At 44.7% G+C, this 113,617-nt stretch carries 102 protein-coding genes, 1 tRNA gene and 1 riboswitch (1 of these 104 running past the window's edge); of the genes, 50 read left to right on the top strand and 53 right to left on the bottom strand.

Annotation, left to right across the window (positions count from 1 at the left end; translation table 11 throughout):
- Nucleotides 1–141 precede the first annotated feature (141 nt).
- The 4 genes from DK187_RS03525 to DK187_RS03510 form a co-directional block, all read right to left on the bottom strand.
- Nucleotides 142–939 carry an ABC transporter permease gene (locus DK187_RS03525; RefSeq protein ID WP_111605963.1) on the bottom strand — a complete coding sequence of 266 codons (798 nt, stop codon included), beginning with the start codon at nucleotides 937–939 and terminating at the stop codon, nucleotides 142–144.
- Complete coding sequence (locus DK187_RS03520) at nucleotides 936–1,823, bottom strand: ABC transporter permease (RefSeq protein ID WP_111605962.1); 888 nt, start codon at nucleotides 1,821–1,823, stop codon at nucleotides 936–938. Before DK187_RS03520 ends, DK187_RS03525 begins: the two co-directional genes overlap by 4 nt.
- Complete coding sequence (locus DK187_RS03515) at nucleotides 1,816–2,898, bottom strand: ABC transporter ATP-binding protein (RefSeq protein ID WP_111605961.1); 1,083 nt, start codon at nucleotides 2,896–2,898, stop codon at nucleotides 1,816–1,818. Before DK187_RS03515 ends, DK187_RS03520 begins: the two co-directional genes overlap by 8 nt.
- An 85-nt stretch (nucleotides 2,899–2,983) precedes the next feature.
- Nucleotides 2,984–4,093, bottom strand: a complete 1,110-nt coding sequence (locus tag DK187_RS03510) for an extracellular solute-binding protein (protein WP_111605960.1) — start codon at nucleotides 4,091–4,093, stop codon at nucleotides 2,984–2,986.
- A gap of 337 nt (nucleotides 4,094–4,430) precedes the next feature.
- Between DK187_RS03510 and DK187_RS03505 the strand changes: the two genes are divergently transcribed.
- Nucleotides 4,431–6,404, top strand: a complete 1,974-nt coding sequence (locus DK187_RS03505; protein ID WP_269808137.1) for a methyl-accepting chemotaxis protein — start codon at nucleotides 4,431–4,433, stop codon at nucleotides 6,402–6,404.
- 89 nt (nucleotides 6,405–6,493) lie between these two features.
- Here DK187_RS03505 and serA read toward each other — a convergent pair whose 3' ends face one another.
- The 11 genes from serA to tkt all read right to left on the bottom strand — a co-directional run bounded on the left by serA (nucleotide 6,494) and on the right by tkt (nucleotide 20,587).
- A complete protein-coding gene (gene serA, locus DK187_RS03500; RefSeq protein ID WP_111605958.1) occupies nucleotides 6,494–7,723 on the bottom strand; it encodes a phosphoglycerate dehydrogenase in 1,230 nt (409 codons plus the stop codon).
- Between the two features lie 154 nt (nucleotides 7,724–7,877).
- A complete protein-coding gene (gene trmA, locus DK187_RS03495) occupies nucleotides 7,878–8,990 on the bottom strand; it encodes a tRNA (uridine(54)-C5)-methyltransferase TrmA (protein WP_111605957.1) in 1,113 nt (370 codons plus the stop codon).
- A gap of 108 nt (nucleotides 8,991–9,098) precedes the next feature.
- Complete coding sequence (locus DK187_RS03490; protein WP_223232262.1) at nucleotides 9,099–10,055, bottom strand: hypothetical protein; 957 nt, start codon at nucleotides 10,053–10,055, stop codon at nucleotides 9,099–9,101.
- Nucleotides 10,056–10,094: 39 nt separating this feature from the next.
- Nucleotides 10,095–10,790 (bottom strand): 5'-methylthioadenosine/S-adenosylhomocysteine nucleosidase, encoded by a 696-nt coding sequence (gene mtnN / locus DK187_RS03485; protein ID WP_111605955.1) that lies wholly within the window; start codon nucleotides 10,788–10,790, stop codon nucleotides 10,095–10,097.
- A complete protein-coding gene (locus DK187_RS03480) occupies nucleotides 10,787–13,381 on the bottom strand; it encodes a nitrogen regulation protein NR(II) (protein WP_111605954.1) in 2,595 nt (864 codons plus the stop codon). The genes mtnN and DK187_RS03480 overlap by 4 nt, the downstream gene beginning before the upstream one ends.
- Nucleotides 13,369–14,472, bottom strand: coding sequence for a substrate-binding domain-containing protein (locus tag DK187_RS03475; RefSeq protein ID WP_111605953.1), 1,104 nt, complete (start codon nucleotides 14,470–14,472; stop codon nucleotides 13,369–13,371). Before DK187_RS03475 ends, DK187_RS03480 begins: the two co-directional genes overlap by 13 nt.
- A 189-nt stretch (nucleotides 14,473–14,661) precedes the next feature.
- Nucleotides 14,662–14,746, bottom strand: a tRNA-Leu gene (locus DK187_RS03470).
- Nucleotides 14,747–14,884: 138 nt separating this feature from the next.
- Nucleotides 14,885–15,952, bottom strand: a complete 1,068-nt coding sequence (gene fba / locus DK187_RS03465; RefSeq protein WP_111605952.1) for a class II fructose-bisphosphate aldolase — start codon at nucleotides 15,950–15,952, stop codon at nucleotides 14,885–14,887.
- A 293-nt stretch (nucleotides 15,953–16,245) separates the two neighbouring features.
- A complete protein-coding gene (locus tag DK187_RS03460; protein ID WP_111605951.1) occupies nucleotides 16,246–17,409 on the bottom strand; it encodes a phosphoglycerate kinase in 1,164 nt (387 codons plus the stop codon).
- A 46-nt stretch (nucleotides 17,410–17,455) separates the two neighbouring features.
- Nucleotides 17,456–18,475 (bottom strand): type I glyceraldehyde-3-phosphate dehydrogenase, encoded by a 1,020-nt coding sequence (locus DK187_RS03455; protein ID WP_111605950.1) that lies wholly within the window; start codon nucleotides 18,473–18,475, stop codon nucleotides 17,456–17,458.
- Nucleotides 18,476–18,586: 111 nt separating this feature from the next.
- On the bottom strand, nucleotides 18,587–20,587 hold the full coding sequence (gene tkt / locus DK187_RS03450) for a transketolase (RefSeq protein ID WP_111605949.1): 2,001 nt from the start codon (nucleotides 20,585–20,587) through the stop codon (nucleotides 18,587–18,589).
- A 381-nt stretch (nucleotides 20,588–20,968) separates the two neighbouring features.
- Between tkt and metK the strand changes: the two genes are divergently transcribed.
- The 5 genes from metK to DK187_RS03425 all read left to right on the top strand — a co-directional run bounded on the left by metK (nucleotide 20,969) and on the right by DK187_RS03425 (nucleotide 26,669).
- The gene (gene metK, locus DK187_RS03445; RefSeq protein WP_111605948.1) at nucleotides 20,969–22,132 is read left to right on the top strand and encodes a methionine adenosyltransferase; all 1,164 of its coding nucleotides are present in this window, start codon (nucleotides 20,969–20,971) and stop codon (nucleotides 22,130–22,132) included.
- Nucleotides 22,133–22,238: 106 nt separating this feature from the next.
- On the top strand, nucleotides 22,239–22,985 hold the full coding sequence (locus tag DK187_RS03440; RefSeq protein ID WP_111605947.1) for a 16S rRNA (uracil(1498)-N(3))-methyltransferase: 747 nt from the start codon (nucleotides 22,239–22,241) through the stop codon (nucleotides 22,983–22,985).
- A gap of 100 nt (nucleotides 22,986–23,085) precedes the next feature.
- Complete coding sequence (locus DK187_RS03435; RefSeq protein WP_111605946.1) at nucleotides 23,086–24,582, top strand: TolC family outer membrane protein; 1,497 nt, start codon at nucleotides 23,086–23,088, stop codon at nucleotides 24,580–24,582.
- Nucleotides 24,583–24,853: 271 nt separating this feature from the next.
- Nucleotides 24,854–25,801, top strand: coding sequence for a glutathione synthase (gene gshB / locus DK187_RS03430; RefSeq protein WP_111605945.1), 948 nt, complete (start codon nucleotides 24,854–24,856; stop codon nucleotides 25,799–25,801).
- Nucleotides 25,802–25,808: 7 nt separating this feature from the next.
- A complete protein-coding gene (locus tag DK187_RS03425) occupies nucleotides 25,809–26,669 on the top strand; it encodes an energy transducer TonB (protein ID WP_111605944.1) in 861 nt (286 codons plus the stop codon).
- A gap of 85 nt (nucleotides 26,670–26,754) precedes the next feature.
- Here the strand turns inward: DK187_RS03425 and rpoH are convergent, their stop codons facing one another.
- The 4 genes from rpoH to ftsY form a co-directional block, all read right to left on the bottom strand.
- Nucleotides 26,755–27,621, bottom strand: coding sequence for an RNA polymerase sigma factor RpoH (gene rpoH, locus DK187_RS03420; protein ID WP_111605943.1), 867 nt, complete (start codon nucleotides 27,619–27,621; stop codon nucleotides 26,755–26,757).
- Between the two features lie 129 nt (nucleotides 27,622–27,750).
- Nucleotides 27,751–28,758 carry a permease-like cell division protein FtsX gene (gene ftsX, locus DK187_RS03415; protein WP_111605942.1) on the bottom strand — a complete coding sequence of 336 codons (1,008 nt, stop codon included), beginning with the start codon at nucleotides 28,756–28,758 and terminating at the stop codon, nucleotides 27,751–27,753.
- On the bottom strand, nucleotides 28,759–29,430 hold the full coding sequence (gene ftsE / locus DK187_RS03410; RefSeq protein WP_111605941.1) for a cell division ATP-binding protein FtsE: 672 nt from the start codon (nucleotides 29,428–29,430) through the stop codon (nucleotides 28,759–28,761).
- A gap of 53 nt (nucleotides 29,431–29,483) precedes the next feature.
- Nucleotides 29,484–30,710 carry a signal recognition particle-docking protein FtsY gene (gene ftsY / locus DK187_RS03405; RefSeq protein ID WP_111605940.1) on the bottom strand — a complete coding sequence of 409 codons (1,227 nt, stop codon included), beginning with the start codon at nucleotides 30,708–30,710 and terminating at the stop codon, nucleotides 29,484–29,486.
- 165 nt (nucleotides 30,711–30,875) lie between these two features.
- Between ftsY and DK187_RS03400 the strand changes: the two genes are divergently transcribed.
- The 11 genes from DK187_RS03400 to DK187_RS03350 all read left to right on the top strand — a co-directional run bounded on the left by DK187_RS03400 (nucleotide 30,876) and on the right by DK187_RS03350 (nucleotide 44,139).
- Nucleotides 30,876–32,186 (top strand): peptidase M16 family protein, encoded by a 1,311-nt coding sequence (locus DK187_RS03400; RefSeq protein ID WP_111605939.1) that lies wholly within the window; start codon nucleotides 30,876–30,878, stop codon nucleotides 32,184–32,186.
- Nucleotides 32,183–32,785, top strand: a complete 603-nt coding sequence (gene rsmD, locus DK187_RS03395; RefSeq protein WP_111605938.1) for a 16S rRNA (guanine(966)-N(2))-methyltransferase RsmD — start codon at nucleotides 32,183–32,185, stop codon at nucleotides 32,783–32,785. Before DK187_RS03400 ends, rsmD begins: the two co-directional genes overlap by 4 nt.
- A gap of 224 nt (nucleotides 32,786–33,009) precedes the next feature.
- The gene (locus DK187_RS03390) at nucleotides 33,010–34,896 is read left to right on the top strand and encodes a methyl-accepting chemotaxis protein (RefSeq protein ID WP_111605937.1); all 1,887 of its coding nucleotides are present in this window, start codon (nucleotides 33,010–33,012) and stop codon (nucleotides 34,894–34,896) included.
- A gap of 204 nt (nucleotides 34,897–35,100) precedes the next feature.
- Nucleotides 35,101–36,258, top strand: coding sequence for a homoserine O-succinyltransferase MetX (gene metX, locus DK187_RS03385; protein WP_111605936.1), 1,158 nt, complete (start codon nucleotides 35,101–35,103; stop codon nucleotides 36,256–36,258).
- Complete coding sequence (metW, locus tag DK187_RS03380; protein WP_111605935.1) at nucleotides 36,259–36,849, top strand: methionine biosynthesis protein MetW; 591 nt, start codon at nucleotides 36,259–36,261, stop codon at nucleotides 36,847–36,849.
- 68 nt (nucleotides 36,850–36,917) lie between these two features.
- Complete coding sequence (gene rdgB, locus DK187_RS03375; RefSeq protein ID WP_111605934.1) at nucleotides 36,918–37,541, top strand: RdgB/HAM1 family non-canonical purine NTP pyrophosphatase; 624 nt, start codon at nucleotides 36,918–36,920, stop codon at nucleotides 37,539–37,541.
- Nucleotides 37,538–38,707 carry a radical SAM family heme chaperone HemW gene (gene hemW, locus DK187_RS03370; protein WP_111605933.1) on the top strand — a complete coding sequence of 390 codons (1,170 nt, stop codon included), beginning with the start codon at nucleotides 37,538–37,540 and terminating at the stop codon, nucleotides 38,705–38,707. Before rdgB ends, hemW begins: the two co-directional genes overlap by 4 nt.
- Before the next feature lie 402 nt (nucleotides 38,708–39,109).
- A complete protein-coding gene (locus tag DK187_RS03365; RefSeq protein ID WP_111605932.1) occupies nucleotides 39,110–40,693 on the top strand; it encodes a BCCT family transporter in 1,584 nt (527 codons plus the stop codon).
- 68 nt (nucleotides 40,694–40,761) lie between these two features.
- Nucleotides 40,762–40,964, top strand: a riboswitch (yybP-ykoY riboswitch).
- Between the two features lie 8 nt (nucleotides 40,965–40,972).
- Nucleotides 40,973–41,539 (top strand): TMEM165/GDT1 family protein, encoded by a 567-nt coding sequence (locus DK187_RS03360; RefSeq protein WP_111605931.1) that lies wholly within the window; start codon nucleotides 40,973–40,975, stop codon nucleotides 41,537–41,539.
- Between the two features lie 28 nt (nucleotides 41,540–41,567).
- Entirely contained in the window at nucleotides 41,568–43,424 is a 1,857-nt protein-coding gene (locus DK187_RS03355) for a DUF294 nucleotidyltransferase-like domain-containing protein (RefSeq protein WP_111605930.1), read from the top strand.
- 1 nt (nucleotide 43,425) lies between these two features.
- Nucleotides 43,426–44,139 carry a 3'-5' exonuclease gene (locus DK187_RS03350; protein ID WP_111605929.1) on the top strand — a complete coding sequence of 238 codons (714 nt, stop codon included), beginning with the start codon at nucleotides 43,426–43,428 and terminating at the stop codon, nucleotides 44,137–44,139.
- 23 nt (nucleotides 44,140–44,162) lie between these two features.
- Here DK187_RS03350 and DK187_RS03345 read toward each other — a convergent pair whose 3' ends face one another.
- The 7 genes from DK187_RS03345 to DK187_RS03315 form a co-directional block, all read right to left on the bottom strand.
- The gene (locus DK187_RS03345) at nucleotides 44,163–45,269 is read right to left on the bottom strand and encodes a LacI family DNA-binding transcriptional regulator (protein WP_111605928.1); all 1,107 of its coding nucleotides are present in this window, start codon (nucleotides 45,267–45,269) and stop codon (nucleotides 44,163–44,165) included.
- 114 nt (nucleotides 45,270–45,383) lie between these two features.
- Nucleotides 45,384–47,000, bottom strand: a complete 1,617-nt coding sequence (locus DK187_RS03340) for an alpha-glucosidase (RefSeq protein WP_111605927.1) — start codon at nucleotides 46,998–47,000, stop codon at nucleotides 45,384–45,386.
- Nucleotides 47,001–47,068: 68 nt separating this feature from the next.
- Nucleotides 47,069–48,163 carry an ABC transporter ATP-binding protein gene (locus DK187_RS03335; RefSeq protein WP_111605926.1) on the bottom strand — a complete coding sequence of 365 codons (1,095 nt, stop codon included), beginning with the start codon at nucleotides 48,161–48,163 and terminating at the stop codon, nucleotides 47,069–47,071.
- 76 nt (nucleotides 48,164–48,239) lie between these two features.
- Nucleotides 48,240–49,379 (bottom strand): carbohydrate ABC transporter permease, encoded by a 1,140-nt coding sequence (locus DK187_RS03330; protein WP_111605925.1) that lies wholly within the window; start codon nucleotides 49,377–49,379, stop codon nucleotides 48,240–48,242.
- 1 nt (nucleotide 49,380) lies between these two features.
- Entirely contained in the window at nucleotides 49,381–50,391 is a 1,011-nt protein-coding gene (locus tag DK187_RS03325) for a carbohydrate ABC transporter permease (RefSeq protein WP_111605924.1), read from the bottom strand.
- Between the two features lie 116 nt (nucleotides 50,392–50,507).
- The gene (locus DK187_RS03320) at nucleotides 50,508–51,860 is read right to left on the bottom strand and encodes an ABC transporter substrate-binding protein (protein WP_111605923.1); all 1,353 of its coding nucleotides are present in this window, start codon (nucleotides 51,858–51,860) and stop codon (nucleotides 50,508–50,510) included.
- A gap of 469 nt (nucleotides 51,861–52,329) precedes the next feature.
- On the bottom strand, nucleotides 52,330–53,298 hold the full coding sequence (locus tag DK187_RS03315; protein WP_111605922.1) for a carbohydrate kinase family protein: 969 nt from the start codon (nucleotides 53,296–53,298) through the stop codon (nucleotides 52,330–52,332).
- A 213-nt stretch (nucleotides 53,299–53,511) separates the two neighbouring features.
- Between DK187_RS03315 and DK187_RS03310 the strand changes: the two genes are divergently transcribed.
- The 7 genes from DK187_RS03310 to ushA all read left to right on the top strand — a co-directional run bounded on the left by DK187_RS03310 (nucleotide 53,512) and on the right by ushA (nucleotide 62,192).
- A complete protein-coding gene (locus DK187_RS03310; RefSeq protein ID WP_111605921.1) occupies nucleotides 53,512–54,249 on the top strand; it encodes a response regulator in 738 nt (245 codons plus the stop codon).
- On the top strand, nucleotides 54,236–55,705 hold the full coding sequence (locus DK187_RS03305; RefSeq protein ID WP_111605920.1) for an ATP-binding protein: 1,470 nt from the start codon (nucleotides 54,236–54,238) through the stop codon (nucleotides 55,703–55,705). Before DK187_RS03310 ends, DK187_RS03305 begins: the two co-directional genes overlap by 14 nt.
- A gap of 278 nt (nucleotides 55,706–55,983) precedes the next feature.
- On the top strand, nucleotides 55,984–57,231 hold the full coding sequence (locus DK187_RS03300; RefSeq protein WP_111605919.1) for an ABC transporter substrate-binding protein: 1,248 nt from the start codon (nucleotides 55,984–55,986) through the stop codon (nucleotides 57,229–57,231).
- Nucleotides 57,232–57,327: 96 nt separating this feature from the next.
- Complete coding sequence (locus tag DK187_RS03295) at nucleotides 57,328–58,257, top strand: carbohydrate ABC transporter permease (RefSeq protein ID WP_111605918.1); 930 nt, start codon at nucleotides 57,328–57,330, stop codon at nucleotides 58,255–58,257.
- A complete protein-coding gene (locus tag DK187_RS03290; protein WP_111605917.1) occupies nucleotides 58,250–59,134 on the top strand; it encodes a carbohydrate ABC transporter permease in 885 nt (294 codons plus the stop codon). Before DK187_RS03295 ends, DK187_RS03290 begins: the two co-directional genes overlap by 8 nt.
- 90 nt (nucleotides 59,135–59,224) lie before the next feature.
- Nucleotides 59,225–60,334 carry an ABC transporter ATP-binding protein gene (locus DK187_RS03285; protein ID WP_111605916.1) on the top strand — a complete coding sequence of 370 codons (1,110 nt, stop codon included), beginning with the start codon at nucleotides 59,225–59,227 and terminating at the stop codon, nucleotides 60,332–60,334.
- Between the two features lie 250 nt (nucleotides 60,335–60,584).
- Nucleotides 60,585–62,192, top strand: a complete 1,608-nt coding sequence (gene ushA, locus DK187_RS03280) for a bifunctional UDP-sugar hydrolase/5'-nucleotidase UshA (RefSeq protein WP_111605915.1) — start codon at nucleotides 60,585–60,587, stop codon at nucleotides 62,190–62,192.
- Between the two features lie 88 nt (nucleotides 62,193–62,280).
- On the opposite strand, the gene DK187_RS03275 is transcribed toward ushA, so the two are convergent.
- The 4 genes from DK187_RS03275 to rph form a co-directional block, all read right to left on the bottom strand.
- The gene (locus tag DK187_RS03275; protein WP_111605914.1) at nucleotides 62,281–62,790 is read right to left on the bottom strand and encodes a hypothetical protein; all 510 of its coding nucleotides are present in this window, start codon (nucleotides 62,788–62,790) and stop codon (nucleotides 62,281–62,283) included.
- Nucleotides 62,791–62,898: 108 nt separating this feature from the next.
- Nucleotides 62,899–65,313, bottom strand: coding sequence for a sensor domain-containing protein (locus DK187_RS03270; protein ID WP_111605913.1), 2,415 nt, complete (start codon nucleotides 65,311–65,313; stop codon nucleotides 62,899–62,901).
- 26 nt (nucleotides 65,314–65,339) lie between these two features.
- The gene (locus DK187_RS03265; protein ID WP_162623475.1) at nucleotides 65,340–66,044 is read right to left on the bottom strand and encodes a substrate-binding periplasmic protein; all 705 of its coding nucleotides are present in this window, start codon (nucleotides 66,042–66,044) and stop codon (nucleotides 65,340–65,342) included.
- Between the two features lie 320 nt (nucleotides 66,045–66,364).
- On the bottom strand, nucleotides 66,365–67,084 hold the full coding sequence (gene rph, locus DK187_RS03260; RefSeq protein ID WP_111605911.1) for a ribonuclease PH: 720 nt from the start codon (nucleotides 67,082–67,084) through the stop codon (nucleotides 66,365–66,367).
- A 158-nt stretch (nucleotides 67,085–67,242) separates the two neighbouring features.
- On the opposite strand from rph, the gene DK187_RS03255 reads away from it, so the two are divergent.
- The 3 genes from DK187_RS03255 to hepT are packed head-to-tail and all read left to right on the top strand — an operon-like array spanning nucleotide 67,243 to nucleotide 68,928.
- Nucleotides 67,243–68,109, top strand: a complete 867-nt coding sequence (locus DK187_RS03255) for a YicC/YloC family endoribonuclease (protein WP_111605910.1) — start codon at nucleotides 67,243–67,245, stop codon at nucleotides 68,107–68,109.
- Nucleotides 68,110–68,131: 22 nt separating this feature from the next.
- Nucleotides 68,132–68,509, top strand: coding sequence for a type VII toxin-antitoxin system MntA family adenylyltransferase antitoxin (gene mntA / locus DK187_RS03250; protein WP_111605909.1), 378 nt, complete (start codon nucleotides 68,132–68,134; stop codon nucleotides 68,507–68,509).
- Entirely contained in the window at nucleotides 68,506–68,928 is a 423-nt protein-coding gene (gene hepT / locus DK187_RS03245; protein WP_111605908.1) for a type VII toxin-antitoxin system HepT family RNase toxin, read from the top strand. Before mntA ends, hepT begins: the two co-directional genes overlap by 4 nt.
- A 120-nt stretch (nucleotides 68,929–69,048) precedes the next feature.
- Here hepT and DK187_RS03240 read toward each other — a convergent pair whose 3' ends face one another.
- The 3 genes from DK187_RS03240 to DK187_RS03230 all read right to left on the bottom strand — a co-directional run bounded on the left by DK187_RS03240 (nucleotide 69,049) and on the right by DK187_RS03230 (nucleotide 71,748).
- Nucleotides 69,049–70,263: a type II toxin-antitoxin system HipA family toxin gene (locus DK187_RS03240; RefSeq protein ID WP_111605907.1), complete on the bottom strand. Its 1,215-nt coding sequence runs from the start codon at nucleotides 70,261–70,263 to the stop codon at nucleotides 69,049–69,051.
- A complete protein-coding gene (locus DK187_RS03235; protein WP_111605906.1) occupies nucleotides 70,256–70,567 on the bottom strand; it encodes a helix-turn-helix domain-containing protein in 312 nt (103 codons plus the stop codon). Before DK187_RS03235 ends, DK187_RS03240 begins: the two co-directional genes overlap by 8 nt.
- A gap of 347 nt (nucleotides 70,568–70,914) precedes the next feature.
- Nucleotides 70,915–71,748, bottom strand: a complete 834-nt coding sequence (locus DK187_RS03230) for an ion transporter (protein WP_111605905.1) — start codon at nucleotides 71,746–71,748, stop codon at nucleotides 70,915–70,917.
- Nucleotides 71,749–72,001: 253 nt separating this feature from the next.
- Here DK187_RS03230 and DK187_RS21475 point away from each other — a divergent pair, with 253 nt between their 5' ends.
- Nucleotides 72,002–72,136, top strand: a complete 135-nt coding sequence (locus DK187_RS21475; protein ID WP_111605904.1) for an entericidin EcnAB — start codon at nucleotides 72,002–72,004, stop codon at nucleotides 72,134–72,136.
- Nucleotides 72,137–72,235: 99 nt separating this feature from the next.
- Here DK187_RS21475 and DK187_RS03220 read toward each other — a convergent pair whose 3' ends face one another.
- From DK187_RS03220 to DK187_RS03150, 15 genes are all read right to left on the bottom strand, one after another.
- On the bottom strand, nucleotides 72,236–73,768 hold the full coding sequence (locus tag DK187_RS03220) for a Fic family protein (RefSeq protein ID WP_111605903.1): 1,533 nt from the start codon (nucleotides 73,766–73,768) through the stop codon (nucleotides 72,236–72,238).
- A gap of 53 nt (nucleotides 73,769–73,821) precedes the next feature.
- A complete protein-coding gene (locus DK187_RS03215) occupies nucleotides 73,822–74,163 on the bottom strand; it encodes a type II toxin-antitoxin system RelE/ParE family toxin (RefSeq protein ID WP_111605902.1) in 342 nt (113 codons plus the stop codon).
- Nucleotides 74,156–74,380 carry a type II toxin-antitoxin system Phd/YefM family antitoxin gene (locus DK187_RS03210; RefSeq protein ID WP_111605901.1) on the bottom strand — a complete coding sequence of 75 codons (225 nt, stop codon included), beginning with the start codon at nucleotides 74,378–74,380 and terminating at the stop codon, nucleotides 74,156–74,158. The genes DK187_RS03215 and DK187_RS03210 overlap by 8 nt, the downstream gene beginning before the upstream one ends.
- Nucleotides 74,381–74,670: 290 nt before the next feature.
- Nucleotides 74,671–75,702, bottom strand: a complete 1,032-nt coding sequence (locus DK187_RS03205) for a virulence RhuM family protein (protein WP_111605900.1) — start codon at nucleotides 75,700–75,702, stop codon at nucleotides 74,671–74,673.
- A 157-nt stretch (nucleotides 75,703–75,859) separates the two neighbouring features.
- Nucleotides 75,860–76,318 (bottom strand): phosphatase domain-containing protein, encoded by a 459-nt coding sequence (locus DK187_RS03200; protein ID WP_111605899.1) that lies wholly within the window; start codon nucleotides 76,316–76,318, stop codon nucleotides 75,860–75,862.
- Nucleotide 76,319: 1 nt separating this feature from the next.
- A complete protein-coding gene (locus DK187_RS03195) occupies nucleotides 76,320–77,165 on the bottom strand; it encodes a response regulator (RefSeq protein WP_111605898.1) in 846 nt (281 codons plus the stop codon).
- A gap of 4 nt (nucleotides 77,166–77,169) precedes the next feature.
- Nucleotides 77,170–79,551 (bottom strand): ATP-binding protein, encoded by a 2,382-nt coding sequence (locus DK187_RS03190; protein ID WP_111605897.1) that lies wholly within the window; start codon nucleotides 79,549–79,551, stop codon nucleotides 77,170–77,172.
- Nucleotides 79,552–79,555: 4 nt separating this feature from the next.
- Nucleotides 79,556–80,806: a DNA cytosine methyltransferase gene (locus DK187_RS03185; RefSeq protein WP_188322936.1), complete on the bottom strand. Its 1,251-nt coding sequence runs from the start codon at nucleotides 80,804–80,806 to the stop codon at nucleotides 79,556–79,558.
- 209 nt (nucleotides 80,807–81,015) lie between these two features.
- Nucleotides 81,016–81,324: a hypothetical protein gene (locus DK187_RS03180; protein WP_111605895.1), complete on the bottom strand. Its 309-nt coding sequence runs from the start codon at nucleotides 81,322–81,324 to the stop codon at nucleotides 81,016–81,018.
- Nucleotides 81,325–81,387: 63 nt separating this feature from the next.
- On the bottom strand, nucleotides 81,388–82,500 hold the full coding sequence (gene fic, locus DK187_RS03175) for a protein adenylyltransferase Fic (RefSeq protein WP_111605894.1): 1,113 nt from the start codon (nucleotides 82,498–82,500) through the stop codon (nucleotides 81,388–81,390).
- A 306-nt stretch (nucleotides 82,501–82,806) separates the two neighbouring features.
- On the bottom strand, nucleotides 82,807–84,045 hold the full coding sequence (locus DK187_RS03170) for a type II toxin-antitoxin system HipA family toxin (RefSeq protein WP_111605893.1): 1,239 nt from the start codon (nucleotides 84,043–84,045) through the stop codon (nucleotides 82,807–82,809).
- On the bottom strand, nucleotides 84,042–84,368 hold the full coding sequence (locus tag DK187_RS03165) for a helix-turn-helix domain-containing protein (RefSeq protein ID WP_111605892.1): 327 nt from the start codon (nucleotides 84,366–84,368) through the stop codon (nucleotides 84,042–84,044). The genes DK187_RS03170 and DK187_RS03165 overlap by 4 nt, the downstream gene beginning before the upstream one ends.
- Before the next feature lie 110 nt (nucleotides 84,369–84,478).
- A complete protein-coding gene (locus DK187_RS03160; protein ID WP_188322937.1) occupies nucleotides 84,479–84,685 on the bottom strand; it encodes a hypothetical protein in 207 nt (68 codons plus the stop codon).
- A complete protein-coding gene (locus DK187_RS03155) occupies nucleotides 84,675–84,971 on the bottom strand; it encodes a helix-turn-helix domain-containing protein (RefSeq protein WP_111605891.1) in 297 nt (98 codons plus the stop codon). Before DK187_RS03155 ends, DK187_RS03160 begins: the two co-directional genes overlap by 11 nt.
- A 109-nt stretch (nucleotides 84,972–85,080) precedes the next feature.
- Nucleotides 85,081–85,968, bottom strand: coding sequence for a LysR family transcriptional regulator (locus tag DK187_RS03150; protein WP_111605890.1), 888 nt, complete (start codon nucleotides 85,966–85,968; stop codon nucleotides 85,081–85,083).
- A 96-nt stretch (nucleotides 85,969–86,064) separates the two neighbouring features.
- On the opposite strand from DK187_RS03150, the gene DK187_RS03145 reads away from it, so the two are divergent.
- The 3 genes from DK187_RS03145 to DK187_RS03135 all read left to right on the top strand — a co-directional run bounded on the left by DK187_RS03145 (nucleotide 86,065) and on the right by DK187_RS03135 (nucleotide 88,081).
- Nucleotides 86,065–86,382: a DMT family transporter gene (locus DK187_RS03145; protein WP_111605889.1), complete on the top strand. Its 318-nt coding sequence runs from the start codon at nucleotides 86,065–86,067 to the stop codon at nucleotides 86,380–86,382.
- An 80-nt stretch (nucleotides 86,383–86,462) separates the two neighbouring features.
- Complete coding sequence (locus DK187_RS03140) at nucleotides 86,463–87,392, top strand: LysR family transcriptional regulator (RefSeq protein WP_111605888.1); 930 nt, start codon at nucleotides 86,463–86,465, stop codon at nucleotides 87,390–87,392.
- A 74-nt stretch (nucleotides 87,393–87,466) separates the two neighbouring features.
- Entirely contained in the window at nucleotides 87,467–88,081 is a 615-nt protein-coding gene (locus DK187_RS03135; RefSeq protein WP_111605887.1) for a LysE family translocator, read from the top strand.
- A gap of 23 nt (nucleotides 88,082–88,104) precedes the next feature.
- Here DK187_RS03135 and DK187_RS03130 read toward each other — a convergent pair whose 3' ends face one another.
- A complete protein-coding gene (locus tag DK187_RS03130; RefSeq protein WP_229676470.1) occupies nucleotides 88,105–88,914 on the bottom strand; it encodes an AraC family transcriptional regulator in 810 nt (269 codons plus the stop codon).
- Nucleotides 88,915–89,012: 98 nt separating this feature from the next.
- Here DK187_RS03130 and DK187_RS03125 point away from each other — a divergent pair, with 98 nt between their 5' ends.
- From DK187_RS03125 to DK187_RS03100, 6 genes are all read left to right on the top strand, one after another.
- Nucleotides 89,013–90,215 (top strand): MFS transporter, encoded by a 1,203-nt coding sequence (locus DK187_RS03125; protein WP_223232266.1) that lies wholly within the window; start codon nucleotides 89,013–89,015, stop codon nucleotides 90,213–90,215.
- Between the two features lie 225 nt (nucleotides 90,216–90,440).
- Nucleotides 90,441–92,339, top strand: coding sequence for an LTA synthase family protein (locus DK187_RS03120; RefSeq protein ID WP_204355571.1), 1,899 nt, complete (start codon nucleotides 90,441–90,443; stop codon nucleotides 92,337–92,339).
- A gap of 165 nt (nucleotides 92,340–92,504) precedes the next feature.
- Nucleotides 92,505–93,128, top strand: a complete 624-nt coding sequence (gmk, locus tag DK187_RS03115) for a guanylate kinase (protein ID WP_111605883.1) — start codon at nucleotides 92,505–92,507, stop codon at nucleotides 93,126–93,128.
- A 57-nt stretch (nucleotides 93,129–93,185) separates the two neighbouring features.
- Nucleotides 93,186–93,410: a DNA-directed RNA polymerase subunit omega gene (rpoZ, locus tag DK187_RS03110; protein ID WP_012072045.1), complete on the top strand. Its 225-nt coding sequence runs from the start codon at nucleotides 93,186–93,188 to the stop codon at nucleotides 93,408–93,410.
- A gap of 61 nt (nucleotides 93,411–93,471) precedes the next feature.
- The gene (locus DK187_RS03105) at nucleotides 93,472–95,589 is read left to right on the top strand and encodes a RelA/SpoT family protein (protein ID WP_111605882.1); all 2,118 of its coding nucleotides are present in this window, start codon (nucleotides 93,472–93,474) and stop codon (nucleotides 95,587–95,589) included.
- Between the two features lie 49 nt (nucleotides 95,590–95,638).
- Nucleotides 95,639–96,025, top strand: a complete 387-nt coding sequence (locus DK187_RS03100) for a RidA family protein (protein WP_111605881.1) — start codon at nucleotides 95,639–95,641, stop codon at nucleotides 96,023–96,025.
- A gap of 95 nt (nucleotides 96,026–96,120) precedes the next feature.
- On the opposite strand, the gene DK187_RS03095 is transcribed toward DK187_RS03100, so the two are convergent.
- Nucleotides 96,121–96,963, bottom strand: a complete 843-nt coding sequence (locus DK187_RS03095) for an NAD-dependent epimerase/dehydratase family protein (protein WP_111605880.1) — start codon at nucleotides 96,961–96,963, stop codon at nucleotides 96,121–96,123.
- 182 nt (nucleotides 96,964–97,145) lie between these two features.
- On the opposite strand from DK187_RS03095, the gene DK187_RS03090 reads away from it, so the two are divergent.
- The 3 genes from DK187_RS03090 to DK187_RS03080 all read left to right on the top strand — a co-directional run bounded on the left by DK187_RS03090 (nucleotide 97,146) and on the right by DK187_RS03080 (nucleotide 101,020).
- A complete protein-coding gene (locus DK187_RS03090; protein ID WP_111605879.1) occupies nucleotides 97,146–98,051 on the top strand; it encodes a hydrogen peroxide-inducible genes activator in 906 nt (301 codons plus the stop codon).
- Between the two features lie 26 nt (nucleotides 98,052–98,077).
- Complete coding sequence (gene recG / locus DK187_RS03085) at nucleotides 98,078–100,159, top strand: ATP-dependent DNA helicase RecG (protein ID WP_111605878.1); 2,082 nt, start codon at nucleotides 98,078–98,080, stop codon at nucleotides 100,157–100,159.
- Between the two features lie 183 nt (nucleotides 100,160–100,342).
- On the top strand, nucleotides 100,343–101,020 hold the full coding sequence (locus DK187_RS03080; protein WP_111605877.1) for a ComEA family DNA-binding protein: 678 nt from the start codon (nucleotides 100,343–100,345) through the stop codon (nucleotides 101,018–101,020).
- Here DK187_RS03080 and lrp read toward each other — a convergent pair.
- Nucleotides 101,017–101,493, bottom strand: a complete 477-nt coding sequence (lrp, locus tag DK187_RS03075; protein ID WP_111605876.1) for a leucine-responsive transcriptional regulator Lrp — start codon at nucleotides 101,491–101,493, stop codon at nucleotides 101,017–101,019. The genes DK187_RS03080 and lrp overlap by 4 nt on opposite strands.
- 568 nt (nucleotides 101,494–102,061) lie before the next feature.
- Here lrp and DK187_RS03070 point away from each other — a divergent pair.
- The 9 genes from DK187_RS03070 to phoR all read left to right on the top strand — a co-directional run bounded on the left by DK187_RS03070 (nucleotide 102,062) and on the right by phoR (nucleotide 111,332).
- Nucleotides 102,062–103,084, top strand: a complete 1,023-nt coding sequence (locus DK187_RS03070) for an amino acid ABC transporter substrate-binding protein (RefSeq protein WP_111605875.1) — start codon at nucleotides 102,062–102,064, stop codon at nucleotides 103,082–103,084.
- A 107-nt stretch (nucleotides 103,085–103,191) separates the two neighbouring features.
- Entirely contained in the window at nucleotides 103,192–104,364 is a 1,173-nt protein-coding gene (locus DK187_RS03065; protein ID WP_111605874.1) for an amino acid ABC transporter permease, read from the top strand.
- A gap of 10 nt (nucleotides 104,365–104,374) precedes the next feature.
- Nucleotides 104,375–105,475 carry an amino acid ABC transporter permease gene (locus tag DK187_RS03060; RefSeq protein WP_111605873.1) on the top strand — a complete coding sequence of 367 codons (1,101 nt, stop codon included), beginning with the start codon at nucleotides 104,375–104,377 and terminating at the stop codon, nucleotides 105,473–105,475.
- 22 nt (nucleotides 105,476–105,497) lie between these two features.
- Nucleotides 105,498–106,277 (top strand): amino acid ABC transporter ATP-binding protein, encoded by a 780-nt coding sequence (locus DK187_RS03055; RefSeq protein WP_111605872.1) that lies wholly within the window; start codon nucleotides 105,498–105,500, stop codon nucleotides 106,275–106,277.
- Nucleotides 106,278–106,507: 230 nt separating this feature from the next.
- A complete protein-coding gene (locus tag DK187_RS03050; protein ID WP_111605871.1) occupies nucleotides 106,508–107,776 on the top strand; it encodes an HDOD domain-containing protein in 1,269 nt (422 codons plus the stop codon).
- A 6-nt stretch (nucleotides 107,777–107,782) separates the two neighbouring features.
- Nucleotides 107,783–108,343 (top strand): chorismate--pyruvate lyase family protein, encoded by a 561-nt coding sequence (locus DK187_RS03045; protein ID WP_111605870.1) that lies wholly within the window; start codon nucleotides 107,783–107,785, stop codon nucleotides 108,341–108,343.
- A complete protein-coding gene (ubiA, locus tag DK187_RS03040; protein WP_111605869.1) occupies nucleotides 108,340–109,194 on the top strand; it encodes a 4-hydroxybenzoate octaprenyltransferase in 855 nt (284 codons plus the stop codon). The genes DK187_RS03045 and ubiA overlap by 4 nt, the downstream gene beginning before the upstream one ends.
- Before the next feature lie 84 nt (nucleotides 109,195–109,278).
- The gene (gene phoB, locus DK187_RS03035; RefSeq protein WP_111605868.1) at nucleotides 109,279–109,974 is read left to right on the top strand and encodes a phosphate regulon transcriptional regulator PhoB; all 696 of its coding nucleotides are present in this window, start codon (nucleotides 109,279–109,281) and stop codon (nucleotides 109,972–109,974) included.
- Entirely contained in the window at nucleotides 109,971–111,332 is a 1,362-nt protein-coding gene (gene phoR / locus DK187_RS03030) for a phosphate regulon sensor histidine kinase PhoR (RefSeq protein ID WP_111605867.1), read from the top strand. The genes phoB and phoR overlap by 4 nt, the downstream gene beginning before the upstream one ends.
- A 78-nt stretch (nucleotides 111,333–111,410) precedes the next feature.
- Here phoR and DK187_RS03025 read toward each other — a convergent pair whose 3' ends face one another.
- Both DK187_RS03025 and cysZ read right to left on the bottom strand, forming a co-directional pair.
- Nucleotides 111,411–112,253: a response regulator gene (locus DK187_RS03025; RefSeq protein WP_111605866.1), complete on the bottom strand. Its 843-nt coding sequence runs from the start codon at nucleotides 112,251–112,253 to the stop codon at nucleotides 111,411–111,413.
- Nucleotides 112,253–113,032, bottom strand: coding sequence for a sulfate transporter CysZ (gene cysZ, locus DK187_RS03020; protein ID WP_111605865.1), 780 nt, complete (start codon nucleotides 113,030–113,032; stop codon nucleotides 112,253–112,255). The genes DK187_RS03025 and cysZ overlap by 1 nt, the downstream gene beginning before the upstream one ends.
- A gap of 328 nt (nucleotides 113,033–113,360) precedes the next feature.
- Here cysZ and DK187_RS03015 point away from each other — a divergent pair, with 328 nt between their 5' ends.
- Nucleotides 113,361–113,617 carry the beginning of an ABC transporter substrate-binding protein gene (locus DK187_RS03015; protein ID WP_188322939.1) on the top strand. The gene runs 1,354 nt beyond the window's last position, so 257 of the gene's 1,611 nt are visible here — the first part of the coding sequence; the start codon lies at nucleotides 113,361–113,363; its stop codon lies off the right edge, out of view.

Genomic DNA, 113,617 nt, shown 5'->3' with positions numbered 1-113,617 from the left:
TTTTTTTGGTTTTTTTATTATTTTGTCACATTAATTTGCTTTAACAACCAGAACTGATCACTGAGTAACCAAAAGACATAAAAAAGGCCACTATTCGTATAAATAATGGCCTTTTAACATTAAAACTATCAGGCTATTTCACTATGAATTCGCGGTAAGCTCTCGACGACGCTTCACCTCATACACAATCGCTAACAAGATAGTGATAGAAATCATCACCAAACCCAGCGCATTGACCGCTGGTGTTAACCCTGTTCTCACTTTAGAAGCAATATACACAGTCAGCGTAGTATCGTAACCTTTTACAAATAGGGTCGTGTTGTAATTTTCAAACGATTGCAAAAAGGCGATTGCTGCCGCTGAAATAATGGCGGGCTTCAAATAAGGTAACAAAATACGACGAAATGCTTGCCATTGGGTCGCTCCCAAACTTAGCGCGGCATTTTCAAGTGTGCGATCAAAGCGCTGTAAACGCGCTAACACCATCAGCATAACATAAGCACTAATAAAGGTAGTTTGCGCGACAACCGTTAGAAACACCCCACCACTTACTGATAGGCCTTTCCAAAAAATAAGCGTCGATATACCAACAATGACACCAGGTGTTAATAATGGTGACATCATTAATGTATAAAGAAAGGTCTTCCCTTTGCCCTGTACAGTCGATAAAAAAAGCGCACAACAAATGCCAACAGGTACAGCAACAATCAACACACCTGCCGCAACCACAATACTTGTCCATAATGCCGTCCACATTGCACCATCTTGAGCAAGTGCCTCAAACCATTTTAGTGTCGCGCCCCGCCAAGGTGACACCGTCGGAAAACGGCTATCATTGAAGGTCGCCAATCCCATAATAATAAGCGGGGTAAACAAATAGATAAAAAACACACCAATGTAGAAACGTATTGCATATCGCATGATTGTTTCAGACTTCATTTTGCAATGTCTCCCAATCCAACTTTAAAGACACGCATCACTAACGCAATGAAACCAATACAAATCACCAACAAGAGAAACGCATAAGCCGCGCCTTGGTTCCAATCGCCCCCCTCAAAAAACCAATTATAGATAATTTGTGTAAACCATCGACTCCCCGGTGAGCCCAACAAAGCAGGCACGGCATAACTGCCTGCTGCTAGCATAAAGGTCATTATGCACCCCGTTGCAATCCCGGGCTTAGCGTGCGGTATAACCACTCGCCAGTGAGTACGAATCCAGCCTGCCCCCAAATTACGTGCCGCCTTGATTTGGTTAGTATCCAAGCTTTCAATCGCGTTATAAATCGGAAAGATCATAAATAGAATATAGGCGTACACCATGCCAATTAGCACGCCGCCATCACCAGATAGAAAACGAATGGGGCGATCAATGATGCCGACGCCCAGTAACAAAGCATTCAGCGGCCCCTTATAGGCAAGAATGATATACCAAGAAAAAGTCCGCAGAATCTCATTAATCCAGAAAGGAATAATCAATAGTAAGAGGCAAAGTGCCGCCTTTTGTGGCGTAGCAACTTTGGCCAAATAAAACGCAATCGGATAACTCACCACGAGCGTCAAGGAAGTGACTAGTACGCTCGACCATATGGTCTTGAAGAAAATAGCCAAATGTATTTTATTGCTAAACAGGGTTTCGTAATTTGTCAGTGAATAAACGTCTTCAGGTCCACCGATATCAGCCGGAAGCAAGTTCGGCCGAAGGGAGTAATCAACCATGAGAAGCTGTGGCAAAATTACCAAGCCAATCAGCCAGATAGCAATCATACCAATGATACCAACCGCCAAACCGCTACCGAATCGCGACTTTAGCTGACTAAACATGGCCGCCTCCAGCAATTACAATGGCATCTTTCTCATTATACGAAAGACTCACAGGGGCATTTTTTTGCAAGGCGTCAGAAAACTGATGAGTACCAAGCTGTATAGACAATGCTTGATTAGCTGGCGTATTGGCATTGAGTGTCAAGTACGCCCCCTCAAAATTCACTTCATCAATAGTGGCTTGCAGGGTATGCATACCATTTTCTGCTTGTAGTCTAAAATGCTCGGGGCGAACAAAAAGAGTCGCATCGGTACCAACAGCCACATTTCCTTGGCAGCGTCCTGCTAATTTACCCAGTGGCCCACAATCTAAGACAACAAACTCTGAATTCACTTCAATCACCTTGCCAGCGACAGCGTTATTTTCACCAACAAATGACGCCACAAAAGCGGTATGTGGATCACGATATAAGGTGATAGGATCAGCGACTTGCTGAATACGACCTGCTGACATCACCGCCACACGGTCTGACATGGTCAAGGCTTCCCCTTGATCGTGCGTGATGTAAATAAACGTAATGCCCGTTTTACGCTGAATTGCTTTTAACTCCGTGCGCATGTGCTGACGCAGTTTTAAGTCCAACGCTGACAAGGGCTCATCGAGCAACAAGACTTGCGGTTCGACCGCCAAGGCTCGAGCAATAGCAATGCGCTGTTTTTGTCCGCCGGATAGTTCGGACACTTTTTTGGTTCCACTGCCTTCCAAAGCCACCAACTCAAGCAAACGATCTGATGCTTTTTTACGCTCACTTTTCGAAACACCGCGAACCTCTAAGCCAAATTCAATATTTTCAGCGACTGTCATTAAAGGGAAAAGCGCGAGGTTTTGAAAAATCATCGAAGTTGGTCGTTTGTTGGCTGGTACGCCACGCATACTCTGACCACCAATTTTAATATCACCCTGAGTGGGATCTATGAATCCGCTAATCATGTTTAAAATCGTGGTTTTGCCACAGCCTGATGGCCCTAAAAAACTGAAAAATTCACCTGATTCAATTTTGAGATCGGTTTTCTGTATGGCGGTAAAGTCGCCAAATTGCATGACGGTATTATCTAGATGAACACTGCTATCCATATTTCTCTCGCTGATTGATTTTCTTGACACAATCGTCTCGATACAAAAAAGCCCCTCGTGAAAATCACAAGAGGCCTTCGAGGTTTTATGCAGACAAGTAACGGTCTTGGTACTCATTACGCAACGCTACGTACCATGGCTCTTGAATTGGCCACCACCAAAGGTTGGCAAGATCCTGCTGGCTGTAAGAGTCTTGGAAAAACTGCTTCGTTTCAGCAGGTAAAAGTGCATCAGCGCCTTTCGACGTAGAGTTGTAGCCCGTTGCTTTCACAAACATCGCACCCGCTTCAGGCGTGTAATACCAGTTGATGAACTCGTAAACAGAATCCACATTGTTAGCATTCTTAGGAATAACAAAACCTTCCATCCATGCCAATGCCCCTTCTTTTGGTGCACCGTAAGCAATTGGCTCACCTTCGGATTGCAATTTAAATGCCGTGCTGTCCCACGTTTGACCAATCGTCGCACCATTAGTCCGGAATGCACCTTGTGCCTCGTTTTCAGTTGACCAGAACTGAGCAATGGCCCCTTTATGTTCAACCGCTACTTTGAGAATGACATCAAAGTTAGCACGCATGGCTTGTTCATTTTTATAAGACTCAAGCAATGGATAAGGTAACTTGCCCGCTTTTTCTAACCACAAGCCAATCCCAACCAAAGCAGAATGGCCACGTACCGTGACACCGCCCGCATTCTCGGGCAACCAAAGATCACCGTAACTCAGCTCTTTACTTAGCTTGGCATCGTTTTTATTGTAAGCAATTGCCTCGGTGCCCCAATCAGACGGCGCAAAGTAACGCTTACCTTTTACAACACCACCAACATCAGAGCCCGATAACGCGCTTTCTAAGCAGCCGTCCCAATTAATTCTTTTCACATCAAGCGGTTGAACCAAATCATAATCCACATACCCAGGCACTCGGTCGACCGTTGGCATAATAATATCGAAGCCCGTACCATCCGTAGCACGTAAAGAGTTCATCAACTCATCGTTTGTACCATAGGGCGTAAATGTCGCATTAATACCGGTCTTCGCTTTAAAATCCGCTAGCATTTCATCGGTGATGTAGCCAGCCCAAGCATAGATACGCAATTCTTTGTTCGCAGCAATGGCTCTATTGATAGAAAATGGGGCGGCGGCAACGGCACCTGCAATAGAGGCACCTTTAACAAACTGACGACGAGAAAGGGTCATTCTTGAACTCCTTTGAGTTTATGATTTTTTTGGTCATTCATAGAAAGCGTTTTAACATGTAGAACACTCTTTTATTAAACACTCGTTTAATATCCATTTTAATTTAATACAAAATAATGACGAAAAAGTGACCATGGAAGTTTTTTTTGCTCATTAGGCCCACTTCACTTCCTACACGACGCTAATAGTCAAAAATAAAGCGTCTTTGGGCAATTAGATAGCAAGGCTCAATATCACCCCACTCATCTTTTCAGTGCCCAGCCTGTCACATTTTTGTCATCTATTCCTATTAAGGTAGTCCCATTTTCAAAATAATGTAAACAAAGTAGGTTCTGGATTGAAAATTTCCCATGTGACTCGCACAACAACCATTAGCTATTTCATTATTGCGGGGATGCTCATCGCCCTACTACTTTGGAGTTTGATGAAATTCCGTGATGCGTTTGAGCAAAGCGATGCTTATACCCAAGTTTGGTCCTATTCATCCATTGATCTAAAACAGCTAATCGAAGGGTATCTATCTTCTGGTGAAGCCTCCACATTGCAAACCACCGAGGAATTCATCCAAACTAAAATTCGTCCTGCATTAAGCACGCTACCAGATGACATAAAAGCCCCTATTGAAAAACAGCTGACGGAAATAGAAAAAAGCCTTCAGTCGGATATTAGAGCGGCGGGGAAATTATCGGGGGATCCTTTTGCTCTTATCGAAAATAATGAGCGTCAAACCCTCTTGTCCATAGATGAAGCGGCCGGAAAAATACAATCTTACCAAGCTCAAACTGATATACAGACCGCGGCACCTTATTTAGCTAGCCAAGCTGCATTATATGCAGACCTTATTCATGTCAGCAGTGCGAAGGACGAATTTTTAGCCAACAATACACCGGAAAACTATGAACGTTTAAAGCAAGCCGTACAGCTGTTTCAATCTCACATTAAAGACTTTAGCAATTTGCCCATACTGACATTGGCTGGGGAAGAAAATGGTAGTGCTAATGATGACCTCTCTGCACTAATGGGCTGGTCAACGAGTGCAGAAGAGACAGAACAAGAAACTGACCCCTTGGAAGAAGCCAAAGCCGAGCTGCATTCTTGGTCAGACAGATACCTAAAAGACGTAGACGTGAGTCTTCAGGTGATTAAACAAGCCGTTGCCGCACAGGGTAAAATACGCACTCAGATTAAACAACTTGAAGCGACCCTCAAGTCAGGTACACAAAATATTCAAGAAAGTGCTCAGGCCACGCAGCAACAAACGTTGCTGGCGTTCTCAGTGTTTGTTGTTTTAATGGTACTCACCACTATTTCAGTGCATATTTTCCAAAATAAAGTCGTTGTAAAAAGCGCGAGAGATTTATACACCGCCGTGAAAGAATTAGTGGAACACCAAAACATCAGCACACTAAAAGTTGGCAAAAACAAAAACGAACTGTCAGACGTTGCTCATTATCTAAATCGTTATTTGGAACAAATTGCTGTTCAACGACAACAAAAAGACACCGAACTTAGCAATATATCCTTGTCGCTTAATGACATGCTAAATGCCTTTGGACAAGTACATGAACTCAGCATGGCCTCGCGCCAAGAACTTGACGACACACTAAATATGTCTAATCAAGTCGAAACACTTGCCAATAAAGCCGAAGTCCGAGCTCAGGAAGTCGCCAGCTACGCAGCGGACACCAATACCGCCATGACGCACAGCGTTAATCAAGCCGCCTCATTGGCGATGGCAAATCAGACAACCATGGAACGCTTAGCCAACAGTAACAACGCCTTGACTCACTTAGCCTCCTCAGTATCAAACGCTTCTTCTATCGTTGGTGGAATCAGGGATATTTCGGAACAAACCAACCTGTTGGCGTTAAATGCAGCAATCGAAGCGGCTCGCGCAGGAGAGCATGGCCGAGGCTTTGCCGTTGTGGCGTCAGAGGTGCGCACATTATCAAGTCGGACACAGCAATCATTAGAAGAAATGACAGAAATTTTTTCATCGCTCACCTCGGCCACGAATCAACTAAAAACCAACCTAGAGCTGATTCAAAGTGCGTCAACCGAACAGGTCAGTTTAACGCACGCTCTTGGCCAATCTGCTCAAGAGATCTTAGAAAAATCCAAGCAATCGACCCACTTAGCGAAAAAAGCAACAGGGTATGCTGCAGAGCAAAAACTTGGGATGAATAAGCTAAACGCCGCCGTTGTCAAAGTCCGAGAGCAAGCCAATGAGTCCGAAGCGTTCATGGCAAATGTGACAGACAGTATCAAACAAAAGATTCAAGATATTACAACCACACTCGGTATCCGTTAATAGCCCGAGAAAGTTCGCTCCCAGCCTAGAAACAAAAAATCCAGCTTAATCGCTGGATTTTGGTATCTTACGCAGTGACGACAACGCTATTAAAACAAGACTCGTGCTTTTATCGTGCCATCGACTTCTTTCACTTTTTCAAGTGCAAGTTCACCCGCAGCAGCATCCACATCCATGACCATGTAACCAAGCTTCTCCGTTGTACGAAGATACTGACCCGTAATGTTGATGTTGTTTTCAGAGAAGATCGAGTTGATCTTAGAAAGTACACCTGGACGGTTTTCATGAATGTGGAGAATACGGTGGTTATCCGCTTGAGCAGGCAAGGCCACTTCTGGGAAGTTAACTGCCGCCGTTGTAGTACCCACATCAGAGTATTTAATCAGCTTCTCAGCCACTTCAATACCGATGTTTTCTTGAGCTTCCATCGTGCTACCGCCGATATGAGGCGTTAGGATCACATTGTCTAAACCGCGTAGTGGTGATACAAATTCTTCCTCATTACCTTTCGGCTCAATAGGGAATACGTCGACCGCTGCGCCACCTAAATCCCCAGACTTAATGGCTTCCGCCACGGCGTCTAGATCTGCAACCGTACCGCGCGAAGCATTGATGAAGATAGAACCCTTCTTCATTTGAGACACTTCTTTCGCGCCGATCATCATCTTAGTCGAATTCGTTTCAGGCACATGCAAGCTGATAATATCACTAGTAGACAGCAATTCTTTCAAGCTCTTAATTTGACGTGCATTACCTAATGGCAATTTGGTGACGATATCGTAAAAGCAGACTTCCATGCCTAAAGATTCAGCCAAAACACTCAATTGCGTCCCGATACTGCCGTAACCAATAATACCTAAACGCTTACCACGAGTTTCAAAAGACCCAGCAGCAGATTTGATCCAACCGCCACGATGGCAAGCCGCGTTTTTCGCAGGAATACCGCGAAGTAATAGAATCAATTGCCCAAGAACCAACTCAGCCACGCTACGTGTATTGGAGTAAGGCGCATTGAAAACAACAATCCCCTTCTCGCTGGCGGCATCGAGGTCTACCTGGTTCGTACCAATGCAGAAACAACCAATGGCAACCAGTTTATTCGCATGCTCTAACACACTCGCCGTTAACTGGGTACGAGATCGAATACCAATGAAATGCGCTTCCGAGATTTTCTCGATCAACTCATCTCCTGCTAACGCTGTTTTGTGATATTCAATGTTGGTATAGCCTGCGTCATGCAATGCATCCAATGCTGACTGATGAACGCCTTCTAATAACAAGATTTTAATTTTGTCTTTGTCTAGTGAGTTATTACTCATGGCTCGTTCGACTTCTCTTTGGTGGTGGGGGAAAAAGTTCGCCTATCTTAACACAGAATAATCAGCAGCCTAACGTCGCTGTGAGAATGTCTTTCATTTTAAGAAGAGCAAAACTCATAGCGATGTCAGACCAGTGACTTTTGTTACGAGTTACTTAATTTTCTTCAAGTAACGATTTTCTCTGTAAATACACACCCGTTTCCACATGATGCGTATAAGGAAATTGGTCAAACATGGCATATCGAACCACTTCATGGGTACTCGACAAAGCCTCTAAATTCGCTTTAAGCGTCTCTGGATTACAGGAGATATAAAGAATGGCGTCAATCTTACGAATCAGTTCAACCGTGGCATCATCCAAACCGGCTCGCGGTGGATCAACCAACACCACAGAGGGCGTCAGTTCACTCACGCCCGCCTGAACTAAGCTCTTAGGTAATTCGACGTCACCATTCAAAGCCGCGGACACATCTTCACTGGCCATTTTGACCACTTGGACGTTATTCATGCCATTCATGGCAATATTCAACTGCGCAGAATTCACTGACACTTTCGATATTTCAGTGGCAACCACTCGATCAAAGCGGCGGGCAAGGGGAATAGAAAAGTTGCCGTTACCACAATACATCTCTAACAAATCACCTGATGCCTCTTTTGTAACGTCTAATGCCCATTCAAGCATCTTTTCATTAATGCCAGCATTAGGCTGAGTAAAGCTATTTTCGACTTGTTGATAATGGAATTTTTGACCATTAACGGTCAATGTTTCCATCACAAAATCACGAGTCAAAATTTGTTTTTTCTTACGACTACGACCAATAAAATGACACGCCGGAAAAGCCTCATTTAACTGACGCGCCGCCGCATTCCATTCTGCATCGATGGGCTTGTGGTAAAGCAGGCTAATCAAGGCTTCGCCCGTCGTGGTCGTTAAAAAGTCCACTTGAAAAAGCTTATGACGTAAAACTGGAATATCACGAACCGCATCAAGCAGTTTGGGCATCAATTCATTAATAAGGCTCGATGCCGCTAAAAACTGATCCGTTCGAATCGGTGTTCTAGGATCAGCAGAATCAAACATGGCGTAATATAAGTCGTCGCCTTCATGCCAAATACGGAACTCCGCTCGCATACGATAATGAGAAGACTGACTCGCAAACACTTCCATCTCAGGCAATGACAAAGTCGCCATTAATTTGGCTAATTCAGCTTGCTTTTCCTGCAGCTGCTTTTGATACATTTCTGGTTGGATTTGATCCGGTCTCATAGCTGACTCTCTTGGAAGCGATCGATACTGATTAAGCGCGGCATTATACGAGTTCCCTGCATACAAATCTAATCGCACACCAACATACAATGAAATTAGCCAATCTCATTAGTAAAGGTATTTGGGCCCTAACAAAATTGCCAACGATAACGTCAGTGAAAGCTTACCCTCATAATCCTCATCCGCCTCATGGGTAAACTGAGGCTTTACCTGCCCAATCAGCCAATCTTTATACAGTAAACGCTCGTATTGAAGATTATATAAAAAACTGTCTGGCTCGATGGAGTGTTCGCCTGATTGCAAAAAGCTTAGTTGATAACTAATACGATTTTTTTCATCCAAACGATGCTGTACAAAAAAATTCTCACGAGCATAAAACTCTCCTTCTTTATCGAGCCAAGTGATACCAAAATCAGTGCCTAAGCTCAAGTTTGAACGCAGGGCATAACTCACCCCAACGCCGTAACGCGCCCCAACACCTTTTGAATAATAGGCAAAAGCTTCTTGGCTTTGCCGCCAATTCCACTGATCTTTTCCACCATGTTGATTAAAGCGAAATCGTATAAAAGGATCTAAAGGAATATCGACTCTAATCCCTGTATCAATATCTAAACCGATATCATCTTTTATATAACGAATGGCAGCCGATATATTGGACTTCAAAGCCGAATTAACCACGCTATTTTGCTGTGTAGACTCGCCTCGCAAACGTTCTGGAGCCAAAGAGTCAGGCTCTGATTCAACAATCAATCGCAATCTATCTTGAGTGTTAGGAAGTTTTAATCGAGTACGAAATTCAAAAAAACCAGAACGCTCGCTGTCATATTCACTCAATACCGAGCCAAATCGAATCTGTAAATTACTATCAGAATTTTGTTCTCTGGAGCTTTGCTTTCCTGATAAAAAGGTATCAATACTTTCAGACCAATCGCCAATTGTCTCTGAAATACTCTCATGAAAAGATAACCACCATGAAGTTTCAGCCATTTCATTATTAAAAAACTCTGCCTCGGTTTCCGCAACCCTCTCCTCAGAAAAAGCAAACAAGGGCCAACAAGCCAACAAACAAACTCCTATTATTTGACCCTCATACGACCTCATATTCTAGAAACCTTTAAGCATCTTCTGGATCATAAGAGACGAATTTTCAGCGGCGACTTGAAGGTATTCCTCAAAGCTTTGTGGTGATTCCTTACCCGCAATGTCTGATAAAGAGCGCACAACCACAAACGGCGTAGCAAATTTAAAACAAACCTGCGCCACAGCCGCCGCTTCCATTTCGACAGCAACCAATTCTGGAAACATTGCACGCACCTTATTCACTCTCTCAGGGTCGTTCATAAAGCTGTCACCTGTGCCTATCAGACCCACTTTCGCCTTCACTTGAGTCACTGACGTCAAGGCTTGTTTGGCTTGATTAACCAGCGCCATGTCAGCGGGGTAAGTCGCAGGCATATTTGGCACTTGCCCTATAACATAACCAAAAGCGGTGACATCCACATCGTGATGAACAACGTGGTCAGAAATAACCACATCGCCCACCTGCAATTCAGGGTCAAAACCACCAGCAGAGCCAATATTGATCACATACTCAGGCTTAAACTGGGAGAGCAATAAGGTAGTAGACACCGCCGCATTCACTTTACCGATACCCGATTTCAATAACACAACGTCTTTGCCTTCAAAACGTCCAACAAAAAAATCACAGCCAGCAATAGACTGTTCACGAACCTCTGTCATCCACGCTTTGATCACAGCGACTTCTTCGTCCATGGCGCCAATTAACCCAATTACACTCATTTATTGCTCCCAATATTTGTCTTTTGTTGCATAACTTTTTCAGTAAATAATCTTATCTGATCTACAGAGTAAGGCCACGGCATATCAAAAAATGACACATTATCCGGCATTTCAGACCATTGCTGTAAAGAAAAAAATCGAACTTTTGGAAAAGCGGACTGAATCGCCAATAAAAGCCTTGAAGGCTGAGGCTCCAGTAACACAATGGTCGCTTCAGCATGATACGACAAGACAACCTGATAATGAGAAAGATCTGCCAACCACTGGGTAGTCACATGGTGTTTTTCTAACTCGGTATACCAAATGGCTTTTGTTACTCGACTACCGCCAATCATCACCCAAGAACGCCCTTTTTCATTTGAACGAATAGGCAGAATGCCTTCTAGAGCGCATGCTTTAACCAACACTTGGTGCAAACTATAATCAAAGGAACACCCTTGCAAAGTAAACACATACGGATTCACTTCCACCGGTAAAATACTATTAAGCCAAACAATGGGAAGATGATCACGATTGTATTTTAGCTGCAACGCACGAGTCATATCCGCTTGCGCATTAACATCTTTATCACAGCCAATTAATACTGCATCAAACTTTCTCACCGTACTGGACTGAGTGAAAAAGCTGTCTGTTGATACATATTCTTCAACCTGCATCCCCAGTCTGATCAATGCCTCCCTAATGGCTTTTGTGTTCGGATAATCATTCACTACCCAAGCCACGATCTTATCCGCCACAAAAGAATGAAACTCCGTTCTGCTCTCGTTCTCTCCTACCAACAAATTCAACTGTACGGCATTGTTTTGTAGAATCTTTTGCTGCCCCCCAAGCGTTGTTAGCAACACCTTAATCATCCAATAAAAAAGTGGTCTAAACGCCATATCATTCATTGCGATCATTTCAAGTTCAGAATCATAAAAACGAATAGTAAGACGCCTTTCCGCCATGTCGTTTGACATGACCATCATAAGCAGTACACGAATCAAACTTCTAAAGCTGGCATCTACTGCCACCACCTTCGCTCCAGATTCAATAGAGCAATCCACTAAGGCCCTGTTTGCTTCGACGCCCATCGCGGCCATCACGCGCGCACTTTCTTGGCTAAAAACCTCACCCAGTGGCAAATAAATCACATCACTTTCCGTACAATCAATGTCATCCAATACTGAAATCAACAAAGACAACCAACCCTGAAGATGCCTCGCTTCCAACGGACCAGGCAAAGCAGACAAATACGTTAGCTCATTTAAAATCGCATCTGTATCCACTTTCCTTTGAACAACAGATGATAATGGTTGCAGCTGGGCCAGTTGCCACGTCAAACTCGTCTCTTGAGTGACATTCCGCCCCACCAGCAGCACACCACGATAGTCACTCTCATTCTGAAAGGAATAAGCACGCCATTGATATATTTGACTTAAATTATTGATAGTTAAGTCAAACACCACACCAATCCCCCCCTTTAGCGCTTCCTGAATGGATTGATGACAAGAAATAGGCATAAAATCAAATAATGTCCTAGCCTTCTCAGCATCAGGAAAAAGACGCTTGGCTTCTGCATTGATCAGCTCAATCTCGGCCACCTCATTACAAAAAATAATGGCGCTGTGTACCGATTCAGCCAGTAACATAAACTTATGCTCTTTCGCCCGAATAAAGGCTTTATACTCATTACTTTGTAACTGTATAGGTTGCAGCTCTGCATAGGGCAAAAGGTTGTCCTCACGACGATAAACAATCCTTTCTAAGGGAGAGAAAATTAACTGTCTGATCAAGCGCAACAGAAGCAAGTAACAGCAGAGCAACACCAAGCCGACACATAGAATCAAAGGCATTGCACTGCTTAGAGTCGCAGAAGAAAGCGTATACTTCTGCATAATATCTAACTGCAAATCGGCTTGAACGGGAGACACGAGAGGCAAGCGCGAATGCAGTACTGTGCCAGATAAATCCACCCCCAATTTATGCTCTTCGAGCAAAATACGGTCACGTTCATTGTCATACACACTGACGGCGCTTACCTGAGCACTTTCTAATAACTCATTCGCCAATGTTAAGTTATCGTTTAGCGAAATGAAGCCATATAAAAAACCAATGCTTTCCTGTTCGGCAGAAACCAATCTCTTTTTGTACAACAGCAGAATTGAGTTGTCCTTGGTGACAACAGACGTCCATTTATTCATCAGGCCTGCGTCTAACACAGAACGAAAATCCACCTTGGTAAATAAACGTGCCCTCGGATCCATCGAGCTTTTACCGTTTGCCCACTCAATGTAGAAAAAATCTAAGCCACCAAAAAACAGCACTTCATGATGGCTGAACAATAAGTCCAACTCCCGTCCTGCAGCATAATTGCTCAGAGAAAGGTCTTGACCTATGAATTTCATCTCATCTTCAGCGCGCGCCAAATACCCATTAAATGTCTGTTCGACCATACGGTGCTTTAACGCCAAGTTTGTTTCTAAAGCAGACTGATGCAAAGTATCAATGAAATACAAAATCGCCAAAGCGATGGTTAAAAACACCGCACCGATCAGAATTAGGGCTCTTTGCCGAAAGCGACGACGTAAACTAAAAGTCACTGCTGCCATAATTCCACCGAATAATGATGAGCCTGCAACATCATCAAACGCAAACTCTCAGCGTCTAATTCAGCAGGCATCAAAATGGCGTTGGCCACATAAAGATTTGGCATATTTCTTCCTTCAAGATCTAATTTAATCGCTTCTGCAACCGCAATCGCTAAATCGTCCTTCATGAACAAGACGCTCACTTTCACACGACGACTTTCTAAGTCGGCCAGTCCATTCTGTGCAACTCCCCAGGTATTTGTCTGCGCTTGTGAACGCTCTCCTTGTGCCTGCAATGCCGCCACGACACCATCAGAAATACCTTGAGCACAACTAAAAATAAAATCTATGTCGCCGTCGTTTAAAAGCGTGTTTGCTGCCATAAACGCTTCTTGCTTATCGTCGGGGACAACCAAAATACGCTCAACAGGACGTTTATACTTCATCATTTCATCTAAAAACAAATCACATCGCATATGACCAAGATAACTGGGCGGTAAAATCAACGCCGAAATCCTTGCCTCTGCTGGCAATTGACGATCAAGGTAGCTCGCGAGCATAGACGTCGCTTTCTTTTGGTCAAACCCTACATACATAAGCGGCGGACGATTTATCCAATGAGTTAATGGCGAAGCAAAATCGTATAAAATCACCTTAGGTTTACCAGATCGCAAAAAGCGTTCTAAAAATCGTCGCTGCACAGCCCCTAATTTGGTTACCACCACGTAATCTGGTGATGAGTCAGCTATCTTAAGGTAAGACGTCAAATCACCGTCCCATTCTGATGCGTCCGTGTATGTATCTAAGCGATAGTCTATGTTTAGTTCGCGCATGCGTTTTCTAAACGCCACTAACAATGATCTATTTTCTATCGAGTCCACATCACCAAACAGCAACAAAGCAATACGTACAGCGCTTTTTTGAGAGACACGAATAGGACTAGGAGGAGAGCTGATAATCGTAGAAAATTGCTCAGCTAAAGGACCCTGTCTGGGAATCAATTGATAAAAATCACGGCTGTCCATTAAATCAAGCGCCATACTCGCCGCTTGCGTTGGCATCACCGAACAGCCAAAAGCCACCCAAACAATAAAAGCACACAGTCTTCGCATTACTAAATCCGATCAAGCATCATGGAGAAACATTCTAACCAAATTAGCGAACTTTGATGATGACGGAAACAATAAACTGACAACAAGTACAAAAAATGTGTCTGCAAAGGCAGTAAGCACAAAACAGAAGACGATTTGATAAATTTTAGACATAAAAAAAGCCGACATAAAGTCAGCTTTTTTTAAATTTGGTGCGGAAGGAGAGACTCGAACTCTCACGCCGTGAAGCACTGGAACCTAAATCCAGCGTGTCTACCAATTCCACCACTCCCGCAAGGAATGGCGAGCATTATAGGTAATTGAATTTTCCGGTCAATAGTTTTTTTACTTTTTTATTAAAAAAAATCAAAAATAATTTCCCTGACCTATTTGCTCACCATTTTATTACGCATCAAGCATTTGCAAGCCTGACTTAAAAAACACGACCGCCGGAGTATTCTCCACGCTCATAACGAACCGCCATCTCTTCCAAATTAATGGTATGGATACGAGAAGCCTGACCCGCTGAACCAAACGCTTCATAACGGTCAATACACACCGCTTTCATCGCTTTGATACTTTCCGTCAAATACTTACGCGGGTCAAAGTTGCCTTTGTGCTCCGCCAAACTACGACGAATCGCACCAGTTGCCGCCAGGCGCAAGTCAGTATCGATGTTAACCTTACGAACACCGTAACGAATCGCTTTAACGATCTCATCAATCGGAACACCATACGTCTCAGGAATATCACCACCAAACTCATTGATGATAGACAACCAGTCTTGAGGAACAGAAGACGAGCCATGCAAAACAATATGAGTATTTGGCAATAATGCCACAATTTTGGCAATACGTTCGATGTCCAGAATGTCACCGGTTGGTGGACGAGTAAACTTGTAGGCACCATGGCTCGTACCGATCGCCACAGCCAAGGCGTCGATGCCCGTCGCGTTAACAAAATCCACCGCTTCTTGTGGATCCGTCAACATTTGCGCATGAGATAAAGTACCTTCAGCGCCCACACCGTCTTCTTCCCCAGCTTGACCAGTTTCAAGTGAACCCAATACGCCCAACTCACCTTCTACAGACACACCGCACGCATGAGCGAATTCTACCGTACGACGAGTGACATCCACATTGTATTCATAGCTGGCTGGTGTTTTGCCATCCGCCATCAAGGAGCCATCCATCATCACCGATGAGAAACCTAACTGAATAGAGCGCTGGCAAATAGCCGGAGACGTACCATGATCCTGATGCATCACCACAGGGATATGCGGATAATCTTCAATCGCAGCCGCGATCAAATGACGCAGGAAGTGTGAACCCGCGTATTTACGCGCACCCGCAGAGGCTTGCATTATTACAGGGGAATTCACTTCATTAGCGGCTTCCATAATGGCTTTGACTTGCTCCATGTTATTCACATTGAAGGCTGGCAAACCATAACTGTGCTCTGCTGCATGGTCGAGCAATTGGCGCATACTGATTAAAGGCATAAAAGGTTTCCTCTGACAATTTGTCTTGTTTTGTATTTATAACGTTTGGAGTTACGGTGTTAGTTAACTCTCTGTATTTGTAATCATGGCTTGTTCACACAGACCATGTGGCTTACGCCTTATCGTTATTGTCATACCCGACTGACATCGAGTAGGTCACTCTCTAGTTTTGTTTTCACCAACACTGCTTTCAGTGCAACTCACATCAAACTTCAAACAGTGTTAGTAAAGTAGGCTTTTCGCCTTTTATCATTTATGTCGTGCTTTAGAACGATCTTTGCCGTTCTTTAATACTAATTTTGCGCTCGTGACTCTAACATCGCAACCGCTGGCAACACTTTTCCTTCAACAAATTCTAAAAACGCGCCACCACCGGTTGAAATATAAGAGATTTTGTCAGCAAGACCGTATTTATCGATCGCTGCCAACGTGTCACCACCACCAGCAACAGAGAAAGCATCACTGTCGGCAATGGCTTGAGCGATGACCTCTGTTCCCTTAGAAAAGTTATCAAATTCAAACACGCCACATGGGCCATTCCATAGAATAGTTTTGGCATTTTTCAGAATATCAGCAAGCACTTGGGCTGAGTCCGGCCCCAAATCCATAATTTCCTCATGGTCAGCCACTTGATCGACTGGCTTAACTGTCGCGACCGCCGTTTCCGAAAACTCCGTTCCAACACGAACATCTGTCAACTCAGGAATATCCAAATCAGCCATTAGCTTTTGCGCTTGTGGAATAAGGTCTTTTTCATACAATGACTTACCGACATTGTAACCACGGGCCGCCACAAAAGTATTGGAGATACCACCGCCAACGATTAGCTGATCGCATACCTTAGACAAGGATTCTAATACGGTTAATTTGGTCGATACTTTTGAACCACCTACCACTGCCACCAAAGGACGAGCTGGATTATCAAGGGCTTTGCCCAATGCATCTAACTCTGCGGCTAACAGAGGACCCGCACACGCCACAGGCGCATATTTCGCAACACCATGAGTTGAGGCATGAGCACGATGCGCCGTGCCAAATGCATCCATCACGAATACATCACACAGAGCCGCCATTTTTTTAGAGAGCGTTTCATCGTCTTTTTTCTCGCCAAGGTTAAAACGTACGTTTTCAACCAACACAAGTTGACCTGACTCAACGTCCACACCATCTAACCAATCTTTCACTAATGGCACGTCTTGCCCTAATAAATCCGAAAGATGTGTTGCAACAGGTTGAAGAGAAAACGCTTCTTCATATTGGCCTTCCGTTGGGCGACCAAGGTGCGACATCACCATGACTTTCGCGCCAGCCGCTAGCGCCAGCTTGATCGTTGGTAAAGCCGCGCGGATACGCGCATCACTGGTCACTTTGCCGTCTTTTACTGGTACGTTTAAGTCTTCACGAATCAGCACGCGCTTATTCGTCAGATCCAAATCTTTCATATTTATTACGGTCATGTACGATGTCCTCATCATTTAACGTTCTGACAGATCAAACTCTCTGTTATCGCTTGATCACACCAGACCAATATTTAGCCACATCCAACATACGGTTAGCGTAGCCCCATTCATTATCAAACCAACACAGTAATTTCACCATACGCCGATCAATGACTTGAGTCTGTGTACTGTCTATGATCACCGAGCGTGGGTCATGGTTAAAATCCACCGATGCGTGTGCCTCTGTGGTGAATCCCATAAGTCCGGCATATTTCGAATTGGCGGCCTGCTCTAGCTGCGAATGTATTTGCTCAACCGTCACGTCTTGCTCTGTGCGCAACACTAAATCAATCACGGACACATTCAACGTCGGCACACGCACTGCGTTACACCCCATCTTGCCTTCCAGCTCTGGCATCATGCGCGTAATACCTCGCGCCAACCCCGTATCCACAGGAATAATCGAGCTCAAAGCCGCACGAGTCAGACGCAGATCTTTGGTATGATAGCCATCAATAACAGGTTGATCGTTCATCGCCGAGTGAATCGTCTGAGTCATGCCATGTACAACACCGCAGAATTGCTTAACAATATCCAATACGGGAATCAAACAATTGGTTGTACAAGATGCGGCCGAGACAATACGGTGATCTACCTGAATCTCATGGTGATTAAAACCATACACAATGGTGGCATCAACGTCCGCGGCCGCTGGTTGGGACAATAATAGTCGTGGCACACCAGCGTTTAGATAAGCTTGAGCCCCTTCTCGACCAGAAAAACTGCCTGAACATTCCAGCACCATATCCAACTCAAGAGACGACCAATCTAACTCATCAGGGGTCGCGCAGGAAAAGCATGCAATAGCATCATCACCAACAAGCAGTTGATTCGCTTGCGTCGAAACAGGTAAAGGAAAACGGCCATGAGTCGTGTCATAGCGCGTAAGGTAACTGATTGTCTCGATGTCAGACAATTCATTAATAGCAACCACTTGAATGTGGTCACGGTAGCCGTTCTCATAGAGCGCTCGCAATACCGAGCGTCCGATACGACCATAACCATTGATAGCGACTCGCAACATAGTCCTACTACTTCATCGCAAAGAAAGTAACCCAAAAGCCATCACTTTCCGCCTAATAAAAGGAAAAAGAGGCGCACAAACGCACGCCTCTTTTCTTAGCAAGCAATAACATTACGCGGCTAGAATTTTCTCAGCCGTCGCAACCACATTGTCTACCGTAAAGCCGAAGTGCTTCAGCAAATCACCACCAGGTGCAGACTCACCGAAAGTCGTCATTCCCACCATAGCGCCTTCGAAACCAACGTACTTGTACCAATAATCCGCATGTGCCGCTTCGATGGCAACACGCTTAGTAACGCTGCTTGGTAACACAGACGCTTTGTAAGTCGCATCTTGTGAATCAAATACGTTTGTTGACGGCATAGACACCACGCGTACTTTTCTACCTTTCGCGGTCAAGGCCTTGGCAGAATCCATTGCAAGACCGACTTCAGAGCCGGTTGCAATCAAAATCAGCTCTGGTGTGCCAGCACAGTCATGTAATACATAACCACCTTTGGCTACGTTCGCCAACTGCTCGGCGTTACGCGCTTGCGCAGGCAATCCTTGACGAGAGAAAACCAAAGACGTTGGACCATCACGACGTTCAATACCCGCTTTCCAAGCCACCGCTGTTTCTGCCGCATCGCATGGACGCCATACTGACATGTTGGGTGTCATGCGCAGGTTAGCAAGCTGTTCTACTGGTTGGTGAGTCGGACCGTCTTCACCCTGACCAATCGAATCGTGTGTGTAAACAAACAGGTTCTGAATACCCATCAACGCTGACATACGAACCGCATTACGCGCGTACTCCATAAACATCATGAAGGTCGCGCCGTAGTTAATAAAACCACCGTGCAAAGACGCACCATTCATGATGCCACTCATACCAAATTCACGCACCCCGTAGTAAACATAATTACCGGCTGGGTCGTCTTGAATACCTTTCGAACCAGACCATAACGTCAAGTTAGAGCCAGCAAGATCGGCAGAGCCCCCTAATAACTCGGGCAACATGGCACCAAAGAAACCAATCGCATTTTGCGACGCTTTACGGCTGGCGATGCTTTCGCCTTTGTCTTGGCATTCTTGGATGAAGGCTTTTGTTTTCGCGTCGAAATCCACAGGCAATTCGCCTTTAATAACGCGACGTTCAAACTCTGCAGCCAACTCTGGGTAAGCGGCTTTATAGGCTTCGAATTGAGCATTCCACTGAGTTTCGCGTGCGGCACCTGCTTCTTTTGCATCCCAACCAGAGTAAACATCGGCAGGGATTTCAAAAGGTGCATAAGGCCAACCTAGGAACTCACGCGCTGCTGCGATTTCTGCATCACCTAGTGGTGCACCATGGCAATCATGGCTACCCGATTTATTCGGAGAACCAAAACCGATAATGGTTTTGCAGCAAATCAAACTGGGTTTCGTTGTTTCCGCTTTTGCCGCTTCAATCGCTGCTTTAATCGCTTCTGGGTCATGGCCATCTACGTCAGCAATAACGTGCCAACCGTAAGCTTCAAAACGTTGTGGTGTATTGTCTGTAAACCAACCTTCAACATGACCGTCGATGGAGATGCCATTGTCATCCCAAAAAGCAACCAGCTTGCCTAGACCCAACGTCCCAGCCAATGAAGCGGCTTCATGAGAAATACCTTCCATCAAACAACCATCGCCAAGGAAACAATAGGTATTGTGATCTACAATCTGGTGGCCTTCGCGGTTAAATTGCGCGGCTAGGGTTTTCTCAGCAATCGCCATACCTACCGCGTTACTGATACCGGCCCCCAACGGACCTGTTGTGGTTTCTACGCCATCGGTATAGCCGTATTCCGGATGACCTGGTGTTTTAGAGTGAAGTTGACGAAATTGTTTTAACTCTTCGATTGGCAGCTTGTAACCAGACAAATGCAGTAAAGAGTAAATCAGCATAGAGCCATGGCCGTTTGACAACACAAAGCGATCACGATCTACCCATTTTGAATTATTGGGGTTGTGCTTTAAAAAGTCATTCCATAGCACTTCAGCGATGTCTGCCATCCCCATTGGCGCACCTGGGTGGCCTGAGTTAGCTTTTTGAACAGCATCCATACTCAAAGCACGTATGGCGTTAGCAAGTTGTTTGCGAGACGGCATGGTTATTCTACTCCTGATAGCTTAACGAACAATAGAAGAAACATTCTCTACGGGATAGAGCCACCATGCAATGCTGACCCCATCATTACGCCCAAACATTGGGCAGAGAAAATGAAAATACACATAAATCGGCACCATCGTAACAAAAAAAACGACCTTTGCCTCATTAAAATCTGCAGATCGGGTTGATATTTAAACAACTCTAGTCCATCATTTGACCCACTAAAAGCGTCGATTTGTTTCGGCTTGCGGACGCTATATAAATTCAGCTAAACAGAAGCAATATCACCTGTTTAGCTTTTTTGAAATATAAACATTGCTAAGCGGGTTTTTTTATACCTATTTAGCGCTTATCCATCATTTTTGATAGAGGCACTAAACATGTCAGAATATTCTTTATTTACTTCAGAATCTGTTTCTGAAGGCCACCCAGACAAAATCGCCGACCAAGTATCCGATGCTATTCTTGATGCCATTCTGGCTGAAGACCCAGAAGCGCGTGTCGCTTGTGAAACCCTAGTCAAAACAGGCATGGTATTGGTAGCCGGTGAAGTTCGTACTAACGCATGGGTCGACATTGAAGAAATCGCCCGTGGCGTTATCCGTAAAATCGGCTACAACAGCTCAGACATGGGATTCGACTGGGAATCTTGCGCTGTCATGAATGCCATCGGCAAACAATCTGCCGATATTGCCGTCGGCGTTGACGAAGCCGAAGAACACGAACAAGGTGCGGGCGACCAAGGCTTGATGTTTGGTTTTGCGACAAACGAAACTGACGTGTTAATGCCAGCCCCGATCACTTATGCTCATCGTTTGGTGCAACGCCAAGCAGAAGTGCGTAAAAACGGTACCCTAGACTTCCTTCGTCCTGATGCAAAAAGCCAAGTTACCTTCCGCTACGACGAAAACGGCAAACCCTGTGCAATCGATGCGGTGGTTCTTTCGACACAACACAGCGCGTCGGTAAAACAAGCTGACCTTCGTGAAGCCGTTATGGAAGAGATCATCAAGCCAGTTCTTCCTGCTGAATGGTTATCAAAAGACACCAAATACTTCATCAACCCAACAGGCCAGTTCATCATTGGTGGTCCAGTTGGCGATTGCGGTCTAACGGGTCGTAAAATCATCGTGGATACTTACGGCGGCATGGCGCGTCATGGTGGTGGCGCTTTCTCTGGTAAAGATCCATCCAAGGTTGATCGTTCTGCGGCCTACGCTGGTCGTTATGTCGCGAAAAACATCGTGGCTGCAGGTCTTGCTGACAAATGTGAAATTCAAATCTCTTACGCCATCGGCGTGGCTGAACCAACGTCGATCAGTATCAATACTTTTGGCACGGGCAAAGTCAGCGATGCAGTGATTACACAGTTGGTTCGTGAACACTTTGAATTACGCCCAGCCGGCTTAATTAAAATGCTCGATTTGAAACGCCCAATTTATCTCCCAACCGCGGCGTACGGCCACTTCGGCCGTGAAGGTGAAAACTTCACTTGGGAAAAAACCGATAAAGCCGACGCATTACGCAAAGCCGCTGGTTTATAATTCCCTGATTTTCCGCTATAAAGCCTTCTTCTGCTTTATGATTAAATGGCAGAAGAAGGCTTTTTCATTTCTATATTATTAAACACTCGAAAACATAGGATAAGGTATGCGTATTCCACGAATTTTTATCGACACAGAACTCAACGAGAATACCACTCTTGCCTTACCTGATGCGGCATTTCAGCATTTATGCAAAGTCCTGCGTTTGAAAACGGACCATCCTATTCGTGTGTTCAATGGCCGAGCGTTTAACGATCAAGTCGGTCAATTTAACGCTACCCTGTGCGATGTCGAAAAACGCTCTGCTAATATCCAGATTACCGACTTTGAAGCGTTAGATAATGAATCCCCGATTCAAGTTACCATAGGACAGACATTATCTCGTGGCGAGCGTATGGATTACGCCATTCAAAAGTCCGTCGAAGCCGGGGTATTTGCTATTCAGCCACTTTTTAGTGAACGCTGTGAAGTCAAGCTTCAAGAAAGTCGAGCGGAAAAGCGCCAACAACATTGGCAGCAAGTTGCTATCAGCGCGGCAGAACAATGTGGCCGAGGCGTGGTTCCCATCGTTTACCCTCCCATAGAATTGACCGAATGGGTGGAGAAATGTAACGAAATGTTAAAACTCACTTTACATCATCATAGTGCCAAACCGATTCGCCAATATGAAAAACCAACAAACAATCGCATTGCTTTGTTAATCGGGCCGGAAGGCGGGTTGACAGAAAAAGAGGTTCAACTGTCTGAAAAAACAGGGTTTCACGCCATTACACTTGGGCCAAGAGTACTGCGGACTGAGACCGCTCCGGTGGTCGCGCTTAGTGTCATTAATGTTTTGTGGGGCGATATTTAATCTATTCTCATATCCAGCAAGCACTAACAGAATCACTACATATTCAGAGTGTAAATGGCTTTACCATTTTAGTATGACTCAATAAAGGACAGATGATCACATGTTTTACCGAATCGTTTTGACTTGCACGGTTTATATAGGGACGGTACTTCTACCTGCAACGGCTCAAGCTCTCACTCTAGAGGAAGCCACCTATATTGCGATAGAGAATAACCCAACGGTTAGACAAGCCATTGCTGAATATCGAGAATCCAAAGAAAATGCCGAAATAGCCCGACGCTCTGGCTACTATCCAAGCGCAGACCTTTCGGCAGGTATCGGCCGTGAGACAACCTATGCAGACAATGCAAACTCTAACGACGTTGACTTGACGCGTCGTGAACTCACACTTTCCTTAAATCAGCCTCTATTCAATGGTTTTTCTACCAAGAATGAGATCGATCGATTAAACAGCGAAGCCGAAGCCAATCGCTGGAATGCGTTAATTTCTGTTGAAAATACCGCGTTGGAAGTTGCTCAAGTGTTTGCCAATGTCTTGCGTTATCGAGAGCTGGTCACACTCGCCGAACTTAACCTAAAAACCCATGAACGCATTTACGGGCAAATTAAATTAAAAAGCGACTCCGGTGTGAGTCGTCAATCGGATTTAAGCCAAATAACGGCTCGTCTTGCTAAAGCCAATGCAAATCATTTGGCCGCCGTTAATAACCTTAGAGACGCAGAAAGCAACTATCTCAATATTGTTGGCGAGTTGCCACCAGACGACCTCATTTATCCTGTCCCAGATAAGGATCTCATACCTCAAAATTTAGACTTGGCTATCAGTGAAGCATTAAAAAAGAACCCAGCCATTGAAGGTGCTCGCTGGGACGTTGCCGCCACAGAAAGTCTTGAGAAAATTGCTGATGCAAGCAACTACCCAAACATAAGCTTTGTCTTAGAACGAACCTGGAATAACAATATTGATGGGGATGAAGGTCCAAGTGAAGATTTGTTGGCCATGGTTAGGCTGAATTACAATTTATACAGTGGTGGCACTCAAAAGCGTCAAAAACAAGTCGCGGTTCAACAAAACATTCAAGCGTCTGAAATTCGCCGTAAAACCATCAGAGACACTGAGCTTACTGTACGACTCGCTTGGGCTGCGTTTGAAGCAACAACGGGACAAAAAGAGCATATCCGACAATACGTTATTGCCACAAAAGAATCGCAAATCGCTTACGAAAAACAATTTCGCTTAGGCCGCAGAACCTTGCTAGACGTACTGGATAGCGAAAACGAATTGTTCCAAGCCCGTCAAGACTACGTTAATGCCGACTATGACGAACTATTCTCAGAATTCCGTTTATTTAACGCCAAAGGTGAGCTAATGCGTGCCTTCCGCATTTATCGCCCACAATTGCTTGGTTTCAATGATGAATTTGATAAAAAGAAAATTATCCCTAAGGCCGGCCCAACCGCGATTGATGAGCTAAAAGAAGACGAAAAAACACTGCGAAACACGCCATCCACCCCCCAGTCTCCAGCAGAAAGAAGCAACAAAGCGCCAGAAGACGAGCTGTTCTTGGAAGCGGATGAAAATACAGGGAGTTGGTAGTCACAATAGAGGGGCAGTGAAAACAGAAATAGCCAAAACAGAGCCATTGGACTTATACATCTAACGCTATAACCAATGGCTTTGTGCTAAATAATATGACCCGCCTTATACCTCAATCTTCATCGCACAGGGTATTTTTGTTTATAAACGTAACTATCTACAAATCGTGGCTGTTTTTTCTTCTCAGCGCCCCCATATTTCTATAGCATCAACCTCTATTAACAGATTAGAAAAAGCACTAAAACGTTGCTTTCGCTTTAGGAAACGCCTTATGACTATCAAACTCGGCATTGTTATGGATCCAATTTCATCCATAAACTACAAAAAAGACACCTCACTCGCTATGTTATGGGCTGCCGCTGAAAAGGGCTGGCAACTTATTTACATGGAGCAAAAAGATTTATTTTTAGACAATGGTAAAGCCTATGCCATGACTCGCCCATTACAGGTTTATAAAGACCCTGCGCACTTTTACGATCTTGGTGAAGAAACCAAAATGGCAATGGGTGATATGGACGTGATTTTAATGCGTAAAGACCCACCATTTGATAGCGAATTTGTCTACAGCACCATGATTCTAGAGCAGGCCGAACGAGATGGTGCTCTTGTTGTTAACGATCCGAAAAGCTTACGCGATTGTAACGAGAAACTGTTCGCCACCCAGTTCCCACATTGCTGTCCACCGGTTTTAGTGACCAGACGTGCTGACTTACTCAAAGGGTTCCATAAAGAGCATGGCGATGTCATTTTCAAACCACTGGATGGCATGGGCGGCAGCTCAATATTTCGTATCAAGCCAGATGACTCTAACGTCAGTGTGATTATCGAAACACTGACAAATATGGGCGTTGAACAAATCATGGCACAGAAGTTCATCCCTGAAATCAAAGATGGCGACAAACGCATTTTAGTCGTTAATGGTGAGCCGGTACCGTTTGCGCTGGCACGTATCCCAGCTTCTGGTGAAACTCGAGGCAACTTGGCTGCTGGCGGGCGCGGTGAAGGCCGTCCTTTGACTGAACGCGATCGTTGGATTTGCGACCAAGTCATCCCATCACTAAAAGAAAAGAACCTAATGTTTGTCGGCCTAGATGTCATCGGTGATTATCTCACCGAAATTAATGTTACCAGCCCAACATGTGTTCGTGAATTAGATGCGCAATTTGATCTGAATATCGCCATGATGTTAATAGAAGCCATAGAAAAACGCCTTCAGTAAGATCAACATGCGAGTAATCGATAAATTTTCCGTCGCGCTTTTCATCGCCATTAGCTTTCATGTGCTAATGGTGATGGTGGTTGGCTTCGATTTTCAGTTGCCCTCTCCCAAGCCAAAAACACTGGAAGTCACACTGGTTCAACACACAACAAGCGCCCCGACGGAAGCCGACTTCATTGCACAAGCAAACCAACAAGCCAGCGGCACAGAGCTACGCAAACAAAAACTCACTACCACGGAAGAAGCACGCTTCTTAGCGGACACGATTCAGGAAATATCCCCTCCGATCCAACCGCAACTCGCTTCAGCAGAGCCGATTGACGAGCCCAACTTGCTGGCGACAACCAATCAAGAGGCGGTTTTTGAAATAGTGAATGAAACCGAACAAGAGCCAAAAACCTTAGAAGAGCAGTTTCGAGGAGAAACGCAACTTCCCAGTCACCTTTCTAATGATATTGCAACGTTAGAGGCTTTACTGGACCAACAGCGACAATCCTATGCCAAACGCCCAAGAATCCGCCGCCTCACCTCGGTCTCTGCTAAAGCCGCCATTGACGCTCAATACCTTGACGATTGGCGTCGTCGCATCGAACGCATTGGCAATATTCACTATCCAGAAGAAGCAAAACGTAACCATTTATATGGTGAACTACGCCTCGCCGTCATCTTACTGCCAAATGGCTACGTAGACGACATTGAGGTACTGCACTCCTCTGGCATCAGAGTATTAGATGATGCCGCCATGCGCATTGTCCGTCTTGCAGAGCCCTTTCAGACCTTCCCTAGTGAACTAAAGAAAGAAGTCGATAAGCTGGAAATCATTCGTACATGGCGATTTGTACCGGGCAACCAACTCCAAAGCCAATAATAAATCGCTATTCCGCTCTGACCCTATTGCATAAAAAAACCCTCACTTAGGAGGGTTTTATTGTCTTAACAACGCAACGCTAAAATCAGTCGAACTGACCATCGCCCATTGCCAGACGTATTTTTTTCATCGCGTTTTTCTCGAGTTGACGAATACGCTCAGCAGAAACGCCATACTCATCCGCTAAATCATGCAAGGTCGATTTCGCATCAGACAACCAACGTTGTACTAAGATGTTTCGGCTACGCTCGTCAAGATCAGCCATCGCCACTTCAAGGCGCTGATTGGAATCTTCTTCCCAATTGCCGTTTTCAAGTAGCATTGCTGGGTCTGAACGATGATCCTCTAGATATTGAGAGGGTGCTTGAAACGCACTGTCATCATCGTCATCCGCTGAAGCATCAAATGCCATATCCGAAGAGCTTAAACGCCCCTCCATTTGACGAACCACTTCCGGGGTCACGCCCAAGTCACTGGCAACCGACTCCACTTCGGAATTACTGAACCAAGATAGCGATTTTTTCGCGCTGCGAAGATTAAAAAACATTTTTCGCTGGGCTTTCGTCGTCGCCACTTTCACAATGCGCCAGTTCTTCAGAATAAATTCATGAATTTCGGCCTTGATCCAATGTACCGCAAATGAAACAAGACGCACGCCAACTTCTGGATTAAAGCGTTTAACCGCTTTCATCAAGCCAACGTTGCCTTCTTGAATAAGGTCACCTTGTGCTAAACCGTATCCAGAGTAACTTTTCGCGATATGCACAACAAATCTTAAATGCGACATAACCAGCGTACGTGCCGCCTCAAGATCTTCTTGATAATAAAGACGATCTGCCAACGCTTTTTCTTCGTCGGCCGTTAAAATCGGAATTCTGCTAATGGCTTGTATATAGGACTCTAGGTTCTGACCTGGAATCATCATATCTGTAGGCTGAAGAGCTTTACCCATCTCTATTTCCACCTTTCTCGTTGTTCATGCCTGTATGACAAAATACTACCAAGTAAATTCGGCTTGTGTGTGACATAAATGTGAATAAACCATGGCTATTACCTTTGTAGTGATTTTAGCCTTTCATCGTCACTGTAGCTCAATGTTTGAAATATGTCGGCTAACCGCAATCCACGCGCCAACAACACCAACCAATGCGCTTATAGTTAAACATAAAATAATTTCATCTGCATTAAAAGTCTGTAGTTGAAAGCCGCTCTGATAGAGCTCAATCAGCCGCTCAGCAGGCGCACTTACCCACCAGCTAAGCAAGAGAATACATAGGCTGGCAAACAAACCACCCAAAAGCCCAAACCACAGTCCCATGTACAAAAAAGGTCGACGTATGTAAGCATCTGTCGCCCCCACTAACTTCATTACCAAGACTTCATCACGACGACTTTCTACCGCCATACGAATAGTGTTGCCTACAATTAAAAACACGGCAACAATCAATAACACAGACAACGCATAGACAAATCGTTGCCCAAAACTCAGTATATTGGCAAGACGCTGTAACCATTGTGCATCCAATTCGGCATACTCCACTTCCTTTTGTGCCGCCAGCTGATCGCGAAGGGCCTGCAAACTAGCCAGAGTGTTCACATCCACAGTGAGAGTAGGGATCACGCGCAATACAATCGGCAAAGGATTTTCAGGTAGCGATGACATAATTTGCTCATAACCACTTGATTGCTCAAAATAGCGCAAGCCTTCTTCTTTCGAAATATATTCAACGGATGCCACATTATCCAATGCCGAAAGACGATGCGATAACGCAAGCGCTTGTGTGTCTTCTAAATTGGAAAAAAGATACAGGGTAATAACCGACTGCTGCTCCCATTGGTCTGTCACCGATTGCACATTTTTCAACAACACATACAAACCGCCCGGCAAAGACAAGGCAATGGCAATCACCATCACCGTCATAATACTGGCCAATGGATAACTGACCAGTCGCATAAAGCTTTCTGTTAGTGTTTCTTGGTGTTGACGAAAGTACTTCGTAGGGCTGAAAGAGCGCCGTGTCGGCCAATGATGCTTAGTCGCCTTAATGGACTCTCTGGTCGCGCCTCGTTGATTGGGTTTTTGCACCATTTAGGCAAACCCTCCGTCATTCACCATTCGACCTTGGCTCAACGTCAAAACACGATGACGCATACGAGCAACCAGTGCCAAATCATGACTGGCGACAAGAACCGTGACGCCCACACGATTAAATTCCTGAAACAAATTCATAATTTCAGCTGACAATTTAGGGTCCAAATTCCCTGTCGGCTCATCCGCTAACAACAGCTGTGGCTTATTCACCACCGCGCGAGCAATGCCAACTCGCTGCTGCTCACCGCCAGATAAGGCCATTGGGTTGTACTTTTCTTTATCTAATAAGCCGACTTTGTCCAGCGCGGCACGCACTCGCTTAGCAATTTGCTGAGAGTCTGCTCCGCTTACTTGCAATGGCAAGGCCACATTATGGAAAACACTTCTGTCCAATAACAACTGATGATTTTGAAAGACCACGCCCACTCGGCGTCGATGATGGGGAATGGCCCTACGACTCAACGTTCGCAGATCCACACCATCAACCAAAATCTGGCCCGAAGTTTGACGTTCAATCATCATCATGAGTTTCATTAAGGTACTTTTACCGGCACCCGAATGACCAGTAAGAAAAGCCATTTCGCCCTGCTGCAAATGAAAACTCACCTGCGACAGTGCTTCTTGTCCACTCTCGTACTTTTTTCCCACTCGTTGAAATTCGATTTCCACGCTAATCCAGCATCCTTAAATTAGAAACAACAGTAAACAAAGCCAATAACAACTTACTCACTATCAAACAAGGCATCGACAAACTCTTGCGCCACAAAAGGACGCAAATCCTCAGCCTGCTCGCCCACACCAATATAGCGTATAGGTAAAGCAAACTGTTTCGCAATCGCGAAAATAATACCACCTTTCGCGGTGCCATCCAGTTTCGTCAGCGTAATACCGCTCACACCAACGGCTTCGGAGAACAGCTTCGCCTGACTGATGGCATTTTGGCCCGTGCCTGCATCCAACACCAACATCACTTCATGTGGCGCTTTGGCGTCCAGCTTTTTCATCACACGAACCACTTTTGACAACTCGTTCATCAAATTGGCTTTATTTTGTAAACGACCAGCCGTATCCGCGATCACAATATCAATGCCTTTCGCCTTGGCAGACTCAATAGCATCGTATATAACCGATGCAGAGTCGGCACCGGTATGCTGCGCCACAACAGGAACATTATTGCGCTCACCCCAGACCTGCAATTGCTCAACCGCCGCCGCACGAAAAGTGTCACCTGCCGCCAACATAACACTTTTGCCTTCCGCCTGATATTTTTTCGCCAGCTTGCCAATCGTTGTCGTTTTACCGACACCATTTACACCCACCATTAAAATAACAAAAGGCCCATCTTGACTAACCGGATCCAAGACCTGTTGGGACTGACTCAGAATACTTTCCATATCGGCTTTTAAATGGGTCAGCAAGGTGGCTGAGTCTTTCAGCTCTTTACGGTTTAACTTATCGGTTAATCCACTAATCAAAGCCTGAGTGGCATCAATGCCAACATCCGCCATCAACAATTGCGTTTCCAATGCTTCTAATAGGTCGTCATCGACTTTTTTATGCCCCCCAATAACCGAAGACAAACCGCTCCCTAAACCACTGCGTGTACGCGACAAACCTGACTTAATACGCTGTGACCAAGACAAGGATGGTTGCGGCGAAGTAGAGACCTGCGTCACAAGCTCTTGGCGCTTGAGTGTATTTGTCTCCTTATCATCCTGCACGTCAGCAGAGGCCGCTTGGTCCAATTCAGACTCTTGCGACATGGCGGCAGAAGCCTGGGCGTCTTGTTGTTTGGCGGCCGCGATACGGGCATTCATTTTATTGACAAAACGGCGACGAATCACAAAGGCGATAATGGCTAAAAGCGTACCAATAACAATTGGAACATAACGCGCATACTCACCAAGATACGGTGTAAAAAAAGCAACAATTTGATTAACAACTTCCATTAAATCGATCTCTTTATTTTGACTGATGCAGGAAACAAGGGTGAAATGCTATGATTAGACACAGCACCACATATACAAACACTTAGAAACCATTATTTTAACATTATTCTGGCTCGCAAACAGGCTTAGTTTTCATCAACCGCCCTTCTCTTTCTAAGGTAAATTATGTCCGATAGTAACAAACCTCTTTTTAGTCGCCCCGTTTTAGCGGCCATTATGTTGTTCTGCACATTAGCGATTTGGCTACTTAACCTAACGGCATCGGGCACTAAACTACCAGCCCCCAGCATTGAAACTTGGACCACAACATCGGGCATTCCTGTTATCTGGCTAAAACAAGAACAATGGCAAGAAAGTGATAAACTGGAAATTCGCTTTGCTTTTCGCGCCACCACTACCAACACGCCACTGATTCAGGCGACACTCGCCCTTTTGATGAGCGACTCCCTGCCACTTAGTACGGCGTCGATAAATCAACGACTAACGCCTTTAGCGGCGAGCGCAAGCAGCTATTATGATCACGAAAGACAAAGTATTGGTGTGACATTAAGCAGCGACCCTCAATACCTAGTACCCACGCTATCTTTGCTTAACAACTGGCTAACAGCGCCGGAGTTCAAGCATCGCACTTTTGAAAATTGGCAGCGTCAACAACAGAGCAACCCACAGATACAGCACGAACTAGAAGAGATTTTATTCTTTGACAGCGTCCAACCACAAAGTGAATCGGACGATGTCACGATGTCTCTACAAGACGTTTCAAACTACTATCAGCACTTAACAAGGTCTGCGACAGCCATCTTTATTGTCGGCGATATGTCATCAGAAGCCAAAATGGCTATTCAAAATGCGGTCAACGCCATTAGCCAAGATTATCGCCTATCCGATGAGACAGCAGACAGCATCCAACACGCCCCTCTAAGTGTGACCATTCAGCAACAAGAAGGCGAACTTTGGCAAACGCGCAGCGCCTTAGCGTTGACGCCCATCACCTCTGTTGAAGAGTGGATCAGTTTGCAAATTTGGGGAGCCGATTTGATTGCCACGCTGAATCAGCAACCACACATTGATTTTGCTCAACTTACCTTAATACTGTCACCACAGAATCCTTGGGCATGGTGGAGTATTCAATATGGCAACAACATCACCAATGACTTGCCTACCGATGACGTGATGCGTCTTATCAATGCCAAGAGCCTTATTTTTGTTGAAGAGGCACCGTCCATCAACAACCCCAAAACTTTCGAAACACTGTTAGACAACTTCAAGCAACAACTTGAGCAACAAAGCTTATCGCCCACTTGGTGGAGCAACATCGCCACCCAAGTTACGAACCAGAATGGCCCATTAACCTTGGAGAAATTCGCTACAGACTACCAAGAGGCAATTAACGACTTTTCGATAGAAGAGTACAAAGCCACCCTTAAAACCCTCTTAAAACCATCGTCCTATCAAGAGATTCAGGTCTACCAATGAAAAAAAATCCCCCCAGTAATGCAGTCAACAACAGCAAAGCGAAAGCCTCAAAACTGCGTATCATCGCGGGGGAATGGCGATCGCGCCAAGTACCCATTCCCAATGTTGAGGGCTTAAGACCCACACCGGACAGAGTCAGAGAAACCTTGTTTAACTGGATCAATCACCAGATTCCAGGGGCCGTCTGCGGTGATCTATTTTGCGGCTCTGGTGCGCTGGGACTAGAGGCCTTGTCACGTGGTGCAAAGCACCTAACCTTTGTGGATAATTCACGCATAGTGTCACAACAAATGACCGCCAATTTAGCCACACTGGGGGCAACAGACAGAGCCAAAGTAATCGCTCAAAACGCTGCCGTTTTTCTAGATACCGTGACGCCACATGCGATGGATATCGTATTTTTAGATCCGCCTTTCCGCAAAGGCTGGCTCGCTCAAATCATTCCATTACTCGAAAAAGGCTGGCTCGCATCACGCGCTTTAGTCTACATCGAAATGGAGAAAGAAGCCGAATTACCAGCCCTACCTGCTCACTGGTCATTAATAAAAGAAAAACAGGCTGGACAATTGGTTTATCGGCTGTTCGACATCAACAAATAAACACCAGCAAGAAGCCCTAACCAAATTAGGGCTTTTTTTTGCACCCAAACCATACTCTGCACCATAAAAGGACAAATAAAAATCACTCTGCACATCGTCCCCCCAAACATAACGGGTCAGTTTGTGTATTTTTAGCACGATGCTTGCATAGATCTAAACCACTAGGTGTTACTTATGTTGCGCACTCTCTCTAATAACGCTTCTCTATAATCAGGAAAGTCATCATGCTAGCCAACCTATCCTTTAAGACAAAATTACTGTTGCTGCTTGTTACAGCCGTTCTGGGTTTCATCATAGTGACCTTTGTTGCCATGAAAGGCCTTTCCTCCCAGCAAGGCGCCAATAACGAACTAAGAACGTTATCCAACATTCAAGCTTCAAATGATCAGCTAAGCATTCATATGCTCGAAATTGCCGATAAGCTAAGGTCCATTTCAGTCGACAACTACGCGGACTATGTTGCGAGCGCCAATCAGCAAATAGAACAAAACAACCAAACTATTAACGAGAATATCCAACAAGCAAATAGTCTAGAATTACAACGCACACTGGAAGACAACCTCACTGAAATGAACCATTACAGCCAAGCTTTAATGGCATTGATTGGTAAGCTTTACATTATTGGTTTCGATTCCGCCTCAGGCTTACGTGGCAGTATCGACAAGATGGGTCTAGAAATCAGTGACGATATACAAAGTCTCAGTTTACTAAAGCGAGAGTTTACCAACGTACGTAAAGCCGAGGCGAGCTACCTATCCGATCCAAAAGACAGCACGTTAGCCGAATTTAACGAAAGTTTTTCTCGCTTTGATAACCGTATAGAGAATTTTGGTTTTCAAGACACACATGGAATCAAAGCCAACGCCTACCGTGATGCCCTTATTCAATATGGTAAAGAATACCAATCTCTTGATACCGTAGAAGCCCAGTTTACTGAACAAAAAGCGCGCTTTAATGACAGCCAGCTCAAGGCCAGTCAACTGATCGAAGCGACCATTGCCCAAGCCGAAACCGACGCTGAAAAAAGTTCTAACCAAGCCAACATCACTCTTCTTAGTGTCAGCACCGCCGTCATCATTTTCGCCACGTTGCTTATGGTCGCCATTGGCCGTAGCGTTAACATGACCTTGCACAGCATCATGACTGACCTAAACAAAGTCAAAAAAGGGGACATGTCTTCTAAAGCAATAATTAACAGAAAACGTAACGATGAGTTTGACCAACTCAGTCAATCGCTAAATGAAATGACTGGCGGCCTCGGTGAGGTATTAAAAGATGTGGTTTCTACCACGGATAATGTCAGTACCATGTCGACCGATTTGAACAACACCATCAACAACATTGCCAGTAGTAACCACCTAGTCAATCAGCGTACCCACTCATTAGCGTCCGCCACCGACGATATATCAAGCCGCTTAAACGAATTATCCAGTACCACAAATACACTTAGAGCCCATTCTAATGATACCTATCAATCAGCTAAATCAGGAGCTGACACCATTAAAATGGTATTAAATAGCATCACTGATACGGTGAACATTGTGAATATGACCAGCCATCAACTTGATGAACTGGGGCGCTTATCTAAAAACATCGACAGCGTCATTGCCATGATCAATGATCTTGCTAGCCAAACCAACTTACTCGCGCTAAATGCCGCCATCGAAGCAGCACGGGCTGGAGAAGCGGGTCGCGGGTTCTCCGTGGTGGCTGATGAAGTCAGAGCCTTAGCAGAAAAAACCGTCGACGCCACTTCGAAAATCACAGACATCGTCAATACCATTCAGCAGTCCACTCAGACAGCCATTAGTACCATGGAAGGTGGGCAAAACAACTTAAGAATCATCAGCGAAAATGGCAGCAAGGCCGAAGAAGCCATGCGTGACATCGAAAACAATGCCATGACAGGATCACAATCCACCGACTCGATGGCAAACGCCATTCAAGACGTTGCCAGTACTGCGATCCAAATGAGTACCGAGATGGAAGAAATTGCACAACAACTCAGCCAAGATACCCGCTCTATCGATATTTTGGCTGACAAAACCAAGCAGATTCAGCTCATTTCTGCGCAACTTGCGGTGAAAACACAAGTGTTCACACTCGCTTAAAAAATCACTGGCCAACGCGCTGGTATGGTCCACAAATGACAACACCAGCGTTTCTCAAAGACGACCATTCTATCGCAACCTCTTGATGACACTAGGCGCAAACGATAGACTGTGTCGCATCACTCATCGATGAACCTTCCCACGTTTCTTCACGGGAATTCGAGCACTTTCTTTAGGACTTTACTTTAGGATAAGAACAAACCTATGCCGGACGTCATCCCAGCCGACTCTGTTGGTATTGTTACGCCACAGATTGCGCAATTCGACACACCGTTGGCACTGTCCTGCGGACAAACCTTGTCCTCGTATCAGCTAGTTTACGAGACTTATGGCACCCTAAATAAAAACGCATCCAATGCGATTTTAATTTGTCACGCCTTAAGCGGCGACCATCATGCGGCAGGCTATCACACCATGTCGGATACCAAGCCTGGCTGGTGGGATACCGCAATAGGACCTGGCAAAGCCATCGATACCAATAAGTTTTTTGTTATTGCACTCAATAATTTAGGTGGTTGCTGTGGTTCAACAGGCCCCACCAGCATTAATCCAGAAACAGGGCAGCGTTGGGAAGCCAGCTTTCCGATTGTCACAGTAGAAGATTGGGTCGAAAGCCAAGCACGCTTAGCCGATTTATTGGGCATCCAAACCTTTGCCGCTATCGTCGGTGGCAGCCTTGGCGGCATGCAAGTACTGGAATGGAGCATTCGCTTCCCCACTCGCTTGAAATCTGCTGTGATTGTCGCGTCAGCGCCGAAATTATCAACACAGAACATTGCCTTCAACGAAGTCGCACGTCAGTCTATTCGTCGTGATCCTGACTTTTTTGACGGCAATTACCTAGAAAATAATTCCGTTCCAACCAACGGCCTGGGTTTGGCCCGCATGTTAGGTCACATTACCTATCTGTCAGACGATGCCATGGGCGCAAAGTTTGGCCGCCAAATGCGCCACGACAGCTACCAATACAATTACGGCATTGAATTTGAAGTCGAAAGTTACTTACGCTATCAAGGCGAAGCCTTCACCAAACGGTTTGACGCCAATACCTACATGCTGATGACCAAGGCGCTCGATTACTTCGACCCTGCCTCGCAAACCAATGGCGACTTATCGGCGGTGCTGAGTCGAGCTCAATGTGAATTTTTACTGGTGTCCTTTACTACCGATTGGCGCTTCGCTCCAGAACGTAGCGAAGAGATTGTTAACGCCTTGGTCAAAGCCGGCAAACTGGTTTCTTACGCCAAGATCGAAGCGACAGAAGGTCACGATGCCTTTTTGTTCCCAATTCCTCGCTATATGGCCGTGTTAAGCACCTTTTTAACGCGCATCGCAAGCAACGTAACGACGGAGACCCTATAAATGCGCTCTGACTTAGAAATGATTGATGAATGGATTCAACCCAATATACGAGTGCTGGATTTAGCTTGCGGTCCAGGTGAACTGCTTCACCACCTGATCCAAAACAAAAAAGTCAGTGGCTATGGTTTAGAAATTGGCCCAGACGATTTAAATACCTGTATCAAGAAAGGCATTCCGGTTCTTGAGCAAAACATTGATGAAGGGCTGCAAAACTTCGATGATCAAAGTTTTGATCTCGTACTGATGACGCACGCACTGCAACAGTTCCGTCGTCCCGATTTACTGATCGATGAAATGCTGCGCATCGGCAAAGAATGCATTATTACCTTCCCGAACTTTGGCCATTGGCGCAGTCGTCTACATTTGGCGTTAAAGGGCAGAATGCCCGTGTCGGATTTCTTGCCATACAACTGGTATGACACACCCAACATTCACTTTTTTACCTTTCAAGATTTTGAGCGTTTATGCCATGAAAAAAACATCAAAATCCTACGTTGGGCCGCGGTCGATGGTCACCTAAAAGACCATTGGTGGATTCGCTCTATGCCCAATTTATTCAGTGAAACGGCCATCTTTCATATCAGTCGTTAAGCGATACATCACACAACAAGGCGGCCAATCAGCCGCCTTTGTTTTAAAGAATGACAAAGGAAAAACCGATGAAAAACACCATCGTACTCGCCAGCAATAATGCTGGAAAAATCAAAGAATTCAATGCCTTGCTTAGCGATATGGGCATCGACGTTAAGCCGCAAAGTGAATTTAACGTTGAAGAAGCCGAAGAAACTGGCTTAAGTTTTATTGAAAATGCCATCCTTAAAGCACGCCATGCTTGCGCACAAACGGGTTTGCCTGCATTAGCCGATGATTCCGGCATTGAAGTGGATTATCTTAACGGTGCACCAGGCATTTACTCCGCTCGTTTTGCCGGCGAGCATGGCAACAACGACGCAAATAACGCGCTGCTATTGGAAAAACTAGCGGGCGTGCCTGAGCTGCAACGTACCGCTCGTTTTCATTGCGTACTAGCTTACATGCGCCATAAAGACGATCCGACGCCACAAGTGTTCCATGGTGTATGGGAAGGCCGTATTTTAACGTCGACTGAAGGCCAAGAAGGCTTTGGTTATGATCCACTATTTTATGTACCGGAATGCGCGTGCAGTGCCGCTAGCCTACCAAAAGAAATAAAGAATCAAATCAGCCACAGAGGGAAAGCCTTAAAACAGCTGCTTGCTGCGTTTCAACAATCCCCTTCTCTGCTAGCGGGTAACGCATTTTGAGTCGTCAATTACCGCCACTGAGTTTGTACATTCACTTACCTTGGTGCGTGCGTAAATGTCCTTACTGTGACTTTAACTCCCATCAAGCGGATCGCTTCGAAAGTAATGGCAAACTGCCGGAAGATGCTTATCTAGCGCAACTTCTGGCAGATTTAGACGCCGATTTACCTTATGTGGCTGGACGGAAAATTCAAACGGCTTTTATTGGCGGCGGCACGCCCAGCTTGATGAGCGAAGACTTCTATTATCGTTTAATGGACGCGCTACGTGAAAAGCTGAGTTGGGCTGACAATGCCGAAATCACCATGGAAGCCAATCCAGGGACGTTTGAGCAAGAAAAATTCCGTCATTTTCGCCAAGCGGGCATTAATCGTCTATCCATCGGGATCCAAAGTTTTCAGCCAAACCTGTTGAAAACCCTAGGAAGAATCCACAACCGCGAAGAAGCGATACACGCTGTGGATAAGTCTAGAGCCGCTGGCTTTGACAACATTAACCTAGATTTGATGCACGGTTTACCAGACCAAAGCCTAGACATGGCACTGGAAGACTTATCACTGGCCATCGAGTTGAACCCTGAGCACTTATCTTGGTATCAACTGACTATCGAGCCCAATACTGAGTTCTATCGTCGTCCACCCACGCTTCCTGAAGACAACACCTTGTGGGGCATTCAAGACGCAGGACAAGCACTGCTCACCCAGCATGGTTATGCTCAGTATGAAGTGTCAGCAAACTCGAAAGACAATCGACGCGCCGCACACAATCTCAACTATTGGCGTTTTGGCGATTACATAGGGATCGGCGCTGGCGCCCATGGCAAGATCACATTGGTTAATGGTGAAATATTTCGTACACGAAAGACTCGTCACCCGAATCATTACTTGAACAACTTGCCTGAAGTGTTAGTCATCAAAGAGGCCATTGAGCAAGAAGACTTACCTCTAGAATTCATGATGAATCGTCTGCGTTTATTCGAAACCTTTGATTTAAAGGATTATGAACGATTTACCTACCAAAGTGTGCCATTTTCTCTGATCAAAGCTTGTGAAACCGCGCTAAAGCAAGGGCTTTTAGACCACGATGAATGGACACAACAGCGTGTCAAAACCACAGAAAAAGGTAAGCTATTTCTCAATGAATTACTCGAGTTGTTCCTTCCTTAAAGATAGTCCAACAGGACCACTTTATTTACTATAATTTGACATCTAACTAAATTGATGCAATTCTTGTTAGGTTAAAAATTGAAAAAGGCCATCCTCGATGGCCTTTTTTCGCTTCATTGGAAACACACCGTAGTGTGGATATTTCTAATACATTTGTCTTTTTAAACGAAAAATAACGCTATTTTGACACATTAATCCGCCGCCTCGATCGATTCAAAAACAACTGATAACTGGCCAAAGATTATGCATACATTGTGAAAATAGGACAAAATACGTCGCATTAAGAACAATCTGATAATGAGAATTCTTTTAGTGTGAACTAACGAGATTGTATAAAAAACACTCATGTTGATTTTCGTTTAAAAAGATTAGAAAGAGTTCCACTAATTCAGGAGAATGTTTATGAGTAATAAAGTACCTGACAGTGGTCGGGCAGAATACAACACATCGTACAAAGTAGGACAAGATAACATTCAGTTTCTTGGCCTAGATGTACTTAACCCTGTGTTTAGCACCAGCGCTTTGATCATTTTCGCATTCATTATTGGCAGTATTCTTTTCCCAGCGGATGCCAGTGCCGTTTTATCGGGCGCCAAAAACTGGTCAATCGATAACTTTGATTGGTTCTTTATGGTCGCAGGGAATATTTTCGTACTCTTCTGCTTGATTTTGATTGCATTACCTTTGGGTAAGATTCGTTTAGGTGGCACAGAAGCAAGCGCAGAACACTCAACCATTACTTGGTTTTCAATGCTGTTCGCAGCTGGCATGGGTATCGGTCTGATGTTTTGGAGTGTGGCTGAGCCTGTCGGTTACTATACAGCGTGGTACGGTACGCCATTTGATGTGGCGGCAAACACCCCAGAAGCACGCGATCTTGCCATGGGCGCCACCATGTTCCATTGGGGCCTTCACCCATGGGCTATTTACGCCGTCGTGGGGTTATCTTTAGCGTTTTTCGCATACAACAAAGGCTTACCTCTGACAATCCGCTCTGCTTTTTACCCATTATTTGGTGAAAAAGTATGGGGGGTTATTGGCCATGTAATCGATGTAATTTCCGTGATTGCGACGATTTTTGGTTTAGCAACCTCACTTGGTTTTGGCGCACTACAAGCCGCAGGTGGCCTCAACTTCCTATTCGATATCCCTAACACGTTAACAACACAAATCCTTGTGATCTGTGGTGTTACCGCGGTGGCTATTATTTCAGTAGCACGTGGTCTTGAAGGAGGGGTGAAACTGTTATCCAATATCAACATGATTATCGCTGCAGTACTGGCCATTTTCATTGTCATCGTTGGTAATACTGGCGCTATCTTTGCCGCTATGGGTTCTTACTTTTTGAGCTATGTTGAAAACATCATTCCTTTGAGTAACTGGATTGGTCGTGATGACACAACCTTTTACCATGGTTGGACTGTATTCTATTGGGCTTGGTGGATTTCCTGGTCACCATTTGTCGGCATGTTTATCGCACGTGTTTCTCGTGGTCGTACTGTTCGTGAGTTCCTAGTTGCCGTTCTCTTGGTACCAACTGTGGTTTCTCTTGTGTGGATGTCTATTTTTGGTGGTTCTGCTCTAGACCAATCAGCCAACGGTATTGGTGCATTAGCCGACGGCATTGGTGATTCGTCATTAGCCATGTTCCAGATGTTTGCAAACCTACCGTTAACCGGGCTGATTTCTTTTGTTGGCATCATTCTGGTATTGGTCTTCTTTGTCACGTCTTCAGACTCTGGCTCTTTGGTCATTGATGGAATTACCGCTGGCGGTAAAACCGACGCGCCTATGATCCAACGTGTTTTCTGGGCCGTTCTTGAAGGTATCATCGCCATTGCATTACTAGTAGGTGGTGGCTCTGAAGCACTTGGTGCCATTCAGGCAGCCGCTATTACTATAGGCTTACCTTTCACTGTACTCATGTTGATTATGTGTGTGAGTTTGTGGAAAGGCTTGCACAGCGATATGCACCTTTATAAATAACCGTGACAACACAACGCGAATAATATAGATCGTTCGCGTTGTGTTGTTTTTATAAATACTTTACTATGCGCGTTCTCTTAGGGGAGTAATCTTCTTTGCACAGCCTACATACTAATGTGTGCTGCAAAGATTCTTTGTCAACATAATTGAGCCTCAAGCTCGTGGCAAAGAAGTCCTGATCGGATTGACGGGATTGATGAGACTTAAGACAATAACTTGGCTCAGGTGGGCACGAGTTTATTGTCTTTTGTTTTATTGCCCACCTAGGACCTATCATAAATGGAAGCATTACTCACTTCTATCTCTACTGTTGCCCTTGCTGAAATGGGTGATAAAACGCAACTTTTGGCTTTATTCCTTGCAACACGTTTCGCCTCTAAAATGTCAATTGTTCTCGGTATTCTGGCGGCCACATTGCTCAATCATGCCTTGTCTGCTTGGCTAGGTGTTGAAATTGCTCAGTGGATTCCAGAAAGTGCTATTAGCTGGATTGTTGGTCTAAGCTTCATTGCTGTTGGGCTCTGGTTATTAATTCCTGATAAAGACGACAGCGAAGACAGCCAAGTCCTTAAATATGGCGCATTTGGCGCAACCTTTGTGTTGTTTTTCTTAGCGGAAATCGGTGACAAGACTCAAATTGCTACGGTTCTATTGGGTGCTCACTACGGCAGTGTTTGGATGGTCTTAATTGGCTCAACAGTAGGAATGATGCTGGCGAACGTGCCTGTTGTTTTTGCAGGACGTTGGATTATGGATAAAATTAACGCGGACCGCACTCGTCAATTGGCTTGCTTGCTTTTTCTTATTATGGGAATAGTGACCATAGCATCGCCACTACTGTCATAAATCAGTTCTACTAAACGGGAAGGGTACGATGGACGTCGAATTAACAGAAATACTCGAGGCACTTTGCCAACACGCCCCATTCAATGAGATTGCCGATGATACACAACTCAATGATATGGTGAAAGAAATAGAGATACAGTACGTTCGTGCTGGCGAGTGGGTCATCGCCCCAAGCGCACTGAACAATACGCTTTTCTTTATCCGTAGTGGGGCGATAGAGGTACTGAGCAAAGAGAACAAGTTAATTCGACGTATGAATGAAGGCGAACTCTTTGGCTATTTTTCTCTGTTGCGCGGCGGCAAGTCATCACAGTCAATGCGCACTATTGAAGACAGCTTGTTGTATCGCATTCCTGCCCGCTGGTTCCTTAAGCTGTACGAAGAGAACGACACATTTTCTGATTTCTTTCAGTTAGCCCGAGAGGTACGGCTGCGCGTCGCCATGGATTCGCAAAGCTCAGACGTATCGCTAATGACTTGCCCTGTTGTTAGCTTACTAAGACGCCCTCCTATTAGCACAGACGCCAGCTCAAACATCCGGGTGGCTGCGCAAATCATGGCGGAGCATCGAGTGTCCAGTTTATTGATTACGGAATTTGACGAACTTATCGGCATTGTTACCGATCAAGACTTACGCACTCGAGCGGTTGCTAAAGGCCTTGCCTACGATACGCCAATTGCAGACATCATGACCCGTCACCCTATCGTTATGGACAGCGGAGATTATGCCGCCGAAGCCGTGCTAAAAATGATGGAACGTAACGTTCATCATATTCCGGTGGTGAAAAATGGTCGTCCTATTGGGGTAGTAAGCACAGGCGATATCATTCAAAAAGAAAGTCATGGCAGCATTTATCTCATCAGCGACATTTATAAGCAAACCAGTATTGAGGGCTTAAAAAGTATCAGTCGCAAGATGACACATACTTTTACCCATCTGGTTGTAGCCGATGCCAATACACAAATGATTGGCAACGCTATGTCACACATAGGCACCGCCTTTGTAAAACGATTGCTGCAACTCGGAGAGGAAAAATTTGGTCCACCCCCTATCCCCTATTGCTTTATCGCGCTTGGCTCACAAGCGAGAGAAGAGCAAACCATCAAAACCGATCAAGACAATGCGCTGATTTTAAGTGACAAATATAATAAAAAACTGCATGGCGAGTATTTTGAAGCACTGACAGATTGGGTTTGTAATAATCTAGATAAATGCGGTTATGACTTATGCTCTGGCGACATCATGGCATCCAACCCTCGTTGGCGTCAGCCATTGAGTGTGTGGAAAGAAAACTTCAGTGAATGGATTCAAAAGCCCAAGGCCGAAGCGCTGTTACGTCTGTCTATCTTTTTTGATTTGCGTGGCGTTTATGGCGATAAAACACTTGCCTTGCAACTCAATCAACATATACGCCGTGAAGCACAACAACATTCTGGCTTTTTGACCTTTATGGCCAGAAACGCCAATCAACGTAAACCACCGTTAGGTTTCTTTAGACAATTCGTTCTGGACGGTGAAGGCACGCAATCGCGTACTTTTAACCTAAAAGAAAGAGGCATTGCCCCCATCATAGACATTGTGAGGGTACACGCTCTCGCCTGCGGTAGCGACAAACTCAACACCTTAGAGCGTATCGAAGATATAGAGGCCGCCGGCTTGCTACCAGATGGCCGAGCCAAAGATCTAGCACTGGCCTTAGAGATGATTGGCATGGTGCGCATTCGACACCAAAAAGAGCAAATAGAAGCAGGCGAAGAACCCAATAATCACGTTAATCCCGAGAACCTATCTTCCTTTGAAAAACGCCATTTACGGGATGCGTTTCACATTGTGTCAGGACAACAAGAGTTTATTAAATTTCGCTACGCTGGGAAACGCAGCTAAAATGAGTAAATTACTGAAAGCCAAAACAAAAGAAGAAAAACAAGACTGGCAAGCCATGTTTGCCCAATGGGCGGAAGAAGCCCCCGAAGGACCACTGAAACGCTACTATCAAGCGGGGATGATTACGCCACAAACCTCGCTGCAAGATACGCCCTTATTGGCATTAGATCTAGAGACCACCGGGCTAGATCCAAAAGAGGATGAAATCATCAGCCTTGGTGTCATTCCACTCAGTAACAAAATCATCCGTTGTCAGGGTGCTCAATATTGGATGGCAAAACCCGAACGTTCATTGAATGCAGAATCGGTCACTATTCACGAAATCACTCATTCCGAATTGGCGGAAGCACCGCCACTTGAAGCGATTTTAGACCAGATTTTAGCCGCACTAACAGGCCAAGTAATCGTTGTTCATTGCGTGGCGATTGAGCGTCAGTTTCTACTAGAAGCCTCGATGAAAATCTATGGCTTCCCATTGTATTTTCCCGTACTGGATACCATGGATATTGAGCGCCACATTATTTACAAGCCATGGTGGAAGCGCTTTGGCAGACAACCTTCGTTGCGCTTAGACGCTTGTCGTCAGCGCTATAAATTACCTCGCTATAAAGCACATCATGCACTCACTGATGCTTTATCGTCGGCGGAATTACTGCAAGCACAAATTGCCCATCACATGGACCCAACAGCCGATATCGCCAATTATTGGCTGTGATAATGACCATTTGTAGATAACAATCACGCCAAAACAGAATGGGCGTGTTCAGTGTCAATGCACTTGGACTCAGCAATAGAAGGACAACTTTCGCGAACCACAAGTTCCGTTTCTAACACCACGTCCTTCGCTTCCCTAAGACCTAAAAAAACCTCGGCGGCAACACGGCCTTTTTCAACCGTTTGCTGGTGAATGGTCGTGATCGAAGGATGAATATTGCCACCCTCTGCAATGCCATCAAACCCCACTACTTGCAGATCTTCCGGCACACGTAATCCCATATGCAAAGCCGCTTGCACAGCGGCAATCGCAATACAATCACTCATGCAAAGCAATAACTGAGGGCGCTTGGCCATGGTTAACGCTTCACGCGCCGCCTGATAGGCTAACTTATGATTGTTCTCAGGGATATTCCAAATATGTTCCGATGCAACCGATAACTGATGCTCTTCTAGCGCTTGAAAATAACCATACAACCTCTGAATGGAAATAGACGCCGCACGATCGAACAGCTCATCTTCACGTATCCGGCACACACGATCGGTCGCCAACAAACTCAAGCCCAAGATCGCCACCGCGTCCGGCTTATGCTGCAAAGCATGACAAGCAATTCGATAAGCACCACTGTGGTTTTCTATGTTGACTGATGTGGTACCCGGAATAAAACTGTCCACCGTGATGATATTCTTATTTGGCATCAGCCAAGGTGCGTTAATACACTGTTGAGGCTTATGACCGTAAACAATAAAACCATCCACCATAGACGACTGCATACGACTTTGCGCATCTTGCTCGACTTGATCTGAGGACAACAACAACATGTTGTATTCGTTGGCTTCAAAGACTTCCGCCATGCCTTTTAAGAATTGATTGGCTACAGGATCCGTTAGGCTGTAACTAAGATCATCAGACAACACAATGCCGACGATTCCAGTACGACCAGTACGCAAACTGCGAGCGGCAGCGTTCGGGCCAAAGTAGCCCATTTTTTCGCATTCACTCAAAATGTTCTCACGCAAGCTGGCCGATAATTGATCAGGCCGATTAAACGCGTTTGAAATCGTTGCTGTGGAGACTGCCAATCGCTCAGCGACGTCCTTTAAAGTCAGTTTTTTTATGTTTTTTGTCATACCAACCACTCTAACCACTCTTCACCAAAAAAACAGCCTTGACGAACAAGCCGATTTACGCAAAACGCAAATCGGCTTGTTAACAGCAACGCTCAATACATTGTGCAATAACGCTTAAGACAGCCTAGCGTAAAACGCTTGATAAGCCGGTAAAGTCAATGTTTGTCCCTCTAACGTAGACGTGAAACCATGCCCGTCCACTTCAACCAAGCCACTGTTTACAGTCGCCTGCTGAGTATCACTCGTCATATTAAGTACCACGAGCAAACGAGTACCTTGATATTCACGTACCAAACCAATTAATTGCGCGTTACCCACATCCAGCTGAGACAGCTCACCGTTGACCAAAGCGGGCTGTTGCTGACGCCAATGAATCAGCTGACGCACCTTATGCAACAAAGCCTCAGGATTGGCTTCCTGCTCCGCCACACTCAATGGTAAATGGTGAGCGTCAACAGGCAACCAAGGTTCTACCGTTGAAAAACCACCTTGTTCCGAATTATCCCACACCATTGGCGTACGGCAGCCATCACGACCTTTAAACACAGGCCACAGTGGAATGCCGTAAGGATCTTGAATGCGTTCAAACGGCACATCAGCCTCAGGTAAGCCCAATTCTTCGCCTTGATACAAACACACACTGCCGCGTAAGGACAAAATCAGCGCCAACGCAATCAGCGGGTAAGCTTCTGGATCTTCGTCGGCCCCCCAACGTGTGCGCGAGCGAACAACATCGTGATTCGACAATGCCCAGCACGGCCAACCATCGCCGACAATCTCCTGCATGTTTTTTAACACATCACGAATGTAATCTGGCGTATGAGGTTTATTCAAAAAATCAAAGGTGTACGCCATGTGCAGCTTATCGCCACCCGATGTGTATTCCGCCATGCGTTTCAGTGGGAAATCATCGCCAATTTCACCTACCGTTGTACTGCCTGGAAACTCGTCCATCATGGCACGCATGTCTTTCAAGAACTCTAAGTTTTCAGGGCGACTCAAATCATACACGTGGCGCTGATATGTATAAGGATTATCGTGTGGTGCGCCCATGGTTTTTGGCTCACCCACTGGCACAGGTGGGTTGTCTTCCAAGCCTTCACTATGGAAATAGAAGTTCACCGTATCCAAACGGAAACCATCCACACCAAGCTCTAACCAGAAACGCATATTATCTAGGTGCGCCTGACGCACGTCTGGATTATGGAAATTAAAATCCGGTTGAGACTCCAGGAAGTTATGCAAATAATATTGCAAACGACGGCTGTCCCATTTCCACGCACTGCCACCAAAGATAGATAACCAGTTATTTGGCGGTGAGCCATCTGGTTTTGGATCCGCCCATACATACCAATCGGCTTTAGGATTGGTTTTATCTTGACGACTCTCTTCAAACCAAGGATGCACATCGGCCGAGTGGCTGATCACCTGGTCTATCATGACTTTTAAACCCAATTCATGGGATCGGTCAATCAGAGTTTTAAAGTCTGCCAACGAGCCAAACATCGGATCGATATCTCGATAGTCTGATACATCGTAGCCAAAATCTTTCATGGGCGAGGTAAAAATAGGCGACAGCCAAATCGCATCCACACCCAGTGAGGCGACGTAATCTAACTTACTGGTGATACCAGCCAAGTCACCCACACCATCGCCATTTGCATCCATAAAACTACGTGGGTAAATTTGATAAATAATCCCACCTTTCCACCAGTTCAGATTGGTTGTCATCAGATTCTCCAAAAAAAATAAAATATGGGGCAATGCTTCGCACGCCCCAATGAGAAATAACGGACGACTTAACGAGTATACGACTGCTCGTTTTCATCAAATAAATGCATTTTTTCAGGTAAAGCAGACAAATGAACCTTATCACCACGCTGAGTTTTTAAGGTACCTGCTTGTTTGGCAATAATCATGTCATCGCATCCAGGTACTTTGACATACAGCAAAGTCGCTTCCCCTAAAGACTCAACAAATGACACGTCACCCGACAAGAAAGCTTGTTCTTGCGTATCAACCACCACCATATCTTCTGGACGAATCCCAAAGAAAGCCGACTTAGACTGCTCTGCCGCGTCGGTTTTAATCGGCGTATTGACCGTCACCGAAGAAGACAAAGCGACACGGGTCTGTTCACCTGCTTTTTCAATTCGACAAGGCACGATATTCATCGCAGGCGAACCAATAAACTTCGCCACAAAGACGTTGGCGGGGTGCTCATACAATTCCAACGGTGAACCCACTTGCTCAATGTTGCCAGCGGATAACAAAACAATTCGATCCGCTAATGTCATGGCTTCCACCTGATCGTGGGTCACATAAATCATCGTCGAATCCGGCATGCTGTCTTTTAAATTGGCAATCTCCATACGAGTCGCTACACGCAATGCCGCGTCCAAGTTAGACAAAGGCTCATCAAACAAAAACACCTTCGGACGACGCACAATCGCACGGCCAATCGCCACACGCTGACGCTGACCACCAGAAAGAGCTTTAGGCAAACGATCCAAATACGGCGTCAGCTGTAACATATCCGCTGCCTTGCGTACCTGTTGATCAATATCGGCTTTGCTCACCTTTGCAATTTGCAAACTAAACGCCATATTGTCGTATACGGACATATGCGGATACAAAGCGTAACTCTGGAACACCATCGCAATACCACGTAATGCAGGTGGAATGTCATTCACCACCTGACCATCAATCTCCAAAGTACCAGACGAAATTTCTTCCAGTCCCGAGATCATCCGTAGCAAAGTAGACTTGCCGCAGCCAGATGGACCAACAAACACAATAAACTCGCCTTGCTTGATGTCCAAATTAATGTCTTTTAGAACCTCTACTTTGTTTGAGTAGATTTTTTTAACATGGGTTAACTTTACATCTGCCATGATTCAATTGCCTCAATCTAAATACTGACCTTAAGTGGGGAGCCAGCTCAACCCACTCGTATAGGTATAGGTAATGTTATTTCACAGAGCCTGCTAGCAGGCCGCGTACCAAGTAACGCTGCAAACTAAAGAAGACACACAAAGGAACAATGATGGTAATAAAGGCGGACGCTGTCAGAATTTCCCAGTTACCACCACGAGAACCCAATAGCTCACGCAGCTGTCCCGTTAGCACCAAATGTTCTTCATTGTTGCCAAGAAATACCATGGCTATCAACAAGTCATTCCATACCCAAAGGAATTGGAAAATGGCAAATGACGCCAAAGCAGGGAAAGACAAAGGCAATATGATTTTACGGAAAATATCAAAATCTGAGGCACCGTCTACACGCGCTGACTCAATAATTTCGCCCGGTAATCCCGCAATGTAGTTGCGCAATAAATAAATCGCCAAAGGCAAACCAAAGCCTGTATGGGCCAGCCATATGCCCACGTAAGTTTTTGAACCCACACCAAAAAACTCACCAATCAGGTTGTAGCTTTTTAACAATGGAATCAAGGACATTTGTAGCGGCACAACCAACAAGCCAACCACTGCCGCAACCAATAAAGCTCGACCAGGAAAACGCATCCACGCCAACGCGTACGCCGCGAAGGCAGCCACCAAAATAGGGATAATGGTCGCCGGTATGGTCACCGTCAAAGAATTCAAAAAAGACTTACCTAGCCCTTCCGTACTCAACACTTCGCGGTAATTATCCAAAGTAAAGCGAGGTGGGATTTCTGCTGTATAAAAAATCCGCTGACTGCGCCCTTCCCATGGTGTTGGAGAAGAAAACGCATAGTCTCCGTTCTCCATTACCTGTAATGTTTGGCCTTTTCTAAGATCTGCAACCGCGCCTGCGTCAAACGCTTCCGGTTCCAACGAGCTGGAGCCAAATTTAGTGACGTCACCAGAAGACCCATCTAACAAATTACCGCGAATAACGAACAAATCCCCTTCTTGAACCTGAGTCTTAGGGTCATTCGCCCGAGCAATAATCAGCTGTTCTGACGTTGACAACGCTGTCCACCAGCCAGATACAGACAGCTGATCCTTGTCCCGAATAGAGGAAATAAACAAACCTGCCGTCGGAATGGTCCAAATCACCACTAAAAACAATACTGTGGCATGAACCAAATAAGTCAATGGAGACCGTTTAGAGGATGCAATCATATTAACGTCCCTCCATTTCTGCGTTTGCACGCTTAATATTCCACACCATAATTGGAATCACCAACACCATAATAACAATCGCCACCACCGCACCGCGGCCAAAATCACCGCCACCACGGAACATCCAATCAAACATCTGATTGGCTAATACTTGCGTATCCCATTGACCGTTCGTCATCGCCAATACAATATCAAAGACTTTCAGTACGAGTATGGTGATGGTCGTCCATACCACCGCAATGGTTCCCCAAATTTGCGGCACCATGATTTTAAAGAAAATTTGCAAACCATTTGCCCCGTCGAGCACCGCCGCTTCAATGGTTTCATCGGGAATGCCACGCAACGCAGCCGATAAAATCACCATGGCAAAACCCGTTTGGATCCAGACCAAAATGATCATCAAAAAGAAATTATTCCAGAAAGGGATGGTGATCCAGTTCTGCGGTTCTCCACCAAAAAACACCACAACAGCGTTTAACAAGCCGATTTGCGCATCGCCACCACTGCGGAAGTCGTAAATAAACTTCCAAATTACCGAGGCGCCAATAAAGGAAATCGCCATCGGCATAAAGATAAGACTTTTGGCAATATTGCCCCACCAGATACGATCTGTCATGGTCGCAATAATCAAACCAAAAAAAGTCGCCGCCGTCGGCACAACGATCAGCCAAAGCATATTGTTACGGAAGGATTCAAAAAACTCATCGCTGCCAAACAGCCATACGTAATTAGACAGACCGACAAATTCTTCTCCGCTACGGTCAAAAAAAGACAAGCGGATGGAATCGATCACAGGATAAAAAAGATAAAACGTCAGTAATAACACGGCAGGGCCGAGAAACAACCAAGGACGAATACTGTTAGCAATGCGTAGATTACTAGCGACTTGTTGTGCAGGGCGATTTTTCGTCGGGAAAATTTTGTCTAAAAGAATGTTGGAGCCATAAAAATAGACAGCACATCCCAATACACCCAAAATCATGGTCACTAACGCGGAAGCGAGCTGGGCCATAGAATCTCCAAAAATACGTACAGCGCATGAGATAACGTATTAAGTTACTCATATTTATTTGGCAGCAAAGAACAAAAACCCCTAAGCCCACACTGGCTTAGGGGTTCTAAAAAGTATTACTTCAATGCATCCCATGTTTTTTGAATGTCACGAGCGACTTCTTTTGCGTCTTTGCCACCGGTGTAATCCACCATGCCAGTCCAGAACGAACCCGCTCCGATTTTACCAGGCATCAAGTCAGATCCATCAAAGCGGAAAGTGGTAGCATAGCGTAAAATTTCGCCTTGCTTCTTCGCGGCTTCGCTTGAATACAACTCAGGGTTCGCACCTAGATGTGCCGATAAGAAACCGGTTTGAGCCATCCACAACTCATGAGCAATCGGTGAGCGAATGAAATCAATAAAAGCACGCGCGCCTTTCGAATCATTGGTGATACTCATCAAAGTACCCGCTCCCAAGACTGGGTTACCCAAATCTTTGGACGCATACGATGGGAAGTAGAAAAAGTCTGCGTCTAAACCAAGCTTAGTGCCTTCAGGGAAGAAAGCTGGGATAAACGACGCTTGACGATGCAAATAACACTTAGGAGGCGATTGGAATAACCCCTTTGGGCTATCACGGAAATCCGTCGACGATACGGCACCTGCACCACCATCAACAAACTTGTCATTGCGTGCAAACCAACCAAACTCTTCAATCGCACCCACAATACGTGGATCGTCAAATTTAATGTCATTGGTTACCCAACCGTCATAGACAGACGCTGGCTGAGTACGAAGTAGCAAGTCTTCTACCCAATCCGTTGCAGGCCAACCCGTTGCGGCACCAGAACCCAGACCAATACACCAAGGCGTGCCGCCATCAGCAACGATCTGTTCAGTTAGCGCTTTTAGGTCTTCCATGGTTTCAGGCACGTCATAACCTGCATCGGCAAAGTTATCAGGAGAGTACCAAACCAAGGATTTCAAATCAGCGCGATAAAAAACGCCGTAAAAGTCGTCTTGCCCTTTTTGATCTTTAAACGTTGCCAGGTCTACCCAAGATTGGCCTGCCGCATAGTCTTTTACTACGGCATTTTTGACAGTATCGCTAAGCGGGCTAATAAACCCTTTTGCCGCTAAGTCTGCTGCCAAACCGGGTTGTGGAAAAACAGAAATATTAGGGGCACTACCAGCTTGGGCATCGATCACTATTTGTTGTTCAAAAGAATCTGAACCGGCGTAGTTCACTTTTGCACCAGTGGCTTTTTCAAAGTAGGCAATTACACGTTCGAAATTGGTTTTCTCGTCTCCCATCCAAGGACCGAAGACAGAAACTGTTTCACCAGACAAGTTAACGGATTTTAGAGCATCATAGCTGCTCCAACTAAAACGAGCGTCTTCACCTGGTGCAAATAAAAGGTCTGCTGCGTGCACAGCGTTTGCGGAAAGTGTCAGGGCGACCGCCACAGACAATAGAGATTTTTTCATCATTGCTCCTCACAGGCTGGCTTGGGAAACCCATAGCATGCCTTTGTTTTTATTATCATAGGTCGAAACAAGGTAAACATGTCTTCTATAAGGATTAAGAAGAAATTTGATTATTCACAAACAAATCACGCCCTTCAAGGGCTTAGGCTCCTTAATATTGACTTAATTATTTTTTAAATTTAGTAGATTCTCACCAAAATGCGAATCTTATTTCATCGATGTGGGTTGTATGAAAAAACAACAAAAATAGGTTTTTTCACTAAATTCAGCAGGTTAATGGCAAAAAAGTACACAATAAATGTCGCTTTCATATCGTATATTTGCACATTATGCACTTATTTTTCGCATAAAAAAAAGCGCGGTATCACCACGCTTTTTATCGCTATTAGAGTCACTAAATATTGTCTTAACCGTTTAACTTAAAAGCCACTTGCGGCCAAAGCACAAGCAAATATTTGCTTTGTGTCAGTTAGAAACGACTTAATTGTGCTTGCGCTTCACTCAGCGTCGGCAAAGAAGGGTAAGCACCTAACTTCGTCACAGAATCCGCACCACAAGCCGCCGCAAAACGCACGATATCCACCAATTCCTGCGCAGATAATGTACGCAGAGAAGCACGATCACCGCCCTGTTCTGCCAGCTTATAAAGTAGACCACCGACGAAGGCATCACCCGCTGCCGTGGTATCCTTTACGTCGACTTTTGGTGTAAGAACTGTCGCTTCACCATGGGCTGCTGTGTAAAAACGAATCGGATTCGCACCGTCCGTTAACACAAATAAAGTGACACCAGCGGCCAAAGACTCATCAATTAAAGCAAACGGATCTGCCGCTAAAACAGCAAGCTCCTCAAGACTGGCTTTCACCACGTCACCACTTTGCATCCAATCGATAACACGCTTGGTATCCACTTGTCCGTTTGGCCACAAATTAATACGCAGGTTCACGTCAATACTGACAATCCAATGAGCCGCGCGTGCCATGCTGACTCCAGCGAGCGTTGCTTTGGTAATATCCGCATCCGTTAACGTATTGGAACAGGTATGAAAAACGCCCTTCTCGGCAAACCACGAAGCCTCAAAATCGGTTTCTTTAAACAAAATATCCGCAGAAGGGCTGCGGTAAAACTCAAAACTACGCTCGCCTGTTTGATCTAGGCTGACGAATGCCAGTGCCGTTTTGGCTTCCTTAGTCATCAGCATATTTTCAGTATTAACACCGTAGCCATCCAAGGACGATTTTAAGAAATGACCAAATGCATCATCACCTACTTGACCCACAAAATGACTGTTGCCACCTAAACGGGCGACCGCCACGGCCACGTTTGCTGGCGCACCGCCAGGAAACTTGGTAAAGGATTCAAGCTCGCCATCTTGCGTGGCGCCATTAGAAAGAAAATCAATTAAGGCTTCACCGAACGCCATTACTTTTGTTGTCATTGCTCTGTTCTCTTTGTGAATCGAAGATAGGAAAAAGATTAGTCGAAAAATTATGCAGGGGGAAAAACATTAAATCAATTTAATTTATTTAAAGCGCTCTCCACCATAGGTTCAGATGACAATTGGTTCACTGTCACTTTCTTGCTAGACTAGCTTTCTAAACCAGTAACATTACTTTAGAGACTTTTACATTAACTTTCATTGAGCAAGAGAATGACCAAAGCTAAACGCCTCTATGTTGTAGACGATGACGATGAGATTCGCACTCTGCTCAAAACTTACCTAGAAAAACACCAATTTACGGTGTTAACCGCTGACTCAGGCGAAACTTTTTTAGCGGATTTTAAAGCAGAGCAAGAAGTCGATTTGGTTATTTTAGACATCATGCTACCAGGCCAAGATGGCTTTGCTGTTTGTCGGTCACTCAGGACTCAATCGCAAGTACCGGTTATCATGCTGACGGCAAATTCGGATGAAATGGATCGTATTATCGGTCTTGAAATCGGAGCCGACGATTATCTTGCCAAACCCTTTAATCCCCGAGAATTGCTGGCACGTATTAAAGCAATCTTAAGACGTATGGAGCACAGTGAGGTGGTGGAAATCGCCCCCGTCGCTCACCGTTTTTACCGGTTCGCGCAATTTACATTGGATACCCTTTCACGAGAACTGCACTTTAAAGACGAAAAAGAGTCATTATCTGGTGCCGACTACAATTTATTGATGTTGTTCTTAACCCACCCAGGGGCCGTACTCACTCGTGAAATCATTGCCGAAAACACTCGAGGTCGAGACAGCGCGCCATTGGATAGGTTTATCGATGTCCATGTCAGTCGTTTACGCCAACGTCTGCGTGAAGACGCTCGTCAACCACAATTAATTAAAACCATTCGTGGTCAAGGCTACATTTTAACCGCCAGCGTGGAAGCCATCAGCGATGTCCGCGACTAACGCTTCCACCAGCAAAAGTTCGCGCATTAAACGCTGGTCACAGTCGCTGACAGGGCAAATTTTAATCATCATGGCTCTGGGTGTGGCCAGTGCCCAATTTATCAGCTCGACCATTTGGCTACGTCAATTAGAGTCTGACACAGAAGAAAACGTCCGTGAAGTGTCCAAGCACATGGCCTTTCGCATTGCGGCGACCGTCAGCTATTTCAAATCCTTACCGACAAACTATCGCCACATTGTCATCGATCAATTACAAGACATGGGGGGAACACGCTTCTTCGTTACACTCAACAAAGAAGAAATTCGCATCAATAATATTCCCGACTCGCCGCTCAAAGACATTGTCAAAAATGAAGTACAGGGCACATTAATAAGACAATTAGGTATTCATAACGCCAAAATTGCCTTCTCCAGCCCAAGTGATTTACACGTTATTAACAATCACACACGCCTAGTGGACTTACCTGAGCGCTGGGGACATCACAGCTTATTGGTCAAACCGCTAACGCCGCCCATTATTGTGATTCAAATTCCCATTAACGATAAAGATTGGTTGTATCTCGCCAGCTTAATGCCCGACCCGTATTTTTTAGATGGTGCTTCTGCGTTAAGCGAAGATCGCCTATTTTCCATGGCCATGTCAGTCATTACGGTATTATTGCTTAGCATTGTTGTGCTTCGACGAGTAACGCGCCCCCTTGCTACCTTGGCAAGAGCCGCAGAACGTTTTGGTCAAGGTGACTGGAAACCCATCAAGGAAGTGGGCAGTATCGAAGTGCGCAATACAGCCAAAGCCTTCAACGACATGCAAAGGCGTATTCAGCGCTACCTCAATGACAGGGAACGGCTCTTTGCCTCCATTTCCCATGATCTAAAAACCCCCATTACTCGCCTACGGCTTCGCGCTGAAATGCTCGATGAAGATGACATACGCGACGCAATGATTCGAGATCTTGAAGATTTGGATATGCTGGTAAAAGGCGCGCTACAGAGCGTAAAAGAGACAGATATTCATGAAAATCGCATCGAAGTAAACATTTCAAGAATGCTCAAGGACATGCAGTCTACGGCCAATTTACACGACACAAAACTCACCGTCGTTGGTGAGTTAAAACACCCTTTTATTGGCAAACCACTGGCGATTAAACGTTGTCTGGGCAACTTGGTCGACAATGCCTTGTATTATGGCAAAACCGCCACGGTTTTTATCGAAGACGATGAAGACGAGGTCTGTATTCGTATCTGTGATCAGGGGCCTGGCATCCCGATTGATAAAATGGATAAGGTTTTTCAGCCCTACACTCGTCTGACACCCGATCATTCCGGTCACCCCGGTGGCATGGGGCTGGGCCTCAGTATTGCCCGTAATATTGCCCGCGCTCACGGTGGTGAAGTCACCCTAAGTAACCATATAGAACAAGGCTTAGAAGCCAAACTCTGGTTGCCAAGACACTGAGTATTGAAAACATAACAAGCGTTTTTGTTCAGGGTAAAATGCAATAAATCGTCATTTAAAAAGCAAGAAATGATCAAATAAACAATCCCCTTGCAAGACTTTGTTACAATAGGTTGCTCTATTTTACCCTCTCTTGTCATATCCTTTGCTAAATTCTATAACTCGAACGTGCGCTTACACTGACTGATCAGACGGCGACGTCGATATAGAAAATAACGCAACATCAAAACAGTTTCTGTATTTGATTGGACGACATAACAATAACAAAGGTTACTATCATGAAAAAAATTGCTTTCGGTTTAACCACAGTTGCACTTTCTCTAGCTGCCGCAACCGCTCAGGCTGGTGAAGTAGAAGTTCTACATTGGTGGACATCAGGTGGCGAAGCCGCTGCGATCAATGTACTTAAAGAAGAAATGGTAGGCGCTGGCCACACTTGGAAAGACTTCGCAGTCGCCGGTGGTGGTGGTGAATCTGCTATGACCGTTCTAAAATCTCGTGCTATTTCTGGCAATCCTCCTTCCGCGGCTCAAATCAAAGGCCCAACCATTCAAGAATGGGGTGACCTAGGTTTCCTAACCAATCTCGATGATGTTGCTAAAGCGGGCGAGTGGGATGTCATCCTTCCTCAAGTTGTTAGTAACACAATGAAATACGACGGCCACTACGTAGCGGCACCAGTCAACGTTCACCGTGTAAACTGGATGTGGGCGAACCCTGAAGTATTCCGTAAATCAGGTGCGTCTATCCCAACAACATGGGAACAATTCATTGTAGAAGCGAAAAAAATCAAAGCAGCGGGTTTCACACCACTTGCTCATGGCGGCCAAAACTGGCAAGACGCCACGTTATTCGAAGCCATTGCTTTGTCTAAAGGCGCTCGCTTCTATAACAGTGCGTTCATCGGTTTGTCTGACACCACTCTACGTAGCCAAGACATGATTGACGTGTTTGACACTTTCAAGCAAATGCGTGAATTCGTTGACCCAGGTTTCTCTGGCCGTGATTGGAACGTTGCAACATCCATGGTTATCAATGGTGAAGCAGCGATGCAAATCATGGGCGACTGGGCGAAAGGCGAATTTACTGCTGCTGGCAAAAAAGCAGGCATCGATTACGTTTGTTACCCAGCACCAGGCACTAGCGGTGCGTTTACTTTCAACATCGACTCTCTAGCCATGTTTACAGTAGACGGTAAAGACAAACAAGCAGCGCAAAAAGACCTTGCTCGTTTGATTCTTGAACCTAAGTTCCAAGAAACATTTAACTTGAACAAAGGCTCTATTCCAGTTCGCTTGAATATGCCTCGCGAGAAGTTTGACACTTGTGCACACGCTTCTATGGATGCGTTCCTAGCCAGCTCTACAACAGGCAACCTAGTACCAAGTATGGCTCACGGCATGGCTGTGAACTCAATGGTGCAAGGCGCTATCTTTGACGTAGTGACTAACTTCTTCAATGACGAAGCGATGACTTCTAAAGAAGCCGTAGACAAGCTAGCTCGCGCTGTTAAAGCCAGTATGTAAGATCTACCCCTGCAAGCACCTAGTTTGCAGTAAGCATACGAGGTTGGTCTTCTGGCCAACCTCTTCTTAATATCTCCAAATAGTGAAGCATCAACTATGAACACTAAAGCCGCCAATTCTGGGTCAGGGCAGACTCAGTCAGGACGTCCTGCACGCCTAAGTTTGGCCGATTGGATGCCGAAAATCGTCATGGCCCCAACGGTACTGGTTACCTTGGTGTGCATCTACGGCTATATGATTTGGACAGCCGTACTGTCTTTTACAGGCTCTCGTATGTTGCCGTCGTACAATTTTGTCGGCTTCGAACAATACGAGCGTCTTTTCAATAACGACCGCTGGATGGTAGCCCTAACCAACCTTGGCATCTTCGGTGGTTTGTTTATTTTTATTTGTTTGTTCCTTGGCGTGACACTCGCCATCTTCTTGGACCAAAAAATTCGTGCCGAAGGCGCAATCCGTACTATTTACCTTTATCCGATGGCGATTTCCTTCATTGTTACTGGTACCGCGTGGAAATGGTTGCTTAACCCAACCAACGGTCTAGAAAAAATGATGGTTGATTTTGGTTTCGTCAACTTCAAGTTCGACTGGCTGATTAACCCCGATATGGTGGTTTACTGTTTGGTCATTGCGGCAGTATGGCAAGCATCCGGCTTCGTCATGGCGTTGTTTTTAGCTGGCCTTCGTGGTGTTGATGGCGACCTTATTAAAGCCGCTCATCTTGACGGTGCCAGCACATTCACAACCTATCGCCGTATTATTTTGCCTTCATTAAAGCCTGTGTTCTTCAGTGCCTTGGTGGTTCTGTCGCACATCGCGATTAAGAGCTTCGACTTGGTGGCCGCGTTGACTAATGGTGGCCCGGGTTACGCGTCTGATTTACCGGCTAACTTCATGTATACCTATACCTTTACACGAAGCCAAATCGGCTTAGGCTCGGCTTCTGCCATGGTGATGTTGGGTTGCGTATTGGCCATTTTGGTTCCTTATTTGTACTCTGAATTGCGAGGTAAACGCCATGAGTAATAACGCTATCGGTCGCAAAACCTCAGGCGTGGATAAAGCCTTACGCGTTGCCCTATACACAGTGTTATTAGTGGCTGCGGCGTTTTACCTTATCCCTTTTATCGTCATGTTGATTACGTCTTTAAAAGACGTTGAAGAAATCCGTACCGGTAACCTACTTTCCCTGCCAGCGGCATTGAATTTTGATTCTTGGGCAAAAGCGTGGTCAAGCGCTTGTACGGGCAGTAGCTGTGGTGGGATTTCGCCATACTTTATGAACTCGTTTCAGATTGTGTTGCCTGCGGTAGCGATTTCTACTTTAGTCGGCGCCATTAACGGCTATGTTATTTCTTTATGGAAATTCCGTGGCAGTGACTTGTTCTTTGCTGCTATGTTGGTGGGTTGTTTTATCCCCTTCCAAGTGATTTTGTTGCCAATGGCGCAAACTCTCGGCTGGTTAGGCATCGCCAATACAGCGTCCGGCTTAGTATTTGTTCACGTCGTATATGGGGTGGCGTTTACGACGCTGTTCTTCCGTAACTTCTACCAGTCCATTCCAAGTGAATTGGTCAAAGCGGCGCGTTTAGATGGTGCTGGTTTCTTTACCATTTTCTATCGCATCATTTTGCCAGTTTCGACGCCTATTATCGTCGTAACGGTCATTTGGCAGTTTACACAAATTTGGAATGACTTCTTATTTGGCGTGGCCTTCTCTGGTTTTGATACGCAACCAGTCACTGTTGCCTTGAACAACTTAGTCAACACCAGCTTCGGCGGTAAAGAGTATAACGTGGATATGGCTGCTGCCATTATCGCGGCGCTACCGACACTGGCGGTTTACGTGTTCGCCGGAAAATACTTCGTCCGTGGCTTAACCGCTGGAGCAGTAAAAGGCTAATCGCGGTTTAAACGGACCAGAAAATAAAAATGCACTCGTGCCTTCCACCGAACACCGCACCAGTGATTAGACAAAATTTGGAGTAATAACATGGCAAACCTCGTCATTGATAATGTTAAAAAGCGCTACGGCAACACAGAGATTTTGAAAGGCATCAATATTTCCATCAAAACCGGTGAATTCCTCATTCTAGTTGGGCCTTCTGGTTGTGGTAAATCCACACTGATGAATTCGATTGCTGGCCTTGAGGACGTAACAGAAGGTCGCATCCTGATTGCCGACAAAGACGTGACTTACACCAGCCCAAAAGATCGTGATATTGCGATGGTGTTTCAGTCCTATGCTTTGTACCCCAACATGACCGTAGAACAAAACATCTCTTTCGGTTTGGAAATGCGCAAAGTCCCAAAAGCAGAGCGTGACGTTGAAGTTCAACGCGTAGCAGAACTGTTGCAAATTAGTCACCTACTTGACCGTAAACCAGCGCAATTGTCTGGTGGTCAACGTCAGCGTGTCGCCATGGGGCGTGCCTTAGCGCGTCGCCCTCAGCTTTACTTGTTTGATGAGCCATTGTCTAACCTAGACGCTAAATTGCGTGTAGAGATGCGTACGGAGATCAAGAAGCTGCATAAAAAGCTTGGCACCACCATCGTTTATGTAACACACGATCAGATCGAAGCCATGACCTTGGCCGATCGCATCGCCGTCATGAAAGATGGACAAGTTCAACAGCTTGGCACACCACAAGAAATCTACGATAACCCTGCGAATTTATTCGTGGCGGGATTCATGGGGTCACCAGCGATGAACTTCATTCCGGCAAAAGTAATCGAACAAAATGGCACGCCAATGTTGGAGTTGGCCACCAGCACCACGGTTGCTCTACCATTTCCCAAACCAGAGTCACTAAAAGATCATGTGGGTAAAACCATCTTACTTGGCCTACGCCCTGAAATGATTACCGAGCCTCAACCACACAAAGAAGGCCAACCTTTTGTGACCACCACGGATGTAGAAGTGGAAGTGACAGAACCGATGGGCGCCGACACCATGATTCTGACTCGTGTTAATAATGCCGAAATCAACTGTCGTTCCAACCCAATGTACCCTGCTGCTGCAGGATCCATTATCAAAATGATGTTCGATACATCAAAAGCCGTGGTATTTGATAAGGAATCGGGCAAACGCCTTGATGCCTAAACATAGATTGATGTAACTATTTGCCGTTAAGCAAGCCTGTGGCGGAGTCTATCTCCTAACCACAGGCTTTTTTTTGCCTAAAACCCCCTGTTATTGCACAAATGGTCAAAATTACTGCACAGTCTCTCGAACTTGTCATAAATATGAGATACATTTTAAAAACTGTAATCAAAAAAGCGACGTGCTAAGTGGCATTTGATTATCTCGACTCAAAGTAATATCGACTAATATCATGTAAAGGAACCAAACCATGAAATTAAACCAGCGTTTTATCACGCATATTGCGGTAACTGGCGTCGCTCTGTCTTTGACAGCCTGCTCTATGATGGGACCGCAAAAACCCGACTGGCAAGAAGACAAAGAATACAAAGTCACCATATTGCATACCAATGACCATCATGGACGTTTCTGGCAAAACAGTAATGGCGAATACGGCATGGCCGCTCGTAAAACCTTGGTCGATAATATCCGCGAAGAAGTGGCACTGGACAACGGCAATTCTTTATTACTTTCGGGTGGCGACATTAATACGGGTGTGCCAGAGTCGGATCTGCAAGACGCAGAGCCAGACTTCCGCGGTATGAAGATGTTGAAATACGATGCCATGGCGTTGGGCAACCACGAGTTTGATAATCCGCTTTCCGTTCTTAAAAAACAACAAGAATGGGCCGGTTTCCCTTTCCTTTCAGCGAATATTTTAGATGCGAAGACAGGCAAACCTTTGTTTGACGCCTATAAAATTTTCCAAGTTGACGATCTAAAAATTGCGGTTGTGGGCTTCACCACAGACGATACGGTGAAACTGGGCAACCCAGAGTTCCTTGAAGGCATCAAAATTGAATCGCCAATTAGCGTTGCCAAAACCCTGATTCCTGAGCTGCGTAAAAAAGCAGATCTCGTCATTGCAGTGACTCACATGGGACACTACCAAGACGGCAACTACGGTGGCAACGCACCAGGTGATGTCACTTTAGCTCGCACAGTACCAGGCATTGATGTCATTGTCGGTGGTCATTCACAAAACCCTCTGACCCAGCCAGACGAACAAAATGGCACCCTTATTCTACAAGCACATGAATGGGGTAAATACGTTGGCCGTTTAGATTTTGTCTATAAAAACGGTGCCATTGTATGGTCTGAATACGAGCTGATCCCAGTAAACTTGAAGAAAAAAGTCACCACAGCAGATGGCAAATCTGAGCGTGTTTTCATTGAAGAAGAAATTCCTCAAGACCCAACCATGCTGGCGATGCTAACGCCTTTCCAAGAAAAAGGTCAGCAAGGATTGAATGTTGAAGTTGGCTTCTCAAGCGCTGACTTTGTTGGTGACCGAGACCAAGTTCGTAACCAAGAAACCAATTTAGGCAATCTGATTGCATTGGCTATGAAACAGAAAGTGAATGCGGACATTGGCATCATGAACTCTGGCGGTATTCGCGATAATCTAGAAAAAGGCATTGTTACTTACAAGAGCGTATTGAAGGTACAACCTTTTGGTAACATGGTGTCTTATGTCGACTTCAGCGCCACTGAGCTAACAGATTACCTTTCTGCTGCTGCCGCAAAACAAGCAGGCACTGGGGCCTTTGCGCAATTTGACGGTGTTTCGTTGACACTAAAAGACGGCAAAGCCACCAACATCATGGTGGCTGGCAAAGCACTGGACATGAACAAGACCTATCGCGTTGCTGTAAACAACTACACGGCTTCAGGTGGTGACGGTTACCCTAAAATTTCCGATCATCCAAACTACGTCAACTCAGGTTATGTGGATGCCGACGTATTAGTAGAATACATCCAAAAGAACTCACCATTGGACGGTGCAAAATTTGCTCCAACAGGTGCGGTGAAACGTTAATTGCAATGATTTAGTCACCTCACTTAGGTGACTAAAAAGCCCCAATAGACAGTAGCCTATTGGGGTTTTCTTATTAGTCCTGCTCAATCTACTGTTTTCGATATGACAAAGACCAAGTCAAAGGCGTTGGTAATTTCTCAGATTCCAATTTGACCGTAAATAATAGCTCGTTGTCACTGACTTGCTGCCAAGTGTTCGTTCGCTTACCACGCTCAGATTCAAGCACAAGAATCACCGCATCGTTGGTTTGCTGGTAGGTACCTGATATCTCGACACCTTCCTCATCCTTTTTAACCACCTCGCCTTTGGCGCTAAGCGGGATGACATCAGCTTCGGCTGCATCACACTGCCACAGAAACCGCTCGGTTTGCCAACCCAATACCCATTGCTGACACACCTGCGTCTGTTTTTGTAATACAGGCCGCGCTAAGGCACGAATGAAAAAATTCATTTCCTGTGCCACGTTTTCCACCGCTTCATCCAGTTTTGCTTGCGTATTATCCGCGTCTTGCAGCAACCATGTTCCCTCTAAACTCAAGGCTTGCACACCAGAGCTCAACACCACGCTTAATACGCCAACACCAATCAGTTTCTTCACCGCGTTTCTCCTTATTTTTATTGTGGATAGATCATCGCAGAGTACACGCAACTTGTAAGGCGCAAAAACGCGCACAATGACTAACATTTAGCGCCAAAAATGCCGCGACTAAGCGTCTTGGCGCTCGAAGGGAAACACCTCGTTATCTTTTAAGAATAAGGTAGCAAGATCGGCTTTGACAGGTTTCGAAAAGTAATACCCCTGATAACGCGTACAGCCTATATTTTCTAAAATAGCTTTCTCAAATGTGCTTTCAACACCTTCAGCTAAGACCGATAAATTCATATGTTCAGCCATAGACACAATAGTATTGGTAATAACATGACTATTAGGATCACTTGATAAATCACGCACAAAGGTTTGATCTATTTTCAGTTGATTGATAGGAAAGTGCTGCAAATAACGCAAAGAAGAATAGCCTGTTCCAAAATCATCAATCGAAAAGCGAATGCCGTGCTCTTTCAAGCGCCACATTTTTTCCGCCACCGAGGCAATGTTTTCCACCAGCATGCCCTCTGTTATTTCCAGATCCAACAAGCTTGGGTCAATCTGTGTACTCTCCATCACTTTTTCCACAGAATTTACAAAGCCTTCCTGTGCAAATTGATAAGGACTAATATTCACCGCCACGCCTTCAAATGACGGTGGAAGCCCCATATCTTGCCAGATTCGCAATTGTCGACAGGCGTTTTCTAGCACCCAGTCCCCAATTTCGTAGATCAAACCGATTTCTTCTGCCACAGGAATAAAACGCGCCGGCGATACAAAGCCAAGCTCAGGATTGAACCAACGTAACAAGGCTTCATAACCAATCAGTACACCATAATTATTCACTTGAGGCTGATAGACTAAATAGAACTCATTGTCATGAATGGCGCCATGTAAGGCTTTTTCTAATATAGCAAGATCCGTAATTTGCTGGAGCATTTCTTGACGGTAAAAACGAAAACCATTGCGGCCCTTTTTCTTCGCTTCATACATAGCGGTATCTGCTTGTCGAAGAATCTGCGAGTCACTGGCCTCGCCAAAGGGAAACAAACTGATGCCAATACTCGCTGAAATGAACAAATCTGTCTGCTCTAAACGAAATACTTTAGACAACTGCGCCAGCAATACTTCAGCCAGAATCGTTGCCCTGTGCTGCGCCTCATCATGATCATTGGCTAACACTGGCAGCAAGAGAACAAACTCATCACCACCAATTCGCACCGCAATATCCGACTCAGATAAACAAGACACAATACGTTTAGCGGCTTCAATCAACAGCGCATCGCCCACATGGTGCCCCATGGAATCATTCACATTTTTAAAACGGTCTAAGTCGATAAACACCAAACCACCCACTTGCCCCGTATTGCGCGCCTCGGTTATCACCTTGTCCAAATGCTGATTTAAAAAACGTCGATTAGGCAAACTGGTCAAAGCGTCGTAATACGCCAAAAACTTGACCTGCTCTTGATCCTTTTTACGCTGTGTAATGTCACGAAAAGACGCCAAAAAGCGCGCCTCATTGTCTAAATAAATGATGTTTGCACAAACTTCAACAGGAAAGCTCTCACCGTTACTCCGACGATATTGCGTTTCAAATATCTTAGGATCGCCTTGGGCACTTTTCATCCAGTCTTGTAATAAGCTAGGAGTCTGTTCTGGGTCTATGTCTTGAATGTTTAGCGTAAGCAATTTAGGTGCGTCATACATCAACAAACGACAGGTTTCATGGTTACAATCGAGTATTTCGCCCTTCAAATTTGTCAGCAGCATACACTCACTGGACTGATGTAAAACCGCTTTAAAATACGCTTCTCTTTTGGCTAATTCACTTTCAACCTTTTTTCGCTTATGCCAAAGCGCCGTGATAGTGCGCGCCAAAATACCCAACTCATCTTCCCGCGAGGTTTGTTTGAATTGCAATTGGGCTGGATCGTTTTCCGCTTTTTCCAAAAGACTAAGCTGCCCAATTAGGCGCGACAAAGGATGAGAGATCTGAACATAAAACAACATGAACATCGCCGCACCAAGCAACATGGCCGACAACAACGATGTACCGATCAAACGAAAACTGCGGCGAATAAAACCATTAGTCACAGTGCCACTGTCTATAGTGACAATAATGGTTCCCACTTCTAAATGGTTATTACGATTTAGCGGTAAACGGAAGTGCTGCGGCAAATCACTGACAATCCGTTCAGATAACCAGCGCAAGGATAAGGGTTCTAATGGGCGATACATACTGGCTAACTCATAGCCCAAATCGTCTTCTAATCGTGCCGTATGAAAGCTATTTGAGCGCATTAAGCCCGTCAGCACTTTTTTCGCCAGCGTTTCATCCAACGAATAAGCGGCTTCTGTAGCCGCATTTTCGACAATATACAACGTCGACATAACCTGCTTTTGAATAGTGGCTTTTTCATCCTGCCAATCAATAAATACCTGAAAAGTACTCATCAACAAGCTCAATAACAACAAAAGCACCAATGCCCACTTGGCTTGCTGATAAGAAAGACGTTTACGCAAAGCTAACATAATCCCTCACTGTTTATAGCGCGAACTTAAGGCGCAAAAAATAGCCCGTATTGCTTAAAAATTTCTTCCCTCTTACCGCTGCGATCCAGCTCTTTCAAACCTTCATTTAATATATCACGCCATTTCTCCGCGTCAGGATAACGCTTACTAAAACACACCCTATAATGATCTACCTCAAGCCCTGTCACATCGTAAAAACTCAACCTATCCGCAACGCCCATTTGCTGGGCTTCAAAAAGGGCGCTGTCACGCTCTGTCATGAAAATATCTTGATTACGCCGCAAGATCAGATTAATGCCCTGCTCCAGCCCCGTAACAGAGGCATAAGGAATATTCGCATCATTTAATATATTGGTTTGAGACCAACCATTCACCGCCGCCACATCGAACCGTGTCAGTATATCTAGGTTGGTATTTTCAACATTCAGATACCCTAGGCGAGTAACGAATGCACTCATCGACTCACTAAGCGGCAATGAGAAATAAGCAAAACTCTCTCGCACAGGCACCTGGCGGCAAGACACAGCGCCCAATACCAGTCCTTCCTCAACGTCACGCATCACGCGCTTCCATGGCCGCAATTCAATACGAACAGAGACACCTTGCGTTGCATAAGCGGCTCGCAATATATCAACATCCGAACCATAAACCGCGCCAGCGTCAGGGAAATTAGCAGACGGTGGTAAAATAGAAGCGTCGATAATACGTGGCGGCAAATGAATGGTGTGCAACACAATCTCTTCTGCATGGCTGCGCCACGAAAATACTGCAAAAAAAACGCATATGCTATAGATCAGACTCCAAGAAATGCCTCTCAAGCCCCCTCCTATCCAGCCGTTTTGATCAAAAATCACCCTAATTTTGTTCAAATATCCCCTATAACGCTGTGTCACTCAAGCAGTATCCATAGTCCGTGCGCAGTTTATTCACAAAAAGCAAAAACGAAGGCAGAAAGAGCTCATGAGAGAGGCAAAAAAAATCCAGCCGAAGCTGGATTTTAGAAAACAGAAAGCAGGTCACACATTATTCATCGATACGGGGTTATCTGCCCTTATTTATCAAACAACGCCGCACGCTGTGCTTCCATGATTTGTGCGATGCCTTTACGCGCCACCGCCAACATGCCCATCATGTGTTCATCGCTGAAGGCTTCGCCTTCCGCTGTGCCTTGGATCTCAATGAAGCCACCTTTGTCGTTCATGATGACGTTCATATCCGTTTCGGCATTAGAATCTTCTGGGTAATCCAAATCCAATACAGGGACGCCTTTGTAAACCCCCACTGAAATCGCGGCTATTTGCGACACGATTGGGTTCTCTTTAACTTTTTTACTCTCAACCAACACACGCATCGCATCCGCCAACGCCACAAAACCACCCGTGATAGACGCTGTACGTGTACCGCCGTCGGCTTGAATCACATCACAGTCAATCGTGATGGTATTCTCACCCAATTTTTTAAGATCCACCGCCGCGCGCAAAGAACGACCAATCAAACGCTGAATCTCCACCGTACGGCCACCTTGCTTACCGCGTGCCGCTTCACGGTCCATACGGCTATGGGTAGAGCGTGGCAACATGCCATATTCAGCTGTGATCCAACCTTGACCCTTACCTTTCAAGAAGCGCGGCACACCAGGAACCACAGTCGCCGTACAAATAACTTTCGTGTCGCCACATTCGATCAGCACCGAGCCTTCGGCATGCTTAGTAAAATTACGTGTGATTTTAAGGGGACGTAATTGATCTGCTTCTCTTCCGCTTGGACGCATACTTGCTCTCTCTGTCTATTAACCATCATAAAGCCGCAATTATAACGATCTTAGATAAAATTGCGCCCCCTCCCTGCGAAACTCTTAGCGATAGGTTACACTGACGCCTTTGTTTTTTAACATCCTCTTTCCATGTATTTTAGACATTAGGTAATAACATGACCGCAAGCATGACCGCCTTCTCCCGCCAAGAAGCCGTATTCGACTGGGGCAGCATCAGCTGGGAAATACGCTCCGTCAATCAACGCTACTTAGAACCCAGCTTTCGTTTGCCCGACAACTTCCGTGAGCTTGAGTTTACGTTTCGCGACACACTGCGCAAAAAGATAAACCGTGGCAAACTGGAGTGCCAACTGCGCTTCCAAGGTGTAGACAAAGCCGCCACCAGCCTCACCATTAACCCAAGCAACGCCCAAGCCTTGGCAAACGCCATCAACACACTCGGCACTTGGTTCAAAGATTTAGACACAGCGAACCCACTCGATATTTTAAAATGGCCAGGCATTCTCAGTGACGAAGGTAATGATTTTGAGATGATGAAAAAAGCCGTCGTCGAACTCTTTAATCAGTCTGTCGACGAACTTATACAAGTACGACTACGCGAAGGGGCACAGCTAAAAGACATCATTGAACAGCGCCTAGACGCCATCGATGCCATCGTGGTCGAAGTACAAGCCAAACTGCCCACCATCATCGCCGCGCAAAAACAAAACCTGCTCGACAAACTGGAAGCCGCCAAAGTCGACCTCGACCCCATGCGCGTCGAAGCGGAAATCGTCCTACTGGCACAAAAAGCCGACGTGGCTGAAGAGCTAGATCGCCTAGCGACTCATACCAAAGAAGTCCGCCGTCAACTACAACAAAAAGGCCCCATTGGCCGCCGCCTCGACTTCTTAATGCAAGAACTCAACCGCGAAGCCAACACCCTATCGTCGAAATCCATTGTGGTAGAAACCACCCAAAGCGCCGTAGAATTGAAAGTTCTGATTGAACAAATGAGAGAACAGATCCAGAATATTGAATAATCTAAAACCGTAAGGTGGCACTATGCTCGATAGAAACAAGCTAATTCAAGCCGTAAAACGCCTGATGCCAAGGGCTAGATTGATTTACTTGTTTGGTTCTCAAGCTGATGGTAGTGCTACGGCTTCCAGTGATATTGATATTGCCGTGCTACTGGATAAAAAAATGGACTCAGTAGCACGCTTTGACCTCCAAGAAACACTCGCTATCGAGCTCAATCAAGATGTCGATTTGATAGATTTACTAGCAGCTTCAACCGTCTTACAAAACCAAGTTATCATGAATGGCGAGCTACTTTTTGGAAGTGAAAACGAACAAGCTAAGTTTGAAATGCAAATCATGTCTATGTATCAACACTTGAACGAAGAGCGAGCAGGCATATTGCAGGACTATTTACAATGAACGACTCGATTCTTAATAAGCTAGCCACCATTGATCGCTGCCTAGTTCGTATTCGTGACGTTTACGCTTTAGCAAAAGAAAACTTCGACACCGACTACACCAGCCAAGATTCGATCATTCTGAATCTACAGCGCGCGTGCGAAGCCAGCATTGATGCCGCCAATATACTCAACAAACAACACCAGACTGGCATCCCACAGAGTAGCCGCGACAGCTTTGAACTGCTTAAAAAAGCAGGCTTTATCCCTGCTCCACTAGCCTTAAACTTGCAAAAGATGGTCGGTCTTCGCAATATCGCGGTTCACGACTATCAGACCCTTAACTTAGAAATAGTAAAGCATGTTGTAGAGCATAGGCTTAGTGATTTCGAAGAGTTTGTTAAAGCAATGAAAAGCCTTAATCTATCCAATTTAGTATAAAAAAACTTAGACCTCAAATTCAGCTAGATCGCCAATACACTCTCGTCGAAATCCATCGTCTTAGGAACAACGCAAAGCACCGTGGAATTGAAGGTTTTAATGTACGGGTCGATTCCCATTTTAGCGTAGCGGTATACTTCGTAAGTGTGTTTCGATAGCTTCGATCATCGATTTAGTCAGCGGTAAATGCGCTTTTTCTTTCGCCCAAATTTCGTAGAAGCCTGCCACGGTTTGCTTGGCAGTATCCAACACCAATTTTTCTGGCAGCATGGCTTTAGCCGCCAAGTGTGACAGCTCATCCAGCGTGAAATCACTGAATTTCTTGCTACGACTCACCTTCAGCGACGCACTATCATCGGGGATATAAGGAATGGTCGAGACAAAGTCATAGGCAGGCGCAATCGATGCTGTGCGTTTGTCTTTGTAAATCACAGACCAATTCTTCAAATGCATATCCGCATTGCCAATGAGTGTATTGAACACCAATCGACGGGTAAATTCGGCAATGTCCTTGTCTTGACCTTCGATGCCGATAACCTGAGCAATATTACGCATACTGGCTTTTTGGTATTTATCTTGTGGGTAGACACCAAACACTTGAGCAAAGTCTTCAATGTGCACAGCTTGACCATCAACACGGTCAAAGCGTTTGATCGCAAATGCGCTGTCACCAAATTTGCCAATCCCATTCGGAATATTCGCTATCTGCTCAATGGGGAGTAGCTGAGTCTCTGGCACATCCATTCCCACCATTCGAGCTAATTCCATCATGGAATATTCGTTTTCTGGCACGGCTTCAAATCGAGACGACGGCAATTTCACTATCCATGAACCACCTTGACCTGTCGCTGGGATGGTCAAACCACCATTTGCCTGCTGCACAGCTGAAAACTTCAATTGCACTCCCGCCAATGAAAAACGCATTGGCCCATCTGTCTTCGTTTCATCTTCTATGTCTTGATGCACATTAGGTGGTAAGGCTTCACCATCCGCTGGCTCAACCGTGATCGCACCTGCTAAATCCTGTCCCAGTACCCACAATAGAAAAAATTCCCGCGCGGGGTTCACTCCGGCACGCTCTGCCAAGTAATGACGCATGGTTTCTTCTGGCAAAAGGTTAGAGAAAAACGGAGTTAACTTGGTTTGGGTCGGCTTAAAGTTAGTCAGCAAGCCACCTAGCGAATCTTTAAAACCCAGCCCTAACACGGGCCGTGATTCGTCATTAATGTACGAATCCATAAAGGCAAAAAGTGTTCTATCATTACCCACGTTGGTGATGGTTGCGATGGGTTCACCGTAGAGCAACACGTTGAGCGTAGAGACATTGTTAGTCATCGTCATCTCCATCTAACTGGTATGCGGGCGACATCTGCTCATCTTCATCGCTGAGACCTTGGCTGCTTCGAATGATCGACTTGATGGCTGGCACAGACTTTTTAGGCGCGACAAACAACTCTAAGTCGAGCACACGGGCAAGTGCTATCAAACTGGACATTCGTAAATCAACACCACCAGACTCGATTTTCGAAATATGGCTTTGCGGTACACCCGAACGCGCGCTTAACTCTCTCTGGCTGAGCCCCTTACGCACCCGAGCCTCTCGAAGGCTTTGCAGTATTTGCTCTGTTACATAGCTCATATTGATACGCCTTAATGCATCGAAGAAGAAAAGTTATATATAAAAACATATCAATTCACGCCACAGAGCACAAGACAATTATCTATAATGACGTATCAACCAATAAGTTTTGATGTGTCACTATAGATCATAGGTAGCCATCTTGCCCACTTATCCTAGGCTACCAACAAACTGGTACCCACTTAGAAGAAAGAGATCTATTGAAGGAGTGATTTATACTCGGCTGGAAGGTTGCAACACTTTTATGCGCGTGAAAATGCGATATTTCACACTTTTATGCGCATAAAAGTGTGAAATGAGAATTGATGCTCGCCTGTATTCCATTGCTCACTATCGAGACTTCATCATTATTCCCTTGGCTTATTCATGTCACGGCGCAGTGCTTGTAATTCCTGTTGAAGCTGCTGCATTTGCTCTAGTAACTGTTGCTGGGTAGCCTTTTCCGCGTCTATCTCGTCTTTGATTTCATCGTCGTGCATGGTTTGCACAGCGTTGACGATGACAGCGATAAAGAGGTTCAGCATGGTGAAGGTGGCGATCAGGATAAAAGGCACAAAGAACGCCCAAGCATAGGGGAATTCTTCCATCACTGGCCGCGCGATGCCCATGGACCAACTTTCTAAGGTCATCACTTGGAACAAGGTATACAAAGAAGCACCTAGGCTGCCAAACCAGTCTGGGAACGCTTCACCAAACAGCTTGGTGACCATCACCGCCGCCACGTAATACACCAGCCCCAACACCATGGCGATGGACAACATGCCATTCAGGGATTTGATCAAGGCACCGACTATTTTTCGCATCGATGGTACGAAAGTCAGTACGCGCAATACACGCAATACTCTTAGAGCACGCAACACAGCAAAAGGACCGCTGGCAGGAACTAATGCGATCCCCACAACGATGAAGTCGAACACATTCCAACCATCTTTAAAGAATGCGAAACGATGCACCACCAAACGAATCCCCAGCTCAATCACAAACACCACCAGAATCGCCTTGTCTAAGGCCATTAAAAATGGGCCAATGTTTGCCATCACCTCTGCCGAGGTTTCTAATCCGAGTATCACCGCATTGATTAGAATTAACGCCAACAAACTACGCTGTATCGTCGAATTTTCAATAAACGTCTTGAGACGCTGACGAAGAGAATTCGTTGGAACCACCGATGTACTGGGCATGTGCCACCTCAATGCTAGATTATCCCAAGAGTGGGTTAAATTGACGCCATTCTATGCCAGAGCTAGGATAGGTCAATCTCTTTTGATGTAAATACATGGGCCTGTTCAAGGATTTTTCCATAAGATTTTCAGTCAGAAAGAAAGAGCAAAAATCGGTAAAACCCTTTATCCTAAGTTAAATCAAAATAGTGAGTCGTTCTTTACAAAACTTTTTGGTAGTGTGTAAAGACTCCAAACAAAAAGAGGTTTGAACATGAAGTTTCCATTATTAGTCATTGCCGTAACACTGGCGTTAGCTGGCTGCGCGAATACTTGGGAAGGCGTGAAAGAAGACTCCTCAAAAGCTTACGAGAGCACAAAAGAAACGATTCATAAAGCAACGGAATAAACCGTTCTTTTAAGTAATAGCCGCATTTTAAATGCCCGCTTCTACGCATGGTAGAAGCGGGCATTTTCACATACAAAGCCTTTCAGTAAAGCGTTTTCTCTATTTAGAAAGAAGCTTCTTACCTAGCTCGGTTAAGCGATATTTTTGCAAACGGCTTTTGGGTTTGTCTGGGACAGTCATTTCAATTAAGCCCTGTTGAATCGCCGCTTGTTGGTAATATTCCCTAAAGTGTTTTTCATCTTTCAAACCCAATACGACCATCAATTCCGACCGACCCATTTCACCATGTAGCATCGTTAACAGACGTCTGACTTCGGGGGTGACTTCGGGGGTGACTTCGGGGGTGACTTGCGGGGTCGTTTTTTCAACCTCAGTAAATCCCTCATGAATAGGCAAACGAATTAAGAAATAGCTGCGATCTTCATCTGTTTCAAAAATGGGTGTCGGTGAGGCATTCGCATTCATTACACGCAATATTTTAGGAACACCAGTAGAACGTCCCTCGGTTAAATCCAGCTCTTTTAAAAACTCACCAATGCGACGATTACGATAACGCCGGCTCACCGCCTTACCTGCCTGTAAATCAGCCAATCGGATAGATCTATCAGGACCAGGGAAACTCAAAACAACCAGCTCTTTAGCATCGATACGAATTTCAATTGGCTCTCGTATTTCATAAGAACGATGATAGACCGCATTCACCACCGCTTCTTCGATAGCCGCTAACGGATAATTCCAAAAACGCTCGGCTTCTGGTCGATCTGGATGTTTAATAACCGCCTCTTTGAGGTAATTCCGTCCAATATAATCCAAAGCATCGCTCGTAATACGACCAAGTGGGCCTTTGAATATTTTCTCTTCAAAGCGGTCTCCACCAGCACCATCGGGGAAATACACCACATCAATCTGAGTAGCGGGGAAAAATTGATCCGGTTGCTCATTAAAAAATAATAAACCCACATTTTTCGGAAAAGCCATCTCCGCAGGCCCGCCAACCACATTCATACGACGACCCAAGGCTTCGATGTCCAGCTCACGAGCCTCGTTAGCTAACTCACTGTTAATGTCGTGCAAAAAATCGCGAATCAGATAGGGAGAAAGATCATTCAGTGTGGCGGTTTGTCTATAACGGTCATCAAAGGGAACCGTTGCTGCTAAGCTCAATAACTCTCTTTCATTTTCCCCAGAGGCTTTCACCGTACTGGTATGCTTACGCAGATAATAAGCCCAGTCACTTTTCTTGCCACTTAAGCTGGTTTTGGCTTTATAAGGCCGCGATTCTCCGCCCGGTGCCCATAACACCAAAATGGTTTTACCTTGGATCTCGTAAGTCGCCGTTAACGGATGGAAATGTGGCGCTATAGCGGAGTGACCAAGGTTCAATAACTCTTTTTGAATGGCATCGATTTGCGCAGACTCTACACCAACAGGAGGCAGCTTGGGTTGGCCATTCTCTTCTGCAACACCAATGACCACATAGCCACCGCCCAAGTTATGAAAATCATTCGCGAAAGCGCATAAGGTATGCAAAACCACTTCAGGATTCCAACCTTCCTTGTATTCGATACGCTCACTTTCAACAGTACGCCGGCGCAGTAAATCGTCAATATTAATGGGAAGTTTAGGTGTCATGTTCTATTTCTCTCCCGGTCCTTCGCTTTCAGATTCTTAGGCTCTTTCATCATCTACAGCACCAGCATGGTTTCATAAAGCAGCTGCTCAATGCTTTGTCGACTATCCATCACAGCAATAAGCACAACCTTGTTTGCCTCTTCATCGACTCGATAGAAAACTAAGTTGTGCTGGTCTACCAGCATTTGGCGATAGTCCATAAAACCCAAAGCGGATAAACGCTCACTGATCGGGGAGGAAAAAGGATGAATACTCAGTTCCTGAACTTGTTGTTTAATTAGGCTCCGAGCGTCATCGGCCACGACAGCCCCATGTTTGCGAGTTAGGAATGCAGATAGCTTTTTAAGTGTCTCTTTAAATACTGGCGTAGCGACAACTTGAAAAGACTTAGACATCAAATGCCTCATCTAAAGACAGTTCACCCTTTTGATTCAAACTACGCTCAGAAAGGTTGATCAGCTTAAGCAAAGCAATGGTTTCTTGCTGCTCATAGTAAGCCTGCGAGGCCTGCACAACATACACCTCTTTGCCGTTCTGAGTGACGTGCAAAGGATCATCTAAAGAGAGATTATTCGCGTTTGCTTTCAGGTATGACACAGTTTGAATATTCATAAAAGCTCCATAGGCCTAAATATAGATCAATTATAGACCGATAATTTGCTTAAGCCTACCTAACGTTTTCTCTAGCACTCTAGCAAAAATGAATTAACTCACTCATATATAGCCTAGAATTATAAAATTAATAGAGCTGATAGATTATATTGAATTCAAGGTTATCAAAATGACCACTATCATGAGACTTACAACTCAGCCTTGTACGCAGCGATTCAGTTACGCTGGCTGTTAAAGCGAAAAAACCGGCTTTGGCCGGTTTTTTCGCATCTAGGCTTAGGCGTCATGTTTTACTTATCCACCGATCCTTCACTCTCAACCTTTTTGATCATCTTATCGAAGTCACTTTCAAATAAACGATCCTGTACGACTCGATACTTCTCAAATTCTGATTCCGCAAAGTCTTTGGCGATTTTCGCACAGATCGATCCGGCATTAGTCAAAATATCTCTATCATCAAACTCTAATAACATATCCAACCGCTTCGACCAATCTTCCATCGTCATGGGAATATTGCGTCTTGCACGACTTTCCGCTAAATCAAGATACGCGTTGAAGATCAGCCCTAACGACTGGAGCTCATCCTGACTGAGATAGTTTTTAGCTACGTCCACATCGGTTTTTAACACCTTTCCTTCTGGTCCTTTCGCCCAATGAGTCAGCCCCATATTTGGCTTACTGCTATCGGCTCTCGCTTTGATCAACTCGGCAGCAGTCTGTCCATGAATCGCAAAATGCAGTTTGTTTTGCACTGTCGCAAAAAAGGATTGAGTGGTTGGCGCATTTTTATTGTAATCAACACTGGTTGCGTAAATATCGGTGATCTTCTGATAAAAACGTCGTTCAGAACGGCGAATTTCACGAATTTCTTCCAGCAAGCGCTCAAAGTAATCTTCACCCAGAAAGCTTCCGTTCTCCATGCGCTCTTTATCGATCACATAACCCTTGATAGAAAACTCTCGCAACACCTGAGTCGCCCACTGACGGAACTGAGTCGCTCGCACAGAATTCACGCGATAACCGACAGAGATAATCGCGTCTAGGTTGTAAAAATCTATATTTCGATTTACCTCACGGCTGCCCTCAACTTGAACTATCCGGAATTTCCGGATGGTTGCATCTTGATCAAGCTCTCTTAGTGAGTAGATATTTTTTAAGTGTTCACTGACCGTTCGGACATCAACATCGAACAACTCAGCAATCAGCTTTTGAGAAAGCCAAATAGTGTCTTCTTCATAACGGGCCTCAATGCTCAGCTCACCAGATTTCCCAGTAAAAATCAAAAACTCAGCCGTGCTATTGCGGATTAACTTAGTGGTCATTGTGTGTATCAAAGCCCTTGTATACCTGCTTCTCAGGATTCTGAATAGTGTGTCGAGACATCAATAGTACGTTAATTGTAACGTACATGAACGGGACCGAAAGTTCACGATCTGCTGATCTGCTTCTAAACCCAGATATGCCGAAAATTTACTGTTTCTAGAAGTTTCCCTCAGCTACTTGAAAACAGGTTAACCCCATTGATCGCCACATTTTGACAACTTTATCTCTATCATCAAAAACACAAAAAATATCGTTTTGATAATTAGGGTAATAAGAGAGTAACCATTGTTTTTTTAGCTCTTCATCAGGCGTATAGGAGTTCATTTCTCGCATTGTTAAATCATCAAATGGAACATTGAATCGGTGCAGCCATTGAATTGTTTTACCTCTCACAATGTCACCGCGAGCAGAGAAAATATGAACCTTATAACCCTGTTCCTTCAATGCCTTAATGGTTTCTATCACTGGTGTATGCGGAGCATCTTGATCACAGGCTTGAAAGTAGGTATCCCAGTCTATTTTTTGGCCTAAGGACTTATCAATATGATGGAAACGATGTTTGTTTAAAGCTAATGTTCCATCCAAGTCTACAATAACTATTGTATTTTTTTTCATTTTAAGGGTTAACAATAATAAATAAGTCTGAGGATATTAATCTTTTGACCTTATTTTTATAATCGTGAATATAACTGCGTGTTTCAAAAAACCAATCGCCCGTAAAATCCACGTCATCAAAAGCGCTTTTAAGTGTTATTTTACCAGTATCATTATCATATAAGGGATGAGCGTGAGCTAATATGTTTCGTCTCTTAATAATTTTATCGCTAAACCCACTTGATGTGAAACCAATATTATCTAATGAGGCTCTAATCTCTTCATTCATAGCTTTAGAATCTTTTACTAATCGAGCAACAAATTTCAGCTTTGTACCAAGACTAAACGATTCTCCTCCCTTATTAATAATCGTCTCTCTGAAGTAAGAGCTTTCATTTTTGAAGCACTGAGATATCAAATCATCAAGCAAACTTTCTAAGTCTATAAACTCAGAGAGAAGTAGTCCACGCATAAATGATGGATGATTATATTTTCTATAAGCTTGATCAGCTACTTGCTCAATCAAATCAGGAAAATTATCTCTAGGTGTCACGTGAGAAAAGTGATCATCTTGTTTAACTAATTTCAAGTTACTTGCATCTTGAGAATAAAAAATTATGTGAGAGAAACATTTATTCGCTCTCAACTCATCGATGAAGTCATTACCATTCACTCCCGGAAGATTGCAATCAATAATTAGTAGATCTAAATAGTTATTATTAATCGCTTCTTTAGCAGAATCATCAATAACACCAAACTTTTGAATGACTGGTGTAAATTTTACGCCTTCAAATGCTTCAACAAGAGAGTCACTGACAGAATTAACCCAAGTAGTCGAATCATCTATCCATATTATTCTGAATTTCATTTATCTACCTTGTAAATGTCAGTACAAAATTTGCTTTATTATCTTCAGCATCTAATAATTCGATATTACCATTAATTTTCTCCATGATATTTTTTGCGTGATGCAAGCCAAGCCCAGACCCTTTTGTTGTGGTGAAACCCATATCGAAGATTTTATCACGTATTGATTTTTCTATACCCTTTCCATCATCACTTATATAAATATCTAAACCATTATCGATCACTTCAGCGCTAAAAGTTATTTTTTTTGCTTTAGCTTTTACAGCATTATTAATCATTGTATCAATAACCATTGCAATTTCTAACGGCCTAAATTGAACATTAAACTCTATTGGATTAACATTTTTCCAAATAAAATTTATATCAGTCCTAAAATCACCATCAACTTTCACAAGTCCGGAACATATATTAAGCACATATTCCTGAATATAAGAATAAATATTTTCTGTAATAATTTCGGCTTCTAAATTAAAATTAGCTTTGGTAGCAAAGTTAGTAGTAGCTTTTATTTGTCTTGTGACATAAGAAATTTCATCTAATACATGAAGAAATGTTTCAGTCGAAACTGGCTTACCACTTCTAATTTTATTACTAACATTTCTAACATAGTTTTCAATTGTTCCGGCAGCTATTCCAATATGATGATGAAGAGCGATAATATTATCTAAATCTGAATTCATCATTGACTTCAAAAAAAGAGACTCTTTAAAAACTTCATCTGATTTTTTTTCAGCATCCTGTGCTCTAGACTCTGCGGCTCTTGCTTTTTCGGCTTCTTGTCTTGCTCTCTCTGCTTCTAACCTAGCTTGTTTCTCTGCATGCTCTCTTGCCTTGCGCTCTTTTCCTGCCTCTTCATCCGAATCAATAGCTAATTTTTGAAAATCAGCCAAGCGCGATTTTATTTTTTTTACTTCTTTATCTAGTTCTATATTATTAGATTCAACAGCAATCCTTGATAAATTTTTCAATATTGCTTTTAGGCTTTTTTCGGACGAATCGCTAACAATATCAAAAAGTTCAGGATTATATTTAATATCTATAATATCCTCGCTTTTTGTTAAAGCTTCAATAAAAATCAAGGCTTTATCATCTTGAGTGATACTTTGCTTCAAGTCACTCACATCAATATTTTCCACATTACCAAATTTAACTACATCTATAGCATATCTCTCTAATCTTTTAAGTGCTTTTTCCATAAAAAATGAATTCAGAGTTAAAAATGTTTCATTTCTTTCAAGTCCACCATCTCTACTAGAAGACTCTTTTAACTCTTCATTCTCGCCGTTTATTTCAACTCGTCCAAATAAATCACGAGTACCAAAATACCGCATTTGACCTTGCTGCTTTCTATTATCTAAACCAAAAACATCACCTCTTCCAAGTTCGCCAATAGGTAATATTCTAAAACCATTTTTATATACAAAAACAGAACCAAATCTTACAGGTCTTACGCCCATATGCTTAGTAAAAATAGTTTTAGTGGTTGTACTTAAAGCAAATAGATTAATATTAATATCTCTTAGATTATTACCACTTGTGATGAATATATTTTTTTCTTTAAGTTCATAAATAAATATTCCTCGGTCATATAGTTTTGTTGTTATATTAGACCCTTCACTATCTATAGAAACTTCTATTTTTGTTGTTTTTAAACCTAATTTTTCAAAAAGAAAGTTTTTAATTGGGCCATTGATAATCTCATGCTCTTTAGAAGTGTCTTTTCTAATATCATCATGTTCTAAAAAATCAGGAGCATTAAGGGTTATAGAAAATGAATCTCCATTATTGTTCTGTGATGGATTTATTAATTTTTCTAAAGATTGTCTAAGCCGAATTAGTTTTTCTGCATCCCAATTAGATCTTAAACTGGAAATCTCTAGTATTGTTCCTGTCAAGAGTTCGTATGGACAATTATCTATCAATTCATAATTAACATTAATTGAATCGAAATTAGTTTTCATATCCGATTCGAAATCAATCCAGTCTATTGTTAATTTCGAAAATTCATCGTTTTCATTTCTTCTGGAGTATATTGATAATTTTTCACCCAGCCTATCACAAGAAAAACGGCCAATACCTTTAGCTCCAGCATGGATTCTTTTAGACTTAATTTCATCTCTATAGTCCTCAGTACCTTCTTTTTTAGCTGAATAAGCGACAAAGAGCCATTTATTGTCAATATCATCAAGATCCATTCCTTTTCCATCATCTTGAATAATAAGCTTAGATTCACCCTCGACGATATTTTCAAATGAAACTTCTACATGTCTTGAGTTAGCATCGAAAGAGTTTTTTACTAGCTCAAATATTGCGACAAAGTCATCAACAATTAGGTCTTTACCTATAATATTTTTTAATGCTGAACTTACTTTAAATTGCTTTTCCATATGCTTAGTAAACACCTTTCAATTTATATATTAGCTCGCCAAGTACTTCACCTAACATGGGCGGCACAGCATTACCAACTTGTGTATACCGAGGACACTCTTGCGTTCTTCGTGAACCACCTGTTGTGTATTTTCCTTTAAATACGTAATCATCAGGAAATGACTGAATTCTGGCATTCTCTCTAACAGTCAGAATTCTGGGTTCTGAGTAATGCAGTAAATCATCAGGCAATGTCGTTAATGTTCGTGATGGCTCATTAGGGTTCAGTACAGAAATGACTTGTTTTTTGGTCCCAATAATTTTTTTATGCTCATCACTTAAACCTTTCCCTGGTTGGCATAATTCAAGGATGGTTTTGAACTTTTCTATGGTTTCTGGACGATGACGTGCAATACGCAAACTATTTGGTTTAGCGCTCTTCAATCCCTCTCGCATTAGATTTTGATAAGCATTTAATCTACGAGGCGGTTTATAATCAATTTGCTTAAACCCTTGAATATGGCTACCAGAATGGTAAATAAGCGGATATTTAGATGTTTCTAAATCGCCAATGGCAGAGTGAACACTAACAGGTGTATGAGGAAGTTTTTTCTTATCTAAAAAATCCAAACGAAGTGATGCCAATATTTGAAAAGGATCGATATCATCTTTAATTAGATCTGATCGAATACCAATCATGATGAAACGCGTTCTTTTTTGCGGAACACCATAATGCTCACTATGAAGATAATCAGTAAATACGTGATAGCCTAACGCTTCAAGCCTGGCCTTCACTATCATGGAATAAGGCAGCTTCTCACGTTGTCCTTTAGCATCTTTAAATGTTGAATTGAAACCTCTCACATTCTCTAACACTAGATACTTTGGCGATACTATTTCCACCATGTTCATGTATTCTTCAGATAGCTTGTTACGAGGGTCTAGAGCATTACGTCTTCCCGCAAGTGAAAAACCTTGGCATGGTGGGCCACCAGCAATCAGGTCCACTTTTCCTTTTAATGACGCTAATTGATCTGGGTATTGAGTGAGGATGTCCTGAATAGTCGTTGATTGTAAAGGAAGCCATTCAGGCCAATTAAAATGGGCATATTTACCTTCAATTAAGTTGTGTTTAAAAGTATCGAAAGCCATAGGGTCTTTTTCGACCGCAAAAAGCCCTTCCCAACCAGCCTTCCCAAGCCCTAAAGAAAAACCACCACAACCTGAGAATAGGTCTATATAAGTCCCAGCTTTTTTATTGCTTCCCGATTCCATTAACATCTACTCTATGAAGTGCGATCAAAACCATCTCTATGATGAGCTTAGTTGATAATAAGTACCAGGATACAACAAATGTAACTAATCACAAATTGCCATTTGTAAATATTTACTCTATGAAAATGACCCAAACGATAACAATTTCAATTCACTAGCACTTCTTAGGCAAGAAGACTCTGCCCCTAAGGCTTTGCAACATGATGCTGTTAAAACTGCATCTCTCTCACAAACCCAATCATCGCACCAGCCTCTTCGGATTTGAAAAGGTCAGCAGCTTCATGATCCGTATAGATTTCTGGAGAGGCTTCATCCCCTTCGTTAATCGCTTTGCACACCGTGTAACGAGGGCTATCAGGGTCTTCTCGTTGGGCTTTGTCTTTGTGTTCCACCCACAGTTTGTAGTATCGATCGCTCATTCGAAAATAAAATGAGGGACAGGTGTCGTTCTCATAGCTACAATCTTTTAACGTAACGGGTAGTTCGCTTGACTTAAACCCCAATTCAAATCGGCTCATCATTCATCCTTAACATCATATTAACGGTATATAAAACGGCTTCACAAGTTCAATGCACACGCCTCACTCTGCATCATAAGAGCTCACGTCGTTGCTATCTTGTATCATGAGTTGCATCAGCTTTGGGTGAACGAAGAGCTTCTCCTTGCCTACTGACACTTCTTTTAAAACACCAATGTCTGTGAGTTTTTTTAGGTAGGTCGATGCGGTTTGCCTCTTGGCGATGTCTTTTTCTACTAGATTATTAATACGGCAATAAGGCTGTTCAAAAATCAGTTGTACAAGTTCGTAGCTGTATATTTTTGGTAGTTGGTCGCGGATATAGTCTGAGGTGACGTCGATCAACGCTTTAATGGCGGCGATTTTATTACACGTCCAAATGCAAGTTTGCTCTACACCTTGCAAGATAAAGAGCAACCAATCCTGCCAATTTTGCTCACGCGTGACTTGATTAAGGAGCCGATAATAGTCCTGCTTGTTCTGCACGATATAGCGGCTTAAATATAAAATCGGTAGGCTAAGCAGTTTTTGTTCAATCAGAAACAGTACATTTAAAATCCGTCCAGTTCGGCCATTGCCATCGTAAAAAGGATGGATCGCTTCAAATTGATAGTGACTCACTGCCATTTTAATCAGAGGATCTATGTCATTTTCGTCGTGTAAAAAATTTTCCCAATTGGCCAGTAAACCACGGATAACGTCTTCACCAACAGGTGGCGTATAAACAATCTCGCCTGTTGTTTGGTTGCCAATGACAGTCCCAGGGACTTTACGAATATCCATATCCATATTTTTCAAGGTGCTACACACTTCAACGGCGGTATTACTGCATAAGGGTCTACTAGTCAGTTGTGTAAAACCTTGATTCAGTGCAGTTCGGTAGCGCAATGCCTCCTTGGTCGCATGGTCTGCACCCGTATCTTCTTGTGCATATTGGAATAATTGGTCAGTCGTCGTGACAATGTTCTCTATTTCAGAACTGTCTTTCGCTTCTAAAAGAGGCAACAAGTTGATCAACATACTTTGGTTTGGCAATAGTTCTCCAGCCTGTTTTAACTCTGCCAGTGCCGCTCTCGCACTGATACAGGCTTTGAGTACAGTTCTTGTTTCTATCAGGTCAATGTCGGGGGGAAGTTGTGGTAATTGGTTATATGGCAGATCAGCACGAAAGCTCATGTTTAAATTCCTTCACAATTTCGACATATCTTTATTTGTTTTGTAGCTTATGTCGATACCATCGACATAACACGTTACCATACAGAAATAGTCATGTCGAAATTCTACCACTTTTTCGACATGAAAGCGCCAAATCCTTATGACATGTCTATTTTTTCGTGTTTTTTATACATAACCTAAAATCATCCACTACCCTTTGCGACCTAGCCAGTATGACTCTGATACCTATCGACCCTGTCAGCCGCTTTCAAACTCACTTGATAGAAACTATAAGTTCACTAATCAATAAATATTATAAATATAGTTTCAATTAAAGACTCGTTCTAAAATTTGTTGCTCTTGTCGCTTTATACCTATTTCATTAGCGTAATCCTGCCAATTGCTGACCACGCTTTGTAGTTCCGAAAGGATTTGCTTCGCTTCTGTCGCGGACAACTGAAAATAAGGCGCAACTTCTAGCGCTAAATCTAGGTTTAGCTCGTTAGAATATTCATCAATATTAAGGTGAAGCCCTGTAGCGCCTATGGAAATGTTGATGTCATAAGCAGGGGAGAGTCGCCAACCAGAACCCTCTTCTGCCAATATAAACCCATGATTTCTTAGATGATCATCGCTGTTGCGAACCATAATATTGAACGCTAAACGTCGCCAAAGCTGGGCTAGGTCAGCTTGGGTATTTGCCCCTTGTTCCATTAAGAATTGCGCAAGTTCTAGATAGCTCGCTCCAGCATCACCATCGTAGTAACCCAGCTGGGTCATGGCAGAGGAAAAATGATGTCTTGTTTCTCCCTCTCGATCAAAGCGTTTCGTCAAAAAAGTATGATGCGGGCTATTAAATTGTAAGATTTTACATGGTGCCATGTTAACCCCCGCATCGACGGCCATGCGATACACCAAGTACTCCCAAGCACCTATATCATGATTATCATGACGGCTGGGGAATTTCGCTAACCAGAGTTCCTCACCATCCATAACACAGGCTTTTGGGCGAGCTCCACCTAGTGATGAGCCAGGGGAAATCAACATAAATAGCCACTTAAGATAGTCAGGATTATCTACATCTGGATCTTGCTCGATCTGACTAACGGCATGTTCTAATTCTCGCAAGCTCGACATGGGAGGCGTAGCAAGCTGTTGGTCGTTGTCTAAAAAAGGCCCGTCTTTGGATAACTTGAAACGTAATGCCCCCATTCTGTAGGCATCATGAACACCAAGCAGATAATCTGCGTCACTCAATCTTCGAATTTGTCGTTGCTCTCGCCTTGCTAAAACAGCTTCTCGCCGTTGCATTAGTAAGCGCCCCCAACGATCTGGGCAGGAGTCTAGAAAGGCCCTGAAATTTCGCGCATCGTTATTAAATTGATCGCCTCTGAATAGCTGTAACTGAGGGTCTATCTGCATGGCAAAAGGCGACGTTAGCCAATTCTCATCATAAGAAAATCGATACACTTCAACGCCTCGAACGAGGTCTGTTTCTAGCATTCCCACAAGTTCAGGTTGCGGCATGGCGTACCAGTGAGCATAGACATAAATAGATCGACTCATGACGATAGCCTCGTCGGTTTCTTTTTATGTTTGGCGGTCAGTAGTTCAATATCTTGTAGCCTTCTACCAAACTCATCGTCCAAAGCGACTTTGCCAAGATCGGCTGCTAACCCAAGCACCGATAACACCACAAGGTAATGACCAATCGACACACTGGGTTCGCCTCGGGTGATATTGCGTAACGTCGGCATAGATAGGCCAGTACGCTCGGATAACCTTGTCTGAGTGATCTTTCGACGCTTCATCGCCAACGAAATATTTTCACCCAGTATCTTCAACATTCGTAAATCTTTTGGGAACACCACAGCAGACCGAGAAGACATAAACTAAACCTTCATAAAATAACAATTTTTTAAAAGTATAGTTTCATTTTGTTGATATGTCACTTGCGATGACAGTTGTTGTTTTATAAACCTAATTTCAAAATAAACCATCACCCCAACAAGCCTTTGTTATCTTGCCAACAAGTATCCAGTTGTTTTTCTATCAGACGCACGGTATCTGGTTTCACACCTAAGAATAAAGCGACGTCACGAAAGCCAGAAAGGGAGTCGACGATTTCTTCTATCGCTTGTTGGGCTTGATGCCAGTTGGCAAAGCTGGCGGTTGTGGCGAGTTTTTGGATGGCTTTAAAAGCCATTTTTCAGCACCTCTTCAATAGACGTTGGCATGCTGGATTGATTATTTTCTGTATTTTGGGTCAACGCAAAGAGCCGTGACAGTTCATCTAGGCTTTGCCAAAGCAGTAATAACTGACGAAAGGAAATCTGCCCTGTCAGTTCGAACTTTTTGATGGTTGGAGCGGGAACGCCACTGCGAGCGGCCAATGCATCACGAGACAGTTTTTCTTGCTCTCGCCGCTTACGAAGATGCGCCGCAAAAGCGTGCTGTACGTCGCTGTCATCCAGCAATAGGAAATGACTCATAGAAACAATCACCCAAAAAATGGATACAATAGTATCTATTTTAACCTTATTTTAGGTTTTTTTGGACATTATTATATCTATTTTATAATTTCTTATTCTTTTGCTTTGTCTAACGCTCAGCAGAAAAGGCATTTTTTAAGGCATCAAACAGCCATTGATGGGCGGGGCCACGTAAGGCGCCTTTTTTGCAGACTAGGTCAACGGGGACAGACCAGGGTTTGTGGTCGAAGGTGACGTCTATTTTTTGCAATAAGCCGGTGTGCACAAAGGGTTGCACCAAGGACAAAGGCAGGTAAGCCCAGCCGATTTGTTGTTTCACTAAGGCCAAGACACTGTAGTTGCTTGAACACCACCAGGCGTTTGGTGTCATGCTAATGAGCACTTGTGACTCTCGCTTCTGCTGGCCTCTGACGGCAATTTGCCGATAAGGCATGAGGTCTGATTCGGATAGCCGTCGCAGGGCCGCTAAGGGAAAATCAGCATGGCACACAGCGACAAAGTCCACACTGCCCACGTAGCAAAAATCCACTTGTTTATTGGCTTCTACTTCTGAAAACATCACACCGATGTCAACGTTGCCATCCGCCACCGTTGCGATAATGTCAGGAGAGGCCAATGAAATCAGGTCAATTTCGACATGAGGGAAGGCTTGTGCAAATAAGGCCAAGATGGTGCTCAAATACGGTGTTAACAGAGCATCGTCAACGGCGATCGTTAAGGCGCCTTCTTCATGGCGGGTAATGGATTCGGCAATCTTTTCGAATTCATGGGACTGAGCTAACAAGGCTTTCGCGCTGCGCAGTAAGCGCTCCCCTTCTGGCGTGAGTTTAGGGCTGCGGGAGGTTCGATCAAACAATTCAACGCCCAAGTCTATTTCTAAATTGCTAATCCCATGACTGACCGCTGACTGCACTTTGCCAAGCTTTCTCGCGCAGGCGGAAAAGGAACCCAGCTCGGCAGACAACACCAACATATTAATTTGTTCTAGACTCAACATATGAATTTTTTCGATGGTTATTAACTTTTAAATATCATAATTATTGATAGTCTAGCCCGCAAATAACATTGTCTTCAACATATTAAGGAGTAAGACATGAGTTGGGTGTATTTGTTGTTGGCTGGATTAACGGAAATCGGCTGGCCCGTCGGGCTAAAAATGGCGCAGTCTGGTGGCTCAAAAGTATTGGGCATCGTCATGGCGATTGGTTTTATGGCGGTGAGTGGTACTTTGCTTTGGTTGGCGCAAAAAGACATCCCCATGGGGACCGCCTATGCCGTGTGGACAGGAATCGGCGCATCAGGCACTTTTTTGGTGGGCATTTGGTTTTATGGCGATGCCACGTCTTTACTGCGTTACATGGGAGTATTGTTGATTATTCTCGGTGTAGTCGTGTTGAAGTTTGCCCATTAAGCGGGACGATGCGCCTTGCGTTATGATGGGTAAAGTCGAAAAATACGCCAAACACTTTGTCAGCCTGTGAGCATAACGACATGATTCATCGTATTAACTTAAATTTGTTGCGTTCGTTAAAGGTGCTACTGGAAGAGCGCCATGTTAGCCACGCGGCCGATAAACTGAATCTGACACAATCGGCGGTGAGCCGCCAACTCAGCCAACTCAGAAGCCTGTTTGCTGATCCCTTGCTCATTCGCGAAGGCAATACGCTGATTCCTACGCCCAAGGCGTTGCAGCTGCAAACAAAGCTGGCCCTTTGGTTTGTGGAGTTGGATGATTTGCTGGTGGAAGAGGCGTTCGAGCCGGCAAAGTGGCATGGCGAGTTTGTGCTCTCGTCCAGCGATTACGTGGCGCAGTATATTTTGCCCGATATTGTTGAGACCTTGGCAATACAGGCGCCCAATGTCTCAATGCAGTATCGTTTATGGCAGCCAGATTTATTGCCTTTGCTTGCCACCTCCGATATTCAGTTGGCGTCGAGCATGTCGCCAACACAACCAGAAGGGGTGTCTTCGATTCAAATAGGCGAAGACGCTCCCGTTTGTGTGATGAGCCGTGCTCATCCTTTGGCAACGCAGGACACTCTGAGCATTGCCGATCTACTCGCCTATGCTCATATTAAAGTGATCGGCGGTGGCGACAAGGACAGTTACGTAGATGAGGCGTTAGCCAAGTTAGAAAAGCCCCGCCGCTTTGCGCTGAAAGTGCCATTTTTCTACGCGGCAGCGCAATCACTGTGTCAAAGTCAGCATCTTTTGGTGATTCCTGAACACATTGCTCGAAATTTAAAAAACCACTTTTCTCTGATCTATAAACCGCTTCCCATCACGACACCACGCCATAAGTACTGGCTGATTTGGCATGCAAAGTACGATAACGACCCTTCTCACCTGTGGATGAGAAGTCTCGTTTTGCAGGTGATGTCGAAAGCCGCTTATTCTATAGGCTATGATTCAAGATCATAAGCACTATGAGAAAAGATGATTTCATATAATACCAAGAGCTTGCTAGTCTGCTCCCATCATAAAGGAGCACGCGTATGTCACTGTCTATTTGGTTTTCCCTGTTTACCATTTGTTTGCTTGGTGCCATGTCGCCAGGCCCGAGCCTCGCAATAGTCATCAAGCACAGTCTGGCTGGCGGCCGAGCAAACGGTTTGGCCACGTCTTGGGCCCACGCGACAGGCATTGGTTTATACGCGCTGATTTCCATGCTTGGTTTGGCGGTGATTTTCCATCAGCTGCCTTTACTGTTTCTGATCATCAGTTACGCGGGGGCAGCGTATTTGGCCTACCTTGGCTTTAATGCCCTGCGCTCCAACGGCGGCATTGCAGCTAAGTTAGAATCAGGCACTCGCGTTAGTCTGTTTCAGTCTGCTAAAGAAGGTTTTCTGGTCTCGATTTTAAGCCCCAAAATCGCCCTATTCTTTGCGGCGTTATTCAGCCCTTTTGTGGCAGAAGTCCATCAAGTAAGTGGAAAAATGCTCATGGTGGCGACGCCTTGGCTGGTGGATGGCCTTTGGTACACCTTGATTGCATGTCTGTTATCGAATGCGCGTTTCTTAGAAAAGTTGCGCAGCAAAGCCATGTGGATTGATCGCCTATCTGGCTTGGCGTTAATTTTCTTGGCGCTGTATATTCTCACGACGGTCTAAACGAACCATGACGTGGCGCTCTGTCATTCCTTCCCCCATCGCTCAATCCGATATTGCCTGGGGGATTTGCCTAAGGCTTTTTTAAAAAAAGTAATAAAAGCGCTGACCGAGTCGTAGCCAAGTTCTTCGGAGATGGTTTGGATAGGCAGGTTGATGGCGAGTTTTTGTAGGGCAAGGACAATATGCAATTGGCTGCGCCATTGCCCAAAGGTGAGCTGCACATGGCGTTTGATCATACGCGCTAAGGTACGTTCGCTCATGGCGAAGTCACTGGCCCACTCGCTTAAAGTACGCTTCTCATTCGGTCTGGCGATGAGTTCGAGCGCAAGGCGATTCAAGATAGGCTCATCGGGAATAGGAAAATCAAACTCTTCTCGCTCCAATTGAAGCAATTGATCAATCAGTACATCTACCAACCGATCCGTCACGGGGTCGGTCTTTTCATACTCCTGTTGTGTATGCAGATGCAAAATTAACTCACGCACAAAAGGCGTGATCGTTAAGGTACAGGCCACGTCAGGCAAAGACAAATCCGTGCTGTCGACAAATAACATGCACACATCCGCATTGGGTGAAATTTGGTTACGATGCATGACATCACTCGGAATCCACACCGCACAACGAGGCGGCACAAGCCACATTTTGTCATCAATGAAGCTGGTCACCACGCCGGTTAATGGCAGCACAAGTTGCGCTTTTTTATGATGATGCCATGGGGTCTCTTCACTGTGCGGTACCGATTGAGAACGCAATACCAAAACACGATGGGGATAGTGATCGGCAAAGCAAAGATCGGTGAGCGATTCAAAAATGCTTTTGTCTGTATTTCGCAATTTATTGTCCAAGTCTCTTAATTCAGCAAGCAGCGTAACGCATATAATAGCGAATCGGCAATATTTCCTAGCAACCGCTTTTAATATGAATGGACACCATGAAACGATTACAACGATTAGCACAGCACGATGCGGCTTTTTTACTCTTATTTATTTTTTTGGTGGCATTGAGTTTGCGCGGCCCAGTCACGGGATTGCCACCGTTATTAGACAGAATCAGTACGGATCTCAACCTCAGTAATTCGCAATCTGGTCTACTGACTAGCCTCCCCTTGTTAGCGTTTGCTTTTTTTGCACCGGTAGCGTCTTGGCTGACTCGGCATTTTACCATTGAGCGCATTCTCGCTTCGGGTGTGGGTCTGATTGCCCTTGGCATGGTGATTCGGACATTCGGCTCCATTAGCGGTCTGTATTTCGGTGCGATATTGATTGGCGCTGGCATTGCTATTGGCAATGTGTTGTTACCCAGTTTGCTAAAACGTGAATTCCCAAATTATGTGGTTCAACTCACGGCCATTTACGTATTGATGATGAGCATCGGCGGCTTTTTGATGTCGAGCCTTGCGGTGCCATTCAGCCAATATGCGGAACAGTCCACTTTTACCTTACCAATGAGTAGCTGGTCGTTTGCATTGGCGTGCCAAAGCGTGTTGATCGTCTTGCCTTTGGTGGTGTGGTTTAGCTGTAAGATCACCCAACACCAAGCGCCGCAAACCGGGAATGTTGAAGTGGCCACGTCCGTGTGGCGTTCCGTCACGGCATGGCAAGTGGCTGGTTTTTTAGCGGTCAACTCGCTGATTAATTACATCGTTGTCGCTTGGGTGCCCGCTATTTTAATCAGTCATGGGTACACGGACTCAACAGCCGGACTTTACCAAGGCTACTTACAATTGGCGGGCGCCATTCCGTCGTTGATTTTAGCGCCTTTTATCAATCGTTTAGGCAGCCATCGACGCTTGTGTTTATTTGCCACAGGACTAACATCTTTGAGCGTGGCGGGCTTTTTGTTCATTCCAAGTTGGTCTGGGGTTTGGTCGGTGTCGTTTGGGTTCGGCGTCAGCATGGGCTTTATTTTGGGCTTGTCTTTCGTCAGTTTGCGAACTCACAGTCCAAAGCAAGCCGCGGCGCTGTCTGGCATGGCACAGCTCATTGGTTATACGCTGGCGGCGATTGGCCCTGTGTTGATTGGTGCATTGTATGACTTGCAACAATCGTGGACGGCTCCACTCTACATCATACTCAGCATTGGTTTCATTTGGATGGGACTCGGCTGGATGGCGAGTCCAAAGCCAAGTCGTTAAGCTTTTCGTGAGCCCTCATCTTCATAAGTTTGATGAAAAATACGTTTTATCGTTCACCTGATTTTATTTCAGTATTCGGTATTTATTGAGTGCTATAATCAGCGGTAATTCAGTTTTTTTAGGGTAATTACAATAATGTACCAGAGCCGAATGCGACCTCTTGTGGTCACGTTAGTGGTCCAACTCTTTCTCATCGTTTTGATATTGCTGCTCGGGCGCTATTTTATGTTGCAGCACTTTGCGACTCCTGTAGAGCTTGCAAAGCACAGTCAAGATGTCACCCGCATGTGGTCAATTGGCGTTCGATATGATTTTCGGGTTGCCAGTATGTTCATGGCACCCTTCTTCCTAATCGGTTTATTATTTTGTGCGAGTCAAATATCGTGGCGCTTTTTGACAGCCATTAGCCCTTTTTTAATGGGCCTGATCTTGTTCTCTGTGGTGATGGTGACGATCAGTAATTTTTATTATTACCAAACCTATCATAACCACTTTGATATTTTTGCATTTGGATTAGCTGAGGATGATACCAAAAGTGTGTTGCTTAATATTTGGCAAGATTATCCCGTTATAAAAGGCATTTCATCTGCTTTTTTGCTTGGTTTTATTGCCTATAGACTCGCCAAATTCACACTGCGAGAAAAAAAACGTAAACCTTGGCACTTCAGCTTTGTCGTTATTTATATACTGATCACTTTTACTATTTTACTCATTGCCGCACGAGGCAGTGTCGGGACGTTTCCTTTACGTCGCGATAATGCCCAAGTATCGCAACTATTGATTCTAAACAAACTGTCACCAAATGGCTTTATGGCACTAGATTGGGCATGGAAAGATAAAAAAAGGGATACTGCTTTCGCTCCTGTCAGCCAAGAAAAAGGCTTTTCACTCAAAGCACAATTAGGCATCAACAGTCTGAACGCACGAACCCCTGCTAATCCATGGCTTGAGGCCAATAAGCCTAATGTTGTTATGAATATTATGGAAAGTTTCGGCAGCAATATGTTGGCGTTTGATCATCCTGAAAAAAATGATCTTTTAGGACAGCTGCGTTCGCATTTTAGAGACGATTTTGTCTTTAACCGTTTTTTATCCGAAGACAATGGTACGGCACCATCGTTAGCGGCAATGCTATTTCATAGTCCGTTTGAAAACATCAGTCACAGTTCCGAGCAAAAAGTCAAACTGCAAGGCGTCCCCTTCAGTGTTTACAAAAAAGCAGGCTATAAAACGGTTTTTATTTCTCCTGGCAATATGGCCTGGCGTAATTTGGCAACCTATTTACCTATTCAAAGTGTGGATGTGGTTTATGATCAAAATACCCTAATGAAAATGTACCCTGAATCAATCGCTGAACAAGGCGCTTGGGGAGTGCCTGATGACTATGCCTACCGTTTAGCAGAGAAGGTACTTGAGGATGCAACAGAGCCCACTTTTATTACTATCTTAACCATTACCAATCATCCCCCTTATGAGACACCTGCTCGTTATAAACCCGCTCCTTTTGAGATAACACCGGAGGTTGCAAGACATTCTAGTGATGATGAGGCGTCACAAAAAGCGCTTCTAGAAACCTATCAGTTCGCTGCTGATGCTTTTGGACAATTTATCACAACCGTTAAAGGTTCAAGCGTGGGTAATAAAACCATTATTGCAGCCACAGGTGACCACCAAATGCGTCGCCTGAATGCACTGTATCCTCAGGAACAAGTATTGGATCGCGCCGTCCCCTTTTATCTATATGTTCCCCAAGACATTCTCGACAATACAGACTGGAAATATGATGCTAACCGTGTGGGATCACACAAAGATATCTTCCCCACTTTATATAACCTGAGCTTATCGGATACATCCTATCAAGCCATTGCAGGTCGAAACATGCTAGCACCGACAGATGATGAAAGCCGTGCATTTGGTTACAACGTTACATTATGGATAGATAAGAATGGTGCCTATCCTATGAGTGGTAAAGCCGCTTTTTATCCTTGGGAGAGTGAGACTGGACTAAGAACAACAACCAATAGCGAGCCGCCTATCAAGCAGCAGCAGGATCGTCAGCAAGCGTTACCGGAACTACTACGCTGGCAATTAAATTCACAGGTGCGTGGCTTTACAGATAAGTAACCCAATTACTTCAATCCCAAGTAACCTGATCTAGAAGCCCAATAATTGGGCTTCTAGATCAATAAGCGTAATAAGCCCTACAGCGACAATAATGTCCAACTAATAACAGGCATTTTGTTTGTGATATAGTAAGATGTTAAAAAAGACTAGCGGACTAAATAACCAATGCACAAACATACTGGCAACTTATTTATATTGTCTGCGCCTTCTGGCGCTGGCAAGTCTTCTTTGTATAAAGCCCTGCTAAAAGCAGACGATAAAGTACGTATTTCCATTTCTCATACCACGCGCGCACCGAGGGCTGGTGAAGAACATGGTCGAGAGTACTATTTTATCGACGATGAATCTTTTTTGGATATGATTGCGGAAGACGCCTTTTTTGAACACGCCCAAGTCTTTGATCATTATTACGGCACATCAAAGGAAACTATTTTTGGTATGCTAGAGCAAGGCTTAGATGTAATTTTAGAAATAGATTGGCAAGGCGCTCGCCAAGTACGCCAGCTCTACCCCGAAGCCGTAGGAATCTTTATTCTTCCGCCATCATTGTCATCCCTAGAAGAGCGACTCAAAAAACGCGCGACCGACACCGAGGACGTCATTCAGCGTCGTATGGCAAAGGCCGTCAATGAGATGTCCCATTACCATGAATACGATTTTGTGATTGTGAATGACGATTTTGATACGGCGCTTGCAGAAATGTCGTCCATTTTTATGGCAATGCGCGCAAAAACCCCTGTTATGCAGCAAAAATATGGCAATCTTATAAATGATCTCTTGTCATTGTGAGAAGCCGTTAAGTAGAATTACCCTTGGAAAAATAGATAACCGAACACAGAGGTCAAAATGGCTCGAGTTACCGTAGAAGATTGTTTAGAAAACGTTGATAACCGCTTTGAACTAGTGATGGTCGCATCAAAACGCGCTCGTCAACTTGCCACTGGCGGCGAAGACGCAAAAGTGCCTTTAGAAGGCGACAAAGTGACTGTAGTTGCACTACGTGAAATAGCGGAAAACCTAATCAACGCAAAAAATGTTGATCAGCAAAAACGCCCATTGCACGAGTTTTAATCTCTATGGTGTCGCTCATTGCAAATTGTCGCGCTTCTTTTTTGCCAATGTGAGGTGAGCGATGTATACCATTGAAGATTTAGCACTGACACTGAGTCAGTACTTACCTTACGAGCAAGTCTCTAAGGTAAAGCGAGCTTACTATTATGCCGAGCAAGCCCATGATGGGCAGCGGCGCAAAAGTGGCGAGCCTTATGTCACCCATCCTCTCGCCGTCGCCGAAATTCTCTCTGAACTTCGAATGGATTGTGATGGTTTGACAGCGGCCTTACTGCACGACGTGATTGAAGATACTGGTATTAGCCGAGAAGCGCTCACTGAGCAGTTCGGTGAAGGTGTCGCCAGTCTGGTGGATGGCGTAAGTAAACTTACCCATTTGGAATTCAACAGCCAAGTCGAAAAACAAGCCCATAACTTCCAAAAAATGGCCATGGCCATGGCCGATGACATTCGTGTTATCTTGGTGAAATTGGCGGACCGTTTGCATAACATGCGCACATTGGATGCCATGCCAGCAAATAAAAAACGCCGTATCGCTCGCGAAACCTTGGATATTTACGCGCCCATTGCCAATCGCTTGGGTATGTACAATGTTAGGGTTGATCTAGAATCCCTCGCTTTTCAAGCCTATTACCCAATGCGCGCGCGCATGTTACAAAGAGCCATCCATAAAAAGTATGGCCAGCAGCGCATTAAAGACACTCAGAAACTTGAAGATACGATTCGCTCCGAATTGGCCGCAGATTATATCGAAGCCAGCATCAGTGTTCGCGAAAAGCATATTTACAGCATTTATCAGAAGATGGACAAGAAGCGCCGCTCTCTGGATGAAATCATGGACGTCATGGGTGTGCGCATCGTGACCGATCGCCATGACAGCTGTTATCGAATTTTAGGGGTAATTCACGCCCTCTTTAAACCCATCGAAGGCCGCTTTAAAGACTACATAGCGGTTCCCAAATCCAATGGTTATCAGTCTCTACACACCACTGTGTTGGGTGCTAATGGTATCCCCATGGAAATCCAAATTCGTACAGAAGAAATGGATTTGGTCGCCAACAATGGTATTGCTGCGCACTGGGCTTATAAAGTCAGCGGCACCTCCAACATGCCAAGCAATCACGATCGTGCGACAAAATGGGTGAAAAGTTTATTAGAAATTCAACAAAAAGCACGTAACCCCGTCGAATTTGTTGATAACGTGAAAAGCGATCTGTTCCCTGACGAGGTGTATGTTTTCACTCCAAATGGCCAAATCATTGAATTACCCTCTGGCGCCACGCCTGTTGATTTTGCCTATGGCGTCCATACTGAAATCGGCAACACTTGTATTTCTTGTCGTATTAATCGTCGTCTTGCACCGCTCAGTACACAGCTAGAAAGCGGACAGACGGTTGAAATCATTACAGCCAAAAATGCTCAGCCAAATGTGGCTTGGTTGAGCTTTGCGATTACGGGTAAAGCGCGCACCAACATTCGCCATTATTTAAAAGACAAACAGCGAGAAAACGCCATCTCCATCGGCTATCGCCTGCTGACTCGTTCTCTCAACGCCTTTAAAACAAATGTTGAAGAGTTGACGGCGGAACAAATCGCGCAAGTGCTGACCAACCACCAGCTCGCCACCATGGATGACTTACTAGAATCCATCGGTAAAGGCCGCCACGTGGGCTATCTGGTTGCTCGAGAGCTTTTCCCCAACATTGATGAAGATACCTTGGTGACCCCAAAGTCCTTTAAGGTAAACGGTTCTGAAGGGATGCTGATTTCCTATGCGAAATGTTGCTCCCCGATTCCCGGTGATCCGATTGTTGGCTATGTCCAAGTTGATAAAGGCATTATTATTCACCACCTTAATTGCCCGAATGTTCAGGACCATCTGTCGAGCCCTGAACGTTTTATTCATATGGCATGGGGCAAAGAAATCGAAGAAGAGCTACACATTAGCCTCATCGTCACTTATATCAACGAACGTGGTGCGGTGGCGAAAATCGCCAGTTCAATCAGCGACACAGACTTCCAAGTATCAAATCTCGATATTATTGAGCGTGGCCGAGTCAGTCGTTTACGGTTAAGTATTACTATCTCCAGTCGCGTTGGCTTAGCGGATGTCATGCGTCGCATAAAAGCCGTTCGTTGTGTCGAGAAAGTCACAAGGGAAACCATTGTAGGGCGTTAATTGGCCTTTATTTACTGTTTACTGACCCTCTAAAATAGGATGCTCATTTATGTCAAAACAAGTCATTCACACTGAAAACGCACCGGCCGCTATCGGTCCATACTCACAAGCCGTTCGTGCTGGCAATACTGTGTATTTGTCTGGTCAAATTCCCTTGGTTCCTGAAACCATGGAAGTCATCAGTGAAGATATCGTTGAGCAAACAACACAAGTCTTCAAAAACCTACAAGCCGTTTGCGAAGCAGCGGGGGGCTCTCTAGAGAACGTAGTGAAATTTAATATTTTCATGACCGATCTAAGCAACTTCGCCACAGTAAACGAGGTAATGATGCAGTTTGTTAAGCAGCCTTACCCAGCACGCGCAGCAATGGGCGTTCGCGCTTTGCCGAAAGGCGTTCAGGTAGAAATCGAAGGCATCATGGTGTTGGAAGACTAATCTCTTCAAACCCATGCTTGTCACGTAAAAAAAGAGGCCGCGGCCTCTTTTTTTATTATGGCGACCTTGTACCTAATCACTAGCGCACTGCTGATTTATCGCGTCGCATTAAACTCACGCAACAACGCATGATAGCCCGCCACATAGCTCGGATAACGCGGCACCCAACCTTGTGATAAAAGGTATTGGCCCTGTATACGCTTTCCGGATGCCGGAACAAATTGATTACTCTCTTTTACGGCCACCCTTGCACCTAGACAGGTTGCTAACCAAAGTTTCACTTCCCACATAGAAACCGGTGTTTGATCGGTCACAATCACCTGTTTGGGTAAGTCTTTCCCCTCAAACGCTATGTTGGCTAAGGTTACCAGTGCTGATACCACATCGTCCCGATGAATACGATTGGTCCAACTGTTGGCTTCCCAATCCTTTTCACTTAGTACCGTCTCTAATAATCGAAATCGCCCTGGACCATAAATACCGGAACAACGCACCGTCACACTGGGCAATACGGCAGCAAGCGCCTGCTCGGTTTCAAGCAATACTGTCGCCGTTGCTGATGAAGGGATGGCGGGCGTAGTTTCATCAACCCACTCACCTTGATGTTGTCCGTATACACTGGTGCTGGACACAAAAAACACCTGAGGCGGTTTCACCATGGCTTTATAGCGACGGATCAACACTTGCGCGGTGTCAAAATAAGCGGCTCGATACGCGTCTTCGTCACGACCATTGGGGGTCATGATCAAGAAAACCACGTCCACATTAGGTAAGTTGTCATCTGTCATGCTCAGTAGGTCCCCTGTCATACCCACTACGCCTTCTGGGAACTGGGCTTTTGTACGACGAATCCCCGTTACCTCATGACCGTTTTTCACCAATTCAGCGGCTACACCAGAACCTAAATCACCGCAACCTGCGATCAGTACCTTTGCCATTAACCTTCTCCAAACTACGTTAAACGCGAACGTTGTAAACCTGTTGCCGCACTACTGTGTAGAATACTGACAGATATTCCAAGCAAGAAATACTCAGCAATAAAAAAGGAACGAGTATACTTTATCAAAATATGTATTATCATAGTTATTAACAATGAAACAGCTTAAGCAAAAGGTGTGTTATGACATTAACGGAATTGAAATACATTGTAATGCTGGCCGAAAAAAAACATTTTGGACAAGCAGCACTGGATTGCCATGTGTCACAGCCGACTCTTAGTGTCGCCGTCAAAAAACTGGAAGACGAGCTAGGCGTGGCAATTTTTGAGCGCAGCAAAAGTTCGGTTTATGTCACACCGTTGGGGGAGCAAATTATTACCCAAGCGAAGCGTGTACTACATCAAGCCAATACCATTAAAGAACTCGCTTCGTCGGGAAAAAACCAATTAAAAGGCCCTCTCAAAGTCGGTGCTATTTTTACCATTGCCCCTTACTTGTTTCCTTTTATGATTCCGTCTTTGCACAAAATCACCTCCGGCATGCCGTTGATCATTGAAGAAGACCTCACGGAAAACTTACGCCCTAAACTACGTAATGGTGAATTAGATGCCATCATCGTGGCGCTGCCTTTTCGTGAACCGGACGTGGTGACACAACCCATTTACGAAGAAGAGTTCATGGTGCTGATGCCGAAATCGCATCCATGGACCAAATTGGCCAGTATAGACACAGATCAGTTATCGACTGACAACTTGTTGTTACTCGGTAAAGGTCACTGTTTTAGTGAGCAGGTATTGGAAGCTTGTCCTTTGGTTAACGAAAGCGAGTTTGGCGACGGCCGTACTATCGTTAACGGTAGCTCATTAGAAACCATTCGCTATATGGTGGCTTCAGGCTTAGGCGTCACCGTGTTGCCTAAATCGGCGGCGATGAACATTAATCATGACATGCTAGAAGTCCGACCTTTTACCGCACCAGCCCCCAAACGTACCGTAGCACTGGCTTGGCGAGCGAGCTTCCCACGCCCTAAAGCGATTGAAGCCGTTAGCCAGTCTATCCGTGATGCTTGTAAGCAGCTAGACCTATAGAACGATTGGATTTGTAGAGAGTAGGCATGATCGATGGATTAGACACTCAAGACGTTCGTGAGCTAAAGGGCGTTGGCGATGCGATGGCGGAAAAACTGGCAAAGCTGCACTTGAATACAGTGCAAGATCTGCTGTTTCATCTGCCCATCCGCTATCAAGACAGAACACGTGTGGTTCCTATAGGGCAACTGCGCTTTGGCGATGAAGCCGTTATCGAAGGCCAAGTCACGGGCGCGGAAATCAAAATGGGCAAACGTCGTAGCTTGCTGTGTCGTATCAAAGATCACACTGGCACCTTGTGTCTGCGCTTCTTTCACTTTTCCGCCGCGCAAAAAAAGCAACTGGAAGCCGGTAAACGAGTACGCTGCTTTGGTGAGATTCGCCGTGGCAGCACAGGATTTGAAATCTATCATCCTGAATACAAGGTCATTGGGGAAGATGAAACACAAGAAGAAACCGCACAACTGACACCGATTTACCCACTGACGGATGGTTTAACACAAACGAAAATTCGTCAACTTTGCGCACAAGCCTTAGAACGTTTAACACCCTACAATTTACAAGAGTGGCTACCTGACGAGATACGCACTCAGTTCGGCCTCCCTCCTCTGGTTGATGCCATTCAGTTTCTTCATCATCCATCAAGAGAGGCCAATCTAGAGTTACTCAAATCTGGCTGTCATCCAGCACAATACCGCCTATCGTTTGAAGAACTCATGGCGCACCAGCTTTCTCTAATCGGCAAACGCATGAAAGCCAAACAAGATGTTGCCATCAAAGTGCAGGCCGCAGGTGAATTAAGCCAACGGCTCTTGCAACAGCTTCCCTTTTCACCAACTAATGCGCAGCAACGGGTTTTTCAAGAAATCCTTAACGACCTCCGCTCAGGTCATCCTATGCTGCGTTTGGTTCAGGGCGATGTAGGCTCAGGGAAAACCTTGGTGGCGGCATTGGCGGCGGCGTCTGTTGTACAGGCTGGCTACCAAGTTGCCATTATGGCGCCTACCGAAATTTTAGCTGAACAGCACTATGTCAATTTCACTCAATGGTTTGAGCCACTTGGACTTAAGGTGGCGTGGATGATCGGCAAACTCAAAGGCAAAGCCCGAGAAAAAGAACTCATTGATATCGCGTCTGGACAAGCTCAGATCATTGTTGGAACACACGCTTTGTTTCAGGATACCGTAGAATTCGATCGCTTAGCCTTGGCGATTATCGACGAACAACATCGTTTTGGCGTACATCAGCGTATGGCGTTACGCGAAAAAGGCATGAAACATGGTTTTCAACCTCACCAGCTCATCATGACAGCCACGCCCATTCCACGAACCCTGGCCATGTCAGCCTATGCCGATCTGGACTGCTCCATCATTGACGAGCTGCCGCCGGGTCGCACCCCTGTGAACACCATTGTTGTATCGGATCAACGCCGACAAGAAGTCATTGATCGTGTGAAAAGCGCCTGCGAAGAAGGCAAACAGGCCTATTGGGTCTGTACCTTGATTGAAGAGTCTGAAGCCTTGCAATGCCAAGCCGCAGAAGACACGGCCATTTTACTGCAAGAACAGCTTGGCGAGCTTCGTATTGGCTTGGTCCATGGGCGCTTAAAAGCCCAAGAAAAAGCCGACATTATGGCAAAATTCAAAGCGGGCGAGATTCAACTACTGGTGGCGACTACGGTGATTGAGGTCGGTGTCGATGTCCCAAACTCCAGTCTCATGGTGATCGAAAACCCAGAGAGGCTTGGCCTTGCTCAGCTGCACCAGTTGCGTGGTCGTGTGGGTCGAGGGCAAACCGCCAGCCATTGTGTGCTGCTTTATAAAGCCCCATTAGGGCAACAAGGCAAAGAACGACTCTCCACCATGCGGGAAACCAGCGATGGCTTTAAAATCGCTGAAAAAGACTTGGAATTACGCGGCCCTGGTGAATTACTCGGCACCAGACAAACTGGGCTCTGGGAGTTTAAGGTCGCGGATTTACAAAGAGACAAAGGATTGTTGGATGATGTTCAAAAAGCCGCGGCCTTACTACATAGCCGCTATCCAGCCGCCATTTCCCCCCTACTATCACGATGGCTACCCAATCATGATCAGTACCTAAACGTCTAAATGCTACTTGAGCGTCTTCTCTTCTTGCCTTGAAGCATCGTAACCTCAATTTAAATCAACCGGCAAACGGTATTTGCTTGCACCTGAGTAAAATTTAATCAAAAATCACACAATGCAAAAGGCCTTCAAGAAAAAGGCTCTGAGTGCTTTATCACTTAATCGATTCGCCAGTAAGGAAAGAACATGGACTCTTTGAATCAATCTCCTCAAGATACGAATCTCACCCTACAAGGATGTGGCTACCGAATTGAAAATGACCGTATTCTTATTTTTGTTCATCGCATTGAAAACAATAGAGCGGAAGAGAATCTCAGTGGCACTCTACGGTTACAGTTATGTGCATTTCCACCAAACTCCGATCATAGAGCAACAAACACAATACTTGCCTCGACAACGATTGGCGAAATAAAAGGCCAACACTTCCTTGGCGATTGCTACTACGATCTGATTTTTCAACAACCGACTGTTGGTTCTTGGTCATTGGCGTTGCAACTAAGCGAATGGAATGGCGTCGATTACACTTTGTGCGATTCTGTCTATTTTGAAAATTCTTATCAGAGCGCCAGTCCGTCGTCTGACCCATCCGCTACAATCAATAAGCAAGAAGACGTTCAAGCCCCCGCGCCCAAAATACCCGCAAAAAACGAAAATATAAAAAAAAACACCATTGGTTACTCAGATGGTTATCTCGCCATTAATAAATCAAAAGTGGACAAGCTTTTAAACGTGAAAGGTGTGCCAAAAAAAGTATTAGAAAAATTAGTGTCGGAACGGCCATTTCAGTCTGAAAAAGCCGTTCTCAATGTCAAAGGAATGGGCCCAAGCATGTTAAAAAAAGTGCTTGCCGCCATCACGGTTTAGGGAATATTAACCACTGTGGTATTTTTAACTTCTTCCATGGCAACGTAAGTCCGCGACTCTCGAACATGGGGGAGCGTTAACAAAGTCTCTCCCAACAACAGACGATAAGTATCCATATTAGATACGCGCGCTTTTAGAAGGTATTCAAAGTCACCGGCGATCAGATGGCACTCCAAAATTTCAGGAATCTCGGTGACGGCCGCTTTAAACTCATTAAACCCCTCTGGAGACGTTGTCTTCAAACGAATCTCCACAAAGACAAGCAATCCAGCATCCACTTTTTTGGGATTGACCAAAGCGCAGTAGCCCGTAATGTAACCGTTACGTTCCAAACGACGCACCCGCTCCAAACAAGGCGTCGCACTGAGTCCTACTCGGCTCGCTAACTCCACATTCGATAAACGACCATTAATCTGTAATTCTCGAAGAATTTTTTTATCTAAACGGTCAAGCGGCTTTGCTGAGTTATCCATCTGATGTGGATCTCCTTTACATGACTTTAATTGATAGTTAAAGGAAAGTAGAAAATATGTTTTCTAAGTCTACCACGCAGATTACAGATTATGGAAAGTGCTTTATTCAATATATTGTGTATGGGTATTCAAATTACGCACAAAAAATCTCAAAACAGCACTAAAATGATGCAAAAACTTCATCTAGCACAAAAAAGATTCACGACTTACGTAGATCGCCCTAAATCTGTGCGTATAAAAACCTAAATATATCTACAGAGCCTTGTTTTTACTGACTTTAATCAAGCTCGATATACAGCCAAACAACTAGAAAGACAGCACCCTAGATCGCCAAAAAGTGCAAAAAACAAGTATCACACACCTCTTTTCTGACATTTTATCCTTGACTCCTCCTTAAAAGAGTAATTCTATAGGGGAATGTGATGATCTTTCAGAGGAATCGTCTACATATACCAAACAACAAGAATAATTAAATGTTGGCACTAAGCTTGCTTAATATTCAAATGAGTAATTTTGTAAGATCTAGATAACAACATATATAAAACAACCGCCTGGGAGGCTCAATATAATGAAATCGAATGTTGGTAAACTACTGTCTACAGCCGCAATCGCCGCTACTATTAGTACTGGCGCAGCCGCAGCAACGCTTGACGATGTCAAAGCAAAAGGTTTTATTCAATGTGGCGTTAGCCAAGGTGTACCTGGTTTTTCCAATGCGGATTCAAACGGTGAGTGGTCTGGTATCGACGTGGACGCTTGTCGTGCAACAGCAGCCGCTATTTTTGGCGATGCGCAAAAAGTAAAATTCACCCCACTTTCGGCTAAAGAGCGTTTCACTGCTTTGCAATCTGGTGAAATCGATATTCTTGCTCGTAACACAACTTGGACTTACACACGCGATACCTCTTTGGGCTTAGATTTCACTACAACCAACTTCTATGATGGCCAAGGCTTCATGGTGCGTAAAGATCTAGGTGTTGAATCAGCAAAAGATCTTGATGGAGCAACGGTTTGTACAGAGCAAGGTACTACCACAGAATTGAACATGGCGGATTTCTTCCGTAAAAACAAATTGTCTTACGTTCCTGTTGTCGTGCAAAAAGCCGATGAAGCACTATCTGCTTATTCATCAGGCCGTTGTGATGTGTTCACAACCGACAAATCTGGTCTAGCAGCTCACCGCTCTAAACTATCCGATCCATCCGCTCACGTCATTCTTCCAGAAACGATTTCTAAAGAGCCTCTAGGTCCTGTGGTTCGTCACGGTGACAACCAGTGGAAAGACATTGTTACTTGGGCAATGTTTGTTCAGGTAAACGCTGAAGAAATGGGCATCACGTCTAAGAATGTTGAGAAAATCAAAACGGAAACGATTGACCCTGAAATCAAACGCTTGCTAGGTGCTGAAGGTGATATGGGTGCGCAACTTGGCCTACCTGCTAGCTGGGCTTATGACATCATCGCTAAAGTCGGTAACTACGGTGAAGTCTTTGAGCGTAACGTAGGACCATCTACTCCTGTAAATTTACCACGTGGTCTTAATGCGTTATGGACTGAAGGCGGAATCATGTACGCGCCACCAGTACGTTAATACCTAAAAGCAATCCGCTTCGGGTATTTACCCAGCGACTAGACTGTCGCTGGGTTTCTCCCCCCTTTCTTACACATCTGACGAGCATTTCATTTGCCTGAATTAAGATGAGCAATAAAACAAAACCTAATAACAGCTTATTGAATGATGCCGGCACTCGTGCCCTCATTTTTCAACTATTGCTTTTGAGCGTTGTGGTTTTTGTTGGTTATTTTCTTTTTACTAACCTGCAAAACAACCTAGATAATCGAGGAATTTCCACTGGTTTCGCCTTTTTTAATGAACCAGCAGGCTTTCCAATTCTCATTCACCTAATTGAGTACACAGACTCTGGTACTTACGGACGTGCTTTTGCCGTCGCATTAATCAACACCTTTGTTATTTCTTTACTTGGTATCGCACTAGCAACCGTTATTGGTGTCGTGATTGGTCTTGCTCGTCTCTCCAATAACTGGTTAGTAGCAAGATTAGCGACTGTTTACGTAGAAACCTTGCGTAACCTGCCGTTGTTGCTACAAATGTTCTTCTGGTATTTTGCTGTTCTAGCGGCTTTACCCGCACCAGCAAACAGCTATGAGTTCGCGGACTTTCTACTTAACAAGCGTGGCATTTACTCACCTAACCCTATATTCCAAGACGGTTTTGGTGTGGTAGTCGTTGGCTTTATCCTGTCTATTGTGGCGGCAGTCGCTTTGATAGTCTGGGCTAAAAAACGCCAAACTAAGACAGGTTTGTGGTTTCCTGCCTACTGGTCATCTTTAGGTTTGATTGTCGCTATTACTTTCTTGGCTTTGGTCATTTCCGGTTTCCCGATTGAGTTTGACCTTCCAGAAAAGAGTCGCTTCAATATTTCTGGCGGCATGGTGCTTCCACCTGAATTTGTGGCAGTGCTTATCGCTTTGTCCACCTACACAGGCGCGTTTATTGCTGAAATCGTTCGTGCAGGTATCTTATCGGTTAACTGGGGACAGACAGAGGCTGCACGTTCACTGGGCCTTCGCGATAGTCTTACTCAACGTTTGATTGTATTACCGCAAGCGCTACGAGTGATTATTCCACCGCTCACCAGCCAATATCTCAACCTAGCGAAAAACTCGTCGTTAGGGGCAGCCATTGCTTATCCTGAGCTCGTGTCCGTGGTGATGGGTACAACGCTAAACCAAACAGGTCAGGCGATTGAAACCATTGGTTTATGTATGTTGGTTTACGGTTCATTGAGTTTAACGATTTCAATGTTCATGAACTGGTATAACAAAAAAATGTCATTAATTGAGCGCTAGGAGGCAGATCATGGCTATTGAATTTAAACCATCACCCAGCCTGCCACCACCAGTTAACTCTGTGGGTGCCTTGGCATGGCTACGCCAAAACCTCTTGTCGTCGCCGCTTAACGTTTTTTTAACGTTATTCAGTCTCTATGTTTTGTATTTACTCGTGCCGCCGATCATTGAGTGGGGCGTCATTAATGCGACTTTTTCAGGTGACACTAAAGCTGCTTGTACGGGTGGTGGAGCCTGCTGGGCTTTCATTGGTGTGTATTTTGAACAGTTTATGTATGGCTTATACCCATCAGAAGAAACATGGCGTATCAATTTATCCTTGATTCTTCTGGTTTTATTGGTGGGTGCCTTTGCCATCAAAACGATCAATAAGTTGTACCTTTCTCTGGCGATTATCCTTGTTTACCCTGTTGTGGCTTACTTTTTGTTTGCTGGCGGCGTATTCGGTTTAACCGTGGTAGAAACGTCTCTTTGGGGTGGATTGTTTTTAACGACGCTGTTGGGTGTGGTGGGTATTGTCGCCTCATTTCCACTTGGTGTACTGCTTGCGCTTGGCCGTCGTTCAGACATGCCGGTGGCAAAGTCCGTCTGTGTCGTGTTTATTGAAACCATTCGTGCTGTACCGCTCATTACGATTCTTTTCATGGCCTCGGTCATGATTCCGTTGTTCTTACCAGACGGCATGAATTTCAATAAGTTAATGCGTGTTTTAATTGGTATTACTCTATTTTCTGCCGCTTATATGGCGGAAGTGATTCGTGGTGGCTTACAAGCGATTCCGAAAGGGCAATACGAAGCCGCCGATGCGATGGGGTTAACCTATTGGCAATCAATGATTCTGGTGATATTGCCACAGGCGCTAAAACTCGTCATACCTGGTATCGTCAACACCTTTATCGGTTTGTTTAAAGATACGACCCTGGTGTATATCGTCGGTATGTTTGATTTATTAGGACGTATCCAAGCCGCTAACCATGATGCCAACTGGTTAGGAACAACGGTGGAAGGCTACGCCTTCGCTGGTTTTGTTTATTGGATTATCTGCTTTGGAATGTCACGTTACAGTATGGCAATCGAACGCAAGTTAGAGACCGGACACAAGCGGAATTAGTTAAGAATTTGAGGCCTTTACAATGACAGATAGAAATATGGCACTCGCCCAACTTGAGCCGGGCGAAGAAGCAATCATCGAGTTTATCGATGTGAACAAATGGTACGGTGATTTTCACGTACTCAAAAACATCAATTTTAGTATTAAGAAAGGGGAACGCATCGTTGTGTGTGGTCCTTCTGGTTCGGGCAAGTCAACCATGACACGCTGCATCAACCGTCTAGAGGAACACCAAAAAGGGATTATCTCTGTCGATGGCGTTGAAATGAACGATAACCTTAAAAACATCGAAGCCATTCGCAAAGATGTGGGCATGGTTTTCCAACATTTTAACTTGTTTCCACACTTATCTATTTTGGAAAACCTGACCTTAGCGCCGATTTGGGTTCGTAAAACCCCCAAAAAAGAAGCGGAAGAAATGGCAATGCATTACTTGGAGCGAGTTAAAATCGCCAACCAAGCATTGAAGTATCCAGGCCAACTCTCTGGTGGACAACAGCAACGTGTCGCGATTGCTCGCGGTCTTTGTATGCAACCCCGCATCATGTTGTTTGATGAACCAACGTCCGCCCTTGACCCAGAAATGATCAAGGAAGTATTGGACGTTATGATTCAGTTAGCCGAAGAAGGCATGACCATGGTGTGTGTAACACACGAAATGGGCTTTGCTAAAACCGTTGCTGACCGAGTGGTCTTTATGGATGCTGGAGAAATTGTTGAAGCGAATAAGCCTCACGAGTTCTTTGATAACCCTCAGCACGATCGTACACAAATGTTCTTAAGTCAAATTTTGAATCACTAATCAAAACGAAAACTTAAAAGAGATCTTTGTACGATGTCACGAGCAAAGTCAAGACGAGGCAAAAACAGACGAAAAAGCGGAGTCTATGAGTTATAAATGAGCATTTTGAGTCTGTTTTTAACAAAGTATTGATGAGCACAGTAGTCGTACAACGATCTCTATAAATCTGTTATATTCACAAAGCCCCGTATCGGGGCTTTTTTATGCTCGTCATCTAACAGAGAAAATGTATGGAATTATCATCAGACCGTCAGACAAGCCAAAAGCTACGTGTTGTGCATTTAGCGGATCATACTGGCCGTCTGCAAGTCATTTTCCCTGAAAGTCATATGCTGGATATCTCTGCCATATCTCGACTTACGAAACGCCGCTTTGAGCCCGTCACCAGCGCCCATAAATCAGGTGATCCTTTAATTAAGCCAAATACGGTAGCGACTATTTTAGACGCCAGTCTACTAAAAGAGGCCAGCGTTTCGATTCGAACCAAGGCGGATGGACAATATAGAGACATCAGTTCCTCAGAGTTAACCAGCATGTTTTCTGGGCCTTTGAATCGTTTTGAGACCATCTCCGTTCACAGTGAACTCATTAAGCGATCCGTGGAAAATCACGAAAACGACGAAGAACAAATACTTCAAGCGCTTGGGCGTTTTCAATCTATTCGGCTCAAACAACGCCTAGAAGAAACCCTCGAAATTCCGCCATTGCCTGCGTCATCCCACCGCATTATTCGTCTTTCCACGGACCAAACGGCTGGAACCGATGAATTATGCGAGGTCATTGCATTAGACCCCAGTTTGGCCGCCCAAGTCGTTAGCTGGGCCTCTTCGCCCTACTATGGCGCTCCTGGTAACATTGAGTCAGTCGAAGACGCTGTTATTCGTGTCTTAGGTTTTGATATGGTGATGAATCTCGCTCTGGGACTGTCTATGGGAAATGGCTTCCACCCCCCAGAGGATGGCCCGCGTCACTACGAAGATTTTTGGTTAGGTTCGGTGTCCAATGCGGTTTTAATGGAGTCTTTGGTCAAAGCGATGCCAGCACAAAACCGTCCAAAACTAGGCCATGCCTATCTGGCTGGTTTGCTGCATAATTTCGGTTATTTGGCCATCAGCACGATTTTACCGCCGCATTTCTCTATTTTATCGCGCTATCAAGAAGCCAATGCACACCTTTCATCAGAGCTTATTGAAATGCAAATACTGCACTTTACCAAAGAACAACTTGGATCTTGGTTGCTACGCTACTGGAGTCTACCGGACAACATTTGGACAGCAATTCGTTACAGCAGAAAGCCGCATTATTACGGCGAGCACGCCGTGTTAGCCAAATTACTTTATATTGCCTATCAGTTACGTAATGAAGAAGACGTCGAGCCTTCCGTATTAGTCGAAGTGGGGCTGACACTGGAAGAAGCACTGGTATGCCGAGACAAAGTTTATCAATCTTCAGCCGAATTACATAAAATGGTCGCCCTGATCAATAAAATGAACGCATAGCTTGTTATGACTATCATGAACCCATTAGCCGCCCAACAATTTAACTATCGTTGGTGTCCTATCCATCGAGTGAATAAGACCAAGGTTCCCAAAGCGGTCTGGCCATGGTTAATGACTCAAGCGTCTTTAACCGCGGCCCTACAATGCCTTGGCAAGCTGGATGTCGAGGTTATTGAAGAAGTGTGGGGCACACCTACCGCTCGAGAAAAAAAGCGCTTAAAGTTACGTCCTAGAGAAGCCGCTCGAATCCGTACGGTTTTATTGAAAGTAGACAACAAAGCCGTGATCTATGCTCGCTCTATTATTCCGGCTCGGTCTTTACAAGGCCACTGGCGACAAGTAAAACATTTAAAACATAAACCCTTAGGTGGTTATTTGTTTCAACACAGGTCGCTCATTCGCAGTAACATAGAAATCACTCAGCTACCACAACGCATGTTTCCCGATCAGCAAAACGCCTTGTGGGCAAGACGTTCCGTATTCCATCAATATGGCCCTGGAATATTAGTCAATGAGGCTTTTTTTGATGAGATTAACCAGCTAAAACTACCGTTTGGATTGTTATGAGCAAACTTAAAGACTACGCAGACTTAACTCGATTTAACCGCCCTATAGGCTCTTTGCTGCTGCTTTGGCCAACACTGTGGGCGTTGTGGTTGGCGGCCGATGGCCTACCACAGTGGCATTTAATCCTCATTTTCGTGCTGGGCGTTTTTAGCATGCGCTCTGCGGGATGTGTCATTAATGACTACGCGGATAGAAAAGTCGACGGCCATGTGGAGCGTACTAAACACCGCCCATTACCATCGGGCCGGGTGTCAGAAAAAGAGGCTCTTACCTTATTTGGTGCGCTCTGTGCTCTAAGCTTTGTTTTGGTACTGTTTACTGATATGCGAACGATTTTGCTGTCATTTGTGGGGTTGGGGCTTGCTGCACTGTACCCCTTTATGAAACGATACACTCATCTGCCTCAGCTTTTCCTAGGGCTAGCCTTTTCTTGGGCTATTCCAATGGCTTACAGTGCACAGGGCGGCGACCTAACCGATCCACAATTGTGGATGCTGTTTGTGGCGAACTGCTTTTGGACAATTGCTTACGATACCTATTATGCAATGACGGATCGTCCCGATGACATAAAGATTGGCGTAAAATCAACGGCCATTTTATTTGGTCAATACGATTTATTTGTCATTATTTGCCTGCAAGGACTAACCTTATCCTTACTGACATGGATTGGCTTATTGGCAGAATTACAGTGGCCATACTTTGTCTCACTTGTTATCTGTATCGGCCTATTTTATCAGCAATGGAGGCAAGCAAAGGATCGTGATCGCCAAGCGTGTTTTCGCTCCTTTTTAGACAATAACCGTGTTGGTTACTGCCTCTTTATCGGTCTTGTGACAAGCTATTTTATGTAATATATGGCAAAGTTGTGACAGTGTCATTGAATTGTCACATTTGCTCGCTTTAATGAAACCGTTCCTGAGATGAGGATAAATCCTGTGACCGGTAAAAAAGTATTAATAATTGACGACGAATCTTCCATACGTGAAATGATTGCTATTGCCCTTGAAATGGCAGGCTATGAGTATCTGGAAGCCGAAAATATTCAACAAGCCCATGAGATCATTGTGGATCACCGTCCAGACCTCATTTTGGTCGATTGGATGATGCCTGGCGGAAGTGGTATAGAACTGACTCGCCGACTAAAAAAAGACACTACTACGGCCGAGATACCGGTCATTATGCTGACGGCCAAAAGCGAAGAAGACAACAAAATTCAAGGTTTAGAAGTGGGCGCTGATGACTACATCACTAAGCCCTTCTCTCCTAGAGAATTGGTCGCACGACTGAAAGCCGTACTGCGCCGCGCCACCCCTCAAGGCGTTGATGAGCCCATAGAGATAGAAGGCTTAATGCTTGATCCTATTAGCCAACGCGTTACCATAGGCGCTCGTCCTCTGGATATGGGACCAACAGAATATCGTCTACTCAAATTCCTCATGACTCATCAAGAACGAGCGTATTCAAGAGCTCAACTGTTGGATCAGGTATGGGGCGGAAACGTCTACGTTGAAGAACGTACCGTTGATGTTCATATCCGTCGCTTACGCAAAGCCATTGGTAGCACTCATGATTTCTTGATACAAACAGTCCGGGGAACTGGCTATCGCTTCTCAGCAAAAAGGTCTTTATGAAAACAATTTGGCGAAACACCATTATAGCGTGGCTTGCTGGTTTAACCGCCAGCATTATCATTGGCCTGATTCTTGGGCACTTGTTGGGTGTTTTGCTTTTGTATGTATTAGGCTCTTTATACTGGCAGCTGTATCAGCTGTATCAGTTCCATGATTGGTTGCGCCATTCTGGCCGAGCAGCACCACCGGAAGCCAGTGGTATCTGGGGCGAAGTCTTTGACGCAGTCTATCGTCTGCAAAAAAAACAGCGTAAATCCAAACGTCGGATGCGCCAAGCCCTAACACGAATCGAAAGTTCCACAACCGCTTTAAAAGAAGGCGTTATCATGGCGGACAACCAAGGTAACTTAGAGTGGTGGAACAACTCTGCGGCGCATTTTTTTGGTTTACAGCGCCCAACAGATCGCGGTCAAGCAATCACCAATATTGTGCGTAATCCAGATTTTTTTCGTTACTTTAGTCAAAAACGCTTTGGTGAACCGCTAGTCATAAAGTCTCCCGCCAAAGAAGGCATGTACCTAGAAATCCAGACCACATTGTACGACAAAAACGATCATCTCATTTTTGTCCGCGATGTCACTCGACTGCACTTACTAGAACAAATGCGCAAAGACTTTGTCGCCAACGCCTCCCATGAGTTAAAAACACCGCTCACCGTGATAAAAGGGTATTTAGAAACGTTAGAAATGTTCAAAGACAGCCTGCCGAAAAGTATGCAAAAAGGCATTGTTAACATGTCTGAACAATCTGAGCGCATGGAACAACTGATTGAAGATTTGCTATTACTGTCTCGTTTAGAAAGTAACGACAAACGCGAGGAAAATCAGTGGCATAAGGTGTGTGATTTAGTTAAGGCTATTCAAAAGACGGTTACGCCTATTTTGACCGATAAACACACAGTGTCTCTAACAATCCCAGAAGATGCACGCTTATATGGCTCCTATAAAGAACTCTACAGCGCTTTTTCAAACCTCATTGTTAACGCCATTAAGTATTCGCCAGACGGTGGTGAGATTGCCATAAAATGGGAGTCCAGTGAGTTTAACGGCGTTTTTTCCGTCAAAGACAGTGGCCTAGGTATAGAACCAAGATACATTCCAAGACTCACAGAGCGCTTTTTCCGGGTAGACAAAGGGAGAGGGTCAAAAACTGGCGGAACAGGTCTTGGCTTAGCCATCGTAAAACACGTGTTATTACACCACGACGCCAAACTGCAGATTCACAGTCAGCCAGGCTTCGGCAGCACGTTTTCTTGTCACTTCCCAGCGAATCGTACCCGAAACGATACGATTCCTGCGCTGCCTATCCCGACTGCTGAAAGCTCAAATACATCCAATACATTGGGCATTGAAAAATAAAAATGTTGTCAGCATAAAGGCCGACCTACAGGGGATTGGTTATTTGTAGGTCATGATTTTATACAAACAAACGACAAATCATAAGCTATCAAACAGCTGAGCAATAAAAGCCTCTTTCTCGCTGTCTTGATCGATTAAACTCAATACCACGGTTAAAAACGTCGAATCGTGTTTTTTCTCTGTCGTCGCGACCGATTGAACATAGTAATTAAGACGATTTACCTTGCCATTGAACTCCAAGTCCAAAACGGCTTGCCCCAGCACTTGCGGCACAACATCATCGCTCTTAATGAACATAGTGGCTTCTGTTTTGCTAAAATGCACAATCATGCAGCGAAACTGTTTGCCTTCAAAGCGAACCAAGGTCGGGATTTTAACATCTTTCACCGATACCGCTGGCGCGTCGGGATGAATAAACTTAGTCGCTTGAACAGGAGTCGCCCCTTTTCCAGCCCCCATTAACACATCCAACGAAGCAGAACTGACACCACCCGGTGAGGATTCACGAGGCTTTTGTGACGATAATTTGCGCTCAATTCCGTGTTTTTTCGCGGCCGAAATGACCTTATTAATTAATTGCTCACTCGAAAAAGGCTTACCAAGATAGTCCGTCACACCAGATTGAACGGCTTCCACCACATGGCTTTTATCGCCTCGGCTGGTAATCATCACAAAAGGCACATCTTCTTTTTTGTACTTGGGTTGCTCTCGACACCATTTAAGCAGCTCTACCCCTGTCATTTCAGGCATTTCCCAGTCACACAACACCATATCGAACTGAACCTTAGCCAATAATTGTTGTGCTTTTCGGCCATTTACCGCCTCTTCAATTTCCACTGCCGGAAACTGCTTACGCAAGGTTCGTCGGATCAAGTCACGTGTAAAAGAAGCATCATCTACTACCAAAATTTTTAACGACATCACAAAGTTCCATTAGTGCGATCAAGCAAGGCGGAAAAGTCCCCGTGCTCTGATCGGAAAACCGAAATCCACAACAAAGTGGCCGCTACAACCGCAATGGGCATCACGAAAAGATTAAAGAAAGGAATCGTCAAAGAAACCATCACAATTGCGCCAAACGTCCAACACAATAAAGGTTTGGAACGTAATGCCATTCTCATGTCATGAAATTTTACTTTATTGTTATCGAACGCGTAATCCATATACTGCAGTGATAACATCCAAGCGGAAAAAAGTAACAACAATACTGGGGCAATCACATTAACCAAAGGAATAAAAGATAATAATAGCAGCAAAATAAAGCGCGGCAGAAAATACAGAATTTTCTGACCTTCCCGCTGCAAACTGCGACCAATAATTGCCATGATGACGCCCGCTGTCAGCGTTTCATCAAAGACTCTTCCGGTTTCTTTTTCTTCCACTTTTTCCGCCAAAAACGCCATAAATGGCGCTGCCAAAATATTGACCCCTACCGAAAAACTGTAAAACAACAGCACGGTAATAATGGCGCCAAAAATAATATAAAAGAGCCAATTTAAAAAAGACACCCACTCAGGTACGTACCCCATAGCGTAACTTAATAGATCTTGAAAATAGCCAAATGCCACCATGTAAATCAGCGCCATTAAAACAAAGTTGGCCAATAAAGGGGCTAAAATAAACAATCTTAAATCTTTCGACAAAACCAAGGGAAACGCTCTTAAAAAAGCCCCAGCGGCTTTAAACGGGTGTGTAATCACGATGCCAAATCACTCCTAAAGTTAGACCTTTTTTAAATGTATCTAATAGCGACACAGAATACCATGAGGACTTTCATGGCTCCACAAAGCCTTTCAAATTGAAGATTCTTAAATGGAATCTTCAATGCCTTCAAGCCTTCAGCAACATTTCCATCGCTCTTTAATAAAGCTGACATTTATTAGACGCATGACCTGATACGCAATTTCGATTGTGACCTTTTGTAAATTGGTGAACTATCAAAGCGTAAGACGAATACGAACCTGTGCTGGTATCGCGTCTGAATATAAAAAACGCACACAAAAGTTAACTATAAGGGACATTATCAAAATGAAAAAAACATTACTCGCCAGTGCTATTCTGGCCACTTCTCTTTTTACCCTACAAGCCCAAGCTGCGAACGTACCGGCTGGCGTAGAACTCGCTGCCAAACAAGAACTCGTTCGTGGTGGAGGCTCAGAACCCGCCTCACTTGATCCGCAAAAAATTGAGGGTACCCCCGGATCCATTCGCGCCAAAGATCTTTTTGAGGGTTTATACAACCAAGATGGTGACGGCAACCAAATACCAGGCGTCGCCACAAGCTA

It is taken from the genome of Marinomonas arctica, assembly GCF_003259225.1.
GTDB classification, from domain to species: Bacteria; Pseudomonadota; Gammaproteobacteria; order Pseudomonadales; family Marinomonadaceae; genus Marinomonas; species Marinomonas arctica.
The sequence above is the reverse complement of the archived record's forward strand: the minus strand, read 5'-3'. Positions and strand labels throughout refer to the sequence as shown.

Excerpts from the sequence above, each read along its gene's own strand:
- DK187_RS03515 (WP_111605961.1), bottom strand. The coding sequence starts at position 2,898 with ATGGATAGCAGTGTTCATCTAGATAATACCGTCATGCAATTTGGCGAC.
- DK187_RS03290 (WP_111605917.1), top strand. The coding sequence starts at position 58,250 with ATGAGTAATAACGCTATCGGTCGCAAAACCTCAGGCGTGGATAAAGCC.
- DK187_RS03285 (WP_111605916.1), top strand. The coding sequence starts at position 59,225 with ATGGCAAACCTCGTCATTGATAATGTTAAAAAGCGCTACGGCAACACA.
- DK187_RS03390 (WP_111605937.1), top strand. The coding sequence starts at position 33,010 with ATGCTAGCCAACCTATCCTTTAAGACAAAATTACTGTTGCTGCTTGTT.
- DK187_RS03305 (WP_111605920.1), top strand. The coding sequence starts at position 54,236 with ATGTCCGCGACTAACGCTTCCACCAGCAAAAGTTCGCGCATTAAACGC.
- DK187_RS03100 (WP_111605881.1), top strand. The coding sequence starts at position 95,639 with ATGTCAAAACAAGTCATTCACACTGAAAACGCACCGGCCGCTATCGGT.
- DK187_RS03335 (WP_111605926.1), bottom strand. The coding sequence starts at position 48,163 with ATGGCAGATGTAAAGTTAACCCATGTTAAAAAAATCTACTCAAACAAA.
- DK187_RS03270 (WP_111605913.1), bottom strand. The coding sequence starts at position 65,313 with ATGTTAGCTTTGCGTAAACGTCTTTCTTATCAGCAAGCCAAGTGGGCA.
- DK187_RS03050 (WP_111605871.1), top strand. The coding sequence starts at position 106,508 with ATGGAATTATCATCAGACCGTCAGACAAGCCAAAAGCTACGTGTTGTG.
- DK187_RS03165 (WP_111605892.1), bottom strand. The coding sequence starts at position 84,368 with ATGTCTTCTCGGTCTGCTGTGGTGTTCCCAAAAGATTTACGAATGTTG.
- DK187_RS03425 (WP_111605944.1), top strand. The coding sequence starts at position 25,809 with ATGCGAGTAATCGATAAATTTTCCGTCGCGCTTTTCATCGCCATTAGC.
- DK187_RS03325 (WP_111605924.1), bottom strand. The coding sequence starts at position 50,391 with ATGGCCCAGCTCGCTTCCGCGTTAGTGACCATGATTTTGGGTGTATTG.
- DK187_RS03090 (WP_111605879.1), top strand. The coding sequence starts at position 97,146 with ATGACATTAACGGAATTGAAATACATTGTAATGCTGGCCGAAAAAAAA.
- DK187_RS03150 (WP_111605890.1), bottom strand. The coding sequence starts at position 85,968 with ATGTTGAGTCTAGAACAAATTAATATGTTGGTGTTGTCTGCCGAGCTG.
- rdgB (WP_111605934.1), top strand. The coding sequence starts at position 36,918 with ATGAAAAACACCATCGTACTCGCCAGCAATAATGCTGGAAAAATCAAA.
- metX (WP_111605936.1), top strand. The coding sequence starts at position 35,101 with ATGCCGGACGTCATCCCAGCCGACTCTGTTGGTATTGTTACGCCACAG.
- DK187_RS03360 (WP_111605931.1), top strand. The coding sequence starts at position 40,973 with ATGGAAGCATTACTCACTTCTATCTCTACTGTTGCCCTTGCTGAAATG.
- rph (WP_111605911.1), bottom strand. The coding sequence starts at position 67,084 with ATGCGTCCAAGCGGAAGAGAAGCAGATCAATTACGTCCCCTTAAAATC.
- DK187_RS03215 (WP_111605902.1), bottom strand. The coding sequence starts at position 74,163 with ATGTCTAAGTCTTTTCAAGTTGTCGCTACGCCAGTATTTAAAGAGACA.
- DK187_RS03125 (WP_223232266.1), top strand. The coding sequence starts at position 89,013 with ATGAAACGATTACAACGATTAGCACAGCACGATGCGGCTTTTTTACTC.
- DK187_RS03255 (WP_111605910.1), top strand. The coding sequence starts at position 67,243 with ATGACCGCAAGCATGACCGCCTTCTCCCGCCAAGAAGCCGTATTCGAC.
- DK187_RS03025 (WP_111605866.1), bottom strand. The coding sequence starts at position 112,253 with ATGTCGTTAAAAATTTTGGTAGTAGATGATGCTTCTTTTACACGTGAC.
- DK187_RS03230 (WP_111605905.1), bottom strand. The coding sequence starts at position 71,748 with ATGCCCAGTACATCGGTGGTTCCAACGAATTCTCTTCGTCAGCGTCTC.
- ushA (WP_111605915.1), top strand. The coding sequence starts at position 60,585 with ATGAAATTAAACCAGCGTTTTATCACGCATATTGCGGTAACTGGCGTC.
- DK187_RS03135 (WP_111605887.1), top strand. The coding sequence starts at position 87,467 with ATGTCACTGTCTATTTGGTTTTCCCTGTTTACCATTTGTTTGCTTGGT.
- metK (WP_111605948.1), top strand. The coding sequence starts at position 20,969 with ATGTCAGAATATTCTTTATTTACTTCAGAATCTGTTTCTGAAGGCCAC.
- DK187_RS03200 (WP_111605899.1), bottom strand. The coding sequence starts at position 76,318 with ATGAAAAAAAATACAATAGTTATTGTAGACTTGGATGGAACATTAGCT.
- DK187_RS03180 (WP_111605895.1), bottom strand. The coding sequence starts at position 81,324 with ATGAGCCGATTTGAATTGGGGTTTAAGTCAAGCGAACTACCCGTTACG.
- DK187_RS03060 (WP_111605873.1), top strand. The coding sequence starts at position 104,375 with ATGGCTATTGAATTTAAACCATCACCCAGCCTGCCACCACCAGTTAAC.
- fba (WP_111605952.1), bottom strand. The coding sequence starts at position 15,952 with ATGCCTTTAATCAGTATGCGCCAATTGCTCGACCATGCAGCAGAGCAC.
- DK187_RS03080 (WP_111605877.1), top strand. The coding sequence starts at position 100,343 with ATGGACTCTTTGAATCAATCTCCTCAAGATACGAATCTCACCCTACAA.
- DK187_RS03295 (WP_111605918.1), top strand. The coding sequence starts at position 57,328 with ATGAACACTAAAGCCGCCAATTCTGGGTCAGGGCAGACTCAGTCAGGA.
- DK187_RS03340 (WP_111605927.1), bottom strand. The coding sequence starts at position 47,000 with ATGACAACCAATCTGAACTGGTGGAAAGGTGGGATTATTTATCAAATT.
- DK187_RS03330 (WP_111605925.1), bottom strand. The coding sequence starts at position 49,379 with ATGATTGCATCCTCTAAACGGTCTCCATTGACTTATTTGGTTCATGCC.
- DK187_RS03440 (WP_111605947.1), top strand. The coding sequence starts at position 22,239 with ATGCGTATTCCACGAATTTTTATCGACACAGAACTCAACGAGAATACC.
- DK187_RS03355 (WP_111605930.1), top strand. The coding sequence starts at position 41,568 with ATGGACGTCGAATTAACAGAAATACTCGAGGCACTTTGCCAACACGCC.
- ubiA (WP_111605869.1), top strand. The coding sequence starts at position 108,340 with ATGAGCAAACTTAAAGACTACGCAGACTTAACTCGATTTAACCGCCCT.
- DK187_RS03320 (WP_111605923.1), bottom strand. The coding sequence starts at position 51,860 with ATGAAAAAATCTCTATTGTCTGTGGCGGTCGCCCTGACACTTTCCGCA.
- tkt (WP_111605949.1), bottom strand. The coding sequence starts at position 20,587 with ATGCCGTCTCGCAAACAACTTGCTAACGCCATACGTGCTTTGAGTATG.
- DK187_RS03240 (WP_111605907.1), bottom strand. The coding sequence starts at position 70,263 with ATGACTAACAATGTCTCTACGCTCAACGTGTTGCTCTACGGTGAACCC.
- DK187_RS03480 (WP_111605954.1), bottom strand. The coding sequence starts at position 13,381 with ATGGCAGCAGTGACTTTTAGTTTACGTCGTCGCTTTCGGCAAAGAGCC.
- DK187_RS03195 (WP_111605898.1), bottom strand. The coding sequence starts at position 77,165 with ATGAAATTCAGAATAATATGGATAGATGATTCGACTACTTGGGTTAAT.
- DK187_RS03525 (WP_111605963.1), bottom strand. The coding sequence starts at position 939 with ATGAAGTCTGAAACAATCATGCGATATGCAATACGTTTCTACATTGGT.
- DK187_RS03220 (WP_111605903.1), bottom strand. The coding sequence starts at position 73,768 with ATGACACCTAAACTTCCCATTAATATTGACGATTTACTGCGCCGGCGT.
- fic (WP_111605894.1), bottom strand. The coding sequence starts at position 82,500 with ATGAGCTTTCGTGCTGATCTGCCATATAACCAATTACCACAACTTCCC.
- gshB (WP_111605945.1), top strand. The coding sequence starts at position 24,854 with ATGACTATCAAACTCGGCATTGTTATGGATCCAATTTCATCCATAAAC.
- DK187_RS03475 (WP_111605953.1), bottom strand. The coding sequence starts at position 14,472 with ATGCGAAGACTGTGTGCTTTTATTGTTTGGGTGGCTTTTGGCTGTTCG.
- metW (WP_111605935.1), top strand. The coding sequence starts at position 36,259 with ATGCGCTCTGACTTAGAAATGATTGATGAATGGATTCAACCCAATATA.
- DK187_RS03510 (WP_111605960.1), bottom strand. The coding sequence starts at position 4,093 with ATGACCCTTTCTCGTCGTCAGTTTGTTAAAGGTGCCTCTATTGCAGGT.
- DK187_RS03520 (WP_111605962.1), bottom strand. The coding sequence starts at position 1,823 with ATGTTTAGTCAGCTAAAGTCGCGATTCGGTAGCGGTTTGGCGGTTGGT.
- DK187_RS03155 (WP_111605891.1), bottom strand. The coding sequence starts at position 84,971 with ATGAGTCATTTCCTATTGCTGGATGACAGCGACGTACAGCACGCTTTT.
- rsmD (WP_111605938.1), top strand. The coding sequence starts at position 32,183 with ATGAAAAAAAATCCCCCCAGTAATGCAGTCAACAACAGCAAAGCGAAA.
- lrp (WP_111605876.1), bottom strand. The coding sequence starts at position 101,493 with ATGGATAACTCAGCAAAGCCGCTTGACCGTTTAGATAAAAAAATTCTT.
- DK187_RS03235 (WP_111605906.1), bottom strand. The coding sequence starts at position 70,567 with ATGAGCTATGTAACAGAGCAAATACTGCAAAGCCTTCGAGAGGCTCGG.
- mtnN (WP_111605955.1), bottom strand. The coding sequence starts at position 10,790 with ATGAGTGTAATTGGGTTAATTGGCGCCATGGACGAAGAAGTCGCTGTG.
- DK187_RS03345 (WP_111605928.1), bottom strand. The coding sequence starts at position 45,269 with ATGACAAAAAACATAAAAAAACTGACTTTAAAGGACGTCGCTGAGCGA.
- rpoH (WP_111605943.1), bottom strand. The coding sequence starts at position 27,621 with ATGGGTAAAGCTCTTCAGCCTACAGATATGATGATTCCAGGTCAGAAC.
- gmk (WP_111605883.1), top strand. The coding sequence starts at position 92,505 with ATGCACAAACATACTGGCAACTTATTTATATTGTCTGCGCCTTCTGGC.
- DK187_RS21475 (WP_111605904.1), top strand. The coding sequence starts at position 72,002 with ATGAAGTTTCCATTATTAGTCATTGCCGTAACACTGGCGTTAGCTGGC.
- DK187_RS03120 (WP_204355571.1), top strand. The coding sequence starts at position 90,441 with ATGTTGCAGCACTTTGCGACTCCTGTAGAGCTTGCAAAGCACAGTCAA.
- ftsX (WP_111605942.1), bottom strand. The coding sequence starts at position 28,758 with ATGGTGCAAAAACCCAATCAACGAGGCGCGACCAGAGAGTCCATTAAG.
- DK187_RS03300 (WP_111605919.1), top strand. The coding sequence starts at position 55,984 with ATGAAAAAAATTGCTTTCGGTTTAACCACAGTTGCACTTTCTCTAGCT.
- DK187_RS03400 (WP_111605939.1), top strand. The coding sequence starts at position 30,876 with ATGTCCGATAGTAACAAACCTCTTTTTAGTCGCCCCGTTTTAGCGGCC.
- DK187_RS03455 (WP_111605950.1), bottom strand. The coding sequence starts at position 18,475 with ATGTTGCGAGTCGCTATCAATGGTTATGGTCGTATCGGACGCTCGGTA.
- DK187_RS03095 (WP_111605880.1), bottom strand. The coding sequence starts at position 96,963 with ATGGCAAAGGTACTGATCGCAGGTTGCGGTGATTTAGGTTCTGGTGTA.
- DK187_RS03170 (WP_111605893.1), bottom strand. The coding sequence starts at position 84,045 with ATGAGTCGATCTATTTATGTCTATGCTCACTGGTACGCCATGCCGCAA.
- DK187_RS03045 (WP_111605870.1), top strand. The coding sequence starts at position 107,783 with ATGACTATCATGAACCCATTAGCCGCCCAACAATTTAACTATCGTTGG.
- serA (WP_111605958.1), bottom strand. The coding sequence starts at position 7,723 with ATGAGTAATAACTCACTAGACAAAGACAAAATTAAAATCTTGTTATTA.
- DK187_RS03435 (WP_111605946.1), top strand. The coding sequence starts at position 23,086 with ATGTTTTACCGAATCGTTTTGACTTGCACGGTTTATATAGGGACGGTA.
- DK187_RS03315 (WP_111605922.1), bottom strand. The coding sequence starts at position 53,298 with ATGACAACAAAAGTAATGGCGTTCGGTGAAGCCTTAATTGATTTTCTT.
- trmA (WP_111605957.1), bottom strand. The coding sequence starts at position 8,990 with ATGAGACCGGATCAAATCCAACCAGAAATGTATCAAAAGCAGCTGCAG.
- DK187_RS03205 (WP_111605900.1), bottom strand. The coding sequence starts at position 75,702 with ATGACCACTAAGTTAATCCGCAATAGCACGGCTGAGTTTTTGATTTTT.
- DK187_RS03160 (WP_188322937.1), bottom strand. The coding sequence starts at position 84,685 with ATGGCTTTTAAAGCCATCCAAAAACTCGCCACAACCGCCAGCTTTGCC.
- DK187_RS03460 (WP_111605951.1), bottom strand. The coding sequence starts at position 17,409 with ATGACCGTAATAAATATGAAAGATTTGGATCTGACGAATAAGCGCGTG.
- DK187_RS03065 (WP_111605874.1), top strand. The coding sequence starts at position 103,192 with ATGAGCAATAAAACAAAACCTAATAACAGCTTATTGAATGATGCCGGC.
- DK187_RS03055 (WP_111605872.1), top strand. The coding sequence starts at position 105,498 with ATGACAGATAGAAATATGGCACTCGCCCAACTTGAGCCGGGCGAAGAA.
- DK187_RS03140 (WP_111605888.1), top strand. The coding sequence starts at position 86,463 with ATGATTCATCGTATTAACTTAAATTTGTTGCGTTCGTTAAAGGTGCTA.
- DK187_RS03210 (WP_111605901.1), bottom strand. The coding sequence starts at position 74,380 with ATGAATATTCAAACTGTGTCATACCTGAAAGCAAACGCGAATAATCTC.
- DK187_RS03365 (WP_111605932.1), top strand. The coding sequence starts at position 39,110 with ATGAGTAATAAAGTACCTGACAGTGGTCGGGCAGAATACAACACATCG.
- hepT (WP_111605908.1), top strand. The coding sequence starts at position 68,506 with ATGAACGACTCGATTCTTAATAAGCTAGCCACCATTGATCGCTGCCTA.
- DK187_RS03070 (WP_111605875.1), top strand. The coding sequence starts at position 102,062 with ATGAAATCGAATGTTGGTAAACTACTGTCTACAGCCGCAATCGCCGCT.
- DK187_RS03105 (WP_111605882.1), top strand. The coding sequence starts at position 93,472 with ATGTATACCATTGAAGATTTAGCACTGACACTGAGTCAGTACTTACCT.
- DK187_RS03350 (WP_111605929.1), top strand. The coding sequence starts at position 43,426 with ATGAGTAAATTACTGAAAGCCAAAACAAAAGAAGAAAAACAAGACTGG.
- DK187_RS03145 (WP_111605889.1), top strand. The coding sequence starts at position 86,065 with ATGAGTTGGGTGTATTTGTTGTTGGCTGGATTAACGGAAATCGGCTGG.
- ftsY (WP_111605940.1), bottom strand. The coding sequence starts at position 30,710 with ATGGAAGTTGTTAATCAAATTGTTGCTTTTTTTACACCGTATCTTGGT.
- mntA (WP_111605909.1), top strand. The coding sequence starts at position 68,132 with ATGCTCGATAGAAACAAGCTAATTCAAGCCGTAAAACGCCTGATGCCA.
- rpoZ (WP_012072045.1), top strand. The coding sequence starts at position 93,186 with ATGGCTCGAGTTACCGTAGAAGATTGTTTAGAAAACGTTGATAACCGC.
- DK187_RS03310 (WP_111605921.1), top strand. The coding sequence starts at position 53,512 with ATGACCAAAGCTAAACGCCTCTATGTTGTAGACGATGACGATGAGATT.
- DK187_RS03185 (WP_188322936.1), bottom strand. The coding sequence starts at position 80,806 with ATGGAATCGGGAAGCAATAAAAAAGCTGGGACTTATATAGACCTATTC.
- phoR (WP_111605867.1), top strand. The coding sequence starts at position 109,971 with ATGAAAACAATTTGGCGAAACACCATTATAGCGTGGCTTGCTGGTTTA.
- recG (WP_111605878.1), top strand. The coding sequence starts at position 98,078 with ATGATCGATGGATTAGACACTCAAGACGTTCGTGAGCTAAAGGGCGTT.
- DK187_RS03190 (WP_111605897.1), bottom strand. The coding sequence starts at position 79,551 with ATGGAAAAGCAATTTAAAGTAAGTTCAGCATTAAAAAATATTATAGGT.